Genomic DNA, 112,032 nt, shown 5'->3' on the forward strand with positions numbered 1-112,032 from the left:
CATGCTGAACCAGGCGCCTGGATTGTTATGGAGGCTACAGGCATCTATCACGAAGCGCTGGCCGAGCACTGTCACAACCAAGGTTATCGGGTGTGCATTCTGAACCCGGCGGTGATTGCGAAATTCGCTGACGTGGAGCTTCGGCGCGTCAAAACAGATAAGGCTGACGCCAAAGTCATTGCTGCCTATGGCCAACAAAAGGCTGTCTCGCTTCGCCAGTGGGAGCCTGAGCCCCCTGCGCAGCGCCGCTTGCGTGCTCTGGTGCGGCGACTGGACGACCTCAAGGAAATGCGCCAGATGGAGCAGAATCGTTTGGATGTCGCACTAGATGCGGTACAGCAGTCGATTCAAGACGTAATCGGGCACATCAACGAAGAGCTGGAAAAGACCAGGAAGGCCATCGAGCAGACGATCGATGATGATCCAGACCTGCGCAAGCGACGTGAGCTGATTACCTCGATTGATGGTTTGGGTGACACCACTGCTACGTTGCTGCTCGCCGAACTGGGCGATCCACTGAAATACCAAAGCCCTTCTGCGATTGTCGCGTTTTCAGGCTTAAACCCAGTGGTGCAGCAATCGGGATAGTTCATAGGTAAGAGCACTATTTCGCGTACAGGCGCCTCAAGGCTGCGTGCAGGCTTGTGGATGTCAGGCACTGTCTCAATCAGACATAACCCTGTTGTGAAGGAACTGGCAGAGCGGTTGAGCAGCCGGCACAAAGCTTACAAACAGATCGTCTGCGCGGCGATGCGCAAGCTGCTGCACCTGGTTTACGGGGTGGTGAAGTCGGGGATACCGTTTGACCCCAAAATCCCTCTTGCGGGGTGAGAGTCAAGACGGTATCTACAGGACCGCGCCAGCCTCAAGATCAACGCCGTACCTGTAGGCGCCGGCTTTGCCGGCGAATGGAGGCGTGCAGACAATGCAGCAATGCGAATCACCCCGTAATATGTGTCGGATATCCCGCGAGGGTAGTCTCACCCTCTAGATCAAACGGCAGCGCCCCGAATCCGGGCGCTGCCCCAGCCTAAACCTGACGAGGTACAGACATTGGCCATCATTCATCCCAAGGTTCGCGGTTTCATCTGCACCACGACTCACCCCAAGGGCTGCGAGCTCAACGTCCGTGACCAGATCGAAGCCACCCGCAAGCTGGGCGTGCGCGAGGATGGTCCGAAGAAAGTCCTGGTGATCGGCGCCTCCAGCGGCTACGGCCTGGCCGCGCGCATCACCGCGGCGTTCGGCTTCAAGGCCGACACCCTGGGCGTGTTCTTCGAAAAACCGGGCACCGAGACCAAGGCCGGTACCGCCGGCTGGTACAACGCCGCCGCCTTCGACAAGTTCGCCAAGGCCGAGGGCCTGTACAGCAAGTCGATCAACGGTGACGCCTTCTCCGACGAAGCCCGCGCCAAGGTCATCGAGCTGATCAAGAACGAAATGGGCGGCCAGGTCGACCTGGTCATCTACTCGCTGGCCTCGCCGGTACGCAAGCTGCCGCAGACCGGCGAACTGGTGCGCTCGGCACTCAAGCCGATCGGCCAGCCGTACAAGTCGACCGCCATCGACACCAACAAGGACACCATCATCGAGGCCAGCATCGAGCCGGCCACCGAGCAGGAAATCCAGGACACCGTCACCGTCATGGGTGGCCAGGACTGGGAGCTGTGGATCGATGCGCTGAACGCCGCCGGCGTGCTGGCGCCACAGGCCCGTACCGTAGCCTTCAGCTACATCGGCTCCGACATCACCTGGCCGATTTATTGGGACGGCGCACTGGGTAAGGCCAAGCAGGACCTGGACGAAACCGCCCAGCGCCTGAGCAAGAAAGTCGGTGGCAGTGCCAACGTTGCGGTGCTGAAGTCGGTGGTTACCCAGGCCAGCTCGGCCATCCCGGTGATGCCGCTGTACCTGTCGATGGTCTTCAAGATCATGCAGGAGAAGGGTATCCACGAAGGCACCCAGCACCAGCTGGACCGTATGTTCCGTGAGCGTATGTACCGTGAGGACGGTGCGCCGGCTGCACTGGACGACGAAGGCCGCCTGCGCCTGGACGATTGGGAACTGCGCGATGATGTGCAGGACGCCTGCCGTGCCATGTGGCCGAAGGTGACCACCGAGAACCTGTTCGAGCTGACCGACTACGCCGGTTACAAGAAGCAGTTCCTCAACCTGTTCGGCTTCGAGCGCGCTGACGTCAACTACGACGAAGACGTGGCGACCGACGTACGGTTCGACTGCATCGAGCTGTAAGCAAGTCCTTGATCGTGCAGCCGTTGATGACGGCTGCACGGTTCCCGCCGACGACTTGTTAATATTCTGCAACAAATCCATGGCTGGCCCTTGGCCATGGGCGCTGCGCGCCTGATCTATACCCCAGCTATTGGCCTGGCAATTCCGTCGGGGCCGGGGAGGCGACATGGGCGTTGTGCAAAAACTACAAGAACGAATCCGCCAGAAGGGTTTCAAGCGCACCTGCAAGACCTTGCTCGAGCGCTACGTGTTCTTTCACTGGGAACTGCTGTGGATGGAGCGCGACCTGGTCAGCCCGGTGCCGCCCTACAGCTTGAAGGAACACCCGCCCGTCACCCTGGTGCAGATCACCAGCGCCAACGCCGATGCCTTCGCGCGCCATTTTGGCGATCGCGTGCAAACCATGCGCGAACTGGCCGCCGAGGGGCACACCGGGCACATGTACCTGGACGAGCAGGGTGATGCCGTGGCGTTCATCTGGGCCAGCGTGGTCGATTATCACGACAAGCACTACTACGGCTGCACCTTCCCGGTGAAGCCTGGCGAATTCTTCGAGTTCGGCGGCGAGATGACCCGCCGCTACTTTGGCAGCGAGCTGTCGGTGACCGCCCAGGTCGAGCTGTGGAACGCGATGCGCGCGAAAGGCTGCCACAAGGTGGTGGATGTGGTGGAGACCCACAACGTGCCGGCAATGAAGCTGCACCTGCGCATGGGTTACCACGAGCAGGGCCGGGTGATGCACGTGTACGGGTTGTTCGGGCGCTGGAAGCTGTTCCGCGAGACCCGCTACGACGGCTCGCGCCTGGCCGTGCTGCGCAAGCCGAGCGTGGCCGGCGCGCTGCCCACCACCTAGCTAAAACGGGGGGATGTTTGCTAGCGTTGGCGGACAACGCAGGGAGCGCGCCATGAGCAGCCTCACCCAACCCGCCAGTGCTTTTCGCCAGTTCGCCGCCGATGGCTACAGCCTCGGCGGTTTTCGTTGGCGCCACGCCCAGCCCGACGCCCAGCGCCCGCTGGTGATCATCAATGCCGCCACCTCGGTGCGCTGCCGCTATTACTCTCGGTTCGCCGATTACCTGTTCGCCCAGGGCTTCGATGTGCTCACCTACGACTACCGAGGTATCGGCGAATCACGCCCAGCCTCGTTGCGTGGTTTCAAGGCGTCGTGGAGCGACTGGGGCCGCCTGGATTTCGAGGCTATGTTGCAACTGGCCGCTGCCGAACACCCCGGGCAGCCGGTGCATGTGGTCGGCCACAGCTTCGGCGGCTGGGCGCTGGGGTTGGCGCCTTCAGCGGCGCAGGTGCGCCACGCGGTGCTGGTGGGCGCGCAGTTCGCTTTTTGGCGCGACTATGCGGCGGACCAGCGCTGGCAACTGTTCGGCAAATGGCATGTGGTCATGCCCTTGCTGACCCGGCTGTTCGGCTATTTTCCCGGCAAGCGCCTGGGCTGGCTGGAGGACACCCCGGCCGGAGTGGTGCGTGACTGGAGCACCCGCACGCCACGCTATGAGCAGCGTCCCAGCGGGCGTCAGCTCGACGCTGTGCCGTTCGAGCAGGTGCGCGCGGCGACCTTGGCCATCAGCCTGACGGACGATCCGTTCGGCACGGTGGCGGCCACCGAGCGCTTGCTGGGGTATCTGCACAAGGCCGAGCATCGGCACCTGCGGGTGGCGCCTGTGGATATCTCGGTGGGGGAGATCGGCCATTTCGCGTTCTTTCACGATAGGTTTCGTGAAAGTCTATGGCCGATTGCCTTGGGCTGGCTGCGGGAAGGGCAGTTGAGTGTTCAAGTGCCCGGTAGCGTCATCAGCTAGGCGCTATACCGCGGGGCAAGCCCGCTCCCAAGGCGATGGGGGCGGGCCTTGCGGCATCAGCTCAGGCGCGCCAGCGGCTGCTCGGCGAACTTCACAGCGGCCAACCCGTGCTTGATCAGCGCGCGGATATTGCCGTGGTCGCTGCCCTCGGGGGTGGCGACCACACTGCGGTAGTGCTCGCCGAAGGCCAGCAGCGCTTCCTGGTCGCTGAGTCCCTCCAGCAGCGCCAGGCCCAGGGTCTTGCACGAACCTTCGTTCTGCCCGGCGGCGTTGTGCACCCCACCGTTGTCGAAGGCCTGGGGCTGGTAGCTGTAGTGTTCGGCAATGAACGCCAGGGTATCGGCGAAGACGTGTTCGCCGCTGGCGAGGCTGCTGCGCAGGCTGTTCAGGTCAGTCACGGGGCTTTCCTTGTTCGAACGCCGCCTGTTGCTCGGCGCTGGCTTCTTTCTGGTATTGGGCTTTCCACTCGGCATAGGGCATGCCGTACACCTGCTCGCGGGCATCGTCCAGGCTCAGCTCGATCTGGCGATCGTCAGCGGCGGCCTTGAGCCATTTCGACAGGCAGTTGCGGCAGAAGCCGGAGAGGTTCATCAGGTCGATGTTCTGCACGTCGGTGCGCTTTTGCAGATGGTCGACCAGGCGCCGGAACGCGGCGGCTTCGAGTTCGAGCTGTTGTTGCGGGGTCATGGGCGTCTCTCAGGTCATGCGGTTCTTCAGATGGCGGCCACCGTTGATGACCAGCTGGCTGCCGGTGCTGTACTGGCTTTCGAGCAGGAACAGCACGGCATCGATCAGCGGGCGGGCGCCGGGTTCGAATTCGAGCAGGGCTTTTTTCAGCGTCTGCTGGCGGTACTGTTCGTCGCCGCCTTCCTTGAGGATCAGCAGGCCGGGCAGGATACCGTTGACGCGCACCCTGGGCGCGTACTTTTCGGCGAACGACAGCACCATGTTCTGCAGCGCGGCCTTGGTCGCGGCGTAGCCGATATGGCTCTTGCTGCCACGGGACGAGGTTTCGTCGCAGATGTGGATGATGTCGGCCTTGTCGACCTTGTTCAACAGCTCGCCCAGGGCCAGGTTGAGGTGGTAGGGCGCCTCGACGTGCAGGCGGAACATGGTCTCGAGGTTGTCCAGGCCGTCGTCGAGCCACAAGGAGGCGTTGTGGATGATCGCGCGCAGGCCGTCGTATTCACGTTGCAGGTGGTCGATCAGGGCCTGGCGGTCTTCGGCGCGGGTGAGGTCGGCCTGGAACTGGTGGATGTTCGGGTGGGCCGCCTGCGCCAGCGGGGTCCGGCTGGCGCTGACCACCGTATGGCCGGCCTGGGCCAGCTCCAGGGCCAGGGCCAGGCCGACGCGCTGGCTGGCGCCGGTGATGAGGATTGGGCTGTTCATGTTCGGGCGGTCTGTTCGTCTGTCCGTGCGTGATGCCCCAGCATACCCGAACTCAACCGCCTTGCGAGCCTTGACCTCAGCGGCTGCGCAGGCCCTGCGGACGTTCGGCGGCGGTGGCAGGCGCGGCGTTCAGCCAAGGCGCCAACAGGCGGGTGGACAACGGGATGAACAGGTACACCATCAACGGCGTCAGCGCCAGGGTGCTGAGCAGCACACGGGGCACCAGGTCGAGGGGCGCCAGCCAGTGGCCGAACAGCAGGTTGAACAGCAGCGACACCGGGAAGAACGCCAGCCAGATGGCCGTGGCCTGCTTCCAGCGTGGTGGTTTTTGCACCGTATTGGTGCCAAACCAGTCGTCGATACCACTGACGCGCCTCTCTTTGGGGCGCTCGAACAGGCCGTCGCCGCGTTGCAGCCAGGCGCGACGGGAGGCTGAATGCTCCCAGGCGTGCAGGGTCTGTTCATCGGTGAAGCGGAAGATGATCTGGAACTCATCGCCCTCGGCCGGTGGCGCGAGGATGCCCGAGCCAAGATAGCCGGGGAAGTCGGTGGCCAGCTGCTCGCCTTCGTGCAGCCAGGCCAGCAGGTCCTGGTAGCGGCCATGGGCGGCGCGGCGCGACACCATCAGGGTGACGGGGGTAGACATCGTGTATCTCCTGGCGACGGGGCTGGCGGGTAGCCGGCCCCTTGGCGTGCGGCCCGGGGTGGTGGGCGGCGCAGGCGTGCTTGCAAGAATCGGGCACGGATTATCGCCGATCAATCATGACCGGTCAGTTTCAGCGGCCAGGTGGTCGTCAGAATGCGCCGTTGGCCTGGGCGTGCAGCTCGGGGTGGGCCTTGCGGTGGGCCTGGAGGATGTATTCGCGCAGGCGTTCGACTTCCTCGGCCGGGGTCTGGGTGAGGTCGTAGGCGGCCAGCCGTGGGCCGATGCGCCGGCGCAGCGTGCCGTGCAGGCCGATCGGCGGGATGTCTTCGGCGGCGAAGCGCAGGGCGAACTGCGCAGGGGCCTTGGTGGCGCCGCGCACTTCCAGCAAGACGCCCTTGAAGGAAATATCGCGCACCCACAGGTTGCTGGCCTGGCCGTGATCGTCCACCAGCGCCGCCGGCTGCTCCAGCGACAGGCGCCAGGGCCGCAGCATCGGGCCATCCTCGTAGATGTCCGGCGAACCCAGTTGCAGATGCAGGGCGTGGAATTCGTCCTCGACCAATTGCAGGGGGAAGCTCAGTTGCTGGTTGTTGAAGCTGGCCTGCAGGGTGACCTGCTCGTTGGCCACCAGGCGGGTGAGCAAGTCCTTGAGACGACGATCGCCGTTGACCAGCAGGCTCGACATGGGGTCGGCCAGGTTCAACTGCGGCGAATGCTGCATGTCCTGGATGAAATCCAGCTCGTCCTGGGAGAGGAGGGCGTCTGCTTGCATGGTCGAACTCGAAGGGGCGATCGGTATGGGCGATTTCTTCACGGCGATGGACAGCGGTGTATGGGCTTGGTTCACGCCACTGGTCGGATCGCGCTTCGATCCGACGGGTGCCTGTGACTTTTGGCGGAGGCGGCCTTTTGCCACTGTCGGATGCTAGTATCCTACGTTTTCACTCAGTTTCGGAATCCTCACCCGATGAAAGTCGCCATTATTTCCGGTTCGGTGTATGGCACCGCCGAAGAAGTCGCCCGTCACGCCGAGTCCCTGCTCAAGGCGGCAGGCCTTGAAGCCTGGCACGCTTCCCGTGCCACGTTGCAGGATCTCGAGGGGTTCGCCCCCGAAGCGTTGTTGGCCGTGACTTCGACCACCGGTATGGGCGAGTTGCCCGATAACCTGATGCCGCTGTTCAGCGCCATCCGCGACATCCTGCCAGCAGCATGGCGTGGGTTGCCGGGCGCGGTGATCGGCCTGGGCGATTCGAGTTATGGCGATACGTATTGCGGGGGCGGCGAGCAGATGCGCGAGTTGTTCGCCGAGTTGGGGGTGCGGGAGGTGCTGCCGATGCTGAGGCTCGATGCCAGTGAGACGGTGACGCCGGAGACCGATGCCGAGCCGTGGTTGGCGGAGCTTGTAGCCGTTCTCAAGGGCTGATGCGGTTCACCTGTAGGAGCGGCTTCAGCCGCGATGGAGGCAACGCGGTGCCTGGTACCCGCTTTGCGGGTGATCGCGGCTGAAGCCGCTCCTACAGGGGGGCGAGCCAAATAGATGTTTAACGTGGCTCCCGTAACAACGCCAGCCACGCCTGCGCCGCCCGTGACAGATACGCCCCCCGCCGCCAGATGAAGGCGATGTCCCACTTCAGGTAATCCGGCGCCCGCAACGGCAGGCGCACCACCCCGGGCCGTTCCAGCGCCCGCGCCACGATGGCCGGCAACAGCACCACGCCCTGGCCCGCCGCCACCAGCGCGGCGAGAAAGTCCGCCTGACCACTGCGCCCGCCTTCCTTCGGCGTGAACCCCACCTGCTGGCAAGCGCTGAGCAAGCGGTCGTTGAGCACGAAGCTGCGTTGGTACAGCAGGAACGGCGTATCGGCCAGTTGCCCCAGCTCGACCTCGGCCAGCCCCGCCAGGGCATGATCGGCCGGCAGCAAGGCTTCCAACGCCTCGTTGCAGAACGGCTGGCAGTCGAACGCCGGATCGCTCGGTGTCAGGCTGCCGCCCAGCTCCAGCTCACCGTTCCTGACCGCCTGCTCGACCATGCGGCTGCCGCCTTCGAGCAATTGCACGGAGATATTCGGGTAACGTCGGCGGTATTCGGCGAACAGTCCGGCGAACAGGGCATCGCTGCCCAGCAACGGCAGGCCGAGGCGCAGCTCGCCACGGGTCAGCTGGCCCAAGTCGTCCAGTTCATTGAGCAGTTCCTGGCGCTGGCGCATCAGCACTTCGCCGCGCTGCAGGACGATGCGCCCGGCGGCGGTCAGGTGCAGTTGCGAGCCTTGTCGCTCCAGCAAGGGCTGGCCGATGGCTTGCTCCAACTGGGCGACCTGCTTGCTTACTGCCGACTGACTGATGTGCAAGGTGCTCGCCGCCTGGGTGAAGCCACCGCGATGAACAACCTCGATGAAACTGCGCAGTTGTTTGAATTCCATGATCACAATTCCATTTTGGAATGCCGATCAGTCTAACAATTCGCTTCTGGCCTGGGTGGCCGAATTCTACAATGGGCACGTTGTCGAGGAACCCCCGCCCATGAATGCCGAAATACTCAAGAAAACCCTCCGCCTGCTCGCCGAGCTGGCGGTGTTGCTCGCCCTGTTCCTGTTCGGTGGCCAACTCACCGCCTGGCTTGCCTGGCCGATCCCTGGCGGCGTGATGGGCCTGGCCCTGTTGCTGGCGCTGTTTGCCACCGGCGTGGTCAAGCCTGCCACCTTGCAGCTGGGCGCCAAGTGGCTGATGGCCGAGATGCTGTTGTTCTTCATCCCGGCGCTGATGAGCCTGCTGGACTACGGCAGCCTGCTGCGCAGCGAAGGCTGGCGCATCCTGCTGGTGATTGCTGTGAGCACCCTGCTGGTGATGGTGGTCACTGCGGTGACCGTGGAGCTGGTGTGCCGCTGGAGGTTGCGCCATGAGCCTTGAGCCCATGCCGGTGTTCTGGCTTGTGCTGACCCTGGCGGCCTATCTCGGCAGCCGCTGGTTGTACCGGCGCAGCGGGCGCTATCTGTTGTCGCCATTGATCCTGGTGCCGGCCCTGCTGCTGGCGGTGGCCGTGCCGCTGCACACCGCCTACGCCGAATACGCGCGCAACACCCATTGGCTGATGGGCGTGCTGGGCCCGGTGACCGTGGCCTTCGCCGTGCCGATCTGGCAGCAGCGAGCCATGCTGGCCCGGCACTGGCCGGCGCTGCTGGCGGGCATGCTGGCCGGCAGCGTGGCGTCAATCGGCAGTTCGTGGGTGCTGGCGCACCTGCTGGCGCTGGACGAGGCGGTCAGCCTGTCGCTGCTGCCGCGCTCGATCACCACGCCATTCGCCATGCCGGTGGCCCAGGACCTGGGCGGCGTGCCGGAGCTGACTGCGGTGTTCGTGATGTTCACCGGGGTGCTGGGCGCGCTGTTCGGCGGCGTGCTGCTGCGCTGGTTGCCGTTACGCACGCCGCTGGCCCGTGGCGCGCTATTCGGGGTCGGTGCCCATGGCGCGGGCGTGAGCCGGGCCCAGGAAGTGGGGCGCGAGGAGGGTTCGGTGGCCGGGTTGGTCATGGTCCTGACCGGCCTGCTCAACCTGCTGGCCGCACCACTGCTGGTCATGCTGCTGTGACCGTTCGTGCCACTGACTCGCACGGTCATCAGGCTGGCTGCCAAGGCGACCTATCACCTTCGTAGGGGCTTCTAGACTGTGCCTCGACATAGAGAGCACATGCATGTGCCGAGGTGACTTGCAATGAACGCAGCCTTGCCCTATTCCGACCCTTACCCACCGGGACGACCGTGATGCCTCTGGCCGAGATACCACTGTGCGTCTGGCGTACCCGGAGCATGAGTTTCAGCTTCCGAGGCCAGAGCATCCGCTACTGGACGGCAGGGCAAGGAGAGCCGCTGCTATTGCTTCACGGTTTCCCCACCGCCAGCTGGGATTGGCACTACCTGTGGGCACCGCTCACCCAACGCTACCGTGTGGTGGCCTGCGACATGCTGGGCTTCGGCGATTCAGCCAAGCCCCCGGACCACGACTACAGCCTGCTGGAGCAGGCCGACCTGCAACAGGCGCTGCTTGCTCACCTGCAGATCGACCAGCCGGTGCACCTGCTGGCCCACGACTACGGTGGCAGCGTGGCCCAGGAGCTGTTGGCGCGGCATCATGAGCAGCGTCTGGAGATTGCCAGCTGCGTGTTTCTCAACAGCGGGCTGTTCCCTGAAAGCTGCCGGGTGCTGCTGATCCAGAAGCTGTTGCTCAGCCGCCTGGGCTGGCTGGTCGGGCGCTCGTTCGGGCGCGACGACCTGGTGCGCAATGTCACCCAGGTCTACGGGCCCTGCACGCACCCCAGCGAGAGCGCCCTGGATGACTACTGGAGCCTGATCGCCGCCAATCACGGCCCGCGCATCCTGCACAAACTCATCAACTTCCTGCCCGAACGTCGGGCCCAGCGTGAACGCTGGGTCAGCGCCTTGCAGCGCGCGAGCGTGCCACTACGCTTCATCAATGGCGCGGTAGACCCGTTGTCGGGCATGCACATGGTCGAGCGTTACCGGCAGGTGGTGCCGGATCCGGACACCGTCGTGCTGCAGGGGATCGGCCATTACCCGCACACCGAGGCGCCGGTGCAGGTGTTGCGCCATTACCTGGCGTTTCGTGAACAGCCGTTGAGTTTCATCCCGCAGAAGGTTGCCTGGTCGTGACCGGACGAACATCGCCGGGCGTTATCGCCCGGCATTCGCCACGGTGGGCTTGATTGCCCGGCGCCCATGGCAGGCGGAGACTGGTTGAATCCATCCATTGCCTGGAGCCCTGAGCATGAGCGAGCCGGTACGTCTGCAAGATCGAGTGGTGATTGTCACGGGGGCCGGTGGTGGCCTGGGCCGGGCCCATGCGCTGCTGTTCGCGGCAAGGGGCGCCAGGGTGGTGGTCAACGACCTGGGCGGCAGCACCCATGGCGAAGGCGCCAATGCCTCGGCGGCCGACCGGGTGGTGGAAGAGATCCGCGCCGCGGGCGGCACGGCAGTGGCCAACCATGATTCGGTGACCGATGGCGCCCGCATTGTCGAGCAGGCCCTGGACAGCTTCGGCCAGGTCGATGTGCTGGTGAACAACGCCGGCATCCTGCGCGACAAGACCTTCCACAAGATGGAAGACAGCGACTGGGAACTGGTCTACCGCGTACATGTCGAGGGTGCCTACAAGCTCACCCACGCCGCTTGGCCACACCTGCGCGCGCAGAACTGGGGGCGGGTGATCTTCACCTCGTCCACGTCGGGCATCTACGGCAATTTCGGCCAGGCCAACTACGGCATGGCCAAGCTCGGGCTCTACGGACTGACTCGCACCCTGGCCATCGAGGGGAGCAAGAATGGCATCCTGGTCAACGCCATTGCGCCAACCGGCGCGACCCGCATGACCGAAGGGCTGATCCCACCCCAGGTGTTCGAACAACTCAAGCCGGAACTGATCAGCCCGCTGGTGGTGTACCTGGGCAGCGAGCAGTGCCAGGACAGCGGCCAGTTGTTCGAGGTGGGTGGTGGCTGGGTCGGCAAAGTGCGTTGGGAGCGCAGCCTGGGGGTGGGCTTCGATCCGCGGGAGGGCTTCACGCCGGAACAGGTGGCGGACAACTGGGAGCGGATCGGCGATTTCGCAGACGCGGTGCATCCGCAGGACAGCCTGCAGGCGTTGCAGCAGATGATGGCGAACTTGCAGCGGTTCCCGTTGGTGTAAGCAACATCTCTGAGAGGGTGCGACCTCTGTAGGAGCGGCTTGAGCCGCGATCACCCGCGAAGCGGGGGCCAGACACCACGTTGCCTGAATCGCGGCTAAAGCCGCTCCTACAGATGATTTTGCACAGCTCAAGGAGCGGGCCTTGTACCGCCCCCCATAAGGCCATGAAAAAGCCGGTGATTCTTGCAGAAATAAAAAAGGCCGCTGCAACCGCAGCGGCCAATCGAGACGTAGATCAAGGAGCTTCAAAATCAACGTCGGTGAACCATGGTGGCCCGAAAGGCGGGGGGGAGAGCACTTCGTGCCGACCAGTGAGGTAAGAATAAGCACTTGTTGCTGTGGGAAAAATACCGGCTTCTGACATTCTCTATTACATCGACCGTGATAATCCTTCCGTTTTCAGGCTGTAGGTCCAGAGCATTCTTCAGTCAGCGTAGGCTAGTTGAACTTTGGCCTGTCAGGCTTTCCCTCCTCCCTCCCTCTTTCACATTGTTCATTGTCCAGGCTCCTACACAAATATTGGAGAGTGAACATGAACTTCGAGCCGATTTTCCTAGCCGGAATCACCGATGCCGCTGACTTTCCCGGGCAGATGCTCGGTGCCGCCAACCTGAGCCACCCCGGTACGCAGGCACTGCAATTCAAGGACGATGTGCTCGGCGCACTGGCCTTGAGCACGCTGGCGCTCCAGGCACAGCTGAGCAGCGCGCCAAGGCCGCCCGAGGAAATCGAACAGTGGTGGTCGGAGCAGTCGGAGGTGTTATCCCAGCAGCTTCAGCAGCATGTGGCGCTTGAGCTCCAGGCCTGGGCGATGCAACGCCGCACTGAAAGGCTGGCCATCGAGGCACTGTTGCCCAATGACCAGGCCAACCCGGTCATCGCTTCCGTCTCGCTGCGCACACAGGACGACCTGAGCATTCGGATTCCGGGATGCGTGGCGATGCTTGCGCCTGGGGTGGACAGCAAGGCGCCCAAAGTGGTCTACGGCTTGGGTCTGGGTAAGTGGTTCGGTGTCGATCAGGACATGGCCAAGCAGATGCTTTGGGATTTGAAGCAGGATGAGCAATGGTTAGCTAACTTGCTGCCGAAAGAACATGAGGCTTTGTCGAGCGCGGACGCCGTCGAGCTTGAATTCGAACAACTGGACGAGCCATTTGAAGACTATCTGATTCGGGACATGCAGGTGCTTCAGGCATGGCTGGTCGAGCAGGCCTTGGATGAGGAAGTGGGTGATATCGAGGCGGCGGTGTCGCTGTACCCACTGGCCGGGCGGACCCAGAAGGCGGTGGCCGATCTACTCGAAACCTTCCGGCGCAGGCGGATGCCGGAGTGGATGCGCAACCTGTCGGACAAGGAGCGTGAGCGGATCGTCGAGCTCGACAAGGCGCTGGCCCAGGCGCAGGAGGCCCTTGTGCAGCACACCGGGCACACTGACTTTCACGGGTATGCCCTGGAGAAAATGAACAAATGGCTCGAGGCGGCCGGTGTCATGGATGTTTTCGCGCAGGACATCGAACTGCACGTCAGCCATGACTTCGTTGCCGAGGGGCAGACGCATGCGACCAGCTTGCTGGAGTGGGTATGTGGCGGCGCCTATCTCGGGGATCACCTGACGGTGGTGTGCACCTGTGAAGACCTGCGGGATGTGTTGACGCCGGAGCACCTAGTGCAAATGGCGCAGGCGCTGGACCTTCAGGCGAGCTATGCCGAAATGGTCGAGAACGCTTACCAGGGGGATACCGCTGACACGCTGTTGCGCGAAACGCTGGACGCCAAGCTACGGCTGGCAATCCAGGCGGCCGACTATCAAGGGCTGGACCGGCATGGGGTGGCACTGCTCGATGCTGCCTTGGAAAACGACTGGTCCGGCTCGGCGATGGGGGTCGCGAGAGTGTGCATCCTGCACGACGATCATCAGTTTGCCCTCACCGACCACCTGTGCCTGCACAACGACGAGGGTTACCTTCTCTACGCACCTGGCTCACCGAAAGGCGACTTCCGCTTCTTCACTTCGCTGGAGGCATTGAGCTTCGGCGTGGGTGAGCTGACCGCGACCGCCGAGGGTAACGCCTATCTGTTGAAGCATGGGCTGCATGACGACCGTCTTGAGCTGGGCAGGTTACTCCAGCTGATCCAGCGTCTGCCATCTGCCTGGTCTGGGCAAACCGTGGCGTTGCAGGAGGCGCAGGCCAAACGCTGGGATGAAGTGGTTGATACGTGGGCGGTAATGAAGAAGGAGAAGATCGAGGATGACCTCAAGGCGATCAGGCCTGAAGCGTATCCCCATGCCGACGCGGACAAGCTGAAACGTGTGACGGACCTTGGCCATGAACTGCGGGTGCTGGCGCTGGAATATCAGGCCACCGTGAACATCCCCACCGCCGAAGAGTACTTCCACAAGGCTGCGGATGACCTGCTCAATGTAGGGGGAGTGGGACCATGGATCGACCCCGACACCGTCGTGGTCGAGCAGGGCGATGGGGAGAGGCAGGCGTTGGTCAGCCTGCTGATCGAGTCCGGGGAGAGTTTCTTCACACCCAGGGTCGCCCGGCTTCACTCCACCATTGGTCAGGACCTGTCGCATCTTAACAGGAGGGTGATCGAGCGCAGCATGCGCGAGCGCACGATCCAGAAGAACTATCAGGCCGAACTGGAGCGCCTCTACCTTGGGGACGACGAGCGAATCGACACCCCCGCGCTGGAGCTGCATCGGTTCTTGTTGGGGTTGACTATGCAACGTGATTGCCTGGTCGAGATCATGCGTGGATCACTCGAGGATCCGGCACATGTCCAGTGGCTTTCCAAGGTGTGTACGCAGTTCAACGAGGGTAGCTTCATCGAGGACTGCAATCTGGCCGAGCTGATGATCAATGGGTGCCCGGTGCAAGGGGCTTATCTGCTTGAGTCCGACGCGGCGCGAGGCACGTTGGTCTATCTGAGCGATGGTCCACAAGGGCGGTCTTTGCTGACTGCATGGGACTTTGCCCAGCAATGGCAGGGGGACGACATCCAGGATTGGATGTTCAAGCATATCCCGGTGGCGCAGGAGGAAAAAATCTATGCGCTGATCAGGGACCTTGAGGACGACAACGAGAACGATCCGACGGGTTTCAAGGGGCACGAGCGAATACTCTTCTCGTTGCGGACCTATCGCAATATCGACCACCTGGGGGCTTCGCTACGTGGCCAACTGCGGCAACTGCTCGATGAGGCCGAACGCAATGCCCGGGGTGTGCTGGCGCGTATCGGCTGGCAGATCTACTCGCACCTGTGGACTATCCTCAAGATCGTGACATTGCCATTTCCGCCAGCGCGGCTGGCCATTGCATTCGTCGATGCGGTCTACGCCTTCTACAAGGCGGCCGTGGCGCTTCGCGATGGCGAGCATTTCGAGGCAATCAAGCTCTATGTGACCGGCGTGCTCGCCTTCCCGGGCATTGTCGATGCACTGAAACCGCTGGCGCAAACGGTGCTCATCACGCCAGTCATGAAGGTTTGGTCGCATCTGTTCCCAGGCCCATCGTCGCCTTGGTTCAGCAAACTCAAGACGTTCATCCTGACCCACAAGCTGGAAAGACGAATCACCATGGAGATAGGCGGCGAAATCGTTTCGGGGCTCCACGAGAAGTTCGATAAGGAACTGTTGCTCTACACCGCATACATCGCCTTGGGGCGTGAGCCTGATCGCCTGCCGGCCTAAGGCTGGTAACCCATCCGCCTGCTGACGGCCTCCACCGCCGCCAGCAGGCGTTGTGCCGCAGGCCCCTGTTCATCGGCATGAAAGATCGACGTCGGCCCGACCACGGTCATCACCGCGGCGATCTGGCCCATGGCGTTGAATATCGGGGCCGACAGCGCGTCAACCCCAGGCATCAGCAGGCCGTGGACGTGGTGCAGTCCGCGCTCACGGATCTGCGTCAGCAACGATGCATAGTCTTCGGCGGTCTGGTTCAACTGGGCCAGTTCCTGGTCACGCAGTTCCACGGTTTCCCGCTCAGGCAAATGGGCGGCGAACACCAGCCCGGTGGATGAGCTCAGCAGTGGCAGCACCGAGCCGATCTGGGTCACCACCGTGACCGCGCGCACGGCGGGCTCGATGCTCACCACGGTCGCGCCCTGGTTGCCCCATACCGCGATGAAACAGCTTTCGTTCAGTTCGTCGCGCAGTTGCGACAGCGGCAGCGCCGCCACCTTCAGTACATCGATACTGCCCAGCGCCGCCATGCCCACCCGCAGCGCCTCACGCCCCAGGCCGTAGTGGTTGGTGGCCGGGTCTTGTTCGGCGAAGCCACTGGCGATCAGCGCCTGCAGATAGCGGTGCACCTTGCTCGCGGGCATGTCGACATGCTCGGCCAAGCGTGACAGCGAGGTGGAGGGGGAGAGTTCGGCCAGGGCCTTGAGGATATCGGTGCCGACTTCCGCCGAACGGACCTTCTGTTTGCCGTTGTCGGTGTTGCTGCTGGCTTTGGCCATGGGGGGCTTCTATACGGAATTCGTGGGGTGGCGCCTTTATAGCTTGACGCCTGCGCGGGAGCAAATTACGTTATTCGTAATCTGATTACGATAAAAACAATGCAGACGCGCTGCCGCCCTTGGTGCCGGTTTCAGGATCGGGCTACGCAGCCAACTGCCCGCAACGGCTCCCAGCAGCCCGGAGGCACCGATGACCCGCGCTACATCCCCAGAACTCCAGTACCTGAGCGGCTTCGGCAACGAATTCGCCAGCGAAGCCCTGCCCGGTGCGCTGCCGGTGGGGCAGAACTCGCCGCAGAAGGCGCCCTATGGCCTGTATGCCGAACTGCTGTCGGGCACGGCGTTCACCATGACCCGCAGCGAGCTGCGCCGTACCTGGCTGTACCGCATCCGCCCATCGGCGCTGCACCCGCGCTTCGAGCGCCTGGTGCGCCAGCCGCTGACCGGGGCCCTGGGCCCGATCAACCCCAACCGCCTGCGCTGGAGCCCCCAGCCGATGCCGACCGAACCGACCGATTTCATCGACGGTTGGCTGCCGATGGTGGCCAACTCGGCATCGGAAAAACCGGCTGGCGTGAGCATCTACATCTACCGCGCCAACCGTTCCATGGAGCGGATGTTCTTCAACGCCGACGGCGAGCTGCTGCTGGTGCCCGAGCAGGGCCGTCTGCGCATCGCCACCGAACTGGGCGTGCTCGAGGTCGAGCCGCTGGAGATCGCGGTGATCCCGCGGGGCATGAAGTTCCGTGTCGAGCTGCTCGATGCCCAGGCTCGTGGCTACCTCGCCGAGAACCATGGCGCACCGCTGCGTATTCCAGACCTTGGTCCGATCGGCAGCAACGGCCTGGCCAACCCGCGTGATTTCCTCACCCCGGTGGCCCACTACGAAGAAACCACCGGCCCGGTGCAGTTGGTGCAGAAGTTCCTCGGCGAACACTGGGGCTGCGAGCTGCAGCATTCGCCGTTGGATGTGGTCGCCTGGCACGGCAGCAATGTGCCGTACAAGTACGACCTGCGCCGTTTCAACACCATCGGCACGGTCAGCTTCGACCACCCCGACCCATCGATCTTCACCGTGCTGACCTCGCCGACCAGCGTGCATGGCATGGCCAACATGGACTTCGTGATCTTCCCGCCACGTTGGATGGTGGCCGAGAACACCTTCCGTCCACCATGGTTCCACCGCAACCTGATGAACGAGTTCATGGGCCTGATCCAGGGCGCCTACGATGCCAAGGCCGAAGGCTTCCTGCCCGGCGGCGCCTCGTTACACGGGGTGATGAGCGCCCATGGCCCGGATGCCGAAACCTGCGACAAGGCCATTGCCGCAGAGCTGGCGCCGCACAAGATCGACAACACCATGGCCTTCATGTTCGAGACCAGCCAGGTGCTGCGTCCGAGCCTCCAGGCCCTCGAAAGCCCGCAGTTGCAGGCCGACTACGATAGTTGCTGGGCGACCCTGCCGAGCACCTTCAACCCGAACCGGAGATAACCGATGAACCACACCGCCATTGCCCGTAGCTGGGTCGAGCACGCCAACGGGCACCGCGACTTCCCGCTGCAGAACCTGCCGCTGGGCATCTTCAGCCGGCCAGGCCAGGCACCGCGTTGCGGCGTGGCCATCGGCGACGCCATCCTCGACCTTGAAGCCGTGCTGGCCGCCGGGCTGTTCGATGGCGCGGCCAAGGCCGCTGTCGAGGCCACCGTCGGTGGCGCGTTGAACGCCTTCTTCGCCCTGGGCCGCACCGCCCGCGTGACCCTGCGCGAGCGCCTGCTGGCACTGCTGGGCGAGGGTAGCGAGCACCAGGATGCGCTGAAAGCCGCCCTGTATCCGGCCAGCGAGTGCCAACTGCACTTGCCGGCGAGGATCGGCGACTACACCGACTTCTACGTGGGCATCGAGCATGCCAAGAACGTCGGCAAGCTGTTCCGCCCGGACAACCCGCTGCTGCCCAACTACAAGTACGTGCCGATCGGCTACCACGGCCGCGCCTCGACCATTCGCCCGTCCGGCACTGACGTGCGCCGCCCCAAGGGTCAGACCTTGCCGGCCGGCCAGACCGAGCCGAGCTTCGGTCCCTGCGCGCGCCTGGACTATGAGCTGGAGCTGGGTATCTGGATCGGCCAGGGCAATGAGATGGGACAGTCGATTGCGGTGGGCGACGCCGCCGAGCACGTGGCCGGCTACTGCCTGCTCAATGACTGGTCGGCGCGGGACATCCAGGCCTGGGAATACCAGCCGCTAGGCCCGTTCCTGTCCAAGAGCTTCATCACCAGCGTCTCACCCTGGGTGGTCACCGCCGAGGCCCTGGAGCCATTCCGTTGCGCCCAACCCGCGCGCCCCGAGGGCGACCCGCAGCCGCTGTCGTACCTTCTGGACAAGCGCGACCAGGCCGGCGGTGCCTTCGATATCGAGCTGGAAGTGCTGCTGCTGACCGCGCGCATGCGCGAGCAGAACCTGCCGGCTCATCGCCTTACGCTGAGCAACACCCGCAGCATGTACTGGACCGTGGCGCAGATGGTCGCCCACCACAGCGTCAACGGCTGCCAGCTGCAACCGGGCGACCTGTTCGGTTCGGGCACTTTGTCGGGGGCAGCGGCGGGTTCGTTCGGCAGCCTGCTCGAGATCACCGAGGGCGGCAAGCACCCGGTGCAGCTGGCCAGTGGCGAGGTGCGCAAGTTCCTCGAGGACGGCGACGAGATCATCCTGCGGGCCCGCTGCGTGTCTGACGGCGTGGCCAGCATCGGCTTCGGCGAGTGCCGCGGCACCATCGTCGCGGCCAACTGAGGAGGCAGGCGATGGAGCTGTTCACCTACTACCGTTCCACCTCGTCGTATCGGGTGCGCATCGCCCTGGCGCTCAAAGGCCTTGAGTACCAGGCCAAGCCTGTGAACCTGCTCAAGGGCGAACAGCGCGGTGAGGATTACCTGGCGCTCAACCCGCAAGGGCGGGTGCCGGCCCTGCGTACCGATGACGGCGCGTTGCTGGTGCAGTCGCCGGCAATCATCGAGTACCTCGAAGAGGCTTATCCACAGCCCGCGCTGCTGCCGACCTGTGCCAAGACCCGGGCCCAGGTGCGTGGCGTGGCGGCGATCATCGGCTGCGATATCCATCCATTGCACAACGTCAGCGTGCTCAACCAGCTGCGTCAGTTGGGGCATGACGAAACCCAGGTCAACCAGTGGATTGGTCACTGGATCAGCCAAGGGTTGGCGGCGATCGAGCAGTTGATTGGCGATGATGGCTTTTGCTTCGGTGCCACGCCGGGGCTGGCTGATATCTACCTGATCCCGCAGTTGTATGCGGCCGAGCGATTCAACATCGACCTCGGCGGTTACCCGCGCATTCGCCGCGTGGCCGCCCTGGCCGAGCAGCACCCAGCCTTCCAGCAAGCCCACCCAGCGAGGCAGCCCGACACTCCCAACTGAACACCAACTCCTGGTGTTGGCTGGGACTCTGTGGGAGCGGGTTTACCCGCGAATGCAATGGTGAGGCCACCGACGCTTTCGCGGGTAAACCGGCTCCCAAAGAGACCGTGTCAACCGGCAGGAGCCGGCAAGCCGGCACCTGCGGATACCATCGCGCTCCCATGGCATAACAATAAAAGACAGGTACCTTGCGATGAACAACCAGATAGCCAGCTTCCGCGCGGCGCTCGACGCGCGCCCGGTGTCCCCCTACCAGTGGTGCCTGTTGTTGCTGTTGGTCCTGCTGCTGGTCACCGATGGTTATGATGCCCAGGTGCTGGGCTATGTGATCCCCGCGCTGGCCCAGGACTGGGGCCTGGAAAAGGCCGCCTTCGGGCCGGTGTTCAGCGCCAACCTTCTGGGCCTGACGCTCGGTTCGCTGGCGGTGACGCCGTTGGCCGACCGCTTCGGCGTGCGGCGGGTGTTGCTGTGCTGCGTGCTGCTGTATGCCAGCCTGACGGTGCTGATGGTGTTCGCTACGTCCCTCGATAGCCTGATGCTGGCGCGCTTTCTTTGCGGTATCGGCATGGGCGGCGCCATGCCCAGCGCCATGGCACTGATGGCCGATTACGCACCGCCGCGCCTGCGCACCCTGATGGTGACCCTGGCTGCCTGCGGTTTTTCGTTGGGCGGCGCGGCGGGAGGCTTTGTCGCCGCAGGCTTCATCGACCGTCATGGTTGGCAGGCGGTGTTCCTGGCCGGTGGCGTGGCACCGTTGCTGCTGTTCCCCTTCCTGTATTTCTTCTTGCCCGAATCACTGCCACGCCTGTTGCGCGACGCGCCGCCCTATTGGCGTTTGCAGCATATCTGCACGCGGCTGCTGCCCGGCTGGAAGGTGCCGGAGGCGCAGTTGGACGCCGATGAGCCAGCACCCGGCAAGTTGACCGTGGTGGCGTTGTTCCGTGGCGGTTTTGCCCGGCCAACCCTGCTGCTGTGGAGCACCTTCTTCGTCAGCCTGATCCTGCTGTACTTCATGATCAGCTGGCTGCCGTCGCTGTTGCAGGACAGCGGCCTGGCGCTGAACCAGGCGAACCTGGTGACCTCGCTGTTCCTGTTTGCCGGCACCCTGGGCGCGGTATGCATGGCCTGGTGCGCCGACCGCATGCTCAACAAGGCACGCCTGCTGGCCGGTGTGCTGCTGGGGGCGGCGCTGTTCAGCGTGCTGGTGGGCTTGAACCATGCAGACCCGCGCTGGTTGGTGCCGAGCGTGTTCGCCGCCGGCTTCTGCATCATTGGCGGACAGCTCACGCTCAATGCCTTTGTCAGCAACTTCTACCCGGCCCAGGTGCGCGCCACCGGCACCGGTTGGGCCCTCGGCGTGGGGCGCTTCGGCTCGATCCTCGGGCCGTTGCTGGGGAGCCTGCTGCTGACCTTGCACATGCCGGTGGAACAGATTTTCTATTTCTGTGCGGTGCCGGCATTGCTTGGCGCCTTGCTGATCTGCCAAGTGCGTGCGCCTCGCTCGCATGAGGTGGCGGTCAAGGCCCAAGCGTTAGTGGATTGAGCGCTTGCTGGCGGGCAGTTGGCCGAGTCGTTCGCTCAGTTTCAGCCGTTGTACCGGGTCGTCGGTCAGCAGCAGGGCATGCTCCAGGTCGAAGCGTTCGGCCTGCGGGCAGTCCAGATGCTGGTACAGGGTGGCACGGGCCAGATAATCGTTGACCTGCACCGGCCCTAACTGCATGACCCGCTCGGCGTCGACCAGCGCGGCCAGGTCGTTGTCGTTGCTGCTGTGCAGCTGGCGCAGGTTGCGTGACAGGCGCTGGAGCATCTGCATCGGCGTGGCCGCGCGCAGGTGTTCGGCGGTCAGTGGCAGGTGCGGGCCGAACTGGCGGGCGAGCAGCTCGCGGCAATCGGCGGGGTACAGGCGGCGGCCGCCGCAGGGGTCGAGCAGATGATCGGCGCCGGGCACCCGCAGCAGGAAATGGCCGGGAAAATTGACCCCTTCCAGCGGGATCGACAGGCGCCGCGCCAGCTCCAGGGCAAGGATGGCCAGCAGCAGCGGTTGCCCGCGCCGGCGTTGCAGCACTTTGTCCATCAGCGCGGCTTGTGGACGCAGCGGCAGGTACTCATCCTGCTGGTAACCCAAGGCATTGAGCTGGCGCAGCAGCGGTTGCGCCAGTTCGTTCAATGGCAGCATCGGCAGTTGGGTGCTGACCTCTCGCTGCAGGGTGTGCAGGTGCGTGAGGCTGGCAGCGGGTTCGACGCTGCAGTCATGCTCGGCGGCGATCCACAGCGCGGCTTCCAGCAGGGCGACCGGCTCGCGCTCCAGGCAGGCCAGGCAGGCTTGGCGTGGGTTCATGGGGGCTTCTCCATCACGCTTAACTTGTAGCCCTGGCCGGGCTTTTCGTCCAGTGGTCCGCCCGCGCGGTGACTGGGCTTGACCTGTTTATACTGGTAGCAGCACCTCACGGGGGAGCCCGTCGATGTTCGCGCTCATGCAAAGCACCCGTACCCAGTCATTGCACCTGTTCATCGACCCGCCCACGGGCCTGAAGGCGGTGGTTGTGATCCACAGCGAACAGCTGGGCCCCGCCATGGGCGGTTGCCGCTACCTGCCGTATGCCGACGACGAAAGCGCCATGAGCGACGCCATCCGCCTGGCCCAGGGCATGAGCTACAAGGCCGCCCTGGCCGGGCTACCCATGGGTGGCGGCAAGGCGGTGATCGTGCGCAATCCCCATGTGGAAAACCGCGCGGCGCTGTTCGAGGCGTTTGGCCGCTTCGTCGATACCTTGCAGGGGCGCTTCATCACCGCGGTGGACAGTGGCACGTCGACCCTGGACATGGACTGCATCGCCCAGTCCACGCCTTACGTCACCAGCACCACCGCCTCGGGCGATCCCTCGCCCCACGCGGCGTTGGGCGTGTTCGCCGGTATTCGCGCGACTTCGATGGCCCGCCTGGGCAGCGATAACCTGGAAGGCTTGCGGGTGGCGGTGCAGGGCTTGGGGAACGTGGGTTATGCGTTGGCCGAGCAACTGCATGCGGCGGGGGCCGAGTTGCTGGTCAGCGACCTGGACCCGGGGCGGGTGCGCCTGGCCGTGGAGCAGTTCAATGCCCATCCCGTGCCCCACGAAGCCCTGGTCAGCACGCCGTGCGACATCTTTGCGCCTTGCGGCGTAGGGCCGGTGTTGAACGGGCAGAGCGTGATGCAGCTGCGCTGTGCGGCGGTGGCGGGCTCGGCAAACAACCAACTGACCACGATGCAGGTGGCTGATCAACTGGAAAGCCGCGGAATCCTGTACGCGCCGGATTACGTGATCAATGCAGGTGGGTTGATCTATGTGGCGTTGACCCATAGAGGGGAAGCGGTGGGGACCATCACGGCGCACTTGGCGCGAATTCCCACGCGCCTGACCGAGGTGTTCGCCCATGCCCAGGCCGAGAAGCGCTCGCCGGCCAGGGTGGCGCAGATGCTGGCCGAGCGCTTGTTGTACGGCTGAAAAACGGGTGCTGTGTGCTGTCATGCTCCCAGTGCAAGCAACGGTCTTGCTGAGATTGCTCAACCGGGCGCGATCCCTGTGGGAGCAACTGTCTTGCTCAATTTCTAGAATCTGGCGCGATCCGTACGGGAGCGGGCTTGCCCGCGAACACCGGCGAAGCCGGTGCCAGGCACCGCGTCGCCTGCTTCGCGGGTAAACCCGCTCCCACAGGTGCAGTGCATGTCCTGAGGTCGGCGCGATCCCTGTGGGAGCGGCTTTAGCCGCGAACACCGGCGTAGCCGGTGCCAGGCATCGCGTTGCTTGCTTCGCGGTAGCCCGCTCCCACAGGGGGCGCGCAAGGCACTGGGGTAGTGTCGAAGTTACTCGGCCGCGCCGCCTTCGAGCAGCTCGGCCAGCGCATCAGGCTGGCTCTTGAACGCGCGGGCGAACACATCGCGGTTCTTGGCCATGTAGATACCGGCCTCTTCGACCTGCTGCTCGCTCAGCGACGGCACCGCCTTGTGCAGTACCTCGGCCAGGCGCTCGGCCAGCTCGAGCATCTTGTCGTGACGGTCTGCTTCGGCCTTATCCATGAACAAGCGCTCCGGGTCGCGGCTGCTGCGGTACATCACTTCGACGGCCATTCATCACCTCTATGCCTTTTTGCTGGTTGGGTTGGCAGATAACTGTATTTTTATACAGTACAGGTTCAAGCCACCGCCCCGCAACCGCAATGATGGCCCTTTATGCTGAAAACAGCGTAGCCCACAGGTGCCCTGCGGCAATCGGCCGCCTTCCAAGGCAAGGGCCTGGCCCTTTAACTGCATGCCACAAGACCTTCAGCCGTATCGGGGAATCGAACATCGTGAACATCAAATGGGCAGAAAAACTGCGCAAGGGCCTGCATGGCTCGGCCGACTCGCTGGGCAACCTGTGCGTGGAGGCGTTCCACTACCTGGCGCTGTTCGGTATCGGCGCGATCACCGCCTATGCGGCAGTGGTGACATTCCTCGACATGCTGGGCAAGGGCGGGGTCAGCGTCGACGACATCCTGCTGCTGTTCATCTACCTGGAACTGGGCGCGATGGTGGGGATTTATTTCAAGACCAACCACATGCCGATCCGCTTCCTGCTGTATGTGGCGATCACCGCGCTGACCCGCCTGCTGATCGGCGACGTGTCGCACCACAAGGCGCCGGATGTCGGCTTGCTGTATGTGTGCGGCGGCATCCTGCTGCTGGCCTTCGCCATTCTGGTGGTGCGCTACGCCTCGTATCGCTACCCATCGACCAAGGCGCTGGATGCCAGCGGCAAGGAAGTGGATGAGGGCAAGTAGGCCTCAGTTGGCCAGGCCCGCGCTGGGAAAGCGCTGTTCGCCGTGCTGGCTGCGGGTCAGGGCGGCGAGGACCTCCAGCGGGTTCTGCCCTAGCTCGATGGCCAGGCCCAGGCGGATGCTGTCGATGACCCGCTGCAGGCGTATCGGGTCGTTGCGCTGGGCTTCGCTGACCAGGCGCTTGGCTACTACGCCGCTGTCGTCGGACAGGGTCAGCATGATGCTGCCGTCCAGGCGCTCGATGCTCAGGTTGACCCGGTATTCCGGGGCGAAGGCGGCGCTGATTTGTTCGAAGGGGTTGTGCATGGTCGGCATCTGCAATGAATGACTGCAGGAATTGACCGGGGCCGTCTGGGCTTGGTTCAGGCCCGTTGATCGGTGCGCAATGAAGAGTGCAATGAAAACGCCCGGCGCAAGGCCGGGCGTTGGTGTGTGACACAAGGCCGGATCAGGCGTCCGGATCACTCAGTTCCAGGGCGCCGCGCTTGCTGCGCAGTTTGCCGTAGAAGTGCTCCAGGGCGTGGTTCAGCTTGCTGGCGGCGCCATCGACCGCCTGGTCCAGCGAGGCGGCGGTATGGGTCACGGAAATCGGTTGGTGGCCTTTCGGGCGAGCCTCCATCTGGCAGCGTTTGTCATGCGGGCCGGGCTTGGCACCGTTCTCGTCGCGCAGGTGGACCTCGATGCGGGTGAGGTCGTCCTCGTAGCGTTCGAGGCTGCTTTGCAGGGTGCTGCGCACCCATTGGTCGAGACGGATGTTGCCTTCGATGTGGTTGCTGCTGTTGACCTGGATTTGCATGATTCAATCCTTATTCAGCTTGCTCGCGAGAGGCGTGCCTAGGCCACTGAGGGCGTTGGGTTTTCTGCGCCTCTTGACTCTAAGGTCAGGCATCGGCGCGACGAATTCAAGCCCCTGTCGAAGAAAAATGTGTTGTTGCAAAAAGCCCGGCGATTGCCGGGCTTTTCTTGCCGTCGATCAGAACTCGACCGAGGTTTGCAGGTATAAAGTACGAGGTTCACCCACGTACTTGCCCTTGTTGTTGTCGTCGAACGAACGGGTGTAGTACTCGCGGTTGAACAGGTTCTTCACCCCCACCGCCACCTTCAAGTTCGACAGCTGCGGGCCGAAGTCGTAGCCAGCGCGGCTGCTGACCAGCATGTAGCCGGGAATGCGTCCGGTGCTGCCGTCGGCGCTCTCGCTACCGGTGTTGGCGTTGTCGGCGTATTGGCTGCTCTGGAAGCTGCTGTCGAGGTTAAGTTGCCACGGGCCCTGGGTGTAGCCGAGCCCCAGGGTGCCCTTGTGGCGCGACGAGAACGGCACCTGGTTGCCCTTGTTCGGCCCGTCCTCGCGAATGCTGGCATCGACGAAGGCATAGCCGGCATGCACGTCGAAGCCCGCCAGTGCCGGGCTCAGGCCATCGAGGGCGTAGCGCACGCTGGTCTCGATCCCTTGGTGGCGGGTCTCGCCGCGGGCGATTACCGAATCGTTGGTCTGGTTGCTTTCGTACTGATTGTCGAAGTTGATCAGAAACGCGCCGATCTCCGCTTGCAGGTCGCCATTGTCATAGCGGGTACCGACTTCCCAGGTGCGCGCCTTTTCCGGCTTCACCTCGCCACTGCTGACCCGGTTGGGCATCTGGCTGTACTGCACGCTGCCGAACGAGCCTTCGGTGTTGGCGTAGAGGTTCCAGTTGTCGGTCAGGTGGTACATCACGTTCAGTGCCGGCAGGGCGGTGTTGTAGCTGCCCTGGTAGCGTTGGCCGCTGAGCTTGTTGTTCTGCTCGGAGTCGATCATCTCGTAGCGGATGCCCGGGGTGATGGTCCAGCGGCCGATGTCGATGCGGTCGTCCAGGTAGATCGCGTGGGCCTCGGTACTGCCGCGGGTGTCGCGGTCATTGCGGCTGTTGGTGGTCGGCAGCAGGTTGGCGCGGGTCGGCTCGCGGTAGCGCAGTTCGTGGCCGGCTTCGTTGATGTAGCGGTAGCCGATGCCCAGTTCGTGCCAGCTGTCGCCCAGGGCCAGGCCCTGAGAAAAACGCGTTTCGATGCCGCGTACCCAGTACTCGCGGGGCGACAGCGAGACGAAGCTGCCCTGGTCGAGGTAGCCGCTGCGCAGGGTCTTGGTGAAGAAGCTGTTGACGCTGAACTGGCGGTCGTCCTGCTTGTAGTCGTAGCCCAGGTTGAACAGCGTGCGGCGGCCCCAGAACTTGTCCTTGAGGCGGGTCGACTGGTACGGGTCGGCGTCGAAGTCGGCCGCGCTCAGGCCACCGGGCATCTCGGCCTCGCCCTCGTAGTACTGGGCCATGGCGTGCAGGCTGTTGGCTTCGTCCAGTTGCAGCTTGCCCTTGAGCATCAGGTCGTCGATCTGGGTGTCGCTGTGTTCGCGCCAGTCACTGCCTCGGCTGCCGGAGTAGAGCAGGGCGCCGCCCAGGCCGTTGGCATTGGTACCACCGATCAACAGGTTGGCGCTGTTCTTCAGGCCATCCTGGCTGGACGACGGGCTGATCTGGTTCTGCATCGCCGCCTTGAAGGTGGCCTCTTCGGGGATGGCGCGGGTGACGAAGTTGACGATGCCGCCGACGTTCTGCGGCCCGTAGCGCACCGCGCCGCCGCCGCGCACCACGTCCACCGCGTCCATGTTGCCCAGGCTGATCGGCGCCAGCGACAGCTGCGGTTGGCCGTAAGGGGCGAAGGGCACCGGAATGCCGTCCATCAGCACGGTGGAGCGTGAGGCCAGGCGAGGGTTCAGGCCACGGATGCCGAAGTTCAGCGCCAGGTCATGGCTGCCGGTGCCGTTGTTTTCCGGGGCATTGACCCCGGGAATGCGGTTGAGCACTTCGCGGGCGCTGCTGGCGCCGCTGCGTTCGAACTGCTCGCGGCGCACCACGTCGCGGGCGCCGGGATGTTCGAAGACGTTGTCCTGGCGCGCCTCGGCCAGCCAGTCGCCGACCACGGTCGAGGCGCCCAGCTCCACGCTGCCAGTGCCGCCGGCGGCTTGCGCCGGTTGCAGGTTGAAGGCGTTGTCGGTCTGCTGGTGGGCTTGCAGGCCACTGCCGCGCAACAGCGCGTCGAGGCCTTGCGCCGTCTCGTACTGGCCGTCCAGACCAGGGCTGCTCAGGCCTTGGGTGAGGGCCGGGCTGAACGAGATCAGCGCGCCGCTTTCGTGGCCAAACTGGTTGAGCGCCTGCTCCAGGGTACCGGCGGCGATGTGGTAGTCGCGGGTTTCGCCGGCCAGGGCGAACGGGGCGGCGAGCATCAGGGCGTAGACGAGGGGGCTGGGGCGCATGTGGCGGAAGTCCTGTGACAAGGGGTTCTGCCTTGTCTGTCACGCGAGGTTCGGGAAATGGCTCAGGTGGATGGAAAAAAGTTGCGTCACGCTCTGCGCTGGCTCCGACAGGGGAGAGGGGTGTTCAGCTTGTGGCCGCTTCAACATTGACCCAGTAGCGAGTGAAGCGCCGCACCCGCACCGGCAACGCCACTTCGAGCATGGCCAGGATCCGTTCGCTGTCCGCCAGCGGGTAGGAGCCGGAGATCCGCAGGTCGGCCACCCGCTCGCTGCAACCCAGCTGGCCCAGGCGATAGCGTGACAACTCCGCGAGAAAATCGCCCAGGCGCATCTGTGACACCACCAGCATGCCGTCCACCCACGCCGCGCGGTTGGGGTCCAACGGCGCGACCGCTTGCCAGCCGCCCGCGGCGAAACGCGCCTGGTGCCCGGCCAGCAACGGTTGCCCGGCCACGCTGACGCTGCCGCTGAATACCGAGACCAGGCTGAAACCATCGAACTGGCGAACGTCGAAACGGCCACTGCCCAGGCGCAGCTCGCCCTGGGCGGTAAGCAGGTGCAGCGGGCGTGGGTCGTTGACCACCTCCAGCAGCAACTCGCCCTCCTGCAAGCGCACTCGACGCTGCTGGCCATCGAAGCGTACATCGGCGGCACTGCGGGTATTCAGGTGCAACTGGCTGCCATCATCGAGGGTCAGGCGCCGGCGCTGGCCGACTGGGCTGCGATAGTCGGCCAGCAGCCCCGGCAGCGGGTTGTGTGGCTGCAGGCCGAGCCCGGCGGCGCTGGCCACCCCGACCAGCAACAGCGCCTTGAGCGCGCGACGCCGGGCCGGCGAGGGCGGCGCCTGCAAGGTGGCATGCACCACCGGCGAGGCGACCCCGCGCAGGCGTTGGTTGACCTGCTGGATATGCGCCCAGGCGCGCTGGTGCTCGCTGTCGGCCTGCAACCAGTGCTGCAGGGCCTGATGCTGGTCGAAATCGTCACTCTGCGACTCGATCAGCCAGTGCACCGCCTGCTCGGCGATGTGCGCGGAGAACGACGGGTTCACAGGGCGAAGTAGCAGCGCAGCGCTGCCTTGTGCAGGTAGCGTTTGACCGTGGCCAGGGAAATGCCCAGTTCACGGGCGATCTCGCCCTGGCCCAGGCCATCGACCTGGGCCAGCAGGAAGGTGCGCTTGACCAGCGGTGGCAGGCCATCGAGCAAGCGGTCGAGTTCGAGCAGGGTGTCGAAGATGATCGCTTTTTGCTCTTCGCTCGGCGCCACCTGTTCCGGCACCTGGGCCAGGGCCTCAAGGTAGGCGCGCTCCAGTTCCTGGCGGCGGAAGTGGTTGCACAGCACACGCTTGGCCACGGTGGCGAGGAAGGCGCGCGGTTCGACCAGCTGCGGCGCCTCGCGGGCCTGGAGCAGGCGCACGTAAGTGTCCTGGGCCAGGTCGGCGGCACTTTGCGGGCAGCCCAGGCGCCGGCGCAACCAGCCGGTGAGCCAGGTGTGGTGGGCGAGGTAGAGGCCTTCGACGGTGGCGGAAAGCGCGCTGGGCACCGATGCGACTCCGGCGCCCGATGGCGCAATTGGAAGTAAGAATTGTTCGCATTGTATTCGGCGGACCATGCTTCGGCAATGATGTTCTCCCGGCTCCAACGGTGGTCGCGTGCTCTTTGATTATGAGAATTGAAATCATTACTATTGCAGCCCCATTCCCCGGACCCTCGTCATGAAGAGCAAAGCCGCCGGCCTTCCCCTGAGCTACCGCCTGGCCGTGACCTCACGCAGCCTGGCCGCTTTGTTGGGTGGCTACCTGCTGGCGTCGATGGTCAGCGTGTGCGTCGCCCTGCTGGCGCCTATGAGCCAGGTCGATGCCGCGTTGACCGGGATGATGCTGTCGTTCGTCTTCTACCTGCTGGCTTTCCTCTGGTGTTTCGCCTGCCGCAGCGCCTGGCGCGCCTGGCAGGGGGTGCTGCTGCCGAGCCTGGTGCTGGGGGTGGTCAATGCGCTGGCCTACTGGATGAAGCAGCCATGAAAGAAGGATTCCGCCAGGCCATGGCCTGGCTGCACACCTGGACCGGCCTGATTTTCGGCTGGTTGCTGTTTGCGATCTTCCTGACCGGGACGCTGTCCTATTTCAAGGAAGAAATCACCCACTGGACCAAGCCCGAGATCCAGGGCCATCCGCTGGACCCGGCGACCAGCCTAGGCCTGGCCCAGCGCTACCTGCAGGCCAACGCCGGGCATGCCAGCACCTGGTTCATCCGCTTGCCCAGCGAGCGAGAGGCGGCGCTCGGCGTCACCTGGCGCGACCCCAACGGCGGGGGGCGGCGTGGCTTTACCAACAAAGACCTCGATGCCCAGACCGGCGCAGAGGTGCAGACCCGCGACAGCCGCGGCGGCGAGTTCTTCTACCGGTTCCATTTCCAGTTGCAGATGCCGCACCCCTGGGGCCGCTGGTTGTCGACCTTCTGCGCCTTCATCATGCTGCTGGGGCTGGTCACCGGGATCATCACCCACAAGAAGATCTTCAAGGAGTTCTTCACCTTCCGTCCGGGCAAGGGCCAGCGTTCCTGGCTCGATGGCCACAACGCCATTGGCGTGCTGGTGCTGCCGTTCCACCTGATGATCAGCTACAGCAGCCTGGTGATCTTCATGTACATGGTCATGCCGGCCGGCATCCTCGCCAGTTATGGCGACAGTGATCGCTACTTCAACGATTTGTTCGGTCGCGATGAGTCTGTCGCGGCCTCGGCCCAGGCGGCACCGCTGGTGCCACTGGGCGAGTTGTACGCCAAGGTCCAGGCCCATGTGCCGGGCGCGCGCCTGGGCTTCATTCAGGTGCAGAACCCAGGCGACGCCAATGCCAGGGTGAGTTTCTCCTGGTCCGCCCCCGACAGCGTGGCCTACCAGCGCAGCGCCAGCTGGACCTTCGATGGTGTCAGCGGCGAACTGCTCAACCAAGGCGCGACGGAAAGCGTGGCGATGCAGACCTCGTTCACCTTCGTCGGCCTGCACATGGGCAACTTCGCCGGGCCCTGGCTGCGCTGGTTGTACTTCGTCTTCGGCGTCGCCGGCACGGCGGTGATCGGCACCGGGCTGGTGATGTGGCTGGGCAAGCGCCAGCTCAAGCATGCCAAGAGCGCACAGATGCCGGGCGAATTGCGCCTGGTGGAGGTGCTCAATATCGCCAGCATGAGCGGCCTGATGCTCGCGGTGGCGGCATTTTTCTGGGCCAACCGCCTGTTCCCGGTAGGCCTGCAAGGGCGTGCCGACTGGGAAATCGACAGCTTCCTGTGGGTTTGGGCGCTGTCACTGCTGCATGCGTTGCTGCGTCCCGGGCGTCGAGCTTGGGCCGAGCAACTGGCCCTGGGAGCGTTGGCGTTTGCCTTGTTGCCCCTGCTCAATGCGCTGACCACGGGCAAGGGCCTGGACCACTCCCTGGTCAGTGGCGACTGGGTCATGGCCGGGTTCGATCTCACGGCGCTGGCCACCGGCCTGTTCCTCGCCTGGGCCGCCGGCAAGATGCTGCGTGCGCCCAAGCCTGCCGCCAAGCGCGCGCCACGCGCCGGCACTGTCGTGGAGGCCAGCTGATGCTTGGCATCGCCTTGCTCGGGTTTGCCGGGTTCGCCGGCTTGTGCCTGGCCATGGAAAAACATTGCAACGATCTGCTCGGGCGCAAGCCCACGCTGCTCCAGCAGCGGGCCCTGCGCGCAGGCGGCTGGGCCTTGTTGCTGGTGGCGTTGGTGCTGGCCGTGCACCTGCGCGGTTGGGCCCTGGGCCTGGTGCAGTGGATCGCCGTGCTGATGGCCGGGGGCACGCTGTGGGTGTTTGGCTTGCCCTACCAACCGCGCCTGTTGCTGGCGGCGGCTGCGCTCAGCCTGATACTGGGGCCGCTGCTGGCCCTGTTGTCGGTGTGAGCCCTTGAACGACGGCGGCCGGGCACGTTTCGTCCAGGTGTTCCTCGCCCAGCGCGCGCGCATGGAGGCGCTGGTCAGCCGGCGCATTGGCTGTCGCGCTACCGCCGCGGACCTGGTCCAGGACTTGTTCCTGCGCTTCTGGCGCCGCCCCGAGGTGCAGGTCGAGGCGCTCGACACCTACCTGCTGCGCAGCGCCAGCAACCTGGCCATCGACTACCTGCGCAGCGAGGGCAGCCGCGACCGCGCCGCCGAAGGGCTGCATGCGGACGATGAGGCCCGGGGCAGCCAGGCGCCGGAACAGGCCCTGGCCGCCGAACACGACCTGCAACGCATCGAGGCAGCGCTGCGCGCGTTGCCCGAGCGCACCCGGCAGATCTTCCTGCTCAACCGCATCCACGGTTGCACCTACGGCGAGATCGCCCGGGCCATGCAGCTGTCCCAGAGCGCGGTGGAAAAGCATATGATGCGCGCCCTCGAAGCGTGCAAGGCGAGTGTCGCCGAGCCCGCGTCCCTACTGCGCCGGCCAGGGAGTGCCCGTCGATGAATGCTGAGCCGCCGATCACCGCCGAACAGTCCCGTGCCGCGCTCAGTTGGTTGGGGCGTATCAACCAACAGCCGCAACAGGCCCAGGACGCGGCCTTCAAGCGCTGGTTGCTGGCCGACCCGGCCCATCGCCGGGCCTATGCCCAGGCCCAGGCGCTGTGGGACCTGAGCGAGGCGCCGGCGGCGCGCCTGGCGCAGGAGGAGGCGGGTGACCTGGGTCGCTACCTCGAGGCCATGCGCCAGCCACCGCGTCGGCGTCCGTGGCGCGGCCTGGCCGTGGCCGCGTGCTTGCTGCTGGCGTTGGGCTGTGTGGCCGGTTGGCAGCCGCAGTTCTGGTTGCAGGACCTGCGCGCCGACTACAGCAGCGGCGCCGAGGTCCGCCAGGTGACGTTGGCCGACCACTCGCGGCTGACCCTGGACGCCGGCAGTGCCGTGGCACTGGACTTCCAGCACGGCGAGCGACGGGTGCGCCTGCTGCGTGGCGCCGCGTTCTTCGAGGTGAGCCACACCGGCGCGCCTTTCCTGGTCGATGCCCAGGGTGGCGAGGTGCGGGTGCTGGGCACCCAGTTCGAGGTGCGCGAGCAGGGGCAGGGCGCCCGGGTCACGGTGCGCAGTGGACGGGTGGCGGTGACGCCGGCCAAGGGGCAACAGCCCCGCGAACTGATCGCCAACCAGCAGCTGGACTACGCCGATGGGCTGGCCGGCGCGGTCGAGGCGGTGGACAGCGACAGCCGCCTGGCTTGGCGCGAGGGCTGGCTGAACTACTACCAGGTGCCGTTGGGGCAGGTGGTCGAGGACCTTGGCCGTTACTATCCCGGGCGCATCCTGTTGCTCGACGGCGAGCTGGCGCAGCGCAAGGTCAGCGGCAGCTTCCCGGCGGCCGAGCCGTTGGCTGCACTGGATTCGCTGGGCCAGGTGCTGGGCTTTTCGCGGCAGACGGTGCTCGGGCGGTTGACCGTATTGCGTTAACCGATAGCGCCGGCGAACGCGCAGCGGCACAAAAAATATTGATCAGTGGGGTGAGGTACTTCATCTCGGTATCCGTGTAGTGATTGAAAGTGCGATTCATTCGCAAAAAACAATCCCTGCACAGGTCCGCGTCCATGAAGTTCACCCCGCGTTGCGCTCCGCTCTGGTTCGGTCTCAGCGTCTTGCCCGCCCTGGTTTGCGCCCCCCAGGCACTGGCCGCGCAGCAGAGCCAGGTTTACAGTTTCGCCCAGCCTGGCCTGCCGCTGGCCCAGGCGCTCAACGCCTTCAGCCGCGTCACCGGGCAGAGCGTGGTCTACACCCTCAGCCTGCCAGACCGACAAGCCCCGGCCCTGAACGGCACCTATGCCGCCGAGCAGGCGCTGCAGCAACTGCTGGCTGGCGCCGGCCTGACCTGGCGCCGCCTGGATGCGCGAACCCTGACCCTGGAGCCGCTGGACACCGGCGGCGCGCTCGACCTGCAGGCGATCAACATCGACGCGCAGATGGACAGCTACAGCTACCAGCCACCGGCCAGCGCCGCGATCATGCGCGGGCAGGGGCCGAGCCAGGACATTCCCCAGGCCATCAACCTGGTCCCGGCCCAGGTGCTGCGCGACCAGGCCCCGCGCAACCTCGACGACGCGCTGTACAACGTCAGCGGCATCACCCAGGGCAACAACTTTGGTGGCACCGCCGACACGGTGATGAAACGTGGTTTTGGCGACAACCGCGACGGCTCGATCATGCGTGATGGCATGCCGGTGGTGCAGGGGCGCGCGCTCAATGCCAGCACCGAACGGGTCGAAGTGCTCAAGGGCCCGGCCTCGTTGCTGTACGGCATCCAGGATCCGGGCGGGGTGATCAACGTGGTCAGCAAGCGCCCGCAGCTGCAGGCCTACAATGCCCTGACCCTGCGTGGCTCGAGCTATGGCAGCGGCAAGAACGGCAGCGGCGCCGGCCTGGACAGCACCGGCGCGCTGGGTGACAGCAACCTGGCCTACCGGCTGATCGTCGACCATGAGGACGAGGACTACTGGCGCAACTACGGTGTGCACCGTGAGTCGCTGGTGGCGCCGTCGCTGGCCTGGTACGGCGAGGATACCCAGGTGGTGCTGGCCTACGAACACCGCGAGTTTCTCTACCCGTTCGACCGCGGCACGGCCTTTGGCAGCGACGGTCATCCGCTGCCGATCCCGGCCAGCCGCCGGCTGGACGAACCGTTCAACGACATGGAAGGGCGCTCCGACCTGTATCGGCTGGAGGTCGACCACAGGTTGAGCGAGGACTGGAAGCTGCACGTGGGCTACAGCTTCAACCGCGAGACCTACGATGCCAGCCAGGTGCGGGTGACCGGTGTCAACGAGCAGAAGGGCACCCTGTCGCGCAGTATCGATGGCACCCGGGGCGCCCTGAGCCGCGACCAGTTCGCCAGCGTGAGCCTCAATGGCAGCGTCGAGCTGGCAGGCATGCGCCACGACCTGGTATTCGGTGCCGACCACGAAGACCGCAAGGTCTATCGCGCCGACCTGATCCGCCAGAACAGCCGCTCGACCTTCAGTTACCTGAACCCGGTCTATGGTCGCGAAGTGCAAGGCACCTCGGTGCGCGCCACCGACAGCGACCAGACCGACAAGCTGCGTACCGACGCGTTGTTCATGCAGGATGCCTGGCACCTGGACGAGCACTGGATCCTGGTTGCCGGCGGGCGCTTCCAGCAATACGACCAGTACGCCGGGCGTGGGCGACCGTTCAACGTCAACACCGACACCAGCGACCAGACCTGGGTGCCCCATGCCGGGGTGGTGTACAAGGTCGATGAGCAGCTGTCGTTGTATGGCAGCTACAGCGAGTCGTTCAAACCCAACTCGACCATCGCGCCACTGAGCATCGGCGGCGATCGCACCCTGACCCTGGACTCCGGGATCGCCCCGGAGCAAGGCAAGGCCTGGGAGGTGGGCGCCAAGCTCGACATGCCGGGCGCCCTGACTGGCACCTTGGCCCTGTTCGACATCACCAAGCGCAATGTGCTGGTGGCCGACGGCGACAGCCTGCCGGGCACCATCCTCTACAGCAACGCGGGCGAGGTGCGCTCGCGCGGTGTCGAACTGGACCTGAGCGGTCAGCTCAGCGAGCGCTGGAGCCTGATCGGCGCCTACGCCTTCACTGACGCCGAGGTGACCAAGGACCCGCAACTCAAGGGCAATCGCCTGCAGAACGTGGCCCGGCACAGTGGCTCGCTGTCGGCGGTGTATGACTATGGCAGCCTGTTGGGCGGCGACCGCCTGCGTCTGGGGGCTGGCGCGCGCTACGCGGGTGAGCGTGCGGGGAACGCGACCAATGACTTCGACCTGCCGGCCTACACCGTGGCCGATGCCTTCGCCAGCTACGAAACGAAGCTGGACGAGCACAAGGTGCGCCTGCAATTGAACGTGAAGAACCTGTTCGACAAGGTGTACTACAGCTCGGCGGTGAACCGGTACTTCGTCGCGGTGGGGGATGCGCGGCAGGTGAGCCTGTCGAGTACCTTGGAGTTCTAAGGACTGGGACCGCTTTGCGGTCCTTTCGCGGCACAAGGCCGCTACAGGAGACCGCAATCAACTGTAGGAGCGGCCTTGTGCCGCGAAAGGGCCGCAAAGCGGCCCCCAAATTCAACAGGAAAACGCTGCCCGGTACGCCCCCGGCGTCGCCCCCAGCGCCTGCCTGAAGCGGTTGCTGAAATGGCTGGCGCTGGCAAACCCGCACGACAACGCCACTTCACCCAGTGGCAACGCGCCCATGCGCAGCAGTTGGCAGGCGCGGTGCAGCCGTCGAGCCAGCAGGTACTGGTGCGGTGGCAGGCCGAAACTCGCCCGGAACATCCGCGCAAAGTGGTACGCGGACAGGTTGCAGCGCAGCGCCAGCTCTTCCAGCGTCAGCGGCTGCTCGAGGTTGGCCTCGATGAAGTCCAGCAGTTGCCGACGCTGGTGCGGCGCCAGCCCGCCCTTGAGTTTCAGCCCTTGGCGCAGGCCGACCTGGTTGAGCACGGCGTGATCAATGATGGCGTGGGCCAGGCTGCTGGCCAGCAGACGTTCGGCGGGCTCGGCCCAGTCCAGGCCAATTAGCTGGCGAAAGCGCCGGGCCTGTTGCGGGTCGTCGAGGAAGGTCGCCTCGCGCAGTTGCAGCTCCCGGGGCTCGCGGTCCAGCAGGCGGGTGCAGCCGAGGGCGAACTGTTCCTCGCTGATATACAGGTGGGCGAGGCGGATCGAGCCGTTGATCACCCAGTTCGATTCGTGGCCGGCGGGCATCACGCACAGCTTGTCCGGCGCGCCGCGGTCGCTCGGGCGCTGGCGGCGGAAGGTGCCGGTGCCGTCGGCGATATAGCACGACAAGGTGTGGTGGCTGGGGGCCTGGTAGTCGCGGGCATCGTCGCGGTTGCTCCACAACGCCGCGGCCAGCCCATCGCCTAGCTGCGCGCTCAGCTCCAGCCGGGTGTGGGGCGAGGCGTTAAGGGCATTGAAGACCTGCAGGTGGTCGAGTGGGGGCATGGGCGATTCCTCTGCGGGCCATCGTACTGCGATAGCGCTGGGTTGGCAGCTACGGCTGGAGGAAAAGCGCAAGTTTATGCAAGCGGTTGCACAGGGTGTGGATGGAGACTGAACGCACAATCGTGTGGCCCTGCATCGCGGGCAAGCCCGCTCCCACAGGGATTGCACAAAGCTGTGGGAGCGGGCTTGCCCGCGAAGGGGCCGGTCCTGGCCTTCGAGGTATCAGCATGAACCTGTCGCTCTATCTGCTCACCGTCCTGATCTGGGGCACCACCTGGATCGCCCTGAAGTGGCAATTGGGCACGGTCGCCATCCCGGTGTCGATCGTCTACCGCTTCGCCCTGGCCGGGCTGATCCTGTTCGCCTTCCTGCTGCTCACCCGCCGCCTGCAACCGATGAACCGGCGTGGCCACCTGGTGTGCCTGGCCCAAGGCCTGTGCCTGTTCTGCGTCAACTTCATGTGTTTTCTCACCGCCAGCCAATGGGTGGCCAGCGGCCTGATCGCCGTGGTGTTCTCCACCGCGACGCTGTGGAACGCCATCAATGCGCGGATTTTCTTCGGCCAGAAGATCGCCGCCAATGTCCTCGGTGGTGGCGCCCTGGGCTTGCTCGGGCTGGGCTTGCTGTTCTGGCCGGAACTGTCGCACCACGCCGCCAGCCGCGAGACCCTGTACGGCCTGGGGCTGGGCCTGCTTGGCACCCTGTGCTTCTCGGCGGGCAACATGCTTTCCAGTGTGCAGCAAAAGGCCGGGCTCAGGCCGCTGACCACCAATGCCTGGGGCATGCTCTATGGCGCCTCGATGCTGGCGCTGTACTGCGTGCTCAGCGGCATCCCTTTCACCATGGAATGGAATGCCCGCTACGTCGGCGCGCTGCTGTACCTGGTGATCCCGGGCTCGGTGATCGCCTTCACCGCCTACCTGACCCTGGTCGGGCGCATGGGGCCTGAGCGGGCGGCGTACTGCACGGTGCTGTTCCCGCTGGTCGCGTTGAATGTGTCGGCGCTGGCCGAGGGCTACCAGTGGACGGCGCCGGCGTTGCTGGGGCTGGTGGCGGTGATGGCGGGGAATGTGCTGGTGTTTCGCAAGCCGACGCGCAAGACGGGGATGGCGCTGGTCAGGTGAGCACAGGCAAGCGTCTGTACGTGTTGCGCTGAACGGCAGTCGCCACTCGGTGCGGTGTTATGCCGAGCCTTGTGGTGACTGCTGTTCAGCTGTACTGGGTCATGTATTCCAGGTCAACCGCGTGTCAAGAAGACACCGTGTTCAAGAGTTTTTATCCAAAATTTTCTGATTCTGTTTTTCAGCAGTAAGGAGGTCATAAGCTTCCGCAGCACTCAGTAGTGGGACAGGGAGGACATAGAAACCCTCCAAGACGTAGAGATCGGACTGTCCTTCGACCATTCGGGCATTGTCGGTAATCCTGCCCTTCGCTTGGAATTCGAGGGTGAGCTTGGCCACGGAAAACGATGAGCCTCCCTTAGCCGGAGGGAAAAATACGCCCTCTTCGTTGATGCTGCCGCCCCCATGAATGATTTTCCATGTGAGTATGTCATCGGGATAAAGTTCGAATTCAGGCACCAGCTTCAACGCGTTGTCGGTTATGTCTATACTAAAGCTCAGCGCGCTGCTGGTTGTAGTGAGGAATGCTGTTTCATAGGTTGAGCTGTTGTACCGTGCGGTTGCTGTTTCATAGATGAAGAATTCATCGCGCGAGGGCGATGGCGAAGAGTAGCTATTGTTTTCAATTTTACCTTTTGCTCCGGCCTCAAGCTCCCAGGCACCCGTGCCTTCAGGGAACAGACCAAGGTCAACTTGAGCACCAGGTGGGAGCACGAAAAGAGGATAGTAGGGCAGACCTGAGGGTTCATGCTTCCCAGGCTGACTCTTTCCTCCGATTGGTTCGAACACGCCAACCCGCACCGCCGGGCCTTGTACGACTTTCTGTTGCGTGTTGAACTTCTGCCCAGGCATGAGCAACTGCGGGATGGCAGTGCATAGTTTTTCAGGAGAAGGGACATCTTTGTTGATGATCACAGAGGCGCCCAGCGGTGTAGTGTAGGGCCCAGGAAAGTTCAGCCCCGCGCCTTCTCCCACCAGCAGGAGGTTATTTACTGATGGAGGGGGAAGCAGAGTAGGGGATACAAATGCGAGAATCTGATCTGGATTTACGGCGTCTGCATAGGCCTGGAAGGTAACGTCCTTTGGAAGGGCGTCCGATGGCAGTCTGGGCAGTGAGTCATTATGGATCTCGAAGTTCCTGAAAATGCTTTGGTACAGGTGTCCGTCAGAAACATTTCCTCCTGATTCTACGGAGAATTTAATGTCGTGGTCTTTCCAATTCAGACTAAGATCTCCATTGGATTTGGCGGAGAACTCGGCATTTTTTTCAATATCGATGACCAGTTTCTTAGGTGAGCTTAGTGCGCCAATTTTTTTAATTGTGAACGGAGGCTTGTTTCCAGAAAGGTGGAGAACATCCTCCCTGGAAATCGCTCTATTAAGCTGGTTGTTGTCGGTCTGAAAGAAAATTGACGGCTTCCCGGTTTCGCTGACTAAGTACATTGCAGGTTTTTCGTTTACGATGATCGGTAACCGAAAACGGTTTGCTACTCCCTCGTCGAGCAACTCTAGCTCTTTATACTTCCAGAAGGACTCAAGCTTACCATTCTCAAAAGCCGCCAGCGCGTCAGTATGCTTGATATACCCTTCGTCACTCTCTGCAAATGAGACCAGCTGATTGAAGCTGATCCCGCTTTGGTTGTCGTTCTTATCGTTGCTCATTGCCTTGCCCTCGATAGATGGAGATATCGTTTTATCGTGGCTGGCCGATCGCCGAAACTGGTGAAAATGATAGGTCTCGGCGTTTGTCTGGGGGGCAACGAGTGAAAGGTAGGCTATTGATAATAGTCAGTAAAAGGTATCGCTCGCAGCCGGCGATGCCTGTCCCTTACTTCTGCCACACCTGCGGATTCACCAGATCCCGCGGCCGCTCATCCAGCAACGCCGCCCGCAGGTTGTCCAGCGCCCGGGTGGCCATGGCCTCGCGGGTCTCGGCGGTGGCCGAGCCGATGTGCGGCAGGGTCAAGGCGTTGGGCAGTTTGAACAATGGCGAATCGGCGAATGGCTCCTTTTCGTACACATCCAGCTCGGCGCCGCGAATCGTGCCGTTTTGCAGCGCCTCGACCAGCGCCGCCTCGTCCACCACCGGCCCGCGGGCGATGTTGATCAGGAATGCGCTGGGCTTCATCAGCTTCAGCTCGCGGGCACCGATCAGCTTGCGGGTGGCGTCGGACAGCGGCACCACGATGCCGACGAAATCGGCTTCGGCCAGCAGTTGGTCCAGGCTGCGGTACAGCGCGCCCAGCTCCTGCTCCAGCGCGGCCTATTGCACGGTGCTGTTCCCGCTGGTGGCGTTGAATGTGTCGGCGCTGGCCGAGGGCTACCAGTGGACGGCGCCGGCGTTGCTGGGGCTGGTGGCGGTGATGGCGGGGAACGTGCTGGTGTTTCGCAAGCCGTCGCAACGTGGCCAGGGCGCCCTGGCCAGAAGCTAGTCAGGTACAGCTGGTATTCCTGACAGGTGCGGCCAGCCAGCGGGTGGCTAGACTAGCCCAGGGGTGACTGACTGGGGAGCGCAATGGCCGTTTTGGCAATTATGGACCATCGACTGTCTCGCAGGGATGCGTGGCTGTTGTGCTGTATGGCTATCGGGTTGCATATCTTGCCTCTGGTGCTGGCAGACCTGGCCTACATCGACGATGTCTGGCGTTCACAATTGGCGGGGCAGTTGCAGGATCCGGGGGATTCCTGGACGGGCCAGGGCAGGGTGTTGGTGGATGTGCTGTACAGCGGGCTGGGTTTCGACAAGGCGACGCCGAACATTTATCCACTGCCACTGCTGCTGGCCATGGTGGTGGCTGCCAAGGCATTGTCGGACCTGGCGTTTCACTACTTCGAGGCGCCCACGGGCACAGCGCTGTTGGTGGTCTTGCCCCTGTGGTACAACCCCTTCTTCTTGCAGAACCTGTCCTACCAGTACGACGGTGCCGCCATGGCATTGGCCCTTGCCGCGAGTGTCATGGCCATCACGCAAGGGGCACGGCACCGGTGGGGCACAGGCCTGGCGATGGTGCTGGTTGCGGCGGCGGCCAGCCTTTATCAGATAAGTGTCAATGTCTTCGCAGGGTTGTGCTGCATCGAAGTCATTCGTCAGGTCGCCGCGCATGCGCCTTTGCGGCAGGTGGTGCGGCAGTTGGCGCGGCGCCTGGTTCAGTTGCTGGGGGGCGGCCTGCTTTACCTGCTCACGGGATATCGACTGATTGATGTTCCACGCACGGCGTTGCTTCCACTGGACCACGCATGGCCGGAAACCCTGGCGCGGCGCCTGCTGTTGGCCTTCGAGCATGTGGGCCTGTTGGTCACGACCGGTACAGCCTGGCTGTTCCTCATCCTCGCTGGCCTGGCTGGCGCGACGCTGGTGCTGCGCTCCTGGCAGGTGCTGCGCAGTGCGCGCCCGGTGATATCGAGGGTGGCGTTGTTGGCGTTGCTTTGGTGCTCCTTGGTGGCGCTCATGCTCCTGGTGCCGGGCATCTCGCTGCTGTTCGACTATTACAACCAAGGCGCGCGATTGCTCATGGGGGTGGGCCCCGCCATGGTGCTGGTGCTGTTGCTGGCACATGAGCGGCTTGCTGGCCTGCATGGGCGACTGGCCTGGTTCACGGTCATCCCCTTGGTGTTCATGCTGTCGTTTTCCTATGCCTATGGGCGGCTGCTGGTGGCGCAAAAGGAAATGGAGCGGGTCATGACCTCCAGTATCGCGCAAGCCATCCAGGCCAACCCTGCGGTGTATGACGCCAAGCGCTTCTACATCCTCGGCCATGACAGCCGTCAAGTGTGGTTGCCCGCCGGCAGCGGCTCGTTCCAGGCCATGCCAGCCTTGCGGTATGTGTTCGCCATCGCTTACCAGGTGCTGCCCGAAATGATGCCGAGAGTGGGCATGACGACGTTCGGCAGCCACCCGCCCCTGCAAAAGGCGCAAGTGCTGGCGTCCAGCCCTCAGCCCCAAGTGGATGGAAAGTTCTTTGCCATTCATCGGGTCGGCGACGTCGGCTATGTGTTGATGAAGCCGATTATCGACGCAGAGGCTTTTCACAAATGAGCCTGGTGCGCTTCAACCGTTATGCCCTGATTGGCGTCGGCAACACGCTGATCCATTGGCTGACCTTTCTGCTGCTCCACCTGCTGATGGGGTTGTCGCAGGGGGCGAGCAACCTGCTGGCGTTTCTGTTGGCGGCGAGCCTGTCCTATTTCATGAATGCCCGCTACACCTTTGCCGTCAGGGCTCGCACGAGGCGCTACCTGGTGTTCCTGATCGGCATGGGTAGCCTGAGCCTGGCCCTGGGTGCGTTTTCTGATGCTGTCCGTCTGTCTCCGTGGTTGACCTTGGTGACCTTTTCGATGGTCAGTCTTGTTGTCGGTTATACCTTTTCACACACCGTGGTGTTCAAGAGGAGGGACCCATGAACATTACCTTGGTGGTGCCGCTGTACAACGAGCAGGAAACCCTGGAGCGTTTCTACCGAACGGTACGTGGCGAACCCTCGTTGCAGGGCAAGACCGTGGAAATCGTTTTCGTCAACGACGGCAGCACCGACGACACCGAGGCCATCTGCGCCGAGCTGGCGGCCAGGGACGAGTGGGTCACGGCAATCACCTTCTCGCGCAATTTCGGCAAGGAGTCGGCGTTGTTCGCCGGGCTGGAGCACGCCGAAGGCGACGCGGTGGTGCCGATCGATGTCGACCTGCAAGATCCCATCGAAGTCGTCGCGCAGATGATCGAGCGCTGGCAGGGCGGCGCCGACGTGGTGCTGGCCAAGCGCCGTAGCCGGCTTGCCGATACGCGGTTCAAACGCTGGACGGCGCGGCTGTACTATCGCCTGCATAACGCTATTGCCGCAGTGCCGATCGAAGAAAACGTCGGCGATTTTCGCCTGCTCGACCGTAAGGTGGTGGCCGCGATCCGGCAGATGCCGGAGCAGCAGTTGTTCATGAAGGGAGTGCTGTCGTGGGTGGGGTTTCGCACCGAAATCATCGAGTACGACCGCCAGGAGCGGGCGGCGGGCAACAGCAAGTTCAGCTTCTGGCGCCTGTGGAACCTGGCGTTGGACGGCATCACCTCGTTCAGCACGGTGCCGTTGCGGCTGTGGACCTATATCGGTGGCGGTGTGTCGTTGTTCGCGCTGTTGTACGCGGCGTTCCTGGTGCTGGACAAACTGCTGTTCGGCAACGACCTGCCGGGGTATCCGTCACTGATGACGGCGATCCTGTTTCTCGGTGGGGTGCAGTTGATCGGGATTGGCATCCTGGGCGAGTACATCGGGCGGATCTACCAGGAAACCAAGCACCGGCCGCGCTATGTGGTGCGCAAGGTTTTGGGTAGGCGGCGGTAATCGCAGTGATGCCATTCGCGGGTAAACCCGCTCCCACAGGTGTGGCGCATGCCCTGAGGTCGGCGCGGTCCCTGTGGGAGCGGGTTTACCCGCGAAAGGGCCAGTGTAGGCAGCGAAAAGCGTTCAGCCTTTCCACACCTGAGGATTCACCAGGTCCCGCGGCCGCTCACCCAGCAACGCCGCGCGCAGGTTGTCCAGCGCCCTGTTGGCCATGGCTTCGCGGGTCTCGGCGGTGGCCGAGCCGATGTGCGGCAGGGTCAGGGCGTTGGGCAGCTTGAACAGTGGCGAATCGCTTAGCGGCTCCTTCTCATACACATCCAGCCCGGCGCCGCGAATCGTGCCGTTTTGCAGCGCCTCGACCAGCGCCGCCTCGTCCACCACCGGCCCGCGGGCGATGTTGATCAGGAATGCGCTGGGCTTCATCAGCTTCAGCTCGCGGGCACCGATCAGCTTGCGGGTGGCGTCGGACAGCGGCACCACAATGCAGACGAAATCGGCTTCGGCCAGTAGTTGGTCCAGGCTGCGGTATTGCGCGCCCAGCTCCTGCTCCAGCGCGGCCTTGCGGCTGTTGCCGGCATACAGCACGTGCATGTTGAAGCCGAAGCGACCACGCCGGGCGATGGCCGCGCCGATGTTGCCCAGGCCGACGATGCCCAGCGTCTTGCCATGCACATCGCTGCCGAACTGCGCCGGGCCCACGGTAGCCTGCCACTGGCCGGCCTTGGTCCAGGCGTCCAGCTCGGCGGTGCGCCGGGCGCAGCCCATGACCAGGGCGAAGCCCAGGTCGGCGGTGCTTTCGGTGAGCACGTCGGGGGTGTTGGTCAGGGCGATGCCGCGTTCGTTGAAGTAGTCCAGATCGTAGTTGTCGTACCCCACCGAGACGCTGGACACCACCTCGAGCTTGCCCGCGCCTTCGAGCTGCGCGCGGCCGAGTTTGCGGCCGACGCCGATCAGGCCGTGGGCCTCGGGCAGGGCTTCGTTGAACTGGGCGGCGATATCGCCCAGTTTCGGGTTAGGCACGATCAGGTTGAAGTCTTGCTGCAGGCGTTCGGCCATGGCCGGGGTGATGCGGCTGAAGGCCAGGACGGTCTTTTTCATCGGGCTGCTCCTGGAAAAAGCTACAAGCTACAAGCTGCAAGCCATAAGCAAAAGCAAGATGTGTGTAATTACACTTTGTCTTGCAGCTTGCAGCTTGCAGCTTGCAGCTGCCCTTTCAATTGGCGACCAGCAACTCGTGGGTCTTCAGGTCGGCCTCGTGGGCGGCGAGGATCTCCGGCAGCGAATTGCGCAGGTACTCGACCCAGGTCTTGATCTTGGCATCCAGGTACTGGCGCGACGGGTAGATCGCGTACAGGTTCAGCTCCTGCAGGCGGTATTGCGGCAGGATCCGCACCAGGCTGCCGTCGCGCAGGCCGTCGATGGCCGTGTAGATCGGCAACACGCCCACGCCCATGCCGCTGCGGATCGCGGTTTTCATCGCGTCAGCCGAGTTCACTTGGAATGGCGAGGTGGTGATGTTGACCATTTCTTGCCCCTCGGGGCCGTCGAACAGCCACTTTTCCAGCGGGATCACCGGGCTGACCATGCGCAGGCAGGCGTGCTTGAGCAGGTCGGCGGGCTTGTGGGCGAAGCCGTGACGGGCCACGTAGTCCGGCGAGGCGCAGACGATGCTGTAGGTGATGCCCAGGCGCTGGGAGACGAAGCCTGAGTCTGGCAGCTCGCTGGCCAGCACGATGGACACGTCGTAACCCTCGTCGAGCAGGTCGGGCACACGGTTGGCCATGGTCAGGTCAAAGGTGACGTCCGGGTGCGACTCGCGGTAGCGGGCGATGGCGTCGACCACGAAATGCTGGCCGACCCCGGTCATCGAGTGCACCTTCAACTGCCCGGCGGGGCGGGCGTGGGCATCGCTGGCCTCGGCCTCGGCCTCTTCGACGAAGGTGAGGATCTGTTCACAGCGCATCAGGTAACGCTTGCCGGCCTCGGTCAGCGCGATGCGCCGCGTGGTGCGGTTGAGCAGGCGGGTTTGCAGATGGGCTTCCAGGTTGGAGACCGCCCGCGACACGTTCGCGGTGGTCGTATCCAGTTGCGCCGCGGCAGCGGTGAAGCTGCCGAGCTGGGCCACGCAACTGAAAGCACGCATGTTTTGCAGGGTGTCCATGGGTCACTCTCGGTTTAGAGGACAAAATTGTGACATGAAGCAAGGTGATGTCGCTTCCGACTAAAGCCGGATTATCGCTGTTTTGGTAACAAAGATTCGCAGGATTATGCGCTTATCGCCAATGAAACCCGCCCCTAGAATTGTTCGGCCCCTCCACCTCTTCCTCGGGAAATCGCAGCTGTGCCGCGTCGCCACATCAGAGCGCTCCATGCGTTCAGTGCCTGTGCCCTTTGTCTCACCTTGAGCGGCTGTATCGGAACCTGGGGCATCGCCCCGCAAAGCAAGACCCTTCAAGCCAACCAACTGACCACCGACGACGCGATCCGCGAGGCCGCGCGCGACGCCCACTGGCCGGCCCAGCAATGGTGGCGCGGCTATGGCGACCCGCAGCTCGACGCCTGGATCGACCAGGCCCTGGCCGGCAGTCCGAGCCTGGCCATGGCTGCCGCGCGGGTGCGTGAAGCCAAGGCCCTGGCCGGAGTGGTCGAGTCGGCGGAAAAGCTCCAGGCCAACGGCAATGCCACGCTCAAGCGCCACAACTGGCCAGAGGATCAGTTCTACGGCCCCGGCGCGCTGTCTGGCGCCAACACCTGGGACAACAATGCCTCCATCGGTTTCAGCTACGCCCTGGACCTGTGGGGCCGCGAGCGCAATGCCAGCGAGCAGGCCGTGGACCAGGCGCACATGAGCGTCGCCGAGGCGCGCCAGGCCCAATTGGAGCTTGAGAACAACGTGGTGCGTGCGTACATCCAGCTCAGCCTGCATTACGCCCAACGCGACATCGTCCAGGCCGAACTGGCCCAGCAGGAGCAGATCGTCGCCCTGGCCAAGCGTCGTCTCGACGGCGGCATCGGTACCCATTTCGAGGTCAGCCAGGCCGAGGCGCCCTTGCCTGAGACCCACCGGCAGATCGACAGCCTCAACGAAGACATCGCCCTGACCCGCAACCAGCTCGCGGCGCTGGCCGGCAAGGGCCCGGGGGAGGGCGCAAAGCTGCAGCGCCCGAGCCTGGCCCTTGCTGCGCCGCTGAAGCTGCCATCGAACCTGCCCGCCGAACTGGTCGGCCAGCGTCCCGATGTGGTCGCCAGCCGTTGGCAGGTCGCGGCCCAGGCCCGGGGCATCGACGTGGCCCACGCCGGCTTCTTCCCCAATGTCGACCTGGTCGGCAGCCTCGGCTTCATGGCCACCGGCGGCGGCCCGCTGGAATTCCTCACCGGGCGCAAGTTCAACTACAACGTTGGCCCGGCCATCAGCCTGCCGATCTTCGATGGCGGTCGCCTGCGTTCGCAGCTGGGCGTGGCCGCGGCGGGCTATGACGTGGCCGTGGCGCGCTACAACCAGACAGTGATCGGCGCGCTGAAGAACATTTCCGACCAGCTGATTCGCCGTGAATCGATGAAAGAGCAGTCGCACTTCGCCGCCGAGAGCGTCGCCGCCGCGCAGAAAACCTACGACATCGCCATGATTGCCTTCCAGCGCGGCCTGACCGACTACCTCAACGTACTCAACGCGCAGACCTTGCTGTTCCGCCAGCAACAGGTGCAGCAGCAGGTCCAGGCCGCGCGCCTGGTGGCTCATGCCGAGCTGGTCACTGCCCTGGGCGGGGGCCTTGAGGCGGGCAAGGACGTGCCTGACGAGCAGCGCCAGCGCGCACCGAAAACCCCGGCCACCCTGGCCATCTTCGACACCCCGGACCACGCCGAATGAGCACATCGAGCTTGCCCCTGCGCTGGCTGCAGAGCCTGGAATGGCGCCGGGGCTTCTTTGCCTGGGCGCGCACCGACGGGGTCACCTGGGTCTATATCTTCAAGGTCCTGGCCGCCGCCTTCATCACCCTGTGGCTGGCCATGCGCCTGGAGCTGCCGCAACCGCGCACGGCGATGATCACCGTGTTCATCGTCATGCAGCCGCAGAGCGGCCATGTGTTCGCCAAGAGTTTCTACCGGGTGCTCGGCACCCTGGCCGGCTCGGCGATGATGGTCGCCTTGATCGCGATCTTCCCGCAGAACACCGAGCTGTTCCTGCCCAGCCTGGCCCTGTGGGTCGGCCTGTGCTCGGCCGGCGCCATGCGCTACCGCACCTTCCGCGCCTATGGCTTCGTGCTGGCCGGCTACACCGCGGCGATGATCGGCCTGCCGGTGTTGCAGCACCCGGACCAGGCGTTCATGGCGGCGGTGTGGCGGGTGCTGGAGATTGCCCTGGGGATCCTGGTATCGACCTTCGTCAGCGCCGCGATCCTGCCGCAGTCAGCCAGCGCCGCCATGCGCAATGCCCTGTACCAGCGCTTCGGCGTGTTTGCCGGGGTGGTGGTCGAGGCCTTGCGCGGCGACAGCCAGCGCGACCGCTACGAGACCAGCAACGTGCGTTTCGTCGCCGAGGCCGTGGGCCTGGAAAGCCTGCGCAACGTCACTGCCTTCGAAGACCCGCACATGCGCCGGCGTTCCGGCCGCCTGGTGCGCATGAACAGCGAGTTCATGGCCATCACCACCCGTTTCAACGCCCTGCACCGCTTGCTCGAGCGCCTGCGCGCACGGGGGCCGCTGCAGATCGTCGGGGCCATCGAGCCGGGGATCGAGACCCTTGCGCAACTGTTGCAGCCTTACGTCGGTCGCGCCCTGACCGATGCCGATGCCTTGCGCCTGGCGCTGGAGCTGGGGACCTACAAGGAGGGCCTGCAAGCGCAGGTACGTGGCTTGCGCGCCCAGTACCTGGAGACCAACCCCAGCGAGTCCGACCTGCTCGACTTCCACACGGCCTTCGAGCTGCTCTACCGCTTCGTCGACGAGATGTACAGCTACGCCGAAACCCACGCCTCGCTGGCCGTGCACAAGCATGAGCGCGAGCAGTGGGACGAGCCCTATGTGGCCCAGACCAGCTGGCTGGTGTCGCTGGCCGCCGGGGTGCGGGCCTCGGCGGTGCTGTTGCTGCTGGGCAGCTACTGGTTGCTCAGTGACTGGCCCAGCGGCGGCATGATGACCCTGATCGCCACGGTCACCGTGTGCCTGTCGGCGGCTTCGCCGAACCCCAAGCGCATGTCGTTCCAGATGGCCTGCGGCACGGCGATCGGCGCCTTCGTCGGCTTCTTCGAAACCTTCTTCGTGTTCCCCTGGATCGACGGTTTTGCGCTGCTGTGCATGGTCCTGGCGCCGGTGTTCGTGCTCGGCGCGTTCCTCGCCTCGCGCCCGGCCTATGCCGGTTACGGCCTGGGCCTGCTGGTGTTCTTCGCCATCGGCACGGTGCCCAACAACCTGACGGTCTACGACCCCTATACCTTCATCAATGACTACATCGGCATGGTCATCGGCATGTTCGTCTGCGCCGCCGCCGGGGCGATCATCCTGCCGCCCAATAGCCGCTGGCTGTGGAGCCGCCTGGAACAGGAGCTGCGCGAGCAGGTGTTGTTCGCCATCGGCGGACGCCTGCGCGGCCTGGGCTCGGCGTTCGAGAGCCGTACCCGCGACCTGCTGCACCAGGCCTATGGTCTGGCCGCCGGCAAGCCACAGGTACAGAGCGAGCTGATGGGCTGGATGTTCACCGTGCTGGAAATCGGCCACGCCATCATCGAGCTGCGCAAGGAGCAGGCACGGGCGCCAGTCCATCCGGCGTACGCCGAGTCGCAGCCCTGGCGCCAGGCCATCCGCGTGATGGGGCGCGCCCTGGCGCGGCTGTTCCTGCAACCCAGCGCCAGCAACCATGAACGCGCCCTGGTGGCGGTGGACCACGCCATCAGCCGTGTGCAGGCCACCGACGAACCCTTCGCCCGGCACTTCGACACCTCGGTGCTGCGCCGCGCGCAAAGCTACCTGCACTTCATCCGTTCCTCCCTGCTCGACCCACAGTCGCCGCTGGCACCGGCGAAAGGACTGCACGATGCCCCGTGAAATCGCCTTCCATGGCGTGTACATGCCCACCATGACCTTGATGTTCCTGTTCGCCCTGGGCCTGGCCTGGGGCCTGGACCGGTTCATCGCCAGCGTGGATGGCTATCGCTTCTTCTGGCACCCGGCGCTGCTGCGCCTTTGCCTGTTCGTCTGCCTGTTCGGCGCCCTGGCGCTTTCGCTCTACTGGTGAGAATCCTTCGATGAAAAAGTTCTTCAGCCTGATCGCCACCCTGCTGGTGCTGGCCGCTGCCGTGGCGATCGGCCGCCAGTTGTGGCTGCACTACATGACCACACCGTGGACCCGCGACGGCCGGGTGCGTGCCGACATCATCAACGTCGCCGCCGACGTGCCGGGCTATGTGGTCGATGTCCCGGTGCTGGACAACCAGCGGGTGAAGAAGGGCGATGTGCTGATGCGCATCGACCCCGAGCATTATCAGCTGGCGGTGGACCAGGCCAAGGCCCTGGTCGCCGCGCGCAAGGCCACCTGGGAGATGCGCAAGGTCAACGCCAAGCGCCGCGCCGACATGGACAACCTGGTGATCTCCAAGGAAAACCGCGACGATGCCAGCAACATCGCCAACGCCGCCCTGGCCGATTACCAGCATGCCCAGGCGCAGCTGGCTGCGGCCGAACTGAACCTCAAGCGCACGCAGATCATCGCCACCGTCGATGGCTACGTGACCAACCTGAACATCCACCGGGGCGACTACGCGCGCACCGGCGAGGCAGTGATGGCGGTGGTGGACGAGCATTCGTTCTGGGTCTACGGCTTCTTCGAGGAAACCAAGCTGCCGCATGTGAAGGTGGGCAACCAGGCCGAGCTGCAGATGATGAGCGGTGAGCGTCTCAAGGGGCATGTGGAAAGCATCGCCCGGGGCATCTACGACCGCGACAACCCACAGAGTCGCGAGTTGATCGCCGATGTGAACCCGACCTTCAACTGGGTGCGCCTGGCGCAGCGGGTGCCGGTACGCATCCACATCGACGAGGTGCCCGAGGGCTTCCTGCTGGCGGCGGGTACCACCTGCACCGTGGTGGTCACGCCGGAGGGCGATTGACGCGCTTTGGTGCCGGGTACCGCGGGCGTTTGCTTCGCGGGTGAACCCGCTCCCACAGGTACAGCGCCTAACATCAAAGTGGCGCGTATCCTGTGGGAGCAACTGTCTTGCTCAACTGCTAAAGCTAGCGCGAACCCTGTGGGAGCGGGCTTGTCCGCGAACACCGGCACAGCCGGTGCCAGGCACCGCTTCGCTTGCTTCGCGGGTAAACCCGCTCCCACAGGTATGGTGCATGCCCCGAGGTTGGCGCGGTCGCTGTGGGAGCGGCTTTAGCCGCGAACACCGGCGCAGCCGGTGCCAAACACCGCGTCGACTGCTTCGCGGGCAAGCCCGCTCCCACAGGTGTGGTGCATGCCCTGAGGTCGGCGCGATCCCAGTGGGAGCGGCTTCAGCCGCGAACACCGGCATAGCCGGTGCCTAGGGTTTGGCGCCGGGGCTCAGCGGTGCATGAACTGCGGAGCGCGTTTCTCGGCGAAGGCTGCCATGCCTTCCTTCTGGTCGTCGATGGCGAAGGTGGAGTGGAACAACCGGCGCTCGACCCGCACGCCTTCGCTCAGGCTGGTTTCGAACGCGTGGTTGACCGCTTCCTTGGCCATCATGGTCACCGGGCCCGAATAGCCGGCAATGCGCGAGGCGGCTTGCAGCGCTTCGTCGAGCAGCGTGGCGTCGCTGACCCGGCGGCTGACCAGGCCACAGCGTTCGGCTTCCTCGGCGTCCATGGTGCGCCCGGTCAGCACCAGGTCCATGGTCTTGGCCTTGCCGATCGAGCGCGCCAGGCGCTGGCTGCCACCGGCACCGGGGATGGTGCCGATCTTGATTTCCGGCTGGCCGAAGCGGGCGCTTTCGCCAGCGATGATCATGTCGCACATCAGCGCCAGTTCGCAGCCGCCGCCCAGGGCGTAGCCGGCCACCGCGGCAATGCTGGGCTTGCGGAAGCTGGCCAGGCGTTCCCAGTTCACCGTCACGAAGTCACTGGTGTAGACGTCCATGTAGCTGCGATCGCGCATGGCCTTGATGTCGGCGCCCGCGGCGAACACAGTGTCGCCGCCGGTCAGCACCAGGGCGCGCACGCTGCGGTCCTGTTCCAGGCGCTCGAGCACGCCGGCCAGCTCTTCCATCAGCTCGACGCAGAGGGCGTTGAGGGCTTCGGGGCGGCTCAGGCGCAGCAGCGCGACGGCGCCAAACTGTTCCAGTTGCAGGTAGTCGAGTTTCATCCGTGTCGTCTCGGTTCAGTGGCGTGGGGATTGAGGGTGGGCATCGATCAGCACCGGGCAGCTGGCTTCGTCGATGACCTTGCTGGCGATCGAAGGGTCGAGCATGCGCTTGAGGCGTGACAGGTGGCGATGGCCCATGACGATCAGGTCGATGTTACGTGCCTTGGCAGCCTTGATGATGGCGTCGGCCGGCTCGCCGAGCTCCTGGCTGCCGGTGGTCGAGAAACCTGCCTGCTCAAAGGCCTGGATGGCTTCTTGCATGATCTTGTCCGCCTGCAGTTGCTCCTGGGCGGCGGCCGGGTATTCGGTCTGGTCGAAGCGGCTCAGGCGCTGGTCGAATTCTTCCAGGGCATAGGCGCTGTCGACGGCCAGCAATACGTGCAGCAAGTACTGCTCGGGGTCGCAGAAGCGCTTGACGGTGTCGAGGATGCCAAGGCTGCGCGGGGTGCCATCGATGGCGATCAGTACCGAGCGGAACATGGTTGCAAGTCCATTGGTTATGCGAGAGGCAGCTATTTTTGGTAATGATTGCGGCGGGGTAAATGGTGTGCGGTGCAATCACAAGTTGCGTCGTATGCAAAGGCAGGAAAACCGGCAAAGACTGGTAATATTGCAGCGGATTCACCGAAATTCTTGAATGGATGCTTACCATGCACTTTCCGGATATGAACCTTCTGGTCGCACTGGACGCCCTGCTCGACGAGGGCAGCGTGGTCGGAGCGGCGCGCCGCATGAACCTCAGCCCGGCGGCCATGAGCCGCACCCTGACGCGGATTCGCCACGCCGTCGGCGACCCGATCCTGGTGCGCGCCGGCCGTGGGCTGGTGCCCACGCCCAAGGCCATGGCCTTGCGCAGCCAGGTGCGCAGCGTGGTCGAACAGGCCGGCCAGGTCTTCAGCTCCAGTGACGAGGTCGACTTGCCGACCCTGGAGCGTTCCTTCAACCTGCGGGCCAACGATGTGTTCATCGCACCCTTCGCCACGCCGTTGCTGGAAACCATGCGCAAGCAGGCGCCCCGTACCGTGTTGCGCTTCGTGCCTGAGGGCGAGGGTGGCGACGAGGACGAAAGCCTGCGCGATGGACGCCTGGACCTGTACATCAGCGCCACCCGCAACCTGGGGCCGGAGATCAAGGTGCAGAGCCTGTTCTCCACCACCTTCGTCGGCCTGGCCCGGGTCGATCACCCGATCTTCAATGACGAGATCACCCCGGAGCGCTTCGCCGCCTACGAGCAGATCAGCGTGTCGCGTCGTGGTCGCGCCACCGGGCCGATCGACCAGGCGCTGGCGGGCATGGGCTTGAGCCGGCGAGTGGCGTTGATCACGCCGAGTTTCCACTCGGCGATGTTCTCGCTGCCCGAGTCCGACCTGCTGCTGCCGTTGCCGCAGCATGTGCTGCTGAGTGTCGCGCGCCTCGGCTTGCCGTTGCGCTCGTTCCGCATTCCCATCGCGTTGGAGTCGGTGGCGATCATGCAGGCCTGGCACCCGCGCTATGACAACGACCCGGCGCACCGCTGGCTGCGCCAGACGCTCAAGGAGTGCTGCAGCAGGCATTGAGTGCAATGTGGGGTGGCAAACCGGGCGGCGCGGTGCATGGCACCGGCTGCGCCGGTGTTCGCGGGTAAACCCGCTCCCACAGGGATCGCGCAGGCCGCAAGCCATGCGCATTTTTCTGTAGGAACCAGCCTTGCTGGCGAACCGGGCGGCGCGGTGCATGGCACCGGCTGTGCCGGTGTTCGCGGGTAAACCCGCCCCCACAGGGATCGCGCAGGCTCCAAGCCATGCGCCTCCTGGCACCGGCTGCGCAGGGCGCTCTGCCGGGCCTGCCGTCGCACTTATGATTAAGTGACTTTATAGTTGCATAGCATGCAGCATAAAGCTGCGAATATGTCAGTTTTCGTCAGCATTGTGCCTCCCTAGACTTGCCGGGTATCTACTTTTCCCGGAGTTCTATAGCCATGCGTGCCTATCTGCCTTGCCCCGCCCCTGCCCGTGCCGCCGGGGCCAGGCCATGACGTCGCTGGCCGCCACGGCTGGCGTGGCCGCACCGGCGGCCGCCGCAGCCCCGGCCCCGGCCAAGCCGGCCGCGCCACCGGCGTTCGGCCCGCGCATCGTGGTCGGCCTGGTTGGCGTGTTGCTGGCGGTGCTGTGTGCCGGCCTCAACGAGATGGTCACCAAGATGGCCCTGGCCGATATCCGTGGCGGCATGGGCATCGGCGCCGATGAAGGCTCGTGGCTGGTGGCGCTGTACTCGGCGACCTCGGTGTCGGCCATGGCCTTCGCGCCCTGGTGCTCGGTGACCTTTTCCCTGCGCCGCTTCACCCTCTGTGCCATTGGTGCGTTCGCCGTGCTCGGCCTGCTGTGCCCGTTCGCGCCCAACCAGGAAACCTTGATGGTGCTGCGCACCTTGCAAGGCTTCGCCGGTGGCGCCCTGCCGCCGATGCTGATGAGCGTGGCGCTGCGCTTCCTGCCGCCGGGCATCAAGCTCTACGGCCTGGCCGGCTATGCCCTGACCGCCACCTTCGGCCCCAGCCTTGGCCTGCCATTGGCCGGCCTGTGGACCGAATACGTGGGTTGGCAGTGGGCTTTCTGGCAGATCATCGTGCCCTCGCTGCTGGCCATGGCCTGTGTGGCCTGGGGCCTGCCACAGGATCCCCTGCGCCTGGAACGTTTCAAGCAGTTCGACTGGCGCGGCCTGTTGCTGGGGTTGCCGGCGATCTGCTCGATCGTCATCGGCCTGTCCCAGGGTGATCGCTACGGCTGGTTCAACTCACCGCTGATCTGCTGGCTGCTCGGCGGTGGCCTGGCGCTGCTGGTGCTGTTCATGATCAACGAATGGTCCCACCCGCTGCCGTTTTTCAAGTTGCAGATGCTCACCAACCGCAACCTCACCCACGCGCTGATCACCTTGGGCGGCGTGCTGGTGGTGCTGTCGGCGGTGATCATCATTCCGTCGAGCTTCCTCGCCCAGATCCAGGGCTACCGTCCGGCACAGACCGGCCCGGTGATGCTACTGGTGGCCCTGCCGCAACTGCTGGCCCTGCCGCTGACCGCGGCGCTGTGCAACATCCGCGCGGTGGACTGCCGCTGGGTCCTGGCCACCGGCCTGGGCATGCTGGCGATCTCCTGCTTCGGCGGCACCTTCGTCACCTCGCAGTGGATCCGCGACAACTTCTACGTGTTGCAGCTGTTCCAGATCTTCGGCCAACCCATGGCGGTGATCCCGCTGCTGATGCTCGCCACCGGCGGCATGACACCGCAGGACGGCCCGTTCGCCTCGGCCTGGTTCAACACCATCAAGGGCCTGGCCTCGGTGGTCGCCGCCGGGGTGCTGGACGCGCTGACCACCAGCCGCCGGCATTTCCACTCGAACATGCTGGTGGACAACCTGGGCAACTCGCCGCTGGTCGACGGCAACGCCGCCGGCCTGGCCAAGCGTATTCACGAACAGGCCGTGGTCCTGACCTCGGCTGACCTCTACCTGTGCATGGCACTGCTGGCGCTGGCGCTGATCGTGCTGATTCCCTTCGTGCCTACCCGGATCTATCCACCCCGCGCGGTGGCATAGCGTTCTTGTTGAGAGAGAAAGACATCATGAGCATAAGTAAAAACCAGAAACTGGCCTTGATCGCGGCGGCGGTCATCGTCGTCGGCGGCATCGCCTTCAGCGCCTTGCCTTCGCTGTTCGGCGCCGGCGGCGTGCAGTCGACCAACGACGCCTATGTCTCGGCCGACTACACCGTGGTCGCGCCGAAAGTGGCCGGTTTCATCACCCAGGTCCTGGTGGAAGACAACCAGCAGGTGAAGGCCGGGCAGACCTTGGCGCGCATCGACGACCGTGACTTCCAGGCCGCCTTGGCGGCGGCCGAGGCCCAGGCGCAGATGGCTCGCGCGCAACTGCAAAATGCCAAGGCCACCCTCGAGCGCCAGGCCTCGCTGATTTCCCAGGCCGAGGCCGCCGTGGCCGCCGACAAAGCCGAACTGGCGTTCTCCAGCCATGAGCTGACCCGCCACACGCGCCTGGCCGAGCAGGGCGCCGGCACCGTGCAGAACGCCCAGCAGGCGCGCAGCCGGGTCGACCAGGCCCAGGCACGCCTGACCAACTCCAGCGCGGCCCTGGCGGCGGCGCGTAAACAGACCGATATCCTCAGCGCGCAACTGCAGGCCGCCGAGGCCGGGCGCAAGCATGCCGATGCGGCACTGGACCGGGCTCGCCTGGACCTGTCCTACACCACCATCGTCGCGCCGATCGACGGCATGGTCGGCGAGCGCGCGGTGCGCATTGGCTCCTATGTGCAGCCCGGGGCGAAGATGCTTTCGGTGGTGCCGCTGCAGCGCGCCTACGTGATCGGCAACTTCCGCGAAACCCAACTGACCCATGTGCTGCCGGGCCAACGCGTGGAAGTGAGCGTCGATACCTTCCCCGGCGAGCGTCTGCGTGGCTACGTGCAGAGCGTCGCGCCGGCCACCGGCCTGACGTTCGCGGCGGTCAAGCCAGACAACGCCACCGGCAACTTCACCAAGGTGGTGCAGCGGATCCCGGTGAAAATCGTCTTCGACGCCGACCAGCCGTTGCTGCAGCGCCTGCGCGTGGGCATGTCGGTGATCGCCGACATCGACACCCGTAGCGAAGCGGGCCAGGACACCCGGGGCAAGGCCAACCAGGAGGTCAGCGCCCGATGAAGCTTGCACGCACCGGCACGCCCTTGCTGTTGGGCGCCACCTTGGCCCTGAGTGCCTGCACCCTCGGTCCGGACTTCCACAAGCCCGCCTCGACTGCGCCGGCGGCCTGGCCTGCGTTGCAGGAAAAGGCCGCGCCCAGCCAGCCGCAGAGCACGCCGCTGGAGGCGCGTTGGTGGGAGACCTTCCATGATGCGCAACTGACGGCGCTGATCCAGCGCGCGGTGGAGCGTAACCTGGACCTGCAAATCGCCACCTCGCGCCTGATGCAGAGCCGTGCGCTACGCATGAGCATCGCCTCCGAGCAGTACCCGTCGGTTGACGTCAACGCCGGCTACAGCCGCACGCGCAACAGTGCCGAGGGCCTTGCCGATCCGTCCGGCAAGAATGGCAAGTCGGCGTTCAACCTGTGGCAGGGCGACTTCGTCGCGGCCTGGGAGCTGGACCTGTGGGGCCGGGTACGCCGCGAAGTGGAAGCGGCCGATGCCAGTGTCGAGGTCGCCGAAAACGACCGCCAGGGCGTGCTGCTGTCGTTGCTGGCCGACACCGCCAGCACCTACATCCAGCTGCGTTCGGTGCAGAGCACCCTGGCCGTGGTCCGCGAGAACCTCGACGTCTCCCGGCATTCGCTGCGCCTGTCGCAGATGCGCCTGAGCGACGGCGTGGCGACCAACCTCGATGTGGCCCAGGCCGCCGCCCAGGTGGCGGCGGTCGAGGCGCGCCTGCCGACCCTCGAAGAGCGCCAGGCCCAGTTGATCAACGCCCTGAGCCTGCTGGTGGCCGAGCCGCCGCGCAGCTTGCAGAACGAGTTGCTGACCCCCGGCGAACTGCCGCGCACGGCTCAGCGCTTCGCCATGGGCCTGCCGTCGGAGCTGGCCGAGCGCCGGCCCGACATCCGTCAGGCCGAGGCGCGGCTGCACGCGGCTACTGCCAGCATTGGCGTGGCCAAGGCCAATTTCTATCCGAGCATCCGCCTGTCCGGCAGCGCTGGGTTCCAGTCGATGCAACTGTCGGACTTCGGTAACTGGGACTCACGGCGCTTTGCCATCGGGCCTCAGTTGAACCTGCCGATCTTCGAAGGTGGGCGGCTCAAGGGCGTGCTCGAACTGCGCGAGGCGCAGCAACAGGAAGCGGCCTTGCAGTACCAGCAGACGGTGCTGCGCGCCTGGCACGAAGTCGACGATGTGCTGCGCCAGTACAACGCCAGCCAGTTGCGCCGTGACCTGCTCGAGGAGGCGGTGCGCCAGAGCCGGGTGGCCCTGGACAACGCCAAGCGCCAGTACGTGGAGGGCGCGGTGGATTTCCTCAACGTGCTGACGGTGCAGAGCGCGTTGCTGGCCAACCAGGAGCAGTGGGTGGAAAGCAGCGCCGCCACATCGTTGTCCATGGTGGGGTTGTACAAGTCCCTGGGCGGCGGTTGGCAATCGTTTGCGCCGATGATGCAAGCCAAGGTTGAACGCGATTGAACGCAGCGCTCAAAGAGCCATGAGGCCCGCCGCCAACAATGCTTGCGTTGTTGGCGGCGTGTCGTTTTTGGGAACAGATATCATCCAGAAAAAGGACGCAGGTATGAATATTTCCTTGCACGGCAAAAGTGCAATCGTCAGCGGTTCCACGGCCGGCATAGGGTTCGCCGTCGCTTTTGGCTTGGCCGAGGCGGGTGCGAATGTGGTGATCAACGGCCGCGACGAAGGCCGGGTCAAGCGCGCGATCAAGAAAATCACCGACAAGCTGCCCGGCGCCAGGGTCTCCGGCGTGGTGGCCGACCTGGGCACGGTCGAAGGTGTGAAGAAGCTGATCGCCAAGGAGCCGGAAGCCGACATCCTGGTGAACAACCTGGGTATCTTCGAGCCCAAGGGCTTCTTCGAGATCAGCGATGAAGACTGGCAGCATTTCTTCGAGGTCAACGTGATGAGCGCGGTGCGCCTGTCGCGGCATTACGCCCAGGGCATGAAAGTGCGCAACTGGGGGCGGGTGCTGTTCATGTCCAGCGAGTCGGCGCTGCAGATTCCGACCGAGATGATCCACTACGGCACCACCAAGACCGCGTTGCTGGCGGTGTCCCGTGGCCTGGCCGAGACCCTGGCCGGTACCGGGGTGACGGTCAACGCCGTGTTGCCGGGGCCAACCCGCTCCGAGGGCGTGGGTGGTTACTTCGAGAAGATGGCCGACGAGGCCGGCAAGCCGGTCGAGGAACTGGAAGCCAGCTTCATTGCCGAGCACCGTTCCAGCTCGATCATCAAGCGCCTGGCCACGGTGGAAGAGGTTGCCAGCCTGGTGGTCTACCTGGCCTCGCGCCAGGCCAGTGCCACCACCGGCGCGGCCATGCGCGTGGATGGCGGCGTGGTGCGTTCGATCGCCTGATGCAAAAAGCCCGGGCGGTCATTGCCGCCCGGGCTTTGTTGTTGTCGCGATTGCCGGAGAGCACCGGCGCAGGGTCAATGCGCCAAGGTTGGCTGGCTCAGGGCCGGCAGCCCATAGTCGAACTCGGCGAACAGTCGGGCGAAGCGCTTGAGCGACTCCGGCGCGTCCATGCGCTCCATGACCACTTCGATGAATACCAGCGTGTCGCAGGCTTCAGCCTCGATCAACGCCACTTCCAGTTGGTCCTCGGTATGCACGGTGAAATGCCGGGCCCGCTCGCGGGTGTCGAGCACCTTGGGCAACTGGGCATAGCGCCATGGGTTGATGTCGTTGTAGCTGGAGTTCTCGCCGAGGATCAGGCGCTCGATGGTGTAGCCATCGTTGTTGATCAGGAAAATGATCGGCTTGAGATCGTGGGCCAGGATGGTCGACAGTTCCTGCACGGTCATCTGCAACGAACCGTCGCCGATGAACAGCATCTGCCGGCGCTGCGGCTGGGCCAGCAGGGTGCCGAGCAGGGCTGGCAGGGTATAGCCGATCGAGCCCCAGATCGGTTGGGTCAGGTAGGTCACCCCACGCGGCATGCGCAGGCCGTTGAGACCCGCCGAGGAAGTGCCGCTCTCGGCGATGATCAGCTCGTCGCCACGGATCAGGTGGGCGATGCGCTGCCAGAAACGCAGCTGGCTCAGCGGGTGTTCAGGCAGCGCGCGGAACGCTGCCGGGCCACTGAACGGTGGCACCTGGCGTGGCGCGGCCTGCATCAGCGGAGGTTGCTGTACCAAGGTTTCCAGCACCTGGCGCATGCTCACCGCGTTGTAGTGCACCTTGGCCATCGACGCGGCGTAGGGCTGCAGCTGGATCAGCGCGCCATCCTGGAATTTCTGCGAGAACAGCGCGGTGCTGACATCGGTGAAACGCGCGCCGATGCTCAGCACGCAGTCGGCCTGCTCGATCGCCTCGCGCACCGCTGGGGCACTGCCAGCGCCGGCATAGGTGCCGAGGAACAGGTGGTGGGTTTCTGGCAGCATGGCCTTGGCCGGCGGCAGGTTGGCGAACGGCAGCTCGAGGCGTTCGATCAACTCGAGCACCTGGTCGGTCAGGCCGAAGCGTTCGACGTCGATGTCCACCAGCACCACGGGGTGGCTGGCCTTGGCCAGGCGTTCGCGCAGCTGGGCCACCACATGTTGCAGCTGGCCCGGCTCGCTGCGGGCTTCGCACAGTTGCAGCGGGGTGTCGGGCACTTCGATGTGCAGGTAGGCGAGGTCCGACGGCAGTTGCAGGTACACCGGCCGGCGCTCGCGCAGGCAGGTCTGCAGCACCCGGTCGATCTCCTGCGCGGCGTTTTCAACGGTGATGCGCGCCTGGGCCACGGTGAACTGGCGCACGGCAACCATGATGTTGTCGTAGTTGCCGTCGGCCAGGGTGTGGTGCATGAGCGCGCGGTCGATGATCGCGTGCAAAGGCGGCATGCCGGAGATCATGACCACCGGGACCCGCTCGGCATAGGCGCCGGCGATGCCGTTCAGGGCGCTCAGGTCGCCGACGCCATAGGTGGTCAGCACGGCGCCGAAACCTTGGGCGCGGGCATAGCCGTCGGCGGCGTAGGCGGCATTGAGCTCGTTGCAGTTGCCGATGAAGCGCAGGTCCGGCATGACCTCGACTTGTTCAAGCAAGGTCAGGTTGTAGTCGCCGGGCACGCCGAACAGATGGCGGATACCGAGTTCCTGCAGGCGACGCAGGAGAAAGTCGCCGATGGTCATGTCCATGTTGGAATCAACCTCGTGGGTCCGTTACGGAGGGTTACCGGGCCGTCAGCGCGTGCCGCGCAGGTCGAAGACCTTGCCGGCCTTGCCTTCGGAGCGTTTCAGGGAATGGCAGGGGTTGAGCACGATGCGGGTGCTGATGCCGACATGCACCTTGATCCGGTGGCTCAGTTGCTGGCACGCCGCATGTTGTTCTTCGTTGCTCAGGCGGCTGTGTTCCGGGCGCAGCTCGACCTGGACGGTGAGGGCGTCGAGGTTGCCTTCGCGGCTGACGTGCAGCTCGTGCACGGGGCTGAAGATGAACAGGTTCAGCAGCTGTTCCTCGATCTGGCTGGGAAACACGTTGACCCCGCGGATGATCAGCATGTCGTCGCTGCGTCCGGTGATCTTGTCCAGCCGGCGCATGGCGCGGCCGTTGCCGGGCAGCAGGCGGGTCAAGTCGCGGGTGCGGTAGCGCACCATCGGCAGCGCTTCCTTGCTCAGGGTGGTGAGCACCAGCTCGCCGAACTCGCCGTCGGGCAGCACTTCGCCGGTTACCGGGTCGATGATTTCCGGGTAGAAGTGATCTTCCCAGAGCGTCGGGCCGTCCTTGGTGTCCAGGTGTTCCATGGCCACGCCTGGGCCCATGACTTCCGACAGGCCGTAGATGTCCAGGGCCTGGATGCCCAGGCGTTGCTCCAGCTCGCCGCGCATCTGCTGGCCCCACGGCTCGGCGCCGAAAATCCCTACCCGCAACGACAACGCGCGTGGGTCCAGGCCCTGGCGTTCGATCTCTTCGGCGATGTTGAGCATGTACGACGGCGTGACCATGATGATGTCGGGCTGGAAGTCGCGGATCAGCTGGACTTGTTTCTCGGTCTGGCCGCCGGACATCGGGATCACCGTGCAGCCGAGCTTCTCGGCGCCGTAGTGCGCGCCCAGGCCACCGGTGAACAGGCCGTAGCCGTAGGCGATGTGGATGCGGTCGCCACGCTGGCCGCCGGCGGCGCGGATCGAGCGGGCTACCAGCGACGACCAGACATCGATGTCATGCCGGGTGTAGCCGACCACGGTGGGTTTGCCGGTGGTGCCGCTGGAGGCGTGCAGGCGCACCACCTGGTCCATGGGCACGGCGAACAGGCCGAACGGATAGTGTTCGCGCAGCTCGGCCTTGCTGGTCAGGGGGAAGCGGGCCAGGTCTTCCAGGTTGTTCATGTCCTTGGGGTGGATCCCCAGGGCCTGGAACTGCTCGCGGTACCAGGGCACGTTGGCGTAGGCGTGCTCCAGGGTGACGCGCAGGCGTTGCAGTTGATGGGCGCGCAGCTGGTCGACGCTGGCGTGTTCGAAGCGGTCGTCGACCGGCTCGGCGAAGGCGGCGGACGAGGTGCTGTGCAAGGGCATCGATGGGATGGGCATCGGGTCTGCTCTCTTTGTGTTGGGCGCAATGGAAGGCAGGCAAAGCCCCAGTGCCGGGCCACGCCAGGCCCACCCCGGAAGGGGCGCACCTGGCGTGCCGGCAGGGCATGAAAGGGCTTGCGGGCTGCGGTCTCGACCGTTTCAGACGGCCTGTGTCAGGCGCAGCAGCTGGTTGAAGATGTTCTTCTGGTGCATCTCTTCGGTGCCGCCGACGCTGGCGAAACCGAGGGCATCCTTGACCAGGTTGGCGACGTCGCCTTCGTGGTAGCCCAGGCTGCCGTACAGCTTGAGCAGGCTGATGGCGCTGTTGATGAAGTCCTGCGCGGCGCCGAGCTTGGCGATCGAGCAGTTCATCAGGGCCTGGGGTTGGTCGTTGAGCAACTGGTCGAGGGCGGCATAGGCCATCCAGCGGTTGCGTTCGATGCCCATGGCCAGGTCGACCAGGCGCTTCTGCACGTACTGGTGGTTGTCGATGGTGCTGTTGAAGCTTTCGCGCTTGGCCGCGTACTGCATGGCCTCGGCGAGGAACGGCGTGGGCAGGTTGGCCGCCACCAGGCCGTAGTACAGGCGGCCCAGGGAAATGATTTTGATCAGCTGCTGCAGGCCACGGCCGGGTTCGCCAAGCACTTGGCTGGTTGGCACGTGCAGGTTGTCGAAGTGCAGAGGGCCGGTCGGCAGGTGCTTGTTGCCGAGCTTGTCGTCAGGCTGGCCGCGGGTCAGGCCCGGGGTGTCCTTGTCGATCATCACCAGGGCGATATTGGCCTTGGCGTCGGTGTCCAGCTTGGTGACGATCAGCATGAAGTCGGCCACGGGGGCGTGGGCGATGTTGAACTTGCTGCCGTTGAGGCGGTAGCCATCTGCGGTCGGGGTCAGCAGGCTGTGGATGCTGCGCACGTCGGTGCCGGTGCCGGGTTCGGCAATGCCGGTGGCACTCAGGGCGCCATTGAGGATCGCGGTGAGGTAGCGGTCCTTCTGTTCGTCGTTGCCGTACAGCATCAGGGCGCGGACCATGCCGGCCTGGGCGATCACCGAGAGCAGCAGTTCGGGGGTGCGGATCGACGAGGCCAGGCCTTCGAGGGCGGCGGTGAAGCCCCACCAGTCCTCGCCCAGGCCACCATGGCTGGCGGGGATGACCAATTGCCAGAGGCCAGCATCGCACAGGCGTTGCCAGCCGTAATGATCGAAACCAGGTTCGGCGCTGCGGCGGGCTTCGGCCAGCTCGGCGCCGATGGCGCGGTATTTCACCAGCAGTTCATGTTGCTGGGGCGTCCAGGAAAATTTCATCGCGAGAGTTCCTTTGCAGTCTGCTCGCCGGCCGCCAGGCGCCCGGCGAAACCATCATCCCTGAGCCCGGGCTCAGCCTTCCTGGAATGCCAGGACCTGGTCCTTGAACGCTTGCGGTACAGGCACGGTGGCCTGTTTGTCGTAGTCGAACATCACGTGGTACGACTTGGCCTTGGCGACGATTTCCTTGCTGTCGTCCGAGCGGCGCATGATGTGCTCGATCTCGAAGCTCTTGGTGCCGAACTTGACCACCGAGCTGGTGACCACCAGGGTTTCGCCGTACATGGCCTGGGCCACGTAGTCGCACTCGCTGCGCACCATGATGTGCGGCAGTTTTTCGCGCTTGGGCAGGTTCAGCAGGTCGTGCATGTAGCACAGGTAGGCGTGCTGCATGTAGTCGTAATAAATCGGGCTGCTGACATGGCCCATGGAGTCGGTGTCGCGGTATTTGATTTCAATGACGGTGTCAAAACCCTTGGTGCTCATTGTGAACGTCCTTTTATATGAGGGTGGAGAGAGAGTTGTCATTATCTTGAAACTTTTTTGTCTCATGTCAGTGCCGGTGAAGTGCGACTGAAATATAAAGTTTCAAAGTGTTTTAAATCCTAAGCAGCTTGCCCGGCGATGGCTACTCGCATTCTTATAACTGACTGTTGTGCTCTGTTATATGGGCGCTGTGGGCCACGAAATACGCGGTCTTGCGGGGTTTTTTCGAGGCGCGTCACGGCCTGCCTGCGCGCTGCGACGATCGGGCGCAGGGAAATTTAAAATGAATTGGGAAAAGCTCGCGTTTTCACCGTGGCGACGAGTATCGCCACTGTTTATTTAGCGCGAATTGAAAATGCGAGTTTATATTCAGTGGGGCTGGATGAGGGCCCTGTTATTAGGCTGGATTGAATGCGAGTAGTTGAGTTGTATACATTCTTTTAGCATGTCGAAGAGCGTGCCCAGCTGCGAGCGGGCACTGTTGTCGCAAGGAGTGCTTTCGATATGTTGGAACAAACCAAGGTGGCGGTGGTGACCGGTGCCGCCAGTGGCATTGGTGCGGCGACCGCCCGCCTGCTGGCCGCCGATGGCTACCGGGTGGCGTGCCTGGACCTGGATGCCCAGGGCCTGGCCGCGACCCTTGACGCCATTGGCGCGCAGCATCGGCATTATTGCCTGGACCTATGTGACGAACAGGCCGTGGCGCAGGCGTTCAGCGACATCGAACGCGTGTTCGGCCGTGTCGATGCGCTGGCCACCTGTGCCGGCGTGGTCGACACCAGCGCCTTCGACGCCTTGAGCGTGGCGCGCCTGCGCCAGTTGCTCGACATCAACCTGATCGGCACCTTCAGCGTGGTCCAGCAGGCCGTGCGGCTGATGCCCGCTGGTGGGCGCATCTGCACCGTGGCCAGTGTCGCCGGCATCCGCGGCGGCGGCCTGGCCGGTACGCTGGGCTACGCCACCAGCAAAGGCGCGGTGATCACCCTGAGCAAAGGCCTGGCCCGTGAACTGGGGCCGCGCGGCATCAATGTCAACTGCGTGGCCCCGGCAGTGATCCGCACGCCGATGCTCGACGACACCACCCGGGTCGCCGGCAAGCTCGAGCAACTGCATGGCATGACAGCCCTGCGCCGCGAAGGCAGCGCCGAGGAGGCCGCCGAGGTGATCGGCTGGCTGCTGTCGGGTAAGTCGTCGTTCGTCAGTGGCACCACCATCGCCGTCGACGGCGGTTTGGCGATGCTCTAGCGCTGCCACGCATTCCCCTCTTTATCTCTACTACAGGACGTCATCATGGCTGTTTCCAAGGACAATCCCCTGGCGCTTTGCCGCACCTTCCTTTTTATTCCCGGCGCCGACCAGGCTGCTTTGCTCGATGCATTGAACGGCGACGGCGACGTGCTGGTGCAGGAGCTGGAAGACTTCACCCCGCCTGAGCGACGCGCCGAGGCGCGCCAGATCGCCGCGGGCGTCATGCAGCACTGGCGTGAATGCGGGCGCATTGCCTCGGTGCGCATCAACCCGTTCGAGACCTGCGGCCTGGAAGACCTCGAGGCGGTGATGGCGGCGCGTCCGCAAGTGGTGATGATGTCCAAGGTCGAGTCGCGCGAGCAAATGGCCCTGCTGGACTGGCACATCACCCGCCTGGAAGGCCAGTACGGCATCACCCCAGGTTCGACCCTGATCGTGCCGAACATCGAAACGGCCCTGGGCGTAGTCCGGGCTATCGAGATCGCCCATGCCACCCCGCGCATCAAGGCGATGCTGGTGGCCACCGAGGACATGGTCGCCGATCTGGGCGCCGGCCGCAGCCGCGCCGGCACCGAGTTGTTCTACCCACGCTCGCGCTTTCTGCTCGAGTGCGCGGCGGCGGGCGTGCTGGCGATCGACTCGCCCTACACCTTCGCCGACGATGAAGGTGCCGAGGCGGACATGCAATTCGCCCGTTCCATCGGCTACCAGGCCAAGGGCGTGGTCAACCCGGCGCATGTCGCCGTGGCCAATCGCTACCTGACCCCGACGGCCGCCGAGGCCGAGCTGGCGCAACGCCAGATCGACGCCTTCGAGCACGCTACCCGCTCGGGTAGCGTGCGCGCCGAGGTCGATGGCCTGGTGGTGGAAGTGCCTAGCTACCTGCAGTCGCGCCGGCTGCTCGAGCGCTACCGGCAGCTCTTGCAGGTCCAGGCGTCACGCGGCACCCAGGTGTGAATGGGTGACAACACCCTTGGCCAGGTAACCGGCCTGGGTGAAGCTGCTGTGCGGACTGGCGCACAGCAGCCCGGTCACCGAACAGCAGATCGCGTCTTCGATGCCGGCCTGGCTGATCTGCGGCGCGTCCAGGGTGTAAGCCTTAACCATCGACATGATCATCTGCGCGGTCAGCCAGGCGGCTGATTGCAGGTTGCCCTGGGTCAGACGCCAGCGTTGCAGCAGGCATTCCATCGAATGGGTAATACGTGCCTGGTGCTCGCTGCTGCCAATGCTGAGGAAGGCGAAGTCCTTGTCCAGCATGCGGTGCAGCTCGGGCTCCTGCAGGTGCAGTTGCAGCAGGCCACGCACCAGCAGGGTGATGTGGCTTGGCAGGTCGGCCACATCCTGGCGTCCGGCGACGTCAAGGATGATCTGGTTCACCGCCTGGGCGTGGCGCTCGTAAAGGGCGGCGATCAACGCGTCCTTGTTGGGGAAATACTGGTAGACCGAACCGACACTGACGCCGGCGCGTTCCGCGACCAGGTTGGTGTTGGTTCCCGCATAGCCGTGCTTGACCACCACCGTGGCGGTGGTCTTCAGGATGGTCTCGACCATCATCCTGGAACGGGCTTGCGTGGGGACTTTGCGAGGAAGTTGAGCGTGTTTCACGAATGACTCCAGAGTTTACCTGTATGCATTTGTGAGAAAGACTGCCAGCCAGACCTTGGGGCTCCGATCCTGGAGGTTTCTCCCTGATTGCTTTTGAGCCGGCAGTGTTTCTCCCCCGCAAAATGGGCCCCGCAGGGCAAATTTCAGCGGGAGATGACACTAATGTCTGGTGTGGCCGTTCAAATGCGATAGGGATTCTTGGCCCTGGCGCAACATTGGAAAATGCTCTGGTGTGCACTTTATAGTTAGCGATAGGGTCAGCTATCGATTGCTCAAACCCCGTAAAACCGGGAAGATCAAAGCGTTACGTCGAGGCCGAAACGCTTCATCAAGACTTTTTGCAGCATGCCGCCGGGCAGCCAGCGGGCCATCCAGGGCAGCGCACGGCTGCCATTGCCCAGGCGTAACAGGTCCGGCACGCGATTGCGTTGTAGTGCCTTGAGCACTTGGTGGGCAAAATCCGTGGCCGGTGTCGGTCGATCCTGCGAGGCGCGAGCACGGGCGCGGATGCCTTCGCGCAGGGGCCACCAGGGTGAGTCCTCGGCAATCAGCAGCTCGGCCTCGCGCCCGGCATTGCTGGCGAACTGCGAGGCGATCGCCCCCGGCTGCACCTCCATGACGCGGATGCCGAACGGCGCCAGCTCCAGGCGCAGCGCATCGCTCAGGGCATGCACCGCGGCCTTGGAGGCGCAATAAGCACCGGCGAAGGGGGTGACCAGCACGCCCGAGACACTGCCGATGTTCACCACCACGCCGCGGTTGTGGCGCAGTAAGGGAAACAATGCACGGGTGACAGCCACCGGGGCGAACACGTTGGTTTCGAATTGCCGGCGCAGGGCGTCGGCACCACCGTCGAGCAACGGGCCCATGGCTCCGTAGCCGGCGTTGTTGATCAGGATATCCAGGCGTTCCAGTTCGTTGGCCAGTCGGGCGAGGCCGTGGGCATCGTTGACGTCCAGTTGCCGGGCATGGAAGCCGGCGGCGGCCAGGCGTTCGACATCTTCAGGCTTGCGGGCGGTGGCCCAGACTTCATGGCCGGCCTCGTGGAAGGCGTCGGCCAGGGCGCGGCCGATACCGCTGGAACAACCGGTGATGAGGACGGTGGGCATAGAGAGGGCCTGTGGTCTGGAGGTTGTGATAGCGCCTGTCCTGGCCTCTTCGCGGCGGTTCGACGCTTCGATAAACCCGCTCCCACAGGTACTGCACAGGCCTCAAGAGCGGTGCCGTCTCTGTGGGAGCGGGTTTACCCGCGAAGCGTCGAACCGCCGCGAAGGGGCCAGCAAAGACAAAACGTTAGTTGGCGAATGTACCTTGCAGATGCTCGGCGCGGAACTCCAGGGTCTGCGGCCGATACCCCGAACGCAGCGGCGGCAACGGCAGGCAGTCCTGCCACTCGGCGCCGGGCTGCAATTCGCCCGGTCCGCGATAACGCGGGGCAGCGTAGGTGTTCTCGGCCAGGTTGACGGTATCGCCCGGCGCATAGGCCCCGACGCGCCAGCGCAGTTCGGTGAGCGGGGCCTTGTTGCCGTTCTTCATGCGCACCTGCAGGGCGCGGTCGGCGGGGCATTGTTCGGGGGCGTAGGTCAGGCGGATATCGAGGCGGGCCAGTTGCGTGGCCTCGCGGGTGTCTTGCCAGGCTACCCAGAGCGCCACCAGGCCGAGACCACAGACCGCGGACAGGGAAATCGGCAAGGCCTTGGCCGGGTAGCGCAGCAGCAGGACCAGCCAGGTGAGGACGAGCAGAGCGCCGATGAGCATGACAGGTGAGTCTCCGTTATCCCGGTCGATACATCCTAACGGGAAACTGGACGGTGCTCAAAAACCGAAAAAGCGCATCGATACCTGTGGGCGTGCAGCCGTTCGGTGTGGTGTTCTATTTGATGCCAGCCTGGTAGTTCTGCCAGTTTTCAGTGTGGCGATTACCCAGCACACTTTCTCGTGTCAGGCAATTTCGCCAATACATGCATAGGACGTGTGCATCATGAAATTTGAGAATATTGGACAGGTCTACCAGCAGTTAAAACCTCATACCGTGCAGCGCGCAGTCGGCACATTTTCCATTGAACTAAAGGAGCCCCGTAGGACATTCGAGCCGGTGCGTTTCGAGTTGTTTTTCGGGCCGATATACTCAGGGATACTGGTCGCCGAAGGTTTTGAGGACACCAGCGAATACATGGTGTTCATGTTCCCTGAATTGCCAGGCAACAGCCCGCGGCTAAAGGACTATGACGTTACGCCGGAGAGTGGGACGGGAGCCAAGGTATATTTCTCTGTGGCGGGGCGACATGGCTATGCCGACTCGGGCAAGGTGCAAGATGTCCGGATCAGTAAGGAAGGTATTGAGGCCGCTAAGTTTAATTTCGCAGGGCAAGCGATATCAGGACCTTTCGAAGCGCTGACGGGCGACTTTGTCGTCGTGGATGTGAGGCCGAGTACACACAACGCGCAAGGCTCTGCCTCAATGACGATCACCCCGGCTCTGGGAGGGGTGAGTGATTACTCAACCGAAAAGGTGAGCTACCGCGGTGATCTTGAGAAACCTACCTACTTCCGGGCCTCGAAAACCGTTGGCAGCCTTCCAGGCGGCCAGCTCGATATCTTTCTCGTCGCAGGTTATACGGGTGAGCAAGTAGCCGCTAGGTATCTCTCCGTAGTGATTGATAGCTTCGTCCTTAACGCAAGGAACATTCGCTTTGAGGTCACGGACTGGACGCCTGGTACAGTGCTGGCGTTCAACTTTGAATGTGATGTCACTTACAAGGGACAGGACCACCACCTGCGCAACGGCCACTATCGGATCAACTGGTAAGTCCGGTGTGGGGCTACGCCATATCAGAGATGGGTATCAAGTAATCAAACAGGGAGTAAACTTTCATGGGGTTTACAGTTGACGCCGGACCGTCTTATGGTTTCGACACTGAACTAAAAATCTACCCTGGACATTCCCGTGGAGCATTCGACCCCTCTATTGGTGAGCGGTCTGGGTATCAAACGGATGAGATTCTCTACACAAGGACTCGTACGTCGATTTCCGTGGTTGCGCCGCAAGAAATTACGGAAGAGTCGGGCTACCAGTGGCAGCTGGGCACAGCCTTTTACATTGAAGGTCTTGATCGAGAATCACCCATTGTAGTCGCTGCGTACATTGTCAAAGATAACCGTTTGCATATTGGCAGTGCCGTCACGGGCACGATCAAGTTGGAAGGCAATGAACTGACGCTCTCGGGTTACAGTTTCACGGCCAGGGTGAGTCATACTCACCAAGCGCAGAACGTAGAGTTAAAGTTCACACTGCCGCCGAAGTGAATCATCAAGGTATTGTCCTTCGAGCGAAAGCAGGCCCCATTGGGGGCCTGCTTGTTGTGCTCACTGCGCGATGGTCTTCACCGACACCCCACGCTCGGTCGGCGTCGAGGTGCGTCCATATACGTCCTCGAAACGCTCGATATCATCCTCGCCGAGGTAGCTGCCGGACTGCACTTCGATGATCTCCAGGGGGATCTTGCCCGGATTGCGCAGGCGGTGCACCGAGGCGATGGGGATGTAGGTGGACTGGTTTTCGGTGAGCAGGAACACGTTCTCGTCGCAGGTCACCTCGGCGGTGCCGGACACCACGATCCAGTGCTCGGCGCGGTGGTGGTGCATCTGCAGCGACAGGCTGGCGCCGGGCTTGACGGTGATGTGCTTGACTTGGAAGCGCCCGCCCATGTCCACCGAATCGTACGAACCCCACGGGCGGTACACCTCGAGGTGGTTCTGGGTTTCGCTGCGACCCTGGGCGTCGAGGGTGTTGACCAGTTGCTTGACGCCTTGGACCTTGTCCTTGTGGGCGATCATCATGGCGTCCTTGGTCTCGACCACCACGATGTTCTCAAGGCCGATCACCGACACCAGCTTGCCGTTGCCGTGGATCATGCAGTTGTGGCTGTCCTGCACCACCACGTCGCCTTTGGTGACGTTGCCGTTGTCGTCCTTCTCGTGCACGTCCCACAGCGACGACCAGCAACCCACGTCGCTCCAGCCCGCCGCCAGTGGTACCACGCAGGCGCGCAGGGTCTTCTCCATCACTGCGTAGTCGATGGAGTTGTCCGGGCAGCAGGCGAAGGTGGCTTCATCGATGCTCAGCACATCCTCTGCTTCGGCGCTGCGTTCCAGGGCCAACAGGCAAGTGTCGTAGATGTCCGGATCGTGCTTCTTCAGCTCTTCGAGGAAGCGGCTGGCGCGGAACAGGAACATGCCGCTGTTCCAGAAGTAACCCCCGGCGCGGACAAATTCGTTGGCGCGCTTCTCGTCGGGCTTCTCGACAAACTGCGCGACCCGCGCCACGCCCTCGGGCAGCAGTGCATCCTGGCTGGAGCGGATATAGCCGTAGCCGGTTTCGGGCTTGGTCGCCGGCACGCCGAACAGCACCATCTCGCCGCGCTCGGCGGCCACGGTGGCCAGGGCCAGGGCGCGCTGCAGGGCCTTCTGGTCCTCGATCACGTGGTCGGCCGGCAGCACCAGCATCAGTTCATCGCGCCCTTCGTTGACCAGCTTCATCGCGGTGATCGCCACCGCAGGGGCGGTGTTGCGGCCAAACGGCTCCATGAGGATGGCCTGGGTTTGCAGTTTCAGCGCGCTCAGCTGTTCCTGGACGATGAACTTGTGGTCCTTGTTGCAGACCACGATGGGGGTGTCCATGCCGTCGAACACCAGGCGCTCGATGGTCTGCTGGAACAGGGTGTGTTCGCCGGTCAGGGCCAGGAACTGCTTGGGGAACTGCTTGCGCGACAGAGGCCACAGACGCGAACCGCTACCGCCAGAAAGAATTACCGGGATCATCGTGTTTCTCCAATAGTCGTTTAGAGGCAGGGGGATCAGTTGCTAGCCACGGGGCGAGTTACCCACACCGGCGACAGGCTGTTGCCGGAACCGGTGACATACAGCACGGCGGCTTCGCCGCGCTCCAGGGCGACGGGTTTGACGTCGCCGACTTTCTTGTCGCCTGCATACAGGGCAAGGTTGACCTTGACCGGGTTGATTTCACGTTCGCCACGGCCCTTGGCGGCCACGGCCTTGATCACTTCGGTCTTGCCGTCGGCGGTCTTCAGGGCCAACGGCTGGTCGCTGAGGTTCTGTACCCGGACCAGGGCTTTCTGCTTGTTCTTGAACGGCGGCTCCTCAATCAGTTGCGGGTTGCCAGCGCTGTTGTTGACCAGGGTGTAGTACTTGTCCGAGGCCAGTTTGACCGGCACCGACTTGCCGCCGACCTGGGCGGTGTAGTCGCCGCCGGGCAGGAAGCTGAAGTCGCTGCTGGCCTGGGCACCGACCTGCTTGATCTGGGTATTGCCCACGCTCGCGGCAGTGGGGCTGCTTGCGGCGTTGTACAGGCGCACGAAGGTCGAACCTTTCGGCGCGCTCGGGCCATAAAGGGCGGCGTCGGCGCCGGCGAAGGCCTGCATTGAGGCCAAGGTCAGGCCGGCCGCGAGGGTGAGGGCTTTGGCAATGGAAGTCTGGGGGGTCATGTGCGTGTTCCTCTCTATCTTCAGTGGTCCGTCCGGTTGGACGACAGGGCCAGGTTTTCTTCGGATTTGCGGGAGTTCTTCAACTGCGCGATCCACTGCGGATCGAAGGCGCTGAGGTCGTTCTTCATTGGCAGATAACGTTCGGGGAATTCCCACACCACGACCTGTGGCGGGGCGTTCTTGAAGGCATCGCTTTGCAGGTACTTGAGCATCGGCAGCAACGGGCCGTGGCCGTCTTCGGCGTAGTTGGCGACGTCGCTGCGCAGGGCTTGCTGCAGGGCGCCGAGGAAGTTCCAGTGCGGGTTGGCGCTGTAGCTGGTGCCCACCAGCGCCACCGGGATCCGGCTGTCGCTGAACAGCGCGTCGTCGCCGCTTTCGCCTTCGGCCTGCACCGGGTGGGTCGTGCGTTGCTGCAGGGTGTCCGGGGTGGGCAGCAGGTTGCTGAACAACGGGTCCAGCGGCAGGAAGTTGGTCAAATCGCCCTTGTACGGCGCGCTGGCGCCGGCCTCGGTGATGTACGCCTGGGGCTCGCCGCTGAGCAGGCCCTGGCGGTTGACGGCTTCGGCCAGGGCTTGCGCGACCACCTCGGCGCCCAGTGGCGTCCAGTGGGTGTCGGTGCGCAGGAACACCTGGCCACGGGCCTTGGCTTGCTCCAGCGGGGCCAGCAGGTCGGGGGCGAACACATTGGCCTGGCGCACCTGGGCGTGGAACTGGTTGAACAGGTCGTCGTGCAGGCTGGCCGGCGTCTCTTTGCCAAGGTACTCGGAATACAGGCGGGCCTTGGCCGGGACGATCGCCAGCAGCAGTTGCACGCCCTGGCGCTGCAAGGTGTCGCGGATGCCGCGCACCAGCGCCAGGTTGTCTTGCATCTGCTGTTGCGCGCCGACGCTGGGCTTGAACTCTTCGTCGCTGAACAGCCACTGGTCGCGGCCCAGCACCACGCCGGGGCGGCCTTCATTGAACAGCTTGAAGTCCAGCGCGGCCCACAGGTTGGTGCCCAGGCGCTTGATCGGGAACTGCTCGTCGTAGTGGGTTTCGGCGGCCTTGGCCAGCTTGCCGTCGAGCAGGGTCATCTGCCCGGTGCGGGTGAAGCCGTCCAGCCCACCGAGCGACCAGACGCCCAGGCCGACCAGCAGGCCCATGAACGACAGGGAGTAGGTGATGCGAAGTGTCCGGTTCATGTGTCGGGCCTCAGAACTGGAAGTACAGGAAGGGTGAGTAGCTCTGTGCCGAGAGCTTGAGCACCGAGGCGATGAACAGCAGCAGCACCAGGGCGCGGGTCATGATCCGGGTCCAGTCCAGGCCAACCGAGCCATCGGCGTTGATCTGCAGCGGGGTGGCCTTGGGTGCTGGCGTGGCGTTGCGGTAGAAGTCGCGCAGGCCGAAGAACGCCAGGCTCAGGTAGGCCACGATCAGGGTCGCGACCTGCAGGCCGGTGAGGTTGGCGCGGTTGAGCTCCGACAGCTGCCAGTCGCCGAGGCTGAACATGGCGCCGTACATGCGCGCGGCCACATGCAGGTTTTCGGCGCGGAAGATCACCCAGCCGACCACCACCAGCAGGAAGGTGAAGGCCCACTTGATCGGGTTGAAGCGCTGCGGGTTGGTGTCCAGGCCCAGCGCGCGTTCGATGGCCAGCCACAGGCCATGCCAGGCGCCCCAGATGATGTAGGTGAAGTTGGCGCCGTGCCACAGCCCGCCCAGCAACATGGTCAGGAACAGGTTGCGGTAGGTGTTGAAGGTGCCTTTGCGGTTGCCGCCCAGGGTGATGTAGAGGTAGTCGCGCAGCCAGGTCGACAGGCTGATGTGCCAGCGCCGCCAGAACTCGGTGATCGACTGGCTGATGTAGGGTTGCTTGAAGTTCTCCATGAAGCGGAAGCCCATCATCAGGCCCAGGCCGATGGCCATGTCGCTGTAGCCGGAGAAGTCGAAGTACAGCTGCGCGGTGTAGGCCAGGGCGCCGAGCCAGGCGTCACCGGTGGTGGGGTTTTGCAGGGCGAAGCAGTGGTCGGCGACCACCGCCAGGGTGTCGGCGATGAACACCTTCTTGATGAAGCCCTGCATGAAGCGGGTGCAGCCTTCGGAGAACTTGTCGAGGGTGTGGGTGCGGTTGTTGAACTGGTCGACCAGATCCTTGAAGCGCAGCACGGGGCCGGCGATCAGGTGCGGGAAGATCGCCACGAAGGCGGCGAAGTCGATCAGGTTGCGGGTGGCCGGGGTGTCGCCGCGGTACACGTCGATGATGTAGCTGATCGACTCGAAGATGTAGAACGAGATGCCGATCGGCAGCAGCACGTGGGTGAGGATGAAGGGTTCTAGGCCCATCGAGGTCATGATCGCGTTGAGGCTGTCCACCCCGAAGTTGGCGTACTTGAAGTAGCCGAGGATGCCCAGGTCGATGCCCACGCCCAGCAGCAGCCAGCGCTGCGCGGGCTTGGTGCGCACGCCGGCGGCGCCTACCTTCAGGCCGATCCAATAGTTCCACAGGGTCACCCCGGCGAACAGGGCGAGGAAGTCCACCCGCCACCAGGCGTAGAAGATGTAGCTGGCAACCAGCAGCAGCAGGTTGCGGTAGCGGTTCCCGCTGATGTAGTACAAGCCGAGGAAAACCGGCAGGAACAGGAACAGGAATACGTTGGACGAGAAGACCATCCCGGTTCTCCTTGTTGTTTGCAGCATCCGGGGCACAGCGCCCCCCAAACCCCCCATGCTTGGCTGGGGAGCAATCCGGTTCCTGTGGGAGCGGGTTTACCCGCGAAACAGACACCGCGGTGCCTGGCAAGGGCTTCGCCCTTGTTCGCGGGTAAACCCGCTCCCACAGGGATCTACTATTTCTTTTGTTCCGCGCCCGGGTCGTAGACCCGGGTCAGATCGCCGCCCAGCCTGAAACTGTTGAACGGCTGCATGTCATGCTTGCGCTTGAGCGTGTCGCCGACGCACTGGTACAGCGCGCACCACGGCTCGAGCCAGGCGTACTTGCTGTCGATCTTCAGGTCGTGCAGGTCCTGCTTGGCACCGGCGCGGATATTGAACTGGACCGGGTCGCGGGCACCGGCCAGCACGCCTTCGCCGAGGCGTTGCAGGGCGAAGTTGTTTTCCTTGCGCAGGTCCACGCCGTTGGCCTGGGCGAAGCTGGCGATCATCGCCAGCGGCGGCAGGGCGTAGTTGTGGTAGGCCAGGGCGCGCTGCCTGCGTTTGATCTCGTTGGGCAAAAAACCCTGTTCGTCGACCTGGTTGGCACCGACCTTGTATTCCTTCACTGCCCAGTCGAACAGGTCGCGGCGGTCGGTGGCCACGGCGGTGGCCATCACCGACCAGGCCGCCCAGTAGCTGTGGTTGTTGATCTTCTCCAGGGGCAGGTCGCTCCAGTCGCGCACCGTCTGTTCGGCCAGGCGCGCCAGCCACTTTTCGATTTTCCCGGCCTGGGCCTGGTGCGCGGCCAGCGGCTGGGCGTTGGAGAACTTCAGCCGCAGCCACGAACCGCTCATGCTGCCCAGCGCCCATTTGCGCATCGACTTGCCGGTGTGGTTGAAATCGGTGGACTCCAGGGCGTCGGCCTGGGCCCAGGTTTCGAGCCAGGCCAGGGCGCAGTCGAGCTGTGCCGGGCGACCGTCGCGCAGGTACTGGCCGACCATCTTGCTCACGCCTTTCTCAAGGGTGGTGATGTCCTGGGTGGATTGGCGGAAGGCTTTTTCCGAGTCGGCATTGAGCGTTGCCCGGGCCTTGTCCGAACCTTCGTACTTGCTGCGGAACACCAGCGCGCCGGTATAGGGCTTGGGCGCCGCCTCGCAGCGGAAGTCGCCGTCGCTGGTCTTGAGTTTCTCGATACCCTCGTAGTAACCCTGGGGCGGCACCAGCGCGGCCTGCGCCGCGCCGCCGAACAGGGCGAGGGCGAGCAGGGCGGGTGCGGTCTTGCTGCTGATCGATGTCATGGTCGCCTCACTGGCCAGCTTGCGCGGTGTGCTGCGCGGGGCTGGCAAAGTTGTTGCGTTTGCACAGTTTCGCTTCGACTTTCTGCGTACCGCTTTCCGGCCCCTGGAGCTCCAGGGCGAGCAGGTTCTGGCCGGCCCAGTCTTCGTCCTCGCGCATCTGGAAGACGAACCGCCCATCGGTGTCAGAGGTGGTGGGCTTCTCGATCTTGATGTCCTCGTGACGGCCGTTGAGGTACCACAGGGTGGCCTGCAGCACTTTCACCGAGCTGTCCTCGAACTTGATGTCGAGTTGGTGGTTGCGGTTGACCAGGTCCTTGATCACGCCATTCTTGCCGTTGACCATCAGCTCGTTCTTGCCGGGCTTGAGGGTGGCGCTGGCGCTCATCTGTGCGGGACGGTCGTCGCAGCCGTCGTCGAGCAGGCCGAGGATCTGCCGCCAGATGGTTTCCTGGTCCAGGCGGTACAGCGGGGAGAACTCCCAGACCAGGATCTTCGGCGGGTTGTTCTGGAACTCTTCGCTGCCCAGGTACTGGATCATCGAGCCTTCCAGGCCGCCACCGGGGAAGGCAACGTTGAGCACGTCGGCGCCGATGTACTGCTCAAGGAAGCCCGAGAAGTTGTAGTTCTTGCCGCTGTGGCTGGTGCCAACCAGGGTGATCTGCGCGTTGCCCGAGTCGCCGAACAGGTCGTCGCCGCCGCTGGCACCGCCCTTGGGTTCGGTGGCGAACTGGTCCATGTACTGCACCGCGTAGCTGGTGCCGCACAGCTGGCCGGCGACATTGTGCAGGGTGCCGGTCTTGCCCATGCGTCCAGACTTCTTGGTCTCGAACTCCTTGCGCGGGATGCCTGCGAAGGCCGGCATCTTGTGTACGGTGTCGGCGACGATCTTCGCCGCGCGTTCGGCGCCGTAGGGCGTCCAGTGCTGGTCGCCACGGAAGTAGAAGTCCTTGCCCTGGTCGGCGGCGGCCAGTTGCTCGTTGGTCAGCGGCGACAGGTCGGGCACGTTGTAGCCCATCTTGCTGAAGCGCTGGAGCATGGCCTGGTAGTTGCGCAAGGCCTTCTGGTAGTCGAACGCGGCCTTCTCTTCAGGCTTGAGCATGTTGCGGTTCACCAGGCCACGGGTCGGCTGGTACACCACCACCAGCTCGACGCCGCGCTTCTTGAACGCGTCGTGCACCTGCTGCAGGCGCTTGTAGCCGCCCGGGGTGGTGTCGAATTCGGTGCGCAGGTCTTCGCGGGTACGGAACAGCCAGTCGCCCTGGGCCTGCACCAGGGTGGTGAAGTTCTGCTGGTAGCGCGTGGTGTAGCGGCTGGCGTCGTGGGCCTCGGGGCACAGCTGGCAGCAGGGCTCGGCGCTGAAGGTCGGCGCCTTGACCTCATCGGCGCGCACGCCCTGGCTGATGGCCAGGAGGGCGGCGGACAGGCCCAGCAGTTTCATCAGGTGTGGAGTCATGGTCTGGGCTTCCTTAGTCGATCATTTCGGTCTGGCGTTCGACCGGGTCGATCAGCACGGCCTTCTGCTGGCGCACCAGCAGGTCGAGGATTTCGTCCTGGCGCTCGCCGAGCACGCCGTTGAAGCTGATGCCGTTGGCCTTGCGCGGCATCAGCATCGACACCTTGTACAGCTCCACCGACAGCGGCGAATCGATCGACAGCGGGCCCGAGCCGTTGGCCGCCAGCTCGCCGCCGACCACGATCAGCGACACCTTGGTGTCGAACGGGTCGAGGGCAATATCGCGGTCGGTGTCGGAGAGGTCCTTGATGTGCCCGTACACGCCCACCAGGCCGTTGGCCATGGCGACGTTCTCGTACAGGCGGATGTTCACGCTGTTGCGCACGCGGATGCCGTGGCGACGGTTGTTGATCAGCTTGTTGCCCCAGATCAGGTTGTCGCCGCTCTCGTACAGGGTGATGCCGTCGGTGTGGTTGCGGTAGATCTCGTTGTAGGCGATCAGGTTGTTGACGCTGTTACGGTCGATCACCACGCCGGAGAGCTTGTTGTCGTAGCTCTTGTTGTTGATGATCCAGCTGTCGTTGACCTCGCGGGAGACGATGATCCCGTGTTTCTTCTTGGTGCCGTGCACGGTGTTGCCGGCGATGATCAGGCGGTGCGAACGGTCGTGGGGGTCGATGCCGTAGACGATGTTGTCGCGGTAGGTCGAGTCCTTGATCACGAAGTCCTGGGTCTCGTAGCAGTAGAAGCCGTACCACATGTCGCTGAACTCCGAGCCGATGATCCATCCGGTGGGTTCCGGGCGGCCCATCTGCTTGGCCATGTTCGGCGTGTACTGCGAGATGCTCACGCCGTACGACTTGGACTTGGCGTAGCCGAAGCTGGCCATCTTGCTGTTGACGATGTAGGTCTCGGTGCCGCCCCAGCTGAGCAGGAACGGGCGGAATTCATCGGGCTTGCGGAAGGTGGCCGGGCCGTTGGCCTGTTCGCGCCAGCCGGTCACCTGGGTATCGCTGACGAACAGCTTGCCGTCGTTGACGATGAACGACCCACCCTCCTCGGACAGGCGCAGTTCCTTGACCTTGCCGTCGATCTCCAGCACGCCCTTGCGCCCGACCACGATCGGCAGGCGCGCCAGGTACACGCCCGGGGCGGTTTCACGCAGGTACTGGCTGGGGACCTGCTTGCTCAGCTCGACCAGGTCGACATGGCCATCGTCGACGAAGATCGCCTGGGGAATGCCGTGCTGGCGACGGACCCACTCGGCGCCCTTGTTGTCGCCGCCGATGAACTCCTTGAGGGTGTCCTCCTGGAGCATGCGGCGTACGCTGACCTTGCCCTTGTGGCGGCGGTCGATCTTCTTCTGCACGGCCTCGGCGGTGTAGCCGGAAAGGTCAGGCAGTTTGGGCGGGGCCATCTGCAGCGGCTCGATGGGCGCGCTGGAGACGGTGTAGGTCTTGGCCTTTTGCAGCCCCTTGGCCATCTCGGGCTCGGCGGCCTGGGCAAGGCCGCCGGCCAGCAGCAGGGCGCTGGCGAGCAGGCTGTGGCGAAGGTTCGGGTGCAGGTTCATGTCAAATCCTCTCCCGGCCTCAGTAGCGCCAGATCACGTCGACGAAGGCGCGATGCATGTACGAGTCGGCCTCTTTGCCATAGGCGTCGCCCGGCTTGAACACACCAGCGCGCAGGCGCACCAGGGCCGATGGCTCGTCGATCGACTGGCTGATCGAGGCCGGCAACAGGCCTTGCTTGAAGTACTTGGTGACGACCACGTCCATCTCCTGGCCGAGGTCTTTCTCGCCCTGCACCAGTGGGCGGCTGATGCCGCCGTCGTCGACCACCGCGTTGATGCCGCTGGAGCCGATGTTCTGCTTGCCGTCGACGCGCCAGAATTTGTGGTAGATGAAGCTGGCGTCGTAGTCGTCGCGCAGTTGCCAGGAGGCGAACAGGGTGGCTGCCTGCAGGTTGCCCAGCTCGCCGCGGAAGGCTTCGCCGAAGCGGTGCACGCGCGAGCGGGTGCCGGTGAAGTTGGAGCGGTTGCTCTCAAGGCCGGTCTGTTCGAAGTTGTTCGAGCCGTCGCTGCCACCACCGCCGCTGCCGCGGGCATAGGCCGCGCCGACCTGCCACTGTGGGTCGAGGCGCAGGCGGATGCCGAGGTCGGTGGCCCAGGCGTTGACGTCGCCGCTCTGCTTGCCGGTGGCGACCTGGTCGTTGCCCACCGCCTGGCTGCTGAGGGTGTCGCGATCGCCGGTCAGCCAGGTGACGCTGCCCCAGTAGTTGACGGTATGGTCGTTGCGCCAGTTGTAGGCATCGCTGTTGGCCTCAAGGCCCAGCCAGGTCAGGTCGCCGGTGCGGGTCTTGTCGAGGGCGTCGACGGTTTCGCCGGGGCGCTTCAGGCTGCCGCTGTCGTGGGTGTGATGGGCGCGCAGGCCGACCCAGTGGCCAGGGGTCCATTGTGTGGCGACGTTGCCGTAGACATGGGTGCGGTCCTTGTCCTCGGGGGCCAGCTCGGTAAGGTCGGTGCGGTATTCGCTGAAGCGCTGGGCCACGCCCAGGTCGGCCTTGAGCAGGGTGGTGTCGAAGGTCCAGTTCAGCGCCTCGATGTTGGTGTCGCGCCACATGCCGTCGTCGCTGCGCAGGCGCTGGCGGCCGAAGCGCAGTTGCTCGCCGGGGTAGGGGGTCAGGCCGCTGTAGCCGATCCAGAACTCGCGCATGGCCAGGTAGCTTTTGTCTGGCTTGCGGCTGTCGTCGCCGTTGTCGCTGGTGGTGCCGTCGTCGTTCTGGCGCAGGGTGTCGGTCTCGATGATGTCGGTGGCGGCTACCGCCTGGCCCATGGCGAAGGCGCTCCAGTGGCCGCGCTCGCCGTACACCCACGGGCGCAGGTCCAGACCCAGGCCGTTGACGTCGCCGCCGGAGCGGGTGCCGAGGTCGCGGTCGTCCTCGGACTGGCCGGTGATCTTCACGTCGAGGCCGAAGTTCTTCTGCGCGGTTTCCGCCGCCAGGGTCGGCATCGACCACAGCAGGGCGCAGCCCAGGCCGATGCCGGCTTTCACGAAGGGGTTGAGCGTCATAGCGAATCCTCGGCGTCTACGTCGTCTTGCTCGTCCTGCAGCGCTTCGATGGCCAGGGTGCTGTTGGCGCCCTTGGCCATGCTGCCGCGCGCCTGCTTCTCCTGCGCCAGCAGGTTTTGCGCCTGGTTGCGCTGCTCGGGCGTGAGCTGCTGGTCGAGCTGTTGCAGCAGTTCGGTCGACTGCGGGGTTGGGTTGACCTGTGACAGCTGGGCGAACACCCAGGCATTGGTCGGTGCCGGGCGAATGCCGTGGCCTTCGCTGAACAGCTGGGCGAGGGCGTAGTCGGCGCTGTTCTGGCCGCCGCGGGCGGCGGCCAACAGGTGGTCCACGGCTTTCTGCGGCTCGACCTGGCCCAGGTAGCCACGGCGGTAGAGCTGGCCGAGGTAGTAATCGGCGCTGATCTCGCCGGCAGCGGCGGCGGCCTGCAGGTGCTCCTGGGCCTTCTGCGCGTCGGCGGGCACGGTCTTGCCTTCGTAGTAGAGGCGGCCCAGCAGCAGTTCGGCGCGCGGTTGCTCGGCCTCGCGGCCCTTGTCGATGTAAGCCATGAGCTGGTCGGTGTCGCCCAGCTCGGGGAAGTCGTAGAGCAATTGCGCCAGGCTCACCCAGGAGGCAGGGTTGGCTGGGGCCACTTGCTCGAGCAGGTCCTTGGCGGTTTTCTCGTCGGTCTGGCCCAGGCTGCGGTCGGCCAGCACGCGGGCGACGCTGTCGACCCGGGTGGCCGGCACCGCGCCACGGGCGTAGGCGGCCTTGAGCTGGTCGAGCAGGGCGGCCTGCTGGTCGGGCTGGGCGCGCTTCTGGTAGACGGTGGCCAGTTCGACGTAGCAGATGTCGGTGCTGGCCAGGGCGGCCTTGCAGATCTTTTCCACGTCGCCCAGGTGCTGGTCGTAGCTGCCCTGGGTGCGGTACAGCAGCACCTGGGCCAGGCCCGCCTCGGGGTTGCCGGCGGCGCGCCACTGGTCAATCTGCTGCTGGGCGTTGACCTTGGGGAAGCTCTGCGGGTACTGCAGGTAGAGCATCGCCAGGGGGATCAAGGTGTTGCCTTCGCCTTGTTTTACCGCGAGCTTGAGCAGCGACTCGGCTTCTTCACGTTCGGCCTGGGTGCTGTCGGGCTTGGCCACCAGCAGCCGGCCAAGGCGCGCCTGGGCCCGGGGCGAGGTGGCGGCAGCGGCGCGGTAGGTGGCTTCGGCCTCCTTTAGTTGCGCCGGGTCGCGGGTGGCGACCTGGATATCGGCCAGGCCGACTTGCGCATCGCTGTAACCCAGGTCGGCCAGGGCCTTGTAGTTGCGCTCGGCGGTGGCGGTGTCGCCGCGCTTGAGCGCTTCATTGGCCAGGCGCTGGTCGGGCAGGCCGGCGCAGCCGGCCAGGGTGATGGCCAGGGCGCAGAGCCCGAGAGCGGCACGGTCCCTGTGGGAGCGGTTCTTGTTGGAGATCATCGTCCGCTCCCTCTTACAGCCCGCGGGCCACGGCCTTGTCGATCAGCCAGTTGAGCGATGGGCCACGGTCGCTGTTGACCGCGGCCGGGCGCCCGGCGAGCTCGGCTGGCAGGCCTTCGTCGGGCTGGATCTGCACGCGGATGTCGGCGGCCAGGTTGTCGGTATCCAGGCTCGAGCTGCCGACGATCTTGCCGCTGCGCACCTCGTCCTCGCCGGCGACCTGGAAGTTGACCCGGGTACCGGGCTTCACTTCATCGAACTGGCGGTAGCTGAAGCGCGCCTCGACGGTCGGGGTAGTGGTGCGCGGGATCAGCGCGAACACCGGCTGGCCCTTGCTGGCGTACTGGCCGTCGTCCACCAGCTGGCGCGAGACCACGCAATCGCAAGGGCTGGTGAGGGTGCCGGAGAGCTGCTTGCCGAACAGCTCCTCGACCTTGGCCGGCTCCAGCTGCGAGTCGTCCAGATGGCCCTTGAGCAGGTCGAGCATGCTGGTGTTGAAGGTCGCCAGCGGCGCGCCCTTGGCCACCGTGGCGCCGCTTTGCACCAGGCTCTGCACGCTGCCGTCGCGGGGCATGGTGACGTTGGTGGTGGGCACCGCCACCACGCCGGCTTCGGCATGGCTGACGAAGTACAGGCCATACAGCGACTTGGCGACGAAGCCGAAGGCCACCAGGCCGATGGCGAACACCCCGGCGGTGACGGTCACCGCGCGCAGGCGGCCGAAGGCCGACAGCCCGGAGCCGCCATCCTTCTGCTTGCGCGCCTTGGTGAAGTTGTCTCGCTGCAAGGTGCTGAGCACATCGCCGACACTGATCAGCTCGCCGGACAGGTGGCTGGTGATGATGTGGCGCAAGGTGGCGATGTCGCGTGGCTCGAGGTTCTGGAACTCGGCGCCGGTGCGACCGTTGTGCGCATCGCTGGTGCGTACCAGCAGTTCCACGTCCATCGACAGGCCGAGGTTGTCCACTACGAACTGCAGGCGCCCGCGCAGCACCTGGCCTTCGGCCAGTGGCTGCTTCGCGTGGAAGGACAGGCCCCCGGCGGAAAGATCGTCCACCTTCACCTCGTGCGGCTCGCGGTTGCCGTCCAGATAGCGCAGCTTGGCGGGGATGCGCACCCGGGCGTGCTGGCGCTGGGCCTCGGATTCATGCACGACGTTGACGTTCACGGCGGTATTCATGGCGATATTCGTTCCTGTTGTCCGATCCGGGGTGGCTCACACGACCATGAACAGCACGGCGACGAAGATGCTCGCGGCCGAGAAGGTCATGGTCCGCGAGGACCAGGTGTTGAACCATTGTTGAAAGCTGGCGAGGTCGCGCTTGAGGGCAGTGGGCTGGCGGGTCCAGGACTGCTTGTCGAGACGGAAGAACACGTAGATCTTCATCAGCGCGCCGACGATCTGGTTGTAATAGAGAATCAGCGGGTAGGCCGGGCCGACGTTGTGGCCCGAGCACAGCAGCATCACGGTGAGGATCAGGCGGGTGATGCCGATCCACAGCAGGTACACCAGCAGGAACTGCAGGCCGAACTTGAAGCTGGCGATCACCGCCACGGTCAGGCCCAGCAGGCTGGTCCACATCGACACGCGCTGGTCGAGCAGCACGATGCTGGTGAACAGCCCCAGGCGCTTGAGGCCCAGGCCCAGGGCGCGGGAGTTCTGCCGCAGGTTGTTGCCGTACCAGCGGTACATCAGCTTGCGGCTGGCCTTGATGAAGCTTTTTTCCGGCGGGTGCTCGACCGTGTTGATCGCGGCATCGGGCACGTAGAAGGTGTCGTAGCCCAGGCGCATCAGGCTGAACCAGCTGGACTTGTCGTCGCCGGTGAGGAACTTGAAGCGGCCCAGGCGCCAGTGCATCAGCGAGTCGCTTTCCACATCGGCGATGAATTCGGGGTCGGTGACCACGCTGGCGCGGAACATCGACATGCGCCCGGTCATGGTCAGCACGCGTTTGCTCAGGGCCATCGAGCACATGTTGATGTGGCGCTGGGCGAAGCGCAGCTTGTGCCACTCGCTCATGATGTAGCCGCCGCGCACTTCGCAGAACTCGTTGGTGGTCAGGCCACCGACGTTGGGGTAGAGCTTGAACCAGGGCACGGTCTTGCGCACCACGCCTTCGGCGAGCACGGTGTCGCCGTCGATCACCGCCACCACGGCGTGGTCATCGGGCAGCATCCGCGAGATGGCGCGAAAACCATAGGCCAGGCCATCGCGCTTGCCAGTGCCGGCGATGCGCACGATGTCGAGGGTCACGTGGGACGGCGGGTTGTACTTGGCCCACAGGCTTTTCACCAGCAACTCGTCGGACTTTTCCACCAGCGAGCAGACCACGGTGGTGGGGAAGCCGCAGTCGATCGCCTCGCGGATCACCGAGCTGTACACCTGGGCGGTGGTCAGGGCCTCGATGCGAAAGCTGGTGACCATCAGGTACACGTGCGACGGGTCGGCCGCCTGGCCCAGCTTGCGCACCTTGCGGCGCAGGTAGGGGTACACGATGTACAGGAAGATCATGCCGCGAATGAAATGGGTGGCGCCCATGGAGTAGCGCCAGATGCCGACGGCACCGACCAGGAAGATGAAGTGCTTCGACTGCGAGTCGAAGATATCGCTGGGCAGGGCCAGGGCGATCAGCATGAGCAGGCTCATGTAGAGCAGCCAGCCGGCGCATTGCAGCAGCATGGTCTGGAACCTTTGCATGTTCGGCATCCGTCGAGAATTCGGGGGAGGGCGGGCGGCGCGCTGGGGAGAGACGCGCCGCCCGGCCGGGTTTACCAGCAGATACCTTCGGTGCGGCTGGTGGCGCAGGTCGGCTTGCTCATGAAGCCGACCAGGTCGATCACCTGCTTGCCTTCCGGCGCTTGCTGGGCCAGCGCGCGGAACTGCTCGTCACGGTTGCCCAGGACGATGATCTCGGCATTGCTCACCACCTGCTCGAAGTTGGCGTTGAGCAACGAGGACACGTGGGGAATCTTTGACTCGATGTAGTCCTTGTTGGCGCCGTGGACGCGGGCGTACTCGACGTTCTGGTCGTAGATGTCCAGTTGGTAACCCTTGCCGATCAGGCGTTCGGCCAGCTCCACCAGCGGGCTTTCGCGCAGGTCGTCGGTGCCGGCCTTGAAGCTCAGGCCGAGCAGGGCGACCTTGCGCTTGTCGTGGCTTTCGATGATGTCGAAGGCGTTCTGCACCTGGGACTCGTTGCTGCGCATCAGCGAGTCGAGCAAGGGCGCGCGCACGTCGAGGCTGGCGGCGCGGTAGGTGAGGGCGCGCACGTCCTTGGGCAGGCACGAGCCGCCGAAGGCGAAGCCCGGGCGCATGTAGTACTGCGACAGGTTCAGCGCCTTGTCCTGGCAGACCACGTCCATCACCTCGCGGCCATCGACGCCGACGGCCTTGGCGATGTTGCCGATCTCGTTGGCGAAGGTGACCTTGGTGGCGTGCCAGACGTTGCAGGTGTACTTGATCATCTCGGCCACTTCGACCGGCTTGCGGATGATCGGCGCCTTGAGTTCCTGGTACAGCGCCTGCAGGACGTCGCCGCTGGCGCTGTCCAGTTCGCCGATGACGGTCATCGGTGGGTAGTCGTAGTCGGTGATCGCGGTGCTCTCGCGCAGGAACTCGGGGTTGACCGCCACGCCGAAGTCGACACCGGCCTGCTTGCCCGAACAGTCCTCGAGGATCGGGATCACCACGTTCTTCACGGTGCCTGGCAGCACGGTACTGCGCACCACGACGGTATGGCGGCTGGTCTTGTCGCGCAGTACGTAGCCGATTTCGCGGCATACCGACTCGATGTACTCCAGGCCCAGGTCACCGTTCTTCTTGCTCGGCGTGCCCACGCAGATCATCGACACGTCGCTGGCGCGGATGGCTTCGGCAAAGTCGGTGGTGCCGCGCAGGCGGCCATTGGCGATGCCCTGTTGCAGCAGCGCTTCCAGGCCCGGTTCGACGATGGGCGACTTGCCCTTGTTGATCAGGTCGATCTTGCTGGCGGACACGTCCACGCCGATCACTTCATGGCCCCGTGCCGACAGGCAACCTGCACAGACCGCACCCACATAACCCAAACCAAAGATGCTGATACGCATCGCATTCACCTCGTTGTTTATCACGCCGGCCCTTCAGCGAAGTGCCGGCCGGGTTGATTGATCAACAGTTTTTGGGCGCACGGATCCATGGCGAATTGACACTTCACCGAACGCAGGCATGAATAAATCCGGAGCGCAAAACACTATGCACTCAAAGTTGGCAGTCAAAGGCCAGTATTAAAAAGGCGTGCCCTGAAATGCAGCCGTCTTTATTGCAATTCAAACTTGGTGAATTGCTGTGCTTGTTTTTTCAATTGGAAAAACCTTTTGAAATCAACCACTAGGACGATTCGTAAGGGGCGCGTCTCTCCTTCGGGGCAGGGCGTTCGGGGGTTGCCGTTGCGCTGCCTGACTTGTTAAGGCCGACGGTGGATACCGTTCGGTTGTCATCTGTAAGTCATCTCTCACGGCCAGCGCTTGAAACTCGTTACGGGTGCTATGAGCCATACGGCGCGGTAGAAGTTCCGAGGTGGGTTCCGTGCAGATGAAAGATTTCTAAATATTTTTTCAGTGGCAAATACTTTCATATTGATAGCACCGCCCAGTTTCGCTCCCGTATATAAAGGGCGAAAACGAGGCGGGATGGTTATATGCCAGCATGCAAAAATATTTTTCAAGATTCGTCAAAAAACTACGAACGGTCTTATGGCGTTTTGCGATAAGGACTGATTAGACGCTTTGTTGACGCCGGTTTTTTGCCGGTATTGGAGGGGACAAAGGCGCCCAGTTGCAGGGCCGGTAGAGGTTTTTCGATCTGGCGCGATCTCTGTGGGAACGGTGTTGCTTGCTTCGCGGGTAAACCCGCTCCCACAGTGACTAAGCCAGGCGAGCGCAGGGATTGGGCGATGCACGATCCCTGTAGGAGCGGCCTTGCGCCGCGAAAGGGGCGCAAAGCGCCCCCCTAGGGCCATCAGCCCTCAGCGTGATCGCGCAGGAAAACCAGATGATCCGGCTTCGACTGCTCAGCGCTGTAGTAGTAGCCCTGCACATCAAAGCCCTTGAGCTGCTCGGGATCGTTGATCCGCTCCTGGATCACGAAGCGGCTCATCATCCCCCGGGCTTTCTTGGCGTAGAAGCTGATGATCTTGTACTGGCCGTTCTTCAGGTCCTTGAAATCGACATCGATCACCCGCGCTTTCAGCGCGCTCTTCTTCACCGCGCTGAAGTACTCGTTGCTGGCCAGGTTCAACAGCACATCGTCGCCCTGGTCGGCCAGGGCCTGGTTCAGCCATTCGCTGATGCGCGTGCCCCAGAAGGCATACAGGTCCTTGCCGCGGGCGTTGGCCAGCTTGGTGCCCATTTCCAGGCGGTAGGGTTGCATCAGGTCCAGCGGACGCAGCAGGCCGTACAGACCAGACAGCATGCGCAGGTGTTCCTGGGCGTAGCTGAAGTCGTCTTCGCTCAGTGTTTCAGCGTCGAGCCCGGTATACACGTCGCCCTTGAACGCCAGCAGCGCCTGCTTGGCGTTGGCTGGGGTGAAATCCGGGGTCCAGCTGCCGAAGCGCGCGGCGTTGAGGCCGGCGAGCTTGTCGGACAGGTGCATGAGCTCGGCGATCTGTGCCGGCGACAGTTCACGCAACTGCACGATCAGCGCCTGGGAATCGTCCAGGTACTGGGGCAGGGTGTGGCGTTGGGTGACCGGCGGGGTGTCGTAGTCGAGGGTCTTGGCGGGGGAAATCACCGTCAGCATCGGGTCGGCTCCTGGAATCGTCCGGCGAATTCTACGGGGCTGATGGCGCAACGCCAAACTATGGCGACGATAGTCACGGAACATCGCCTGAGCTCGCGCTATAGTGCGCGCCATGCCTTCAAGGAGAATGCCCACCGTGCGTATCGCGTTTGCCCTGTTCGCCGGGTTGTTGAGCCTGGGCGCGCAGGCCGCCCCGGCGGATTTCGTCAGCTTCGACCGCAACCTGTGGCCGGAGCAGCTGGACAGCCCGACACTGTTCGATGTCGCCTCGCGGGCCGAGATCCTGTCATTTGCCCGGGTCCTGCACGAAAGCGAGATGCTCGACGAACAGGCACTGACTGCACGGCTGGGGCTACGCCAGGTCAACCTGCCGGTGATCCGCGCCGTGCGTGCGCGATTGTGGCAGCGTCTGTGGACCAGCTACCAGCAGGCACAACAGAGTTGCGAGCAGGATGCGTCGTTTTGCTATCCGGTTGAGTCAATGGCCGACTTGCGTACGCAGTCGGCCACGTTCGCCGCTGATGTCGGCACGTTCTATAGCGACTGGGTGGAGCCGAGCCATCAGTTCCACGCGCGTTACCTGGATGAGCAACTGCGCAAGGCTGCGCTGTTCCCGCAGACCACCAGCGAGGTGGAAAAGCTCTCTGGGCGTGAGCGCAATGGCGAGGAACTCAATGACCGGATGTTCTTGCTGACCTTCGTTGGCGGACCTGGCCCCGAGGGGAGCAGCACCGACCAGATGACCGACTACTTGCGCCGACAGAAGCTCGACGCAATCTTCTTCGTGTTGGGCAACCGCCTGCAACAGCGGCGGGACGCCGGTCTGGTGGTGCCGCTGTATGCCGGGCAATGCGTGGGCATCCAGGGCTGGGAATACCGCTCCCATGCCCAGTGGCAGGGGTGGCAGGACTCGTTGCGGCGCAGTCAGGCGCGGGTCCAGGCCGACTTGCCGGAGCAGTATGTGCCGTTGTTCCGCCCGCCTTACGGGCAGCGCCGGGCCGATGGCGAAGGGTTCATGGCCAGCCAGCAGTTGCGGGTCTCGCTATGGGATATCGACGCCCAGGACGACGGGCCGCTGAGCGCCGAGGCGTCGGCGCAGCGGGTACTGACCTTGATGTTGCTGTGGCGCAAGGGCGTGATCCAGTTCCGCGACAGTCAGCCCAAGGCGCAGCCGGCGCTGGAGTGGTTGTTGCAGCACACCGCGCAGAGCGGGATTGGCTGGGAGGATTGCCGGGAATATGGGCAGCGGGAGTAGGTTTCCCACCCCAATAACAGCCACCTGATCCCTGAGCGTAGTCCCCTGCGCCTTGCGCGCCAAGGCCTGTTCGTCAATCCGAAAAATAAACTTCACCCAAGCGTAAAAAGTCTTTTTTTGGTCATGGTTTTTGCGGTATCAAGGAACCAGACAGCCGAATCCTGCAGCACAGGTGGCGTCATCCACGCCCCCTCGCCAGGTGAGCTCCCCGCCCGTAACAACGCGGATACGGGGAGAACGGCAGTCACTCTGCGGCGCAGCCGTATGCGCCGTGTGGCTTTCACATAAGGTGACCGAGTATGGATGACCAAGGACGCACCGCTTCCTCCACCCAGCCAATCCTGTATGTGCTCGATACCAACGTCCTGATCCACGATCCCAACGCCCTGCTCAACTTCGAGGAGCACCACGTCGCCATACCGATGACGGTGCTGGAGGAACTCGACAAGCTCAAGACCGGTAAACACACCATCGCCGCCGAATGTCGCCAGGCGATCCGCCTGATCGACCAGACCCTCGGCGATGCTTCGCCCAACGATGTCGAACAGGGCGTGCCGATCCAGCGTGGCAAGAGCGGGCCCAAGGGCTTCCTGTCCATCCTCATGAGCACGCGCAACGAACCCAACCGCCTGCTCCCCGAGAACCTCGCCGACAACATCATCATCAACCAGTTGCTCGACCTGCGCGCCAAACGCCCGGACCTGGATGTGGTGCTGGTCACCAAGGACATCAACATGCGCCTGAAGGCGCGTGCCTGCGGGATCGCCGCCGAGGACTACAGCACCGATCAACTGGTCGATGACGTTTCCCTGCTGTCCAAGGGCTACCACTCGGTGACCGGCTCGTTCTGGGACCGGGTCAGCAAGGTCGACACCCGCCAGGAGCGTGGCCGCACCTGGCACCGGGTGCAGATGATCGACAACCTGCCGGCGGTGCACATCAACGAGTTCATCATCGACGAGCAGGGCTTCGTCGGCTGGATCAAGGGCATTCGCGACAACGAATTGCTGCTGCTCGACTTGCACCAGGAGCCACTGCTGCACCAGGAGGCTTGGGGCCTCAAGCCGCGCGACATCCATCAGAGCCTGGCGCTGTTCGCCCTGCTCGACCCGGATATCCACCTGGTCAACCTGACCGGCGCCGCTGGCTCGGGCAAGACCATCCTGGCGCTGGCCGCGGCCATCGAGCAGACCATGGTCAGTAAGCGCTACCGGCGCATCATCGCCACCCGCAGCGTGCAGGGGCTGGACCAGGAGATCGGCTTCCTGCCGGGCACCGAGGCGGAGAAGATGGAGCCCTGGCTGGGCGCCATTACCGACAACCTCGAGGCCTTGCACATGGATGACGAGAGCACCCATGGCAGCGTCGAGTACATCCTCGAACGGGTGCCGCTGCAGTTCAAGTCGCTGAACTACATCCGTGGGCGCAGCTTCCAGCAGAGCCTGATCCTGATCGATGAGTGCCAGAACCTCACGCCGCACCAGATGAAGACCATCATCACCCGTGCCGGAGCCGGCTCGAAGGTGGTCTGCCTGGGCAACCTGGCGCAGATCGACACCCCGTACCTGTCGGCCACCAGTTCCGGGCTGACCTACCTCACTGAACGCTTCAAGGACTTCCCCCACGGCGTTCACATCACCCTGCAGGGCGTGCCACGCTCGGTACTGGCCGAGTACGCCGAGTCCCACCTGTGAATCAAGCCTGCTCCCACGATACGTCGTGGGAGCGGGCTTGCCCCGCGATGCGCTGATCTGCCCTCTGCTCAAAGCTGACCTGCAGGTTTACACTCTGTACTCCCTACCCAGGAGCAGAGCTGTGCTGACTCATCTTGATTCCCAGGGGCGCGCCAACATGGTCGACGTCACTGAAAAAGCCGTGACCGCCCGCGAGGCCCTGGCCGAGGCGCGGGTGCGCATGCTGCCTGCCACGCTGCGCATGATCGTCGACGGCGAGCATCCCAAGGGCGACGTGTTCGCCGTGGCGCGCATCGCCGGTATCCAGGCGGCGAAGAAAACCAGCGACCTGATCCCGCTGTGCCACCCGCTGATGCTTACCAGCGTCAAGGTCGAACTGGCCGCCGAAGGCGAAGATGTGGTGCATATCGTCGCCCGTTGCAAGCTGGCCGGGCAGACCGGCGTGGAGATGGAGGCCCTGACCGCCGCGAGCGTTGCCGCGTTGACCATTTACGACATGTGCAAGGCGGTGGACAAAGGCATGGTCATCGAGCAGGTGCGCCTGCTGGAGAAGACCGGCGGCAAGAGCGGCCACTACAAGGTGGAGGGATGATGAAGGTCAAGGTCATGTATTTCGCCCGCTACCGTGAGCTGCTGGGGCTCGACAGCGAGCGCCTGGAAGGCGCGTTCCGCTGTGTCGACGATGTACGCCAGGCCCTGGTGGCCAGGGGGGGGCAACATGCGCTGCTGGCCGAGCAGAACCTGATGTGCGCGCGCAACGAAGAGTTGTGCCGGCTCGATGAGCCACTGGAGGAGGGCGACGAAGTCGCGTTCTTCCCACCGGTGACCGGAGGTTGAACATGAGCGTACGGGTACAGCAAGCGGCGTTCGACCCCGGTGCCGAGGTCAACGCCATGCACGCGGCCAATGTCGGCGTGGGCGCGGTGGCCAGCTTTGTCGGCTATGTGCGCGACTTCAACGATGGCCTGGAGGTGGCGGGGATGTTCCTCGAACACTACCCGGGCATGACCGAGAAGGCCTTGCACAAGATCGTGGTCGAGGCCGAGGGGCGCTGGCCATTGCTCAAGGTCGAAGTGCTGCACCGCATTGGTGCGCTGGAGCCAGGCGAGCCGATCGTCTTCGTCGGCGTGGCCAGCGCGCACCGGCAGGCGGCGTTCGATGCGTGCAATTTCATCATGGACTACCTGAAGACCCGGGCGCCGTTCTGGAAGAAGGAAAATACCCAGGATGGGCCGCGCTGGGTGGAAGGGAAGCAGAGCGACCAGGATGCGGCAGGGCGCTGGTGAATGGCCGGGGCGTTGCCCCGGTTCGCGGGTAAACCCGCTCCCACAGGCCCTATGTGTGCCTTAAGGCCTGCACAGTACCTGTGGGAGCGGGTTTACCCGCGAAGAAGCCACCGCTGATCAATGATGCTTGCGCGGCACCGGCTTCAACAGCTCGTCCGGCGGCATCTCGCATTTGATCTTGCGCCCTAGCAGCTCCTCGATTGCCGGCAGTTGGTAGGAGTCGTCCTCACCGGCAAAGCTGATCGACACCCCGCTGGTGCCTGCGCGGCCGGTACGGCCGATACGGTGCACGTAGTCGTCCGGGTCTTCCGGCAGGGTGAAGTTGATCACGTGGCTGATGCCATCGATGTGGATGCCACGGCCGGCCACGTCGGTGGCCACCAGCACGCTGATGCGCCCCTCGCGGAAATTCTCCAGGGTACGGATGCGCTTGTGCTGCGGCACGTCGCCCGACAGCTGGGCGGCGTTGATGCCGTCGCGCACCAGTTTTTCCTCGATGCGCCGCACCTCGTCCTTGCGGTTGGCGAACACCATCACCCGTTCCCACTTGTTCTGCGTGACCAGGTTGTACAGCAGCTTGTACTTGTCGCTGCCGGCCACCGCATAGACGTGCTGTTCGACGGTTTCGCTGGCCACGTTCTCCGGCTCGATCTCGACGATGGCCGGGTTGGTGGTCCACTGCTTGGCCAGGTTCATCACATCGTCGGTGAAGGTGGCGGAGAACAGCAGGGTCTGGCGTTCGCTCTTCGGCGGGGTCTGGCGGATGATCTGCCGGACCTGGGGAATGAAGCCCATGTCGAGCATGCGGTCGGCTTCGTCGAGCACCATCACCTCGACCATGTCCAGGTGCACCTCGCCGCGCTGGTTGAAGTCCAGCAGGCGGCCCGGGGTGGCCACCAGGATGTCGCAGTGGCGCGCCTCGAGGGCCTTGAGCTGTTTGTCGAAGTCCATGCCGCCGACGAAGCTCATCACGTTCAGGCCGCTGTACTTGGTCAGGGCCTGGGCATCCTTGGCGATCTGCACCACCAGCTCGCGGGTCGGGGCGATGATCAGCGCCCGCGGCTCGCCCATGTAGCGCTCCTTGGGCGGTGGCGTCTGTTGCAGCTGGGAAATGATCGAGATCAGGAACGCGGCGGTCTTGCCGGTGCCGGTCTGGGCCCGGCCGATGGCGTCCTGGCCACGTAGGGTGTAGCCGAGTACCTGGGCCTGGATCGGAGTGCAGTAGGGGAAGCCGAGGTCGTGGATGGCATGCATCAGCTCGTTGGAGAGCTTGAAGTCGTGGAAGCGGGTCTTGCCTTCCTGCGGTTCGACCACGAAGTCCTCGGGCTTCCACAGGCTGGCCTGGGGCTTGGGTTTGCGCTCGCGGCGTGGCTTGTCCTTGGCGGGCTGTTCTGCGCGCGGCTGCTCGGCCGGTTGGGGCTCGGCCTTTGGCTTGGGCGCGGGTTTGGGCCTGGGGCTCTTGTGTGTCGGGGCCTGGGCGACAGTCGGTTGCGCGGCCGGGGCGGCCTGGGGCACGGCGACGGGCTCGGCGGCCTGTGGCGCGGCGTCTCCCTTGGCGAATATTTTCTTGAGTGCCTTGAGCACGGTCGTCTCGTCAACTGGTTAAGGAATGTACGCCGGGCAGTGTAATGCAAGAATCGGGCGCGGCGTAGTGGAATGCACGGTGGGCTACAGGCTCACTGCAACTGGCGGCTCAACCAGTCGTGGATGTCGTTGAGCTCCTCGACCACCACCTCGTGCTCCATCGGGTATTCGTGCCAGCGCGCGGCCACGCCCCAGGTATTCAAGTACTCGAACGCCGTGCGCCCCATCGACGGGATCACCACCGGGTCGTGCACGCCATGCAGGCAGAGGGCCGGAGTGCGTTGCTGGCAGGCGCTCAACTGCAGGCCGTCGCTGAAGGTCGGGGCGTAGGTCGACAGGGCGATCACCCCGCCCAGCGCTTCCTGCCACTTTATATAGGCGGTGTGCAGCACCACGGCGCCGCCCTGGGAAAACCCGGCGAGGAAGATGCGCGACAGGTTGATGCCCTTGGCCTGCTCGTCCTTGATCAAGGCGATGACCTGGTCGGCGGACGCTTCCAGTTGCGCTTCGTCGATGGCTCGCGCCGGGGTCATGGCCTTGATGTCGTACCAGCTGGGCATTTCATAGCCGCCATTGATGGTCACCGGACGTGTGGGGGCCTGGGGCATGATGAAGCGGGTGCTGAGCAGGCGCTCCTGCATGAATTCCGCTACCGGTAGGAAGTCGTAACGGTCGGCTCCCAGGCCATGCAACCAGATCACACAGGCGTCGGCGGTTTTCTGCGGTTCGAGAATCAGCGGTTGGGTCATGACTGCTCCGAAAGAGGGCTTGTGTATCGATCGAGTGCGTAAAAAACAGGCGCTGGACGTCGATGCCAGTAAAAGGATGTCGCAACTCTACAACTTTTCAGACTTGACGAGCGTTTTCTCGCTTCGCCGCCAGACTGTGGTACGCGCTTTGCTATGTCCTTGGTATGCGCAGGGGTGGCCCATCGCGGTAACACCCCTCGTATGGATAGAAGGCTGTCATAGAACAGCCCATTGCGCCATTGACCCAATAACAAGCCAACCAGGGGTCGGATGCGCCTCATAAGGGTGCGGTGCAATTCCGGCTCATACAACAAGAGCGATTTGGAGGTTGTTGATGAAGATGTTGAAAACCACGCTGGCAGTCCTGACCGCCGCCGCCGCGCTGGGCGCCACCAGTTTCGCCCAGGCCGGCGCCACCCTCGATGCGGTGAAAAAGAAGGGCTTCGTCCAGTGTGGCGTGAGCGACGGCCTTCCAGGCTTCTCGGTGCCTGACGCCCAGGGCAAGATCGTCGGTATCGACGCCGACGTCTGCCGCGCCGTGGCCGCCGCGGTGTTCGGTGACGCCACCAAGGTCAAGTTCAGCCAGCTCAACGCCAAGGAGCGCTTCACTGCGCTGCAGTCCGGCGAAGTCGACGTGTTGTCGCGCAACACCACCTGGACCAGCTCGCGTGATGCTGGCATGGGCCTGGTGTTCGCCGGTGTCACCTACTACGACGGCGTCGGATTCCTGGTCAACAAGAAGCTCGGCGTTTCCAGCGCCAAGGAGCTCGATGGCGCCACCATCTGCATCCAGGCCGGCACCACCACCGAGCTGAACGTCTCGGACTTCTTCCGCGCCAACAACCTCAAGTACACCCCGATCACCTTCGACACCTCCGACGAGAGCGCCAAGTCGCTGGAATCCGGGCGCTGCGACGTGCTGACCTCGGACAAGTCGCAGCTGTTCGCCCAGCGCTCCAAGCTGGCCGCGCCGACCGAGTACGTGGTACTGCCGGAAACCATCTCCAAGGAGCCCCTGGGCCCGGTGGTGCGCAAGGGCGACGAGGAGTGGTTCAGCATCGTCAAGTGGACCCTGTTCGCCATGCTCAATGCCGAAGAGGCCGGCATCACCTCGAAGAACGTCGAGGCCGAGGCCAAGTCCACCAAGAACCCGGACAACGCCCGCTTGCTGGGTGCTGACGGCGAGTACGGCAAGGACCTCAAGCTGCCCAAGGACTGGGTAGTGCAGATCGTCAAGCAAGTCGGCAACTATGGCGAAGTGTTCGAGAAGAACCTGGGCCAGAGCACCGACCTGAAGATCGACCGTGGCATGAACGCCCTGTGGAACAACGGCGGCATCCAGTACGCGCCACCGGTGCGCTGATGCTTGCACCCCGCGGCGGCATCCTGCCGCCGCGGGTCGTTCGAATCCCTTCTTTTCGGGGCACTTCATGCAAAATCAAATCGGCGCACGGAAAGGGTTTTCCCTTAGTGATCCACGTGTGCGCGCGTGGCTGTTCCAGATCGTCACGGTGGTCTTCGTGGCGGGCCTGGGCTGGTACCTGTTCCACAATACCCAGACCAACCTGCAACACCGGGGTATCACCTCGGGCTTCGATTTCCTCGAGCGTAGCGCCGGCTTCGGCATCGCCCAGCACCTGATCCCCTATGTGGAATCGGACAGCTACGCGCGGGTGTTCGTCATCGGCCTGCTCAACACCTTGCTGGTGACCTTCATCGGCATCATCCTGGCCACCTTGCTCGGCTTCGTCATCGGCGTGGCGCGGCTGTCGCCGAACTGGATGATCAACAAGCTGGCGACCGTATATGTCGAGACCTTCCGCAACATCCCGCCGCTGCTGCAGATTCTGTTCTGGTATTTCGCGGTGTTCCTGACCCTGCCGGGGCCCCGGGGCAGCATCAATATCGAGGACACCTTCTTCATCAGCAACCGCGGCCTGAACATGCCTGGAGCCTCGATGGCCGAAGGGTTCTGGCCGTTCGTGGTGGCGCTGGGGCTGGCGATCGTCGCCATCGTGCTGATGGTGCGCCATGCCAACAAACGCTTCGATGAAACCGGCGAGCCGTTCCACAAGTTCTGGGTCGGCTTGTTGCTGTTCATCGGCATCCCCGGCGTGTGCGCGCTGCTGTTCGGCAGCCCGGTGCACTGGGAAGTGCCGCAGCTCAAGGGCTTCAACTTCGTCGGTGGCTGGGTGCTGATCCCCGAGCTGCTGGCCCTGACCCTGGCGCTGACCATCTACACCGCGGCGTTCATCGCCGAAATCGTGCGCTCCGGCATCCGTTCGGTCAGCCACGGCCAGACCGAGGCGGCCCGCTCGCTCGGCCTGCGCGAGGGCCCGACCCTGCGCAAGGTGATCATCCCCCAGGCACTGCGGGTGATCATTCCGCCGCTGACCAGCCAGTACCTGAACCTGGCGAAGAACTCGTCGCTGGCGGCCGGCATCGGCTACCCGGAGATGGTCTCGCTGTTCGCCGGTACCGTGCTCAACCAGACCGGCCAGGCCATCGAGGTGATCGCCATCACCATGAGCGTCTATCTCGCCATCAGCATCAGCATTTCGCTGTTGATGAACTGGTACAACAAGCGCATTGCGCTGATCGAGCGGTGAGGGTACTTCCGTGACAGCCCATGTTTTCAAACCCGACATGCCGCCACCGGTGAAGACCGTTGGCGTGCTCGCCTGGATGCGGGCCAACCTGTTTTCCAGCTGGCTCAACAGCCTGCTGACGCTGTTCGCCCTGTACCTGGTGTGGCTGATCGTGCCACCGCTGGTGCAGTGGGCGTTCATCGATGCCAACTGGGTCGGTACCACCCGCGCCGACTGCACCAAGGAGGGCGCCTGCTGGGTGTTCATCCAGCAGCGCTTCGGCCAGTTCATGTACGGCTACTATCCGGCGGAATTGCGCTGGCGCGTCGACCTCAGCGTGTGGCTCGCCGTGCTCGGCGCCGCGCCGCTGTTCATCAAGCGCTTCCCGCGCAAGGCGGTGTATGGCCTGGGCTTCCTGGTCCTGTACCCGGTGCTTGCCTACACCCTGCTGCACGGCGGCTATCTGGGCCTGGCCACGGTCCAGACCAGCCAGTGGGGCGGCCTGATGCTCACGTTGGTGATCGCCACTGTCGGCATCGTTGGTGCGCTGCCATTGGGCATCCTGCTGGCGCTGGGGCGGCGCTCGAACATGCCGGCGGTGAAGGTGGTCTGCGTCACCTTCATCGAGTTCTGGCGCGGTGTGCCGCTGATCACCGTGCTGTTCATGTCGTCGGTGATGCTGCCGCTGTTCCTGCCTGAGGGCATGAGCTTCGACAAGCTGCTGCGGGCGATGATCGGCGTGATCCTGTTCCAGTCGGCGTACATCGCCGAGGTGGTGCGCGGCGGCCTGCAGGCCATCCCCAAGGGCCAGTACGAAGCCGCCGCGGCCATGGGCCTGGGCTACTGGCGGGCGATGGGCCTGGTGATCCTGCCGCAGGCGCTCAAGCTGGTGATCCCCGGCATCGTCAACACCTTCATCGCCCTGTTCAAGGACACCAGCCTGGTGATCATCATCGGCCTGTTCGACCTGCTCAACAGCGTCAAGCAGGCCGCGGCCGACCCGACCTGGCTGGGCATGGCGACCGAGGGCTATGTGTTCGCCGCCCTGGTGTTCTGGATTTTCTGTTTCGGTATGTCCCGCTACTCCATGCACCTGGAGCGCAAGCTGGACACTGGCCACAAGCGTTAGGAGTTTCGAAATGAGTGAAGCGATCAAGCAGCCTGCCGGCCCCGAAGGCATCATCCAGATGCAGGGCGTGAACAAGTGGTACGGCCAGTTCCATGTGCTCAAGGACATCAACCTGAACGTGCGCCAGGGCGAGCGCATCGTCCTGTGCGGGCCGTCGGGCTCGGGCAAGTCGACCACCATCCGTTGCCTCAACCGGCTGGAGGAACACCAGCAGGGGCGCATCGTCGTCGATGGCGTGGAGCTGACCAACGACCTCAAGCAGATCGAGGCGATCCGCCGCGAGGTGGGCATGGTGTTCCAGCACTTCAACCTGTTCCCGCACCTGAGCATTCTCGAGAACTGCACCTTGGCGCCGATGTGGGTGCGCAAGATGCCGCGGCGCAAAGCCGAGGAAATCGCCATGCACTTCCTCGAGCGTGTGCGCATTCCCGAGCAGGCGCACAAGTACCCAGGGCAGTTATCGGGCGGCCAGCAGCAGCGGGTGGCGATTGCCCGGGCCTTGTGCATGAAGCCGAAGATCATGCTGTTCGACGAACCGACCTCGGCGCTGGACCCGGAAATGGTCAAGGAGGTGCTCGACACCATGGTCAGCCTGGCCGAGGACGGCATGACCATGCTCTGCGTGACTCACGAGATGGGCTTTGCCCGCACCGTGGCGAACCGGGTGATCTTCATGGACAAGGGGGAGATCGTCGAGCAGGCGGCGCCGGACGACTTCTTCGACCGGCCGCGCAGTGATCGGACCAAGCTGTTCCTGAGCCAGATCCTGCATTGATGCAATCGGGGCCGCCCCACCGGGGCGGCTGACTTGGTCCCTGTAGGAGCGGCCTTGTGTCGCGATGGGGCGCGTAGCGCCCCCGGGATCTCAGCTTCGCAGCACATTTTGCCGGGGCCGCGTAGCGGCCCATCGCGACACAAGGCCGCTCCTACAGGGACCGCGCATAAGGTTCACCCTGTGTTGGTTTACTTCTCTTCCTTCGTGGCCACCGGCGCTGGCGGCGGTCGCAGCCCCACCTCGGCCACCAGCTTCAGCTGCTGCCCGTTACGCACCACCTCGATGGTGATCTTCTCGTTGGGCTTGATCCGCGCCACCTGGTTCATCGACTTGCGCCCGTCACCAGCCGGTTCGCCATTGATGCTCAGGATCACGTCACCCAGCTGCAACCCCGCCCGCGCCGCCGGGCCATCACGGAAGATCCCGGCGACGACGATGCCCGGGCGCCCCTGCATGCCGAACGACTCGGCCAGTTCCTGGCTCAGCGGCTGCACTTCGATGCCCAGCCAGCCACGAATCACCTGGCCATGCTCGACGATCGACTTCATCACCTCCAGCGCCAGCTTGACCGGGATGGCGAAGCCGATGCCCTGGGAACCGCCGGACTTGGAGAAAATCGCCGTGTTGATGCCGACCAGGTTGCCGTTGGCATCCACCAGGGCACCGCCGGAGTTGCCCGGGTTGATCGCAGCGTCGGTCTGGATGAAGTCTTCGTAGTTGTTCAGGCCCAGCTGGTTGCGGCCGGTGGCGCTGATGATGCCCATGGTCACGGTCTGGCCGACGCCGAACGGGTTGCCGATGGCCAGGGTGACGTCGCCGATATGAATGCTGTCGGAGCGACCGATGGTGATCGCCGGCAGGTTCTTCAGGTCGATCTTGAGCACCGCCAAGTCGGTTTCCGGGTCGCTGCCGATCACCCGGGCCAGGGTCTCGCGGCCGTCCTTGAGGGCCACGACGATCTGGTCGGCGCCGCTGGTGACGTGGTTGTTGGTCAGCAGGTAGCCTTCCGGGCTCATGATCACCGCCGAGCCCAGGCTCGACTCCCAGCGCCGCTGCTTGGGCAGGTTGTCGCCGAAGAAGCGGCGGAACTGCGGGTCTTCGAACAGCGGGTGGGCGCTCTTGTTCACCACCTTGGTGGTGTACAGGTTGACCACGGCGGGGGCGGCCAGGGTCACCGCGTCGGCGTAGGACACCGGGCCCTGCATGATCTTCGTGGTTTGCGGGGCCTGCTGCAGGTTGACGTCCTGGCTGGGCAGGCCGACCCATTGCGGGAAGCGCTGGATGATCAGCAGGGCGATCAGCACGCCGGTGAGCAGGGGCCAGCCGAAGTAACGCAGAGCCTTGAACATGAATGAATCCTGGGAATAGGGCGGGGGCCATGTCAGTTCGGCCCGGAGCGAGCGCGCGCGATCATACACGTGAAAAAGTCGATCGGCACGGTCGAAACCGCGGTGGCTGCTTCGTGGGTAAACCCGCACCCACAGAGATCACACCGACCCTGTGGGAGCGGGTTTACCCGCGAATGGCGACGCCGCAGGCTTGGCCCCAGGCAACTGCCGCCGGTTTCCCCGAAGCCGGCGACGGCCCATAATGGCGGCCATTATAGGGCCTCGCGCCCAGCCGCAACGCCGAATTCGAGGAGATTTTTCATGGCCGTCGCCCTCAATACCCTGGTCGAGGAAGCCGAGCGCTACCTGGGCAGCGCGAAGATCCCGGACTATTGCCCCAATGGCCTGCAGGTCGAGGGCCGCCCGCAGGTCAGCCGTATCGTCAGTGGCGTGACTGCCAGCCAGGCGCTGCTGGACGCGGCGGTCGACGCCGGGGCCGACCTGGTGCTGGTGCACCACGGGTATTTCTGGAAAGGCGAGAACCCGTGCATCACCGGCATCAAGCAACGCCGCCTGAAAACCCTGCTCAAGCACGACATCAGCCTGCTGACCTTCCACCTGCCGCTGGATGTACACCCGGAGGTGGGCAACAACGTGCAGCTGGCGCGCCAGCTGGACATCACCGTCGAAGGTCCGCTGGACCCGAACAACCCCAAGGTGGTCGGCCTGGTCGGCTCGTTGGCCGAACCGCTGTCGGTGCGCGATTTTGCCCGGCGCGTGCAGGAGGCCCTGGGCCGCGAGCCGTTGGTGGTCGAGGGTGAGCAAATGATCCGTCGGGTCGGCTGGTGCACTGGCGGCGGCCAGGGTTATATCGACAACGCCATTGCCGCCGGGGTCGACCTGTTCATCAGTGGCGAGGCCTCCGAGCAGACCTTCCACAGCGCCCGGGAGAACGGCATCAGCTTCATCGCCGCCGGTCACCACGCCACTGAGCGTTATGGTGTGCAGGCATTGGGTGATTACCTGGCGCGGCGCTTCGCGGTCGAGCACCTGTTCATCGATTGCCCGAACCCGATCTGATCCACCGCAAGCGGCGGATATGCTTTCCTGTAGGAGCGGCCTTGCCGAGGCGTCGGACCGGTCGGAAAGGGCTGCAAAGCAGCCCCGGCGATCTATGCATCAACGCTGAAATCCTGGGGCTGCTGCGCAGCCCTTTCCGACCGGTCCGACGCCTCGGCAAGGCCGCTCCTACAGGGATCTCGCATGGCCCAAACCCCTGGTCATATCGTTAGATTGTTTCGATCTAGGCGGCCTCCTAAATAGAATCAGGTGCTGTGATAAAGTGGCTCGCTCGAACACGGCCCGCAGGCCGTCCATAAGATCGTTTTTCGTGAGTAGCCATGGTCGACAATCTGACGCACTTGAAACAGCTGGAGGCGGAGAGCATCCACATCATCCGCGAGGTGGCCGCCGAGTTCGACAACCCGGTGATGCTGTACTCGATCGGCAAGGATTCCGCGGTCATGCTGCACCTGGCGCGCAAGGCGTTCTTCCCGGGCAAGCTGCCGTTCCCGGTGATGCACGTCGACACCCAGTGGAAGTTCCAGGAGATGTACCGCTTCCGCGACAAGATGGTCGAAGAGATGGGCCTGGAGCTGATCACCCACGTCAACCCCGAGGGTGTGGCGCAGGGCATCAACCCCTTCACCCATGGCAGCTCCAAGCACACCGACATCATGAAGACCCAGGGCCTGAAGCAGGCGCTGGACAAGCATGGCTTCGACGCCGCCTTCGGTGGTGCGCGCCGCGACGAAGAGAAGTCGCGGGCCAAGGAGCGGGTGTACTCGTTCCGTGACAGCAAGCACCGCTGGGACCCGAAGAACCAGCGCCCGGAGCTGTGGAACATCTACAACGGTAAGGTCAACAAGGGCGAGTCGATCCGCGTGTTCCCGCTGTCGAACTGGACCGAGCTGGACATCTGGCAGTACATCTACCTCGAAGGCATCCCGATCGTGCCGCTGTACTTCGCCGCCGAGCGCGAAGTGATCGAGAAGAACGGCACCCTGATCATGATCGATGACGAACGCATCCTCGAGCACCTCAGCGACGAAGAGAAGGCGCGCATCGTCAAGAAGAAAGTGCGTTTCCGTACCCTCGGCTGCTACCCGTTGACGGGCGCTGTCGAGTCCGAAGCCGAAACCCTGACGGACATCATCCAGGAAATGCTCCTGACGCGAACGTCCGAACGCCAGGGCCGTGTCATCGACCATGATGGCGCCGGTTCCATGGAAGACAAAAAACGCCAAGGCTATTTCTAAGCTTCAAGTTACAAGCGGCAAGCTGCAAGACAGAAGCGGAGCGAGTAGTTTCTGATTTTTGTGGACTGCCGCCTGCACTGCGGGCGCACAGGGAGCACCTGCAGTGGATTTTGAGAAGTTGCTGGTTTGGCAGAGAAGCAAAAATTTAGCCGTTGAGATGTATCTAGCATTTGCTGACTGCCGGGATTTTGGATTCAGGTCTCAAATTACCCGTGCGGCGGTTTCGGTTCCTTCCAACATAGCTGAGGGAATGGAGCGCAGAGGGAGGCGAGAGAAAGCATGGTTCCTGAGCGTGGCGAAAGCATCCTGCGCAGAGTTGCGGACTCAACTGATCATCGCCGGTGAAATTGGTTATTTGCCTACTGAGTTAGCTAACGACTGGATTTCTGAAACCCGTGAGCTCTCCAGAATGCTTGCAGGTTTGATCAACAAAATTTCTAACTAGTTGTACGCCGACAAGCTTGCTGCTTGAAGCTTACAGCTTGGAGCTCGAATGCAATGAGTCACCAATCCGAACTGATCAGCGAGGACATCCTCGCCTACCTGGCCCAGCACGAGCGCAAGGAACTGCTGCGCTTCCTCACCTGCGGCAACGTGGACGACGGCAAGAGCACCCTGATCGGGCGCCTGCTGCACGACTCGAAGATGATCTACGAGGACCACCTCGAGGCCATCACCCGCGACTCGAAAAAGTCCGGCACCACCGGCGAGGAAGTCGACCTGGCGCTGCTGGTCGACGGCCTGCAGGCCGAGCGTGAGCAGGGCATCACCATCGATGTCGCCTACCGCTATTTCTCCACCGCCAAGCGCAAGTTCATCATCGCCGACACCCCGGGCCACGAGCAGTACACCCGCAACATGGCCACCGGCGCGTCCACTTGCGACCTGGCGATCATCCTGGTCGACGCCCGCTACGGCGTGCAGACCCAAACCCGTCGGCACAGCTATATCGCCTCGTTGCTGGGCATCAAGCACATCGTCGTCGCGGTCAACAAGATGGACCTCAAGGGCTTCGACGAGCAGGTCTTCGAGTCGATCAAGGCCGACTACCTGAAGTTTGCCGAGGGTATCGACCTCAAGCCGTCGAGCCTGCACTTCGTGCCGATGTCGGCGCTCAAGGGTGACAACGTGGTCAACCGCAGCGAGCGTTCGCCGTGGTACACGGGTCCGGCGCTGATGGAAATCCTCGAAACCGTCGAGATTGCCGGTGATCGCAATGTCACCGACCTGCGTTTCCCGGTGCAGTACGTCAACCGCCCGAACCTGAACTTCCGCGGCTTCGCCGGTACCATCGCCGGTGGCGTGGTGCACAAGGGTGATGAGATCGTCGTGCTGCCATCGGGCAAGAGCAGCCGGGTCAAGTCCATCGTCACCTTCGAAGGCGAGCTGGAGAACGCCGGCCCAGGCCAGGCGGTCACCCTGACCATGGAAGACGAGATCGACATCTCCCGCGGCGACCTGCTGGTGCATGCCGACAACGTGCCGCCGGTGACCGACCAGTTCGACGCCATGCTGGTGTGGATGGCCGAGGAGCCGATGCTCCCGGGCAAGAAATACGACATCAAGCGTGCCACCAGCTATGTGCCGGGCTCGATCGCCAGCATCACCCACAAGGTCGATGTGAACACCCTCGAGCAAGGCGCTGCCAGCGCGCTGCAACTCAACGAGATCGGCCGGGTCAAGGTCGCCCTGGACAGCGCCATCGCCCTGGACGGCTACGACAGCAACCGCACCACCGGCGCGTTCATTGTCATCGATCGCCTGACCAATGGCACCGTGGGTGCCGGCATGATCATCGCTCCGCCGGTTCTGCCGCACGGCAGCACCGGCCAGCACGGCAAGCTGGCCCATGTGTCCACCGAGGAACGTGCCCTGCGCTTCGGCCAGCAGCCGGCTACCGTGCTGTTCAGCGGCCTGTCCGGCGCCGGCAAGAGCACCCTGGCCTATGCCGTGGAGCGCAAGCTGTTCGACATGGGCCGCGCGGTCTATGTGCTCGATGGTCAGAACCTGCGTCACGACCTGAACAAGGGCCTGCCGCAGGACCGCGCCGGTCGTACCGAAAACTGGCGCCGCGCCGCCCATGTGGCGCGCCAGTTCAACGAGGCCGGCCTGCTGACCTTGGCCGCGTTCGTCGCCCCGGATGCCGAAGGCCGCGAACAGGCCAAGGCGCTGATCGGCAAGGAGCGTCTGGTCACTGTCTATGTGCAGGCCTCGCCACTGGCGTGCCGCGAGCGTGATCCGCAGGGGCTGTACGCCGCTGGTGGTGACAATATCCCGGGCGAGAGTTTCCCGTTCGATGTGCCGCTGGATGCCGACCTGGTGATCGATACCCAGTCGGTCAGTGTCGATGAAGGTGTGAAGCTGGTGTTGGATGTGTTGCGTCAGCGTGGCGCGATCTGATCCGTACCTTGCATGAAAAACCCCGCTTCGGCGGGGTTTTTTGTTTGGTTCGGGAGAGCTGGGGCTGCTATGCAGCCCTTTCGCGACACAAGGCCGCTCCTACAGGCGATCGCGTTCCCCCGTAGATACCGTCTTGACTCTCACCCCGCAAGAGGGATTTTGGGGTCAAACGGTATCCCCGACTTCACCACCCCGTAAACCAGGTGCAGCAGCTTGCGCATCGCCGCGCAGACGATCTGTTTGTAAGCTTTGTGCCGGCTGCTCAACCGCTCTGCCAGTTCCTTCACAACAGGGTTATGTCTGATTGAGACAGTGCCTGACATCCACAAGCCTGCACGCAGCCTTGAGGCGCCTGTACGCGAAATAGTGCTCTTACCTATGAACTCTCCCGATTGCTGCACCACTGGGTTTAAGCCTGAAAACGCGACAATCGCAGAAGGGCTTTGGTATTTCAGTGGATCGCCCAGTTCGGCGAGCAGCAACGTAGCAGTGGTGTCACCCAAACCATCAATCGAGGTAATCAGCTCACGTCGCTTGCGCAGGTCTGGATCATCATCGATCGTCTGCTCGATGGCCTTCCTGGTCTTTTCCAGCTCTTCGTTGATGTGCCCGATTACGTCTTGAATCGACTGCTGTACCGCATCTAGTGCGACATCCAAACGATTCTGCTCCATCTGGCGCATTTCCTTGAGGTCGTCCAGTCGCCGCACCAGAGCACGCAAGCGGCGCTGCGCAGGGGGCTCAGGCTCCCACTGGCGAAGCGAGACAGCCTTTTGTTGGCCATAGGCAGCAATGACTTTGGCGTCAGCCTTATCTGTTTTGACGCGCCGAAGCTCCACGTCAGCGAATTTCGCAATCACCGCCGGGTTCAGAATGCACACCCGATAACCTTGGTTGTGACAGTGCTCGGCCAGCGCTTCGTGATAGATGCCTGTAGCCTCCATAACAATCCAGGCGCCTGGTTCAGCATGGCGCTCAAGCCAGTCGCTAAACTGCCTGAACCCTCCAGGATCATTGGACAGCTTGGCTTTGGTGCGCATCTTGCCATTGGGGAGCGGGATGGCAATGTCGAAAGATTTTTTGGCGACATCAACGCCAACAAAGACGGACATGATCTCCTCCTTCAAACTACGAAAGTCGATCACCCTACACTCAGTTCAACCTTGTTAATGCGTGCTCACGCCGGGGGCGGGCACTAGATACCGTTCGAACTCGTCGAGTGGGGTTGGAAGACCAGAGCGTTATCTACAGTGCGGGCTTGATGCCCTTGGAGCGGCTCTGCTTCAAGGCCTTCCCTCGATGATCAGTCGAGAACTTTCGCCTCTAGGGAGGCGAAAGTCGAGATACAAGGAGCGGCCTTGTGTCGCGAAAGGGGCGCGGAGCGCCCCCAAGATGCTAGATATGTTTCTCGGACACCGGAATCACCCGCCGCTCCTTCACTGCCTTGTACGAAAAACTCGAGTAAATCTCCTTCACCCCCGGCAACCGTTGCAGTACCTCCCGGGTGAATTCCCCAAACGACTCCAGGTCCCGCGCCAGGATCTCCAGCAAAAAGTCATAGCGCCCGGAAATGTTGTGGCAAGCGACGATCTCGGGGATCTCCATCAGCCGCCGCTCGAACGCCAGGGCCATCTCCTTGGTGTGCGAATCCATCATGATGCTGACGAAGGCAGTCACGCCAAAGCCCAGCGACTTGGGCGAGAGGATGGCCTGGTAACCGGTGATGTAGCCGTTGTCTTCGAGTAGCTTGACCCGCCGCCAGCAGGGCGAGGTGGTCAGGGCGACCTGGTCGGCGAGTTCGGAAACGGTCAGGCGCGCATTGTCCTGCAGGGCGGCGAGCAGGGCGCGGTCGGTGCGGTCGAGCGACGAAGGCATATATTGCCCTCCAGGTTTTGTTTTTGTTGTTTTTCTTTCAATAACAGCAGGCGAACGTGGGCAACTTTGGAAAAAACGCTGGAGCCCGGTGGCATAAGCTTATAGCAAACCACAAGAGGCTGTTGCCATGCGCGACTCCAACAACAACACCGGTTTTTCCACGCGGGCCATCCATCACGGCTATGACCCGCTGTCCCATGGCGGCGCGCTGGTGCCGCCGGTCTACCAGACCGCCACCTATGCCTTCCCCACCGTCGAGTATGGCGCCGCCTGCTTTGCCGGCGAACAGCCCGGGCACTTCTACAGCCGCATTTCCAACCCGACCCTGGCCCTGCTGGAGCAGCGCATGGCCTCGCTCGAGGGCGGCGAGGCCGGGCTGGCCCTGGCCTCGGGCATGGGCGCGATCACGGCCACGCTCTGGACCCTGCTGCGTCCGGGCGACGAGCTGATCGTCGGCAGTACCCTGTATGGCTGCACCTTCGCCTATCTGCATCACGGTATCGGCCAGTTCGGGGTGAAGATCCGCCATGTCGACCTTAACGACATCCCGGCGCTGAAGGCGGCGATCACGGGGAAGACGCGGATGATCTACTTCGAAACCCCGGCCAACCCCAACATGCAACTGGTGGACATTGCCGCGGTGGCCGCGGCGGCCCGTGGCCATGACCTGAGCATCGTGGTCGACAACACCTACTGCACGCCTTACCTGCAGCAGCCTCTGACGCTAGGCGCCGACCTGGTGGTGCATTCGGCCACCAAGTACCTGTCCGGCCATGGCGACATCACCGCCGGCCTGGTGGTCGGGCGCAAGGCGCTGGTTGAGCGCATCCGCCTCGAAGGCCTCAAGGACATGACCGGCGCAGTACTGTCGCCCCACGATGCCTCGCTGCTGATGCGCGGTATCAAGACCCTGGCCCTGCGCATGGACCGCCATTGCGCCAATGCCCGGCAGGTCGCCGAGTACCTGGAGCGCCAGCCTCAGGTGGAACTGTTGCACTACCCAGGCCTGCCGTCCTTCCCGCAGTACGCGCTTGCCCAGCGCCAGATGCGCCTGCCGGGCGGAATGATCGCCTTCGAACTCAAGGGCGGCATCGAGGCCGGGCGCCGTTTCATGAACGCCCTGCAGCTGTTCAGCCGGGCGGTGAGCCTGGGCGACGCCGAGTCGCTGGCCCAGCATCCGGCTAGCATGACCCATTCCAGCTATACCCAGGCAGAGCGCGCCGAGCATGGCATCTCGGAAGGGTTGGTACGGCTTTCGGTGGGCCTGGAGGACATCGACGACCTGCTGGCCGACATTGCCCAGGCCCTGAAGGCCTGTGCCTGAACCGCCACGGACGAGGCTTGCACGATGGTAGCAATGATGAATCCGAACGAGCCGCTGACGGCCCTGGACGATGCCCTGGACAGTGACCCCGGCGAAACGGCGGAATGGTGCGAGGCGCTGGCGTCGACCCTGGCGCACTGCGGGCCGGCGCGCGCGCGGTATCTGTTGCAGCGCCTGCAGGCCCATGCTTTGGAATTGGGGCTGGAGCGTGAGGCCCAGGCTTTTTCGGCCTACCGCAACACCCTGCCGGTGGAGCAGCAGGGCGCCTACCCCGGCGACCTGGAGCTGGACGAGCGGATTACTGGCATCCTGCGCTGGAACGCGCTGGCCATGGTGGTGCGCGCCAACCACGCCTATGGCGAGTTGGGCGGGCATATCGCCAGCTACGCTTCGGCGGCGGAGATCTTCGAAGTTGGCTTCCAGCATTTCTTCCGCGGCGAGGGCGACGGGCCGGGCCGCAGCGCCGACCTGGTGTTCTTCCAACCGCACTCGGCGCCGGGCATTTATGCCCGGGCGTTTCTCGAGGGGCGCCTGAGCGAGCAGCAATTGGCCAACTACCGCCAGGAAGTCACGGGCAACGGCCTGTGCTCTTATCCACACCCCTGGTTGATGCCCGACTTCTGGCAATTTCCCACCGGCTCCATGGGCATCGGCCCCCTCAATGCGATCTACCAGGCGCGTTTCATGCGCTACCTGCAGCACCGTGGCCTGGTGGATACCTCGCAGCGCCACGTGTGGGGCGTGTTCGGCGATGGCGAAATGGACGAGCCGGAGTCCATTGCCGGTCTGACCCTGGCCGCCCGCGAACAGCTGGACAACCTGACCTTCATCGTCAACTGCAACCTGCAGCGGCTGGATGGCCCGGTGCGCGGCAACGGCCAGATCATCCAGGAACTGGAAGCGCTGTTCAGTGGCGCTGGCTGGAACGTGATCAAGGTGCTGTGGGGTTCGGAGTGGGACCCGCTGTTCGCCCGCGATCACGAACACGCGCTGCTGCGTCAGTTGGCGGCGACCCCGGATGGCCAGTTCCAGACCCTCGGCGCCAAGGACGGCAGCTACAACCTCGAGCACTTCTTCAAGCAGAACCCAGCCTTGCAGCGGCTGGTGGCGCACATGAGTACCGACGAGATCAACGCGCTCAAGCGTGGCGGCCATGATTTTCGCAAGCTGCACGCCGCCTACTCCGCCGCCAAGGCGTGCAAGGGCCGGCCTACGGTGATCCTGGCCAAGACCAAGAAAGGCTATGGCATGAGCAGTGCCGGTGAATCGCGAATGACCGCGCACCAGGCCAAGAAGCTGGACGTGCAGGCGTTGCTGGCGTTTCGCGATCGTTTTCGCCTGCCGCTGTCGGACCAGGCGGTGGAGCAGTTGCAGTTCTATCGCCCGGCCGAGGACAGCCCGGAGATGCGTTACTTGCGCCAGCGTCGGGCAGCCCTGGGTGGCCCGCTGCCAAAGCGGCGCGCCGACTGCATGACCCTGCCCTTGCCGGATCTGCACGCCTTCGCCGGCTTTGCCTTGCACGCCGAAGGCAAGGAAATGTCCACCACCATGGCCGCCGTGCGCCTGCTGGGCAATTGGTTGAAAGCGCCGGGCCTGGGGCCGCGGGTGGTGCCGATCGTCGCCGACGAGGCGCGCACCTTCGGCATGGCCAGCCTGTTCCGCCAGATCGGTATCTATGCGCCCCAGGGGCAGCGCTACGAGCCCGAGGATGCTGGCTCGCTGCTGGTCTACAAGGAGGCGCGTGACGGCCAGTTGCTGGAGGAAGGCATCACCGAGGCCGGGGCGCTGTCGTCATGGATCGCCGCCGCCACGGCCTACGCGGTGCACGGCGAGCCGATGCTGCCGGTGTACATCTATTACTCGATGTTCGGCTTCCAGCGGGTTGGCGACCTGATCTGGGCCGCCGCCGACCAGCGTGCCCGCGGGCTGTTGCTGGGCGCCACCGCCGGGCGCACCACCCTGGGTGGGGAAGGGCTGCAGCACCAGGATGGCTCGAGCCTGGTGATGGCCGCGATGGTACCCAACTGTCGTGCCTGGGACCCGTGCTTCGCCGGCGAACTGGCGGTGATCCTCGACCATGCCGCACGGCGCATGCTGGTGGAGCAGCGCGACGAATTCCACTATGTGGCAGTGATGAACGAAAACTATCCACAGCCGTCGTTGCCCGATGGCGTGCGGGAGGCCGTGTTGCGTGGCATGTATCTGTACACCCGGCAGCAGGCGCGCAGCCCGCGCGGCCAGGTGCGCTTGTTGGGCTCGGGCGCGATCCTGCGCGAGGTGATTGCCGCCGGCGAGTTGCTGGCGAACGACTGGCAGGTCGATTGCGAGGTGTTCAGCGTCACCAGTTTCAGCGAGCTGGCGCGCGATGCCCGAGATGCACGGCGTGTTGCGCTGACGGGGGGCGAGGAAGACTGTCACCTGCGCCGCTGCCTGCCCGGCGATGCGCCGGTGATCGCGGCGAGCGACTATGTGCGTGCCTGGCCGCAATTGATTGCCGAGTATGTGCAGGCGCCGTTCGTTTCCCTGGGGACCGATGGTTTCGGACGCAGCGATACGCGCCAGCAGTTGCGGCGATTCTTCGAGGTCGACCGGCATGCCGTGGTGTTGGCGGCGTTGTACAGCCTGATAGGTCAAGGCGTGTTGGCGGCAGAGGTGCTGGCACAGGCCAGGGAGCGCTACGGGGTCGGCGAGGAGCGCGCGGCCTGGTATCGGTAACAGGTTGGCAAGATTACCTGTGTGGGTGCATGCTCTGAGGTCGGCGCGGTCCCTGTGGGAGCGGCTTCAGCCGCGAACACCGGCACAGCCGGTGCCAGACACCGCGTCGCCTTCTTCGCGGGCAAGCCCGCTCCCACAGGATAAGCGCGAAACCTGAGATCCGTGCGGTCGCTGTGGGAGCAACTGTCTTGCTCAATTGCTAAAGCTAGCGCGATCCCTGTGGGAGCGGGCTTGCCCGCGAATACCGGCGTAGCCGGTGCCAGGCACCGCGTCGCTTGCATCGCGGCGGTTCGGCGCCCCGATAAACCCGCTCCCACAGGGGCCTGCTAAATCGATGAGCGATGAGCTTCGGCTATGCCGGTAAATGGGCCGGTCGCCCACAAAAAAGGCCTCTTTCGAGGCCTTCTTCATATCATCGACTCAACGCTTGAGCCCGTAGCTCTCGTCGAGCATGCCCGGCGAGTTCGGTGCCTTGGGCGCATAGTCGCGTGGCACTTCGGCGGTGTCTTTCGGCGGCGTCAGGCGGTCGCGTGGGCCTTGCGCCGCTTCCGAGTGCAACGTGGCCAGCAGGCGCTGGCGGGTCAGCTCGTCCAGGGCCAGGCGATTGGCGCCATCGGCCAGGTGGTCCTGGACGTCCTGGTAGCTCTGGGTCAGTTTCTTGACCAGCGAAGCGGTGCTGTTGAAGTGGGTCACCACTTCATTCTGGTAATTGTCGAAACGCTGCTGGATGTCATCCAGTTGGCGTTGGGTATTGCTCGGTGCCGCATTGGGCAGCAGGCGGGCCAGCGCGAAACCGACGACGACACCGACAACCAGGGCCAGGGTCGGCAGCAACCAAACAAGGAGCGAGTGTTCCACGAGTCCTTCCTCTATAAACGGCTTTGCTTTACGTTAACGGCTCAGACCTGCGCTGTATACCGCGAGCGATCGCAAATCAGAACAGAATTCCTCAGCTAGACGAGTCGACCCTCCTCGAGGTCACGGAGTAGTGCCTTGCTTATCCGCGAAACACCTTTGTTCATCGATGGCCCCCGCGGCCCGCTGGAAGCCTTGTACCTGGACGTGGCCGATGCCCGTGGCGCGGTGCTGATCTGCCACCCCAACCCGGTCCAGGGCGGCACCATGCTCAACAAGGTGGTTTCGACCCTGCAACGCACGGCCCGTGATGCCGGCTACGTCACGCTGCGCTTCAACTACCGTGGCGTTGGCCAGAGCGCTGGCAGCCATGACATGGGCGCGGGCGAGGTAGATGATGCCGAGGCGGTGGCGGCCTGGCTGCGTGAACAGCACCCCGAACTGCCGCTGGTGTTGATGGGCTTCTCCTTCGGTGGTTTCGTCGCCACCAGCCTGGCCGGGCGCCTTGAGGCCAAGGGCGTCGAGCTGCAACAGCTGTTCATGATCGCCCCGGCGGTGATGCGCCTGACTGAGCAGTTCCCTCTGCCCGAACGCGCCAGGCTCACTATCATTCAGCCGGACAGCGACGAAGTGGTCGCCCCACAGTTGGTCTACGACTGGTCCGATGCCCTGTCGCGCCCCCATGAGCTGCTGA

General features: G+C 64.0%; 102 protein-coding genes and 2 pseudogenes (2 of these 104 only partly in view). 57 read left to right on the forward strand and 47 right to left on the reverse strand.

Going from position 1 to position 112,032, the window contains the following annotated elements; genetic code table 11:
- From HU772_RS04025 to HU772_RS04040, 5 genes are all read left to right on the forward strand, one after another.
- Window positions 1–588 carry the 3' portion of an IS110 family RNA-guided transposase gene (locus HU772_RS04025; protein WP_225923072.1) on the forward strand. It extends 141 nt beyond the left edge of the window, so the window shows 588 of its 729 coding nt (coding positions 142–729); its start codon lies off the left edge, out of view; the stop codon is at window positions 586–588.
- Between the two features lie 60 nt (window positions 589–648).
- Window positions 649–831, forward strand: coding sequence for a hypothetical protein (locus tag HU772_RS24920; protein WP_225923071.1), 183 nt, complete (start codon window positions 649–651; stop codon window positions 829–831).
- A 222-nt stretch (window positions 832–1,053) separates the two neighbouring features.
- The gene (fabV, locus tag HU772_RS04030) at window positions 1,054–2,253 is read left to right on the forward strand and encodes an enoyl-ACP reductase FabV (RefSeq protein WP_186660139.1); all 1,200 of its coding nucleotides are present in this window, start codon (window positions 1,054–1,056) and stop codon (window positions 2,251–2,253) included.
- A 166-nt stretch (window positions 2,254–2,419) separates the two neighbouring features.
- Window positions 2,420–3,106 (forward strand): GNAT family protein, encoded by a 687-nt coding sequence (locus HU772_RS04035; RefSeq protein WP_186660141.1) that lies wholly within the window; start codon window positions 2,420–2,422, stop codon window positions 3,104–3,106.
- A 52-nt stretch (window positions 3,107–3,158) separates the two neighbouring features.
- Window positions 3,159–4,067, forward strand: coding sequence for an alpha/beta hydrolase family protein (locus HU772_RS04040; protein WP_186660142.1), 909 nt, complete (start codon window positions 3,159–3,161; stop codon window positions 4,065–4,067).
- Window positions 4,068–4,123: 56 nt separating this feature from the next.
- Here the strand turns inward: HU772_RS04040 and HU772_RS04045 are convergent, their stop codons facing one another.
- The 5 genes from HU772_RS04045 to HU772_RS04065 all read right to left on the reverse strand — a co-directional run bounded on the left by HU772_RS04045 (window position 4,124) and on the right by HU772_RS04065 (window position 6,874).
- The gene (locus HU772_RS04045) at window positions 4,124–4,465 is read right to left on the reverse strand and encodes a HopJ type III effector protein (RefSeq protein WP_186660143.1); all 342 of its coding nucleotides are present in this window, start codon (window positions 4,463–4,465) and stop codon (window positions 4,124–4,126) included.
- The gene (locus HU772_RS04050; protein ID WP_028689851.1) at window positions 4,458–4,754 is read right to left on the reverse strand and encodes a DUF1244 domain-containing protein; all 297 of its coding nucleotides are present in this window, start codon (window positions 4,752–4,754) and stop codon (window positions 4,458–4,460) included. Before HU772_RS04050 ends, HU772_RS04045 begins: the two co-directional genes overlap by 8 nt.
- Window positions 4,755–4,763: 9 nt before the next feature.
- Entirely contained in the window at window positions 4,764–5,456 is a 693-nt protein-coding gene (gene folM / locus HU772_RS04055; RefSeq protein WP_186660144.1) for a dihydromonapterin reductase, read from the reverse strand.
- Window positions 5,457–5,532: 76 nt separating this feature from the next.
- Window positions 5,533–6,102: a putative antibiotic biosynthesis monooxygenase gene (locus HU772_RS04060; RefSeq protein ID WP_186660145.1), complete on the reverse strand. Its 570-nt coding sequence runs from the start codon at window positions 6,100–6,102 to the stop codon at window positions 5,533–5,535.
- A 148-nt stretch (window positions 6,103–6,250) separates the two neighbouring features.
- Window positions 6,251–6,874 (reverse strand): hypothetical protein, encoded by a 624-nt coding sequence (locus HU772_RS04065; RefSeq protein WP_186660146.1) that lies wholly within the window; start codon window positions 6,872–6,874, stop codon window positions 6,251–6,253.
- 195 nt (window positions 6,875–7,069) lie between these two features.
- On the opposite strand from HU772_RS04065, the gene HU772_RS04070 reads away from it, so the two are divergent.
- A complete protein-coding gene (locus HU772_RS04070; RefSeq protein ID WP_186660147.1) occupies window positions 7,070–7,525 on the forward strand; it encodes a flavodoxin in 456 nt (151 codons plus the stop codon).
- Between the two features lie 118 nt (window positions 7,526–7,643).
- On the opposite strand, the gene HU772_RS04075 is transcribed toward HU772_RS04070, so the two are convergent.
- Window positions 7,644–8,522: a LysR family transcriptional regulator gene (locus HU772_RS04075; RefSeq protein WP_186660148.1), complete on the reverse strand. Its 879-nt coding sequence runs from the start codon at window positions 8,520–8,522 to the stop codon at window positions 7,644–7,646.
- Between the two features lie 100 nt (window positions 8,523–8,622).
- Here HU772_RS04075 and HU772_RS04080 point away from each other — a divergent pair, with 100 nt between their 5' ends.
- From HU772_RS04080 to HU772_RS04100, 5 genes are all read left to right on the forward strand, one after another.
- Window positions 8,623–9,009, forward strand: a complete 387-nt coding sequence (locus tag HU772_RS04080) for a CidA/LrgA family protein (protein ID WP_186660150.1) — start codon at window positions 8,623–8,625, stop codon at window positions 9,007–9,009.
- Window positions 8,999–9,685, forward strand: coding sequence for an LrgB family protein (locus tag HU772_RS04085; RefSeq protein ID WP_186660151.1), 687 nt, complete (start codon window positions 8,999–9,001; stop codon window positions 9,683–9,685). Before HU772_RS04080 ends, HU772_RS04085 begins: the two co-directional genes overlap by 11 nt.
- 173 nt (window positions 9,686–9,858) lie before the next feature.
- Complete coding sequence (locus HU772_RS04090) at window positions 9,859–10,764, forward strand: alpha/beta fold hydrolase (RefSeq protein WP_186660153.1); 906 nt, start codon at window positions 9,859–9,861, stop codon at window positions 10,762–10,764.
- A 115-nt stretch (window positions 10,765–10,879) separates the two neighbouring features.
- The gene (locus tag HU772_RS04095; RefSeq protein ID WP_186660154.1) at window positions 10,880–11,794 is read left to right on the forward strand and encodes an SDR family oxidoreductase; all 915 of its coding nucleotides are present in this window, start codon (window positions 10,880–10,882) and stop codon (window positions 11,792–11,794) included.
- Between the two features lie 532 nt (window positions 11,795–12,326).
- Window positions 12,327–15,494: a dermonecrotic toxin domain-containing protein gene (locus HU772_RS04100; protein ID WP_186660155.1), complete on the forward strand. Its 3,168-nt coding sequence runs from the start codon at window positions 12,327–12,329 to the stop codon at window positions 15,492–15,494.
- On the opposite strand, the gene HU772_RS04105 is transcribed toward HU772_RS04100, so the two are convergent.
- The gene (locus tag HU772_RS04105) at window positions 15,491–16,267 is read right to left on the reverse strand and encodes an IclR family transcriptional regulator (RefSeq protein ID WP_186660156.1); all 777 of its coding nucleotides are present in this window, start codon (window positions 16,265–16,267) and stop codon (window positions 15,491–15,493) included. The two genes, HU772_RS04100 and HU772_RS04105, sit on opposite strands and share 4 nt — an antisense overlap.
- A gap of 190 nt (window positions 16,268–16,457) precedes the next feature.
- On the opposite strand from HU772_RS04105, the gene hmgA reads away from it, so the two are divergent.
- From hmgA to HU772_RS04125, 4 genes are all read left to right on the forward strand, one after another.
- On the forward strand, window positions 16,458–17,759 hold the full coding sequence (gene hmgA / locus HU772_RS04110; protein ID WP_186660158.1) for a homogentisate 1,2-dioxygenase: 1,302 nt from the start codon (window positions 16,458–16,460) through the stop codon (window positions 17,757–17,759).
- A 3-nt stretch (window positions 17,760–17,762) separates the two neighbouring features.
- Complete coding sequence (fahA, locus tag HU772_RS04115; RefSeq protein WP_186660160.1) at window positions 17,763–19,055, forward strand: fumarylacetoacetase; 1,293 nt, start codon at window positions 17,763–17,765, stop codon at window positions 19,053–19,055.
- 11 nt (window positions 19,056–19,066) lie between these two features.
- Entirely contained in the window at window positions 19,067–19,696 is a 630-nt protein-coding gene (gene maiA, locus HU772_RS04120; protein WP_186660162.1) for a maleylacetoacetate isomerase, read from the forward strand.
- A 193-nt stretch (window positions 19,697–19,889) separates the two neighbouring features.
- Window positions 19,890–21,239: an MFS transporter gene (locus HU772_RS04125; protein WP_186660164.1), complete on the forward strand. Its 1,350-nt coding sequence runs from the start codon at window positions 19,890–19,892 to the stop codon at window positions 21,237–21,239.
- Here the strand turns inward: HU772_RS04125 and HU772_RS04130 are convergent.
- Window positions 21,228–22,034 (reverse strand): SirB1 family protein, encoded by an 807-nt coding sequence (locus tag HU772_RS04130; RefSeq protein ID WP_186660166.1) that lies wholly within the window; start codon window positions 22,032–22,034, stop codon window positions 21,228–21,230. The two genes, HU772_RS04125 and HU772_RS04130, sit on opposite strands and share 12 nt — an antisense overlap.
- A 124-nt stretch (window positions 22,035–22,158) precedes the next feature.
- Here HU772_RS04130 and HU772_RS04135 point away from each other — a divergent pair, with 124 nt between their 5' ends.
- Entirely contained in the window at window positions 22,159–23,178 is a 1,020-nt protein-coding gene (locus HU772_RS04135; RefSeq protein WP_186660168.1) for a Leu/Phe/Val dehydrogenase, read from the forward strand.
- 359 nt (window positions 23,179–23,537) lie between these two features.
- Here the strand turns inward: HU772_RS04135 and HU772_RS04140 are convergent, their stop codons facing one another.
- Window positions 23,538–23,801, reverse strand: a complete 264-nt coding sequence (locus HU772_RS04140) for a YebG family protein (protein ID WP_186660170.1) — start codon at window positions 23,799–23,801, stop codon at window positions 23,538–23,540.
- Between the two features lie 221 nt (window positions 23,802–24,022).
- Between HU772_RS04140 and HU772_RS04145 the strand changes: the two genes are divergently transcribed.
- Entirely contained in the window at window positions 24,023–24,493 is a 471-nt protein-coding gene (locus HU772_RS04145; protein ID WP_031315617.1) for a phosphate-starvation-inducible protein PsiE, read from the forward strand.
- A gap of 3 nt (window positions 24,494–24,496) precedes the next feature.
- Here the strand turns inward: HU772_RS04145 and HU772_RS04150 are convergent, their stop codons facing one another.
- The 5 genes from HU772_RS04150 to HU772_RS04170 all read right to left on the reverse strand — a co-directional run bounded on the left by HU772_RS04150 (window position 24,497) and on the right by HU772_RS04170 (window position 29,309).
- Window positions 24,497–24,796: a DUF3509 domain-containing protein gene (locus HU772_RS04150; protein ID WP_186660171.1), complete on the reverse strand. Its 300-nt coding sequence runs from the start codon at window positions 24,794–24,796 to the stop codon at window positions 24,497–24,499.
- 142 nt (window positions 24,797–24,938) lie between these two features.
- Entirely contained in the window at window positions 24,939–25,286 is a 348-nt protein-coding gene (locus tag HU772_RS04155; protein WP_134691200.1) for an HPF/RaiA family ribosome-associated protein, read from the reverse strand.
- 177 nt (window positions 25,287–25,463) lie between these two features.
- A complete protein-coding gene (gene fecA / locus HU772_RS04160) occupies window positions 25,464–27,770 on the reverse strand; it encodes a TonB-dependent Fe(3+) dicitrate receptor FecA (protein WP_186660172.1) in 2,307 nt (768 codons plus the stop codon).
- 124 nt (window positions 27,771–27,894) lie between these two features.
- Window positions 27,895–28,818, reverse strand: a complete 924-nt coding sequence (locus tag HU772_RS04165; protein WP_186660173.1) for a FecR domain-containing protein — start codon at window positions 28,816–28,818, stop codon at window positions 27,895–27,897.
- Window positions 28,815–29,309, reverse strand: a complete 495-nt coding sequence (locus tag HU772_RS04170; RefSeq protein WP_186660174.1) for a sigma-70 family RNA polymerase sigma factor — start codon at window positions 29,307–29,309, stop codon at window positions 28,815–28,817. Before HU772_RS04170 ends, HU772_RS04165 begins: the two co-directional genes overlap by 4 nt.
- Window positions 29,310–29,481: 172 nt before the next feature.
- Here HU772_RS04170 and HU772_RS04175 point away from each other — a divergent pair, with 172 nt between their 5' ends.
- From HU772_RS04175 to HU772_RS04200, 6 genes are all read left to right on the forward strand, one after another.
- Window positions 29,482–29,787 carry a DUF3649 domain-containing protein gene (locus HU772_RS04175; RefSeq protein ID WP_186660175.1) on the forward strand — a complete coding sequence of 102 codons (306 nt, stop codon included), beginning with the start codon at window positions 29,482–29,484 and terminating at the stop codon, window positions 29,785–29,787.
- Entirely contained in the window at window positions 29,784–31,346 is a 1,563-nt protein-coding gene (locus HU772_RS04180; RefSeq protein WP_186660176.1) for a PepSY-associated TM helix domain-containing protein, read from the forward strand. Before HU772_RS04175 ends, HU772_RS04180 begins: the two co-directional genes overlap by 4 nt.
- Window positions 31,346–31,672 carry a DUF3325 domain-containing protein gene (locus HU772_RS04185; RefSeq protein WP_186660177.1) on the forward strand — a complete coding sequence of 109 codons (327 nt, stop codon included), beginning with the start codon at window positions 31,346–31,348 and terminating at the stop codon, window positions 31,670–31,672. The genes HU772_RS04180 and HU772_RS04185 overlap by 1 nt, the downstream gene beginning before the upstream one ends.
- 4 nt (window positions 31,673–31,676) lie before the next feature.
- On the forward strand, window positions 31,677–32,216 hold the full coding sequence (locus HU772_RS04190) for an RNA polymerase sigma factor (RefSeq protein ID WP_225923105.1): 540 nt from the start codon (window positions 31,677–31,679) through the stop codon (window positions 32,214–32,216).
- Entirely contained in the window at window positions 32,213–33,184 is a 972-nt protein-coding gene (locus HU772_RS04195) for a FecR family protein (protein WP_186660179.1), read from the forward strand. The genes HU772_RS04190 and HU772_RS04195 overlap by 4 nt, the downstream gene beginning before the upstream one ends.
- Window positions 33,185–33,318: 134 nt before the next feature.
- Window positions 33,319–35,721: a TonB-dependent siderophore receptor gene (locus HU772_RS04200; RefSeq protein WP_186660181.1), complete on the forward strand. Its 2,403-nt coding sequence runs from the start codon at window positions 33,319–33,321 to the stop codon at window positions 35,719–35,721.
- A 111-nt stretch (window positions 35,722–35,832) separates the two neighbouring features.
- Here the strand turns inward: HU772_RS04200 and HU772_RS04205 are convergent, their stop codons facing one another.
- Window positions 35,833–36,708 carry a helix-turn-helix domain-containing protein gene (locus HU772_RS04205; RefSeq protein ID WP_186660182.1) on the reverse strand — a complete coding sequence of 292 codons (876 nt, stop codon included), beginning with the start codon at window positions 36,706–36,708 and terminating at the stop codon, window positions 35,833–35,835.
- 227 nt (window positions 36,709–36,935) lie between these two features.
- Between HU772_RS04205 and HU772_RS04210 the strand changes: the two genes are divergently transcribed.
- Window positions 36,936–37,832: a DMT family transporter gene (locus HU772_RS04210; RefSeq protein WP_186660185.1), complete on the forward strand. Its 897-nt coding sequence runs from the start codon at window positions 36,936–36,938 to the stop codon at window positions 37,830–37,832.
- Between the two features lie 141 nt (window positions 37,833–37,973).
- On the opposite strand, the gene HU772_RS04215 is transcribed toward HU772_RS04210, so the two are convergent.
- Entirely contained in the window at window positions 37,974–39,491 is a 1,518-nt protein-coding gene (locus tag HU772_RS04215; protein WP_186660187.1) for a hypothetical protein, read from the reverse strand.
- A gap of 166 nt (window positions 39,492–39,657) precedes the next feature.
- Window positions 39,658–40,089, reverse strand: a pseudogene (locus HU772_RS04220) (NAD(P)-dependent oxidoreductase); the annotation flags it as partial.
- On the opposite strand from HU772_RS04220, the pseudogene HU772_RS04225 reads away from it, so the two are divergent.
- From HU772_RS04225 to HU772_RS04240, 4 genes and pseudogenes are all read left to right on the forward strand, one after another.
- Window positions 40,088–40,261 (forward strand): annotated as a pseudogene (locus tag HU772_RS04225) (EamA family transporter); the annotation flags it as partial. The pseudogenes HU772_RS04220 and HU772_RS04225 overlap by 2 nt on opposite strands.
- 83 nt (window positions 40,262–40,344) lie before the next feature.
- Window positions 40,345–41,865 carry a glucosyltransferase domain-containing protein gene (locus HU772_RS04230; RefSeq protein ID WP_217858753.1) on the forward strand — a complete coding sequence of 507 codons (1,521 nt, stop codon included), beginning with the start codon at window positions 40,345–40,347 and terminating at the stop codon, window positions 41,863–41,865.
- Complete coding sequence (locus tag HU772_RS04235; RefSeq protein ID WP_186660191.1) at window positions 41,862–42,230, forward strand: GtrA family protein; 369 nt, start codon at window positions 41,862–41,864, stop codon at window positions 42,228–42,230. The genes HU772_RS04230 and HU772_RS04235 overlap by 4 nt, the downstream gene beginning before the upstream one ends.
- Entirely contained in the window at window positions 42,227–43,156 is a 930-nt protein-coding gene (locus HU772_RS04240) for a glycosyltransferase family 2 protein (protein WP_186660193.1), read from the forward strand. Before HU772_RS04235 ends, HU772_RS04240 begins: the two co-directional genes overlap by 4 nt.
- A gap of 123 nt (window positions 43,157–43,279) precedes the next feature.
- Here HU772_RS04240 and HU772_RS04245 read toward each other — a convergent pair whose 3' ends face one another.
- A complete protein-coding gene (locus HU772_RS04245; protein WP_186660195.1) occupies window positions 43,280–44,254 on the reverse strand; it encodes a 2-hydroxyacid dehydrogenase in 975 nt (324 codons plus the stop codon).
- Between the two features lie 115 nt (window positions 44,255–44,369).
- Entirely contained in the window at window positions 44,370–45,317 is a 948-nt protein-coding gene (locus tag HU772_RS04250) for a LysR family transcriptional regulator (protein ID WP_186660197.1), read from the reverse strand.
- 180 nt (window positions 45,318–45,497) lie between these two features.
- On the opposite strand from HU772_RS04250, the gene HU772_RS04255 reads away from it, so the two are divergent.
- Genes HU772_RS04255 through HU772_RS04270 form a run of 4 tightly spaced genes read left to right on the forward strand, consistent with a single transcriptional unit; the run spans window position 45,498 to window position 50,259 of the window.
- Window positions 45,498–47,024, forward strand: coding sequence for an efflux transporter outer membrane subunit (locus tag HU772_RS04255; RefSeq protein ID WP_186660199.1), 1,527 nt, complete (start codon window positions 45,498–45,500; stop codon window positions 47,022–47,024).
- Window positions 47,021–49,198, forward strand: a complete 2,178-nt coding sequence (locus HU772_RS04260; RefSeq protein ID WP_186660201.1) for an FUSC family protein — start codon at window positions 47,021–47,023, stop codon at window positions 49,196–49,198. The genes HU772_RS04255 and HU772_RS04260 overlap by 4 nt, the downstream gene beginning before the upstream one ends.
- Window positions 49,188–49,388, forward strand: coding sequence for a DUF1656 domain-containing protein (locus tag HU772_RS04265; protein ID WP_186660203.1), 201 nt, complete (start codon window positions 49,188–49,190; stop codon window positions 49,386–49,388). Before HU772_RS04260 ends, HU772_RS04265 begins: the two co-directional genes overlap by 11 nt.
- 10 nt (window positions 49,389–49,398) lie before the next feature.
- Window positions 49,399–50,259 (forward strand): efflux RND transporter periplasmic adaptor subunit, encoded by an 861-nt coding sequence (locus HU772_RS04270; RefSeq protein ID WP_186660205.1) that lies wholly within the window; start codon window positions 49,399–49,401, stop codon window positions 50,257–50,259.
- Window positions 50,260–50,696: 437 nt separating this feature from the next.
- Here the strand turns inward: HU772_RS04270 and HU772_RS04275 are convergent, their stop codons facing one another.
- Together HU772_RS04275 and HU772_RS04280 are read right to left on the reverse strand one after the other, a co-directional pair.
- Window positions 50,697–51,473 carry an enoyl-CoA hydratase gene (locus tag HU772_RS04275; protein WP_186660207.1) on the reverse strand — a complete coding sequence of 259 codons (777 nt, stop codon included), beginning with the start codon at window positions 51,471–51,473 and terminating at the stop codon, window positions 50,697–50,699.
- Between the two features lie 15 nt (window positions 51,474–51,488).
- Window positions 51,489–51,953 (reverse strand): universal stress protein, encoded by a 465-nt coding sequence (locus HU772_RS04280; protein ID WP_186660209.1) that lies wholly within the window; start codon window positions 51,951–51,953, stop codon window positions 51,489–51,491.
- 170 nt (window positions 51,954–52,123) lie between these two features.
- Here HU772_RS04280 and HU772_RS04285 point away from each other — a divergent pair, with 170 nt between their 5' ends.
- The 5 genes from HU772_RS04285 to HU772_RS04305 all read left to right on the forward strand — a co-directional run bounded on the left by HU772_RS04285 (window position 52,124) and on the right by HU772_RS04305 (window position 58,516).
- A complete protein-coding gene (locus tag HU772_RS04285) occupies window positions 52,124–53,029 on the forward strand; it encodes a LysR family transcriptional regulator (RefSeq protein WP_186660210.1) in 906 nt (301 codons plus the stop codon).
- A 454-nt stretch (window positions 53,030–53,483) separates the two neighbouring features.
- Window positions 53,484–55,040, forward strand: coding sequence for an MFS transporter (locus HU772_RS04290; RefSeq protein WP_186660212.1), 1,557 nt, complete (start codon window positions 53,484–53,486; stop codon window positions 55,038–55,040).
- A gap of 26 nt (window positions 55,041–55,066) precedes the next feature.
- Window positions 55,067–56,155, forward strand: a complete 1,089-nt coding sequence (locus tag HU772_RS04295; protein ID WP_186660214.1) for an HlyD family secretion protein — start codon at window positions 55,067–55,069, stop codon at window positions 56,153–56,155.
- Complete coding sequence (locus HU772_RS04300) at window positions 56,152–57,618, forward strand: efflux transporter outer membrane subunit (protein WP_186660216.1); 1,467 nt, start codon at window positions 56,152–56,154, stop codon at window positions 57,616–57,618. Before HU772_RS04295 ends, HU772_RS04300 begins: the two co-directional genes overlap by 4 nt.
- Window positions 57,619–57,721: 103 nt before the next feature.
- Window positions 57,722–58,516, forward strand: coding sequence for an SDR family NAD(P)-dependent oxidoreductase (locus HU772_RS04305; protein WP_186660218.1), 795 nt, complete (start codon window positions 57,722–57,724; stop codon window positions 58,514–58,516).
- 74 nt (window positions 58,517–58,590) lie between these two features.
- Here the strand turns inward: HU772_RS04305 and HU772_RS04310 are convergent, their stop codons facing one another.
- The 4 genes from HU772_RS04310 to HU772_RS04325 all read right to left on the reverse strand — a co-directional run bounded on the left by HU772_RS04310 (window position 58,591) and on the right by HU772_RS04325 (window position 63,444).
- On the reverse strand, window positions 58,591–60,282 hold the full coding sequence (locus tag HU772_RS04310; protein ID WP_186660220.1) for an alpha-keto acid decarboxylase family protein: 1,692 nt from the start codon (window positions 60,280–60,282) through the stop codon (window positions 58,591–58,593).
- A 45-nt stretch (window positions 60,283–60,327) separates the two neighbouring features.
- Entirely contained in the window at window positions 60,328–61,659 is a 1,332-nt protein-coding gene (gene paaK / locus HU772_RS04315; RefSeq protein ID WP_186660289.1) for a phenylacetate--CoA ligase PaaK, read from the reverse strand.
- A 156-nt stretch (window positions 61,660–61,815) separates the two neighbouring features.
- Window positions 61,816–62,958, reverse strand: a complete 1,143-nt coding sequence (locus HU772_RS04320) for an acyl-CoA dehydrogenase family protein (protein ID WP_186660222.1) — start codon at window positions 62,956–62,958, stop codon at window positions 61,816–61,818.
- Between the two features lie 72 nt (window positions 62,959–63,030).
- Window positions 63,031–63,444, reverse strand: coding sequence for an acyl-CoA thioesterase (locus HU772_RS04325; RefSeq protein ID WP_186660224.1), 414 nt, complete (start codon window positions 63,442–63,444; stop codon window positions 63,031–63,033).
- Window positions 63,445–63,948: 504 nt separating this feature from the next.
- Between HU772_RS04325 and HU772_RS04330 the strand changes: the two genes are divergently transcribed.
- Entirely contained in the window at window positions 63,949–64,689 is a 741-nt protein-coding gene (locus HU772_RS04330; RefSeq protein ID WP_186660226.1) for an SDR family NAD(P)-dependent oxidoreductase, read from the forward strand.
- 45 nt (window positions 64,690–64,734) lie between these two features.
- Entirely contained in the window at window positions 64,735–65,649 is a 915-nt protein-coding gene (locus HU772_RS04335; RefSeq protein ID WP_186660228.1) for an HpcH/HpaI aldolase/citrate lyase family protein, read from the forward strand.
- Here HU772_RS04335 and HU772_RS04340 read toward each other — a convergent pair.
- The 3 genes from HU772_RS04340 to HU772_RS04350 all read right to left on the reverse strand — a co-directional run bounded on the left by HU772_RS04340 (window position 65,629) and on the right by HU772_RS04350 (window position 68,058).
- A complete protein-coding gene (locus HU772_RS04340) occupies window positions 65,629–66,300 on the reverse strand; it encodes a TetR/AcrR family transcriptional regulator (RefSeq protein ID WP_186660230.1) in 672 nt (223 codons plus the stop codon). The two genes, HU772_RS04335 and HU772_RS04340, sit on opposite strands and share 21 nt — an antisense overlap.
- 296 nt (window positions 66,301–66,596) lie before the next feature.
- A complete protein-coding gene (locus tag HU772_RS04345) occupies window positions 66,597–67,409 on the reverse strand; it encodes an SDR family oxidoreductase (protein ID WP_186660232.1) in 813 nt (270 codons plus the stop codon).
- A gap of 184 nt (window positions 67,410–67,593) precedes the next feature.
- Complete coding sequence (locus HU772_RS04350; RefSeq protein WP_186660233.1) at window positions 67,594–68,058, reverse strand: multidrug transporter; 465 nt, start codon at window positions 68,056–68,058, stop codon at window positions 67,594–67,596.
- A 223-nt stretch (window positions 68,059–68,281) separates the two neighbouring features.
- Between HU772_RS04350 and HU772_RS04355 the strand changes: the two genes are divergently transcribed.
- The gene (locus HU772_RS04355) at window positions 68,282–69,109 is read left to right on the forward strand and encodes a hypothetical protein (protein ID WP_186660235.1); all 828 of its coding nucleotides are present in this window, start codon (window positions 68,282–68,284) and stop codon (window positions 69,107–69,109) included.
- Between the two features lie 65 nt (window positions 69,110–69,174).
- Complete coding sequence (locus HU772_RS04360; RefSeq protein ID WP_186660237.1) at window positions 69,175–69,606, forward strand: hypothetical protein; 432 nt, start codon at window positions 69,175–69,177, stop codon at window positions 69,604–69,606.
- Between the two features lie 60 nt (window positions 69,607–69,666).
- Here the strand turns inward: HU772_RS04360 and HU772_RS04365 are convergent, their stop codons facing one another.
- From HU772_RS04365 to yaaA, 13 genes are all read right to left on the reverse strand, one after another.
- The gene (locus HU772_RS04365; RefSeq protein WP_186660239.1) at window positions 69,667–71,121 is read right to left on the reverse strand and encodes a mannose-1-phosphate guanylyltransferase/mannose-6-phosphate isomerase; all 1,455 of its coding nucleotides are present in this window, start codon (window positions 71,119–71,121) and stop codon (window positions 69,667–69,669) included.
- A gap of 35 nt (window positions 71,122–71,156) precedes the next feature.
- Window positions 71,157–71,804 (reverse strand): alginate O-acetyltransferase AlgF, encoded by a 648-nt coding sequence (locus tag HU772_RS04370; RefSeq protein ID WP_186660241.1) that lies wholly within the window; start codon window positions 71,802–71,804, stop codon window positions 71,157–71,159.
- Between the two features lie 20 nt (window positions 71,805–71,824).
- Window positions 71,825–72,985 (reverse strand): alginate O-acetyltransferase, encoded by a 1,161-nt coding sequence (locus tag HU772_RS04375; protein WP_186660242.1) that lies wholly within the window; start codon window positions 72,983–72,985, stop codon window positions 71,825–71,827.
- 10 nt (window positions 72,986–72,995) lie between these two features.
- A complete protein-coding gene (locus HU772_RS04380) occupies window positions 72,996–74,453 on the reverse strand; it encodes an MBOAT family O-acyltransferase (protein WP_186660244.1) in 1,458 nt (485 codons plus the stop codon).
- A 176-nt stretch (window positions 74,454–74,629) separates the two neighbouring features.
- Complete coding sequence (locus HU772_RS04385; protein ID WP_186660246.1) at window positions 74,630–75,733, reverse strand: mannuronate-specific alginate lyase; 1,104 nt, start codon at window positions 75,731–75,733, stop codon at window positions 74,630–74,632.
- Window positions 75,734–75,740: 7 nt separating this feature from the next.
- The gene (locus HU772_RS04390) at window positions 75,741–77,186 is read right to left on the reverse strand and encodes an alginate O-acetyltransferase (RefSeq protein WP_186660248.1); all 1,446 of its coding nucleotides are present in this window, start codon (window positions 77,184–77,186) and stop codon (window positions 75,741–75,743) included.
- Between the two features lie 13 nt (window positions 77,187–77,199).
- Window positions 77,200–78,756 carry a mannuronan 5-epimerase AlgG gene (gene algG, locus HU772_RS04395; protein WP_186660250.1) on the reverse strand — a complete coding sequence of 519 codons (1,557 nt, stop codon included), beginning with the start codon at window positions 78,754–78,756 and terminating at the stop codon, window positions 77,200–77,202.
- 19 nt (window positions 78,757–78,775) lie between these two features.
- On the reverse strand, window positions 78,776–80,254 hold the full coding sequence (locus HU772_RS04400) for an alginate export family protein (RefSeq protein WP_186660252.1): 1,479 nt from the start codon (window positions 80,252–80,254) through the stop codon (window positions 78,776–78,778).
- Entirely contained in the window at window positions 80,251–81,687 is a 1,437-nt protein-coding gene (gene algK / locus HU772_RS04405) for an alginate biosynthesis TPR repeat lipoprotein AlgK (RefSeq protein WP_186660254.1), read from the reverse strand. Before algK ends, HU772_RS04400 begins: the two co-directional genes overlap by 4 nt.
- Window positions 81,688–81,700: 13 nt before the next feature.
- Entirely contained in the window at window positions 81,701–82,867 is a 1,167-nt protein-coding gene (locus HU772_RS04410; RefSeq protein ID WP_186660256.1) for an alginate biosynthesis protein Alg44, read from the reverse strand.
- Window positions 82,868–82,903: 36 nt separating this feature from the next.
- Complete coding sequence (locus HU772_RS04415; protein ID WP_186660258.1) at window positions 82,904–84,385, reverse strand: glycosyltransferase family 2 protein; 1,482 nt, start codon at window positions 84,383–84,385, stop codon at window positions 82,904–82,906.
- A 71-nt stretch (window positions 84,386–84,456) separates the two neighbouring features.
- Entirely contained in the window at window positions 84,457–85,773 is a 1,317-nt protein-coding gene (locus HU772_RS04420; RefSeq protein ID WP_186660260.1) for a nucleotide sugar dehydrogenase, read from the reverse strand.
- Window positions 85,774–86,683: 910 nt separating this feature from the next.
- A complete protein-coding gene (yaaA, locus tag HU772_RS04425; RefSeq protein WP_186660262.1) occupies window positions 86,684–87,463 on the reverse strand; it encodes a peroxide stress protein YaaA in 780 nt (259 codons plus the stop codon).
- A gap of 136 nt (window positions 87,464–87,599) precedes the next feature.
- Between yaaA and HU772_RS04430 the strand changes: the two genes are divergently transcribed.
- The 5 genes from HU772_RS04430 (at window position 87,600) to moaE (ending at window position 91,698) form a co-directional block, all read left to right on the forward strand.
- Window positions 87,600–88,718 (forward strand): polysaccharide deacetylase family protein, encoded by a 1,119-nt coding sequence (locus HU772_RS04430; protein ID WP_186660264.1) that lies wholly within the window; start codon window positions 87,600–87,602, stop codon window positions 88,716–88,718.
- 299 nt (window positions 88,719–89,017) lie between these two features.
- Window positions 89,018–90,412 carry a PhoH family protein gene (locus HU772_RS04435; RefSeq protein WP_186660266.1) on the forward strand — a complete coding sequence of 465 codons (1,395 nt, stop codon included), beginning with the start codon at window positions 89,018–89,020 and terminating at the stop codon, window positions 90,410–90,412.
- Between the two features lie 121 nt (window positions 90,413–90,533).
- A complete protein-coding gene (gene moaC, locus HU772_RS04440) occupies window positions 90,534–91,004 on the forward strand; it encodes a cyclic pyranopterin monophosphate synthase MoaC (RefSeq protein WP_110991659.1) in 471 nt (156 codons plus the stop codon).
- Window positions 91,004–91,249, forward strand: a complete 246-nt coding sequence (gene moaD / locus HU772_RS04445) for a molybdopterin converting factor subunit 1 (RefSeq protein WP_186660291.1) — start codon at window positions 91,004–91,006, stop codon at window positions 91,247–91,249. The genes moaC and moaD overlap by 1 nt, the downstream gene beginning before the upstream one ends.
- A gap of 2 nt (window positions 91,250–91,251) precedes the next feature.
- Window positions 91,252–91,698: a molybdopterin synthase catalytic subunit MoaE gene (gene moaE / locus HU772_RS04450; RefSeq protein WP_186660268.1), complete on the forward strand. Its 447-nt coding sequence runs from the start codon at window positions 91,252–91,254 to the stop codon at window positions 91,696–91,698.
- A 117-nt stretch (window positions 91,699–91,815) separates the two neighbouring features.
- Here moaE and rhlB read toward each other — a convergent pair whose 3' ends face one another.
- Together rhlB and HU772_RS04460 are read right to left on the reverse strand one after the other, a co-directional pair.
- Window positions 91,816–93,282: an ATP-dependent RNA helicase RhlB gene (gene rhlB / locus HU772_RS04455; protein ID WP_186660270.1), complete on the reverse strand. Its 1,467-nt coding sequence runs from the start codon at window positions 93,280–93,282 to the stop codon at window positions 91,816–91,818.
- 92 nt (window positions 93,283–93,374) lie between these two features.
- Complete coding sequence (locus HU772_RS04460) at window positions 93,375–94,031, reverse strand: alpha/beta hydrolase (protein WP_186660272.1); 657 nt, start codon at window positions 94,029–94,031, stop codon at window positions 93,375–93,377.
- A gap of 334 nt (window positions 94,032–94,365) precedes the next feature.
- Between HU772_RS04460 and HU772_RS04465 the strand changes: the two genes are divergently transcribed.
- From HU772_RS04465 to HU772_RS04480, 4 genes are all read left to right on the forward strand, one after another.
- Entirely contained in the window at window positions 94,366–95,394 is a 1,029-nt protein-coding gene (locus HU772_RS04465) for an amino acid ABC transporter substrate-binding protein (protein ID WP_134691124.1), read from the forward strand.
- Between the two features lie 67 nt (window positions 95,395–95,461).
- Window positions 95,462–96,640, forward strand: coding sequence for an amino acid ABC transporter permease (locus tag HU772_RS04470; RefSeq protein ID WP_186660274.1), 1,179 nt, complete (start codon window positions 95,462–95,464; stop codon window positions 96,638–96,640).
- Between the two features lie 10 nt (window positions 96,641–96,650).
- Entirely contained in the window at window positions 96,651–97,748 is a 1,098-nt protein-coding gene (locus HU772_RS04475) for an amino acid ABC transporter permease (protein ID WP_186660276.1), read from the forward strand.
- Between the two features lie 10 nt (window positions 97,749–97,758).
- Window positions 97,759–98,523, forward strand: coding sequence for an amino acid ABC transporter ATP-binding protein (locus HU772_RS04480; RefSeq protein WP_011535571.1), 765 nt, complete (start codon window positions 97,759–97,761; stop codon window positions 98,521–98,523).
- A 188-nt stretch (window positions 98,524–98,711) separates the two neighbouring features.
- Here HU772_RS04480 and algW read toward each other — a convergent pair whose 3' ends face one another.
- Window positions 98,712–99,872, reverse strand: coding sequence for a Do family serine endopeptidase AlgW (gene algW, locus HU772_RS04485; protein ID WP_186660278.1), 1,161 nt, complete (start codon window positions 99,870–99,872; stop codon window positions 98,712–98,714).
- Window positions 99,873–100,172: 300 nt separating this feature from the next.
- Between algW and HU772_RS04490 the strand changes: the two genes are divergently transcribed.
- From HU772_RS04490 to cysN, 4 genes are all read left to right on the forward strand, one after another.
- Entirely contained in the window at window positions 100,173–100,931 is a 759-nt protein-coding gene (locus HU772_RS04490) for a Nif3-like dinuclear metal center hexameric protein (RefSeq protein ID WP_186660280.1), read from the forward strand.
- A 320-nt stretch (window positions 100,932–101,251) separates the two neighbouring features.
- Window positions 101,252–102,169 carry a sulfate adenylyltransferase subunit CysD gene (gene cysD / locus HU772_RS04495; protein WP_011535568.1) on the forward strand — a complete coding sequence of 306 codons (918 nt, stop codon included), beginning with the start codon at window positions 101,252–101,254 and terminating at the stop codon, window positions 102,167–102,169.
- Window positions 102,170–102,272: 103 nt separating this feature from the next.
- The gene (locus HU772_RS04500; RefSeq protein WP_186660282.1) at window positions 102,273–102,614 is read left to right on the forward strand and encodes a four helix bundle protein; all 342 of its coding nucleotides are present in this window, start codon (window positions 102,273–102,275) and stop codon (window positions 102,612–102,614) included.
- Window positions 102,615–102,667: 53 nt separating this feature from the next.
- Complete coding sequence (gene cysN, locus HU772_RS04505) at window positions 102,668–104,569, forward strand: sulfate adenylyltransferase subunit CysN (RefSeq protein ID WP_186660284.1); 1,902 nt, start codon at window positions 102,668–102,670, stop codon at window positions 104,567–104,569.
- A gap of 140 nt (window positions 104,570–104,709) precedes the next feature.
- Here the strand turns inward: cysN and HU772_RS04510 are convergent, their stop codons facing one another.
- Window positions 104,710–105,681 (reverse strand): IS110 family RNA-guided transposase, encoded by a 972-nt coding sequence (locus HU772_RS04510; RefSeq protein ID WP_217858722.1) that lies wholly within the window; start codon window positions 105,679–105,681, stop codon window positions 104,710–104,712.
- A gap of 283 nt (window positions 105,682–105,964) precedes the next feature.
- Window positions 105,965–106,444: an Lrp/AsnC family transcriptional regulator gene (locus tag HU772_RS04515; RefSeq protein WP_186661599.1), complete on the reverse strand. Its 480-nt coding sequence runs from the start codon at window positions 106,442–106,444 to the stop codon at window positions 105,965–105,967.
- 127 nt (window positions 106,445–106,571) lie between these two features.
- On the opposite strand from HU772_RS04515, the gene HU772_RS04520 reads away from it, so the two are divergent.
- A complete protein-coding gene (locus HU772_RS04520) occupies window positions 106,572–107,768 on the forward strand; it encodes a methionine gamma-lyase (RefSeq protein WP_186661597.1) in 1,197 nt (398 codons plus the stop codon).
- A gap of 24 nt (window positions 107,769–107,792) precedes the next feature.
- Window positions 107,793–110,483, forward strand: a complete 2,691-nt coding sequence (gene mdeB, locus HU772_RS04525; protein WP_186661595.1) for an alpha-ketoglutarate dehydrogenase — start codon at window positions 107,793–107,795, stop codon at window positions 110,481–110,483.
- A gap of 420 nt (window positions 110,484–110,903) precedes the next feature.
- Here mdeB and HU772_RS04530 read toward each other — a convergent pair whose 3' ends face one another.
- Window positions 110,904–111,341, reverse strand: coding sequence for a Z-ring associated ZapG family protein (locus tag HU772_RS04530; RefSeq protein WP_186661594.1), 438 nt, complete (start codon window positions 111,339–111,341; stop codon window positions 110,904–110,906).
- 135 nt (window positions 111,342–111,476) lie between these two features.
- On the opposite strand from HU772_RS04530, the gene HU772_RS04535 reads away from it, so the two are divergent.
- Window positions 111,477–112,032: the 5' portion of an alpha/beta hydrolase gene (locus HU772_RS04535; protein WP_186661592.1), read on the forward strand. Its footprint extends 80 nt past the window's final position; the window shows 556 of its 636 coding nt (coding positions 1–556); its start codon is at window positions 111,477–111,479; the stop codon falls past the right edge of the window.

This window comes from Pseudomonas xantholysinigenes (assembly GCF_014268885.2).
Taxonomy (GTDB): Bacteria; Pseudomonadota; Gammaproteobacteria; order Pseudomonadales; family Pseudomonadaceae; genus Aquipseudomonas; species Aquipseudomonas xantholysinigenes.

What these genes read in the sequence shown, in the direction of transcription:
- HU772_RS24920 (WP_225923071.1), top strand. Translation starts at nt 649, where the DNA reads ATGTCAGGCACTGTCTCAATCAGACATAACCCTGTTGTGAAGGAACTG.
- HU772_RS04035 (WP_186660141.1), top strand. Translation starts at nt 2,420, where the DNA reads ATGGGCGTTGTGCAAAAACTACAAGAACGAATCCGCCAGAAGGGTTTC.
- HU772_RS04040 (WP_186660142.1), top strand. Translation starts at nt 3,159, where the DNA reads ATGAGCAGCCTCACCCAACCCGCCAGTGCTTTTCGCCAGTTCGCCGCC.
- HU772_RS04050 (WP_028689851.1), bottom strand. Translation starts at nt 4,754, where the DNA reads ATGACCCCGCAACAACAGCTCGAACTCGAAGCCGCCGCGTTCCGGCGC.
- folM (WP_186660144.1), bottom strand. Translation starts at nt 5,456, where the DNA reads ATGAACAGCCCAATCCTCATCACCGGCGCCAGCCAGCGCGTCGGCCTG.
- HU772_RS04060 (WP_186660145.1), bottom strand. Translation starts at nt 6,102, where the DNA reads ATGTCTACCCCCGTCACCCTGATGGTGTCGCGCCGCGCCGCCCATGGC.
- HU772_RS04065 (WP_186660146.1), bottom strand. Translation starts at nt 6,874, where the DNA reads ATGCAAGCAGACGCCCTCCTCTCCCAGGACGAGCTGGATTTCATCCAG.
- HU772_RS04070 (WP_186660147.1), top strand. Translation starts at nt 7,070, where the DNA reads ATGAAAGTCGCCATTATTTCCGGTTCGGTGTATGGCACCGCCGAAGAA.
- HU772_RS04075 (WP_186660148.1), bottom strand. Translation starts at nt 8,522, where the DNA reads ATGGAATTCAAACAACTGCGCAGTTTCATCGAGGTTGTTCATCGCGGT.
- HU772_RS04080 (WP_186660150.1), top strand. Translation starts at nt 8,623, where the DNA reads ATGAATGCCGAAATACTCAAGAAAACCCTCCGCCTGCTCGCCGAGCTG.
- HU772_RS04085 (WP_186660151.1), top strand. Translation starts at nt 8,999, where the DNA reads ATGAGCCTTGAGCCCATGCCGGTGTTCTGGCTTGTGCTGACCCTGGCG.
- HU772_RS04090 (WP_186660153.1), top strand. Translation starts at nt 9,859, where the DNA reads ATGCCTCTGGCCGAGATACCACTGTGCGTCTGGCGTACCCGGAGCATG.
- HU772_RS04095 (WP_186660154.1), top strand. Translation starts at nt 10,880, where the DNA reads ATGAGCGAGCCGGTACGTCTGCAAGATCGAGTGGTGATTGTCACGGGG.
- HU772_RS04100 (WP_186660155.1), top strand. Translation starts at nt 12,327, where the DNA reads ATGAACTTCGAGCCGATTTTCCTAGCCGGAATCACCGATGCCGCTGAC.
- HU772_RS04105 (WP_186660156.1), bottom strand. Translation starts at nt 16,267, where the DNA reads ATGGCCAAAGCCAGCAGCAACACCGACAACGGCAAACAGAAGGTCCGT.
- hmgA (WP_186660158.1), top strand. Translation starts at nt 16,458, where the DNA reads ATGACCCGCGCTACATCCCCAGAACTCCAGTACCTGAGCGGCTTCGGC.
- fahA (WP_186660160.1), top strand. Translation starts at nt 17,763, where the DNA reads ATGAACCACACCGCCATTGCCCGTAGCTGGGTCGAGCACGCCAACGGG.
- maiA (WP_186660162.1), top strand. Translation starts at nt 19,067, where the DNA reads ATGGAGCTGTTCACCTACTACCGTTCCACCTCGTCGTATCGGGTGCGC.
- HU772_RS04125 (WP_186660164.1), top strand. Translation starts at nt 19,890, where the DNA reads ATGAACAACCAGATAGCCAGCTTCCGCGCGGCGCTCGACGCGCGCCCG.
- HU772_RS04130 (WP_186660166.1), bottom strand. Translation starts at nt 22,034, where the DNA reads ATGAACCCACGCCAAGCCTGCCTGGCCTGCCTGGAGCGCGAGCCGGTC.
- HU772_RS04135 (WP_186660168.1), top strand. Translation starts at nt 22,159, where the DNA reads ATGTTCGCGCTCATGCAAAGCACCCGTACCCAGTCATTGCACCTGTTC.
- HU772_RS04140 (WP_186660170.1), bottom strand. Translation starts at nt 23,801, where the DNA reads ATGGCCGTCGAAGTGATGTACCGCAGCAGCCGCGACCCGGAGCGCTTG.
- HU772_RS04150 (WP_186660171.1), bottom strand. Translation starts at nt 24,796, where the DNA reads ATGCACAACCCCTTCGAACAAATCAGCGCCGCCTTCGCCCCGGAATAC.
- HU772_RS04155 (WP_134691200.1), bottom strand. Translation starts at nt 25,286, where the DNA reads ATGCAAATCCAGGTCAACAGCAGCAACCACATCGAAGGCAACATCCGT.
- fecA (WP_186660172.1), bottom strand. Translation starts at nt 27,770, where the DNA reads ATGCGCCCCAGCCCCCTCGTCTACGCCCTGATGCTCGCCGCCCCGTTC.
- HU772_RS04175 (WP_186660175.1), top strand. Translation starts at nt 29,482, where the DNA reads ATGAAGAGCAAAGCCGCCGGCCTTCCCCTGAGCTACCGCCTGGCCGTG.
- HU772_RS04180 (WP_186660176.1), top strand. Translation starts at nt 29,784, where the DNA reads ATGAAAGAAGGATTCCGCCAGGCCATGGCCTGGCTGCACACCTGGACC.
- HU772_RS04185 (WP_186660177.1), top strand. Translation starts at nt 31,346, where the DNA reads ATGCTTGGCATCGCCTTGCTCGGGTTTGCCGGGTTCGCCGGCTTGTGC.
- HU772_RS04195 (WP_186660179.1), top strand. Translation starts at nt 32,213, where the DNA reads ATGAATGCTGAGCCGCCGATCACCGCCGAACAGTCCCGTGCCGCGCTC.
- HU772_RS04200 (WP_186660181.1), top strand. Translation starts at nt 33,319, where the DNA reads ATGAAGTTCACCCCGCGTTGCGCTCCGCTCTGGTTCGGTCTCAGCGTC.
- HU772_RS04205 (WP_186660182.1), bottom strand. Translation starts at nt 36,708, where the DNA reads ATGCCCCCACTCGACCACCTGCAGGTCTTCAATGCCCTTAACGCCTCG.
- HU772_RS04210 (WP_186660185.1), top strand. Translation starts at nt 36,936, where the DNA reads ATGAACCTGTCGCTCTATCTGCTCACCGTCCTGATCTGGGGCACCACC.
- HU772_RS04215 (WP_186660187.1), bottom strand. Translation starts at nt 39,491, where the DNA reads ATGAGCAACGATAAGAACGACAACCAAAGCGGGATCAGCTTCAATCAG.
- HU772_RS04230 (WP_217858753.1), top strand. Translation starts at nt 40,345, where the DNA reads ATGGCCGTTTTGGCAATTATGGACCATCGACTGTCTCGCAGGGATGCG.
- HU772_RS04235 (WP_186660191.1), top strand. Translation starts at nt 41,862, where the DNA reads ATGAGCCTGGTGCGCTTCAACCGTTATGCCCTGATTGGCGTCGGCAAC.
- HU772_RS04240 (WP_186660193.1), top strand. Translation starts at nt 42,227, where the DNA reads ATGAACATTACCTTGGTGGTGCCGCTGTACAACGAGCAGGAAACCCTG.
- HU772_RS04245 (WP_186660195.1), bottom strand. Translation starts at nt 44,254, where the DNA reads ATGAAAAAGACCGTCCTGGCCTTCAGCCGCATCACCCCGGCCATGGCC.
- HU772_RS04250 (WP_186660197.1), bottom strand. Translation starts at nt 45,317, where the DNA reads ATGGACACCCTGCAAAACATGCGTGCTTTCAGTTGCGTGGCCCAGCTC.
- HU772_RS04260 (WP_186660201.1), top strand. Translation starts at nt 47,021, where the DNA reads ATGAGCACATCGAGCTTGCCCCTGCGCTGGCTGCAGAGCCTGGAATGG.
- HU772_RS04265 (WP_186660203.1), top strand. Translation starts at nt 49,188, where the DNA reads ATGCCCCGTGAAATCGCCTTCCATGGCGTGTACATGCCCACCATGACC.
- HU772_RS04270 (WP_186660205.1), top strand. Translation starts at nt 49,399, where the DNA reads ATGAAAAAGTTCTTCAGCCTGATCGCCACCCTGCTGGTGCTGGCCGCT.
- HU772_RS04275 (WP_186660207.1), bottom strand. Translation starts at nt 51,473, where the DNA reads ATGAAACTCGACTACCTGCAACTGGAACAGTTTGGCGCCGTCGCGCTG.
- HU772_RS04280 (WP_186660209.1), bottom strand. Translation starts at nt 51,953, where the DNA reads ATGTTCCGCTCGGTACTGATCGCCATCGATGGCACCCCGCGCAGCCTT.
- HU772_RS04285 (WP_186660210.1), top strand. Translation starts at nt 52,124, where the DNA reads ATGCACTTTCCGGATATGAACCTTCTGGTCGCACTGGACGCCCTGCTC.
- HU772_RS04290 (WP_186660212.1), top strand. Translation starts at nt 53,484, where the DNA reads ATGACGTCGCTGGCCGCCACGGCTGGCGTGGCCGCACCGGCGGCCGCC.
- HU772_RS04295 (WP_186660214.1), top strand. Translation starts at nt 55,067, where the DNA reads ATGAGCATAAGTAAAAACCAGAAACTGGCCTTGATCGCGGCGGCGGTC.
- HU772_RS04300 (WP_186660216.1), top strand. Translation starts at nt 56,152, where the DNA reads ATGAAGCTTGCACGCACCGGCACGCCCTTGCTGTTGGGCGCCACCTTG.
- HU772_RS04305 (WP_186660218.1), top strand. Translation starts at nt 57,722, where the DNA reads ATGAATATTTCCTTGCACGGCAAAAGTGCAATCGTCAGCGGTTCCACG.
- HU772_RS04310 (WP_186660220.1), bottom strand. Translation starts at nt 60,282, where the DNA reads ATGGACATGACCATCGGCGACTTTCTCCTGCGTCGCCTGCAGGAACTC.
- paaK (WP_186660289.1), bottom strand. Translation starts at nt 61,659, where the DNA reads ATGCCCTTGCACAGCACCTCGTCCGCCGCCTTCGCCGAGCCGGTCGAC.
- HU772_RS04320 (WP_186660222.1), bottom strand. Translation starts at nt 62,958, where the DNA reads ATGAAATTTTCCTGGACGCCCCAGCAACATGAACTGCTGGTGAAATAC.
- HU772_RS04325 (WP_186660224.1), bottom strand. Translation starts at nt 63,444, where the DNA reads ATGAGCACCAAGGGTTTTGACACCGTCATTGAAATCAAATACCGCGAC.
- HU772_RS04330 (WP_186660226.1), top strand. Translation starts at nt 63,949, where the DNA reads ATGTTGGAACAAACCAAGGTGGCGGTGGTGACCGGTGCCGCCAGTGGC.
- HU772_RS04335 (WP_186660228.1), top strand. Translation starts at nt 64,735, where the DNA reads ATGGCTGTTTCCAAGGACAATCCCCTGGCGCTTTGCCGCACCTTCCTT.
- HU772_RS04345 (WP_186660232.1), bottom strand. Translation starts at nt 67,409, where the DNA reads ATGCCCACCGTCCTCATCACCGGTTGTTCCAGCGGTATCGGCCGCGCC.
- HU772_RS04350 (WP_186660233.1), bottom strand. Translation starts at nt 68,058, where the DNA reads ATGCTCATCGGCGCTCTGCTCGTCCTCACCTGGCTGGTCCTGCTGCTG.
- HU772_RS04355 (WP_186660235.1), top strand. Translation starts at nt 68,282, where the DNA reads ATGAAATTTGAGAATATTGGACAGGTCTACCAGCAGTTAAAACCTCAT.
- HU772_RS04360 (WP_186660237.1), top strand. Translation starts at nt 69,175, where the DNA reads ATGGGGTTTACAGTTGACGCCGGACCGTCTTATGGTTTCGACACTGAA.
- HU772_RS04365 (WP_186660239.1), bottom strand. Translation starts at nt 71,121, where the DNA reads ATGATCCCGGTAATTCTTTCTGGCGGTAGCGGTTCGCGTCTGTGGCCT.
- HU772_RS04370 (WP_186660241.1), bottom strand. Translation starts at nt 71,804, where the DNA reads ATGACCCCCCAGACTTCCATTGCCAAAGCCCTCACCCTCGCGGCCGGC.
- HU772_RS04375 (WP_186660242.1), bottom strand. Translation starts at nt 72,985, where the DNA reads ATGAACCGGACACTTCGCATCACCTACTCCCTGTCGTTCATGGGCCTG.
- HU772_RS04380 (WP_186660244.1), bottom strand. Translation starts at nt 74,453, where the DNA reads ATGGTCTTCTCGTCCAACGTATTCCTGTTCCTGTTCCTGCCGGTTTTC.
- HU772_RS04385 (WP_186660246.1), bottom strand. Translation starts at nt 75,733, where the DNA reads ATGACATCGATCAGCAGCAAGACCGCACCCGCCCTGCTCGCCCTCGCC.
- HU772_RS04390 (WP_186660248.1), bottom strand. Translation starts at nt 77,186, where the DNA reads ATGACTCCACACCTGATGAAACTGCTGGGCCTGTCCGCCGCCCTCCTG.
- algG (WP_186660250.1), bottom strand. Translation starts at nt 78,756, where the DNA reads ATGAACCTGCACCCGAACCTTCGCCACAGCCTGCTCGCCAGCGCCCTG.
- HU772_RS04400 (WP_186660252.1), bottom strand. Translation starts at nt 80,254, where the DNA reads ATGACGCTCAACCCCTTCGTGAAAGCCGGCATCGGCCTGGGCTGCGCC.
- algK (WP_186660254.1), bottom strand. Translation starts at nt 81,687, where the DNA reads ATGATCTCCAACAAGAACCGCTCCCACAGGGACCGTGCCGCTCTCGGG.
- HU772_RS04410 (WP_186660256.1), bottom strand. Translation starts at nt 82,867, where the DNA reads ATGAATACCGCCGTGAACGTCAACGTCGTGCATGAATCCGAGGCCCAG.
- HU772_RS04415 (WP_186660258.1), bottom strand. Translation starts at nt 84,385, where the DNA reads ATGCAAAGGTTCCAGACCATGCTGCTGCAATGCGCCGGCTGGCTGCTC.
- HU772_RS04420 (WP_186660260.1), bottom strand. Translation starts at nt 85,773, where the DNA reads ATGCGTATCAGCATCTTTGGTTTGGGTTATGTGGGTGCGGTCTGTGCA.
- yaaA (WP_186660262.1), bottom strand. Translation starts at nt 87,463, where the DNA reads ATGCTGACGGTGATTTCCCCCGCCAAGACCCTCGACTACGACACCCCG.
- HU772_RS04435 (WP_186660266.1), top strand. Translation starts at nt 89,018, where the DNA reads ATGGATGACCAAGGACGCACCGCTTCCTCCACCCAGCCAATCCTGTAT.
- moaD (WP_186660291.1), top strand. Translation starts at nt 91,004, where the DNA reads ATGAAGGTCAAGGTCATGTATTTCGCCCGCTACCGTGAGCTGCTGGGG.
- moaE (WP_186660268.1), top strand. Translation starts at nt 91,252, where the DNA reads ATGAGCGTACGGGTACAGCAAGCGGCGTTCGACCCCGGTGCCGAGGTC.
- HU772_RS04460 (WP_186660272.1), bottom strand. Translation starts at nt 94,031, where the DNA reads ATGACCCAACCGCTGATTCTCGAACCGCAGAAAACCGCCGACGCCTGT.
- HU772_RS04465 (WP_134691124.1), top strand. Translation starts at nt 94,366, where the DNA reads ATGAAGATGTTGAAAACCACGCTGGCAGTCCTGACCGCCGCCGCCGCG.
- HU772_RS04470 (WP_186660274.1), top strand. Translation starts at nt 95,462, where the DNA reads ATGCAAAATCAAATCGGCGCACGGAAAGGGTTTTCCCTTAGTGATCCA.
- HU772_RS04480 (WP_011535571.1), top strand. Translation starts at nt 97,759, where the DNA reads ATGAGTGAAGCGATCAAGCAGCCTGCCGGCCCCGAAGGCATCATCCAG.
- algW (WP_186660278.1), bottom strand. Translation starts at nt 99,872, where the DNA reads ATGTTCAAGGCTCTGCGTTACTTCGGCTGGCCCCTGCTCACCGGCGTG.
- HU772_RS04490 (WP_186660280.1), top strand. Translation starts at nt 100,173, where the DNA reads ATGGCCGTCGCCCTCAATACCCTGGTCGAGGAAGCCGAGCGCTACCTG.
- cysD (WP_011535568.1), top strand. Translation starts at nt 101,252, where the DNA reads ATGGTCGACAATCTGACGCACTTGAAACAGCTGGAGGCGGAGAGCATC.
- cysN (WP_186660284.1), top strand. Translation starts at nt 102,668, where the DNA reads ATGAGTCACCAATCCGAACTGATCAGCGAGGACATCCTCGCCTACCTG.
- HU772_RS04510 (WP_217858722.1), bottom strand. Translation starts at nt 105,681, where the DNA reads ATGTCCGTCTTTGTTGGCGTTGATGTCGCCAAAAAATCTTTCGACATT.
- HU772_RS04515 (WP_186661599.1), bottom strand. Translation starts at nt 106,444, where the DNA reads ATGCCTTCGTCGCTCGACCGCACCGACCGCGCCCTGCTCGCCGCCCTG.
- HU772_RS04520 (WP_186661597.1), top strand. Translation starts at nt 106,572, where the DNA reads ATGCGCGACTCCAACAACAACACCGGTTTTTCCACGCGGGCCATCCAT.
- mdeB (WP_186661595.1), top strand. Translation starts at nt 107,793, where the DNA reads ATGGTAGCAATGATGAATCCGAACGAGCCGCTGACGGCCCTGGACGAT.